Source organism: Methylobacterium sp. BE186 (assembly GCF_031457035.1).
Taxonomy (GTDB): domain Bacteria; phylum Pseudomonadota; class Alphaproteobacteria; order Rhizobiales; family Beijerinckiaceae; genus Methylobacterium; species Methylobacterium segetis.
The window spans coordinates 1-109,844 of the sequence record NZ_JAVDVV010000017.1 but is presented as its reverse complement, the minus strand read 5'-3'; the positions used below and the strand labels follow the sequence as shown (position 1 = coordinate 109,844).

The following is a 109,844-nucleotide window of genomic DNA, read 5'->3' as shown; positions in this document are numbered from 1 at the left end:
TCATGGAGGAGGCTCAGAAAAGCAGCGGCGCGAGGATGATCATAGATCCTCGCGACACCCTGCACTGATGCCGCTTACCATCGCCTGACCGCAACTGACGCTGTCATGCGTGGGTGTCTACAGGTGCAATTCGGCGTCAGCGCTGCTCTGCGCGAGAGCTTCGCTCGCGAAGAGCTCCCGCTACGAAGGGCTCTGCTTGCATCGCATCTGGGCTGGAGGCGGTCAGATCCGCGAGACCTGACGGTAGCTCTCCCGACAGCGAAGTCGCGTTCTGCTGCATGAAGGCCGCGATCTTCGGCGCGATCTCCGCCCGGAAGCGCGAGCCGTTGAAGATGCCGTAGTGCCCCGCTCCCATCTGGAGATGGTACACCTTCTTCTCGGCCGACAGGTTCGTGGCGAGATCCAGAGCCGCGCGCGTCTGGCCGATGCCAGTGATGTCGTCCTTCTCACCCTCGATCGCCATCAGCGCACAGCGGCGGATCGCGCCCAAATCCACCGGTTCGTCCCGGTGCCGCATGACGCCGCGTGCCATGGCATGGTCAATGAACACTGTCTCGATGGTCTGGAGGTAGAACTCTGCCGTTAGGTCCATCACGGCCAGATATTCGTCATAGAACTCCCGGTGCTTGGCGGCCGAATCCCCGTCGCCCTGCACGAGGTGGTTGAACATGTCCCAATGCGCCGACTGGTGGCGGTTAAGGTTCATGCTGATGAAGCCGGCCAGTTGCAGGAAGCCGGGATAGACCTTGCGGCCGTAGCCTGCGTGCGGCCACGGAACGGGATGGATGCAGTGCTGCCGGAACCAGTCGATGCTGCGCTCCTGAGGCAGCTTGTTCACGGCGGTCGGCGAGCGCTGGGTGTCGATCGGACCGCCGATCAGCACGGCCGATTGCGGCACCAGCGGGTGATCCTCTGCTTCCATACGAGCGATCGCAGCGAGCACCGGCACGGAGGGCTGGCAGACTGCCATGACGTGCAGGTCCGGCCCCAACGCATCGAACATCGCCACGCAGTAGTCGATGTAGTCGTCGAGGTCGAAGCGCCCGGCGGACGGCGGCACCAGCTTGGCGTCGGCCCAATCGGTGATGAAGACCTGATGTGTGTCGAGGAAGGCCGCCACCGTGCCGCGCAGGAGTGTCGCGTAGTGGCCCGACATGGGGGCTACGATCAGCATCTTCGGCTTTGTCGAGGGCTCACCGAAGGCGATAACGCGGCAGAAGGGGCGCTCCCACACCACCCGCTCGGATGTGGGCAGGCCGAAGGCGGGCTTGGCGTAGCTGCGCGTGCCGCGCTCGAACAACTCGCAGGAAGCCACCACAGCGCGGTGGTTCGGGGTGTAAGCAAAGGGGCTGAACGGATTCTCGAAAGCCTGTTTGGTTGCTCCTGCTGCGACGCGTGCTGGGGTAAGCATCAGGTCGTAAGCATCACGCATCAGGTAGAGCATACAGACATTCCTCTAACCGCCTCCGAGGCGGGCCACTCCTGAGGTGCCTAACGCTTCGGCACTATGATGCGTTTCTTTGCGGCTTAACAAACACGTCGCATCTGCAAGTGTCATTAGCACGGCATGATATTTCTATCTCGGCGACCGCGCGCGATCAAAATTGCCCAAGGCCGAGGCATTTAAGCAACATAATTCCGAAGGGAGGAGCGGCGTAGCTCATCCGAGACGGTGTGCCAGACGGCGGCATCGTGTCTGAAGTCGAGCGCGGCTCCCAAGGTCTTCCTGGGCACTTCGTTGCGTTCGCCGCGAGTACCCAGGAAGCTGGAGATCAATCAGGCGGCCTTCCGGCCGCGTCCGCTGGTCCGCTCTGCCTGCGCACCCGCACGCCCGAGGCCAATCGCCTTGGCGAGTTCCGAGCGCTGCGCGGCGTAGCTGGCGGCCACCATCGGGTAATCGCTGGGCAAACCATAGCGCTGACGATAGCTGTATGGGTCGAGGCCATGCCCAGCGAGGTGGCGCTTGAGCGTCTTGTAGGGCCTTCCATCGATGAAGCTGATGAGCCCGTCCGGTGTGATCGACTTCTTGATCTGCGAAGGCGTCGGCTTCTCGACCTCTTCCGCAACGGCCTGAGCCGTGCCGGTCGCGAGGCCGTTCAGAGCCTGATGAACGTTCCCGATGAGGGCCGGAAGCTCTGCCACAGGAACAGGGTTGTTCGAGACGTAAGCCGCAACGATCTCGGCGGCGAGTTCGATGAATTCGGGCAAGGTGCCCTGAGTGGATTCTGACATTCTCTTATCCGATGATTCCGGCACTAGGATCGCCGTGCTTGCGCATGTCAAAATTTCCGCCGAGAAATCAAGGGACGCGGGTTGAAATCACTCGCATGAATGGAGTGCACTGACGGAATACGTCTTTGATCCTTCTGTGCTGTCCTAGCCAGAGTGGTGAAGGAGCCGTAGGCGAACTGCCTACCGCTCCTTCACCGTCACGCAGCCAGTCGCTTCTTCGCAGAGACGGCGCCCAGCTTCTCGAATGTGGCGTTCACAAGCCGGATCTCCCGCTCATCCAGCTTTCGTGTCGCCCTCGGCAAGCAGCCGCATATCGGTGATCGCGGCCTTCTAAATCTTCGTGTGCCGACAGAAAGCCCTCGTCCTCTTCGCCTGTCGGAGCGTGACACCATCTGCTGATTGCTAACGCCAATAGACCAGGGCCTACTGATCGGCTCAGCTTGGGAACGGATCGGCTGCGCGGAACGTAATGGGCTCCCCTGAGTGAGCCTTGCCATGGACACAGCAACCGAGACCGTCCCCCTTAAAGCCTATGTGGTCAGCTGTCAGTCGCCCAGGATCGCAGGGGATGAGCCCGTCATGAAGCGTTGGGTTGTGCTTTCCGAGAGTGCTGAAGCGGCTGCGGAGTTGGTTCGAGAGAGAGTTGCCCCGGCTTGTGAGATAGCCGCTACTGACGAGGTGCTGAGCCAAGACGAGACAGAGAAGATCGGCCTGAAGCCCCACCATCCTATGGCTCTGTGATGCGGTGAGGCGCTGTCCGTAGGCAAAGAAAAGCCCCAGCGAGAGCCAGGGCTGAGGCTGAGGAACAGAAATGCACACGGCCGAAGGGGGGATGAGACTCAGCCGTGCAAACATTCAACGTGCCGGCATTTAGGCCGTTCCGAATGGGAACCCTTCCAGGGCACAATCACGTTCCGTGGTGGTAGGTGCTCGAAAGGAAGGATCGCCGTATGCTGAAACTCTTTGCCTCTGCCCTCCTCGGTTTGAGCCTGATTGCAGGCGTATCAATCAGCGATGCCCAAGCCAGGGGTGGCTACGGCCATCACCATCACGGCCATCATTACGGGCACCGGCATCACCACCGTCATTATGGCCATCACCGTCATCACCGCGGACATCACCGTCACGGCGGCCACCGGTTCTAACAGCACGCTTGAGGCTGGCCTCTTGTGCCGACCCGTACTGGAGGCGCGTGCTGGTGTTCGCGGGGCCAGCCTCAGAGCCGAACCAAGGTGCCCATCCGCGGGGCGGGATCGAATCAGAGGATCAGAGGGGTGGCACGGGGGAACTGGGCTGAACCGGGGTTGGCGGTAGGGCTCGCAGATTTTTGTGGTGAAATCGGGCGGCGCTTCAGCTTCACACAGAGCCGTACGTATGTTCATCCAACGGAACGGCCCTGCTCGCTCTAATGTTGAACATGAGGCATCGCTCTTGAGGAGCAGATCATGAACAACATCATCTACATCGTGGGCTTGGTTGTTGTCGTTGTGGCCGTTCTATCGTTCTTCGGCTTGCGGTAAGACACTCTGCCAAGCTCAAGCCCCAAAACTTGAACCTCGTCACGTGTTGTCAGGCTCTGGAGTTGGGCCGGAGATGTGCGCACCCCCGCTTGCAGCGCTCAGTGGTGTCTGAAGGCCAATCACCTCGGGTAGCACTGGCGCACCCTGATCAGGCTCATCGTTCTGGCCGAGAAGGCTCTCCATCTCACGAAGCAGATCCTCGAACTGGTAGGGCTTACGGATAAGCCTTGCGCCCAGCGGCAGCTCATCTTCAGTGCGGCTCATTCCGCCCGAGGTGACGATGATCCTGATGGTCGGCCAACGGTTATGAACCAGATGGGCCAGCCGAATTCCATCCATTTGTCCTGGCAGCGTGTGGCCGGCGATCAGGAGACGCACGTCTTGATGGCGCTCCAGCAGATCCAGAGCTTCATGGGCATCATGAGCCTCGATGGCCCGAAAACCGGCATCCTCCAGCAAGTCGGTTGTGACCATGCGGATGATCCGGTCCCGATCCACCACCAAGATCGCGATCGGTCTGCGGTCTGGTTCGGACACGTGGTGCTCGCCTCTCTGTCAGGAGCCGAATAGCCGAGGGGATTCCTGAAGCGTGGCCGTATGCACGTCTGGGTTGCGTACGCAATTACACACAGCAGGCCGATGTTCAGCCGCCGTCCTCAGGGGTACTTGGCCGGCAGAGTGAACATAAGAGAGGATCATCTGTCCCACCGAAGCGCGAACTTAGCCGCAACCGGGCGCACCCATCGTAGGTTAACCTCGCGGGGCTTCCTCGTACGGCCACGGTGTTCACATGGAGACTGATGCTGCATTCGTAGCTCGTCTAAAGACTCAACTTCGGCCTCCGAATTGAAGGGAGGTCCAACGCCTTCGCGATCTGGTGCTGCCCGTGGACTACCCGTCCACCGCAGCCAGCTACTCGGCGCGACGCTCGGAACTGGCGCGGAAGCTCGGTCTTGGCCAGCAGCGCCGGACGCGGGGCTCAAAAGCAGAGCCGGCGGCACCCGTGAAGCCCAAGGGCCGTGGCCGTTCGCGCAAGACGAACGTGGGTGAAGCGGCCGAGTAGGCTTCCGATGTCTGGGCAGTGCGGCGGCTACAGGGTGCCGTCGCTCTGTCCGCTCAGGCTGTGCGCCAGTAGCCAAGGTTGGCGATTACAGGAAAGCGGACCGCCGGCTTAGGCCCAACCCAGTCTGGCACGCGCTGGGGCTATTTCTTGCCGTCCTATCCATGGAATGAATTCCCGTTCGCTGGGGGGAAGCATCAGCGGACAAACTGCTCTTAACAGCCAGCGGCACAGCGCCAGCGAGGACTGATGCGCGCCACCCTGGAAGGCCATCCACATTGAGCCGGGAGCGGTCGCTCTCGATACCTTCTGCCTAGCCTTCTTCGCTCACCAAGACCCACAGGACGCGCCGGTCCGATCTCATGAGCCAGACGATATTCACGTGATCGTCAGGGACAGCAAGGCCGATGGATTGGGCCACGTCTACGGCTTGGTCGTCGTTCGCAGCCAGGATGGCAAGCCGGAAGAGGACAGGGCTCATGACGCCCTCCGCCTCTTTCCTGGCCCCAAGGAACTCGTAGACGGGCACGCCGACCTCATGAACGAAGGCTGAGGTGCCAAGCAGGGGATGAGCCAGCATCGGCTGACAGAATGCGGGCCGCCAGAGCGGCAGGCCGAAGTCGAGGGAGGAAACGCCCGTTAGGGACGGAAAGCAGCGCCACGCAAGAGCAGAATGATGCGACGCTGCAGTGCATCGGCTCTTGCTGCGACGCACAGTTCCCGGCACATGCATTTTGCATGTAGCGTCGGTCTCTGCCGTGAGACAAACGATGCTGGTGCCGCTCTCTGATGCTCAACCTGCGTGAAGGGCTTCGGCCTTTGCGCTTGCGGAAGGTCTTCCAGCAACTCGGCCCGTCGCGTGATCCCTGGATGTCTCGCGGACCACACCTCCGAAGAGGGCACCGTCGAGCAGAAGGTCGTAGCTGCCGGTAGCGAGGCGGTGGATTGTCTAGGGCATCAAGGGTCTGAACGCGGAAGCTTGGTGTGAGGCAGCCGGAGGGAAGGGCGAGATCATGAGCGAGGCGTTGGCCAGCTGAAATCATCTACTCGCTGCTCATAAGCGTCCGGAGACTCGGCTGACCCGCCCTCCCCCGGCTCCCGACCGAGCAGTCCTCTGGCTCCTGCCCTCGTCAGCGGGCCAACAGGCTCACCGCCGCCCTTTGCGCTTTGCTGTTTCATCAGCAGCGTTGCGCGCCAATCGCGCTGCCTTCAAGCGCGCAGTGTTCTCATCCGCTGCGCTGACGATCGGCTCCTTCAAAGCTTCCGGCTTGGCGCGATCCTGTGTCTTGGCAAACTCCGCTTCCGCCTGCTTCCGCTCCTTGCTGTGATCGTTGGCCATCATGCCTCCTCTCGGCCTCGTCAGCCGCCTGCCTGCTCGTCATCCGCCAGCTTCGTGAATTGCCGGGCCAGAGCGTCGACCTGATCGGCTGTTGCAACCACCCTCAGCACATGGCCGTCGTCGGCCTCGATCGTGAGTTCATAGCCGCTGGGTATTTCCGCGATCAGCACACGGACCAGCTTCTTCGGCTCAGACATGGGTATCCGCCAGGAATGCAAGGGACATGTGCAGGATGGCTGTGTTCACGACATCGGGCAATCGGGAGGCTGATCCTGCCCTGGTTTGTAGCCATCCCTCTCCTGCATCTGTCGCTCTATGACAGCCAAGCCCTCTCTGTTCCTCGGGCCAGAGAGCGTGACGATACGGCTGCCAAGGAAGAGACCCCCAGCTATCCACTCCAAGGGTTCAACCGCAACTCAACCCGAGCCATACTCAGGGCATGGCCACCCTTGAGCAAACGCTGGAAACCTTCGCCGACCTCCTCAGTGGCAATCAGTCCGCGAGCATTGGAGCGGTGGACGAGGCGATCTGGGCGGGCCTACCTGTCGGCCGTGCAGGGGCTGGACGCTCAAACCGCTGCGCTCAATGAGCTCATCCAGGCCGTCACCCGGCTGAACCCCTCCTCGCCGTTCATGCCCATCCTGACCGACACCATCGATCAGCATTGGCAGAGGCTGACTGGCTCGCCATCCTGATCGACAGAAGCTCCAGTGATCACGCCATCAGGTTCCCTGAAGGGCTGCCTTCACCTTCGCGGGCGTGAATGGCACGGAGCGCACTCGTGTACCCGTCGCATCGAAGATCGCATTGGAGATAGCCGCAGGCACAATCGCCGCGGAAGGCTCGCCCGCACCCCAGGGCTTCTCCGTCGGCCGATCGATGAGGTCGATGATCACCTCGGGTACGTCGGGGAAGGTCAGGATCGGATAGCTCGCCCAGTCCAGACTCGTCACCGCGCTGCGATTGAAGGTGACCTCTTCCATCAGCACGCGGCTCACCGTCTGTATGACGTTGCCGTCGAGCTGGTTGCGTACGCCGTCCGGATTGATGATCTGCCCGCAATCCTGGACGACGAAGAACCGGGGTACGCGTACAGCGCCGGTCTGCCGATTAACCTCAACCTCGGCTATACCCGCGACATAGGTCCGGTTGAGTTCGTAGCGCACGTAGGAGAGGCCGCGCCCACGCAAGACGTCGCCCCCACCTCGATCATCCTTGGCCGGAGAGGGGCGCGCCTCCCACTTGGCGATCTCAGCCGCGCGCTTCAGCACCTCGATGCCGCGGGGATCCTTCAGCGCTCTCAAGCGGTAAGCCAGCGGATCAGCCCCAGCCGCGGCGGCGCACTCGTCAAGGAAGGCCTCGTTGGCATACGTGTTCTGCATTCGCCCCGGCGTGCGGATCCAAGACGGCCGGAACGGGGTCTCGGCCAGACGATGGCAGACAGTGCGGACATTCGGAAAGGCGTAGGGCAGTGCCGAGTTCTGGATGATGTTGCCCGGCGACATGGTCGTTTCATGCGGTAGGTCGGCCAGGGTGGCAGCCACCAGCGGCACGTTTCCCGCCGCGCCTTCGGGCAGGAGGAACTGCGAGTGCCACGCGAGCACGTTGCCGTCTTGGTCGAGCCCAGCCTTGAGGTCGATCAGCGTCGGTGGTCCCTTCGGATCCCAGCCGTGCTCGTCCGCTCGCGACCATTGCACGCGCACAGGACGCCCGACGGCCCGAGCCACGAGCACAGCGTCGCCTGCTGCGTCCTCGTGTCCATTGCGCCCATAGCAGCCCGAGCCTTCGATGTAGATGCAGCGCACTGCCTCGGGAGCCATTCCGGTCATTGCGGCGAGTTGCTTGCGTAGTGCGTGCGTCATCTGCGAAGCGCTCCAGCAGGTCAGCTGGCCATTTTTGATCTCCGCCACGGCGCAGGAGGGACCGATTGAGCCGTGTGTATGAATGGCAAAGTCGTAGCTCGCCGACAGGGTTTTAGCCGCATTCGGCAAGGCAGCCTCGGTATCGCCGACACTGCTCGTCACATCGTCTTTGGTTACCTTGGTGGCGCGCACGTGCTCCCAAAGATGGTCTTGCTCGGGCAAACCCTCCCAAGCTGACCACTGCGCCTTGAGAGCACGTGCTGCTTTGATCGCGGTCCATTCGCGCTCGGCCACCACCGCGAGGAAGTTGCCCTCTCGCACGACCTTGATCAGGCCAGGGATACCGGCGACCGAACCCTCGTCGACGCTCTCCAGGTTAGCGCCGATGGCCGGCGGGCGCACGACACGAGCGTGCACCATGCCGGGTATCCGGAAGTCCTGCATGTAGGTGAAGCGGCCCGTCACCTTCTCGGGAATATCGATGCGCGCCACGGACTTGCCGACGAGCGCGAAGTGTGCCGCGTCCTTGGTTGTGACCTCCTTGTCCACCTTGGTTTCGAAGCGACCGCCCCGGATGAGGTCGGCGTAGCCGATGCCCGCTCCGCCCGCTTTCGGGCGAACACTGCCGTTCTCGGTCACGAGAGTGTCTGGGGAGACGCCGAGGCGCTCGGCGGCAAGACTGAGAAGGCGCGCCCGAGCCGTGGCTGCCGCCTGGCGGATCTCGACGCCGCCTTTCTGGATCGAGAGGCTGCCGTAGGTCGGACCCTGATCCGGGGTCAGCGCCGTGTCACCTTGAACGATGGTGATGCGGTCGAGGGGAATGTCGAGTTCCTCAGCCGCCATCTGCGCCAGCGCAGTCCTGACTCCAGTGCCGAGATCGACCTTGCCGGAATAGACCGTGGCGCGTCCCTCCGCATCGAGCGCCAGGAAGCTGTCGACTTGGTCGGGGGCGATGGACTTGCCCGCGCTGGGTGTCGGAATGGGCGCCCCGCCCTGAGCTGTCACCCGGCCACCTAAGCTGAAGTCGATGACTAGGGCGCCGCTGCCTTGCAGAAGGGTCCGACGCGAGAGGGCTGCGCGAGTCATCATGGACATTTGGACCTCCCCCTCAGAGCGTCTCGGAGGCGCGCTTGACGGCACGCACGATGCGCAGATGTGTTCCGCAGCGGCACAGGTTGCCCACGAGCGCCTGTCGGATCTCATCCTCGCTGGGCTGCTTATTTTTGGAAAGCAGCGCGGCCGACTGCATGATCATGCCGTTGATGCAGTAGCCGCACTGGGCGGCCTGCTCCTCGATGAAGGCTTTCTGCACCGGGTGCGGCGCCTCCGGCGAGCCCAGCCCCTCGAGAGTGAGGATCTTCTGCCCGGGCTTGAGGCTCGAAGTTGGCGTCACGCAGGAGCGCACTGCCTGCCCATCGATGTGAACAGTGCACGAGCCGCATTGGCCGAGCCCACAGCCGAAGCGGGGTCCGTGCAGGCCGAGATCGTCGCGCAGGACATAGAGGAGTGGCGTTTCCGGATCGTCGAGGGCCGCTGTTACGGCCCGGCCGTTCACGTCGAGGGATACCGATTGCGCCACAGCGCGCCTCCCTAGCCTGGAACTCTTCCTATCTGCCGCGATATACCCCGCTCGGACCCGTGACAACTCGGACCCGTAACACCAGAGTCCGAACCTCAGGCCAGAGCTCCGCATCCGGCGGAGGCATGTTCCGGAGAATTTCCATGCCATCCACGAAGCGAACCACCCTCTGCCTTCTTGTGCTTGCAGGCTTGGCACTTACTCCCGGTCCCGCCGGCGCTGCAGAACCTCGGCACCCCACCGCCGAAGCGAGCTCCGACGTGACGCAGGGCTGGCCGGAAGCGTCGCGAACTGCAGCAGAGGCCATTCACGCGAAGTACGGGGCACCTCAGGAGGCGACCGCAACCATGCTGATCTGGCGTGACAACGCGCCCTGGGCACGAACGATCGTGCATAAGACCGGGGCGGAGCACGACTTCCCCGCCCAGCACCGCGACGTGTTGGAGCAAACGATTGTCTACAAGGTGCCGCTCAACCTCTACAACGCCATTGCGACCTACAATGGCAGCGTCATTCCCGACCGCACACGAGGCACGATCACGTCCTTCGGTGACGAGGAGGTCACCAACATTCTGTCCATCAACTTGGCCGTGGGCATAGTGCGAGGCCAGATGAGCGCCGAGCAGGCACGCGAGGCTCATGTTGCAGCGGCGCTTGACCTCGCGGCGGGCAAAACACCTGAGGCAGCGCGGGCGCTCACACTTCAGCCGCAGCAGGGCGACCTAACCGATCCGGACACGGCCATGATCCTGCCAGAGAAAGCCAAGCCGTAGTCGGACAAGTGCAAATCAGGCAGCGTGCTGCTCAGACGCTCGCTAGCAGACATCACGCTCACCAACCTGCATCGCCGGTGACCGCGCCGCCAATTTTCCTTCTTTGCTGACGCGTAGGCGATCTAACTGACTGAGCTAACTCAGACTCTGGTGCAAACCCGCTAACGGCCGATCAGCGGACGAGCAATCAGGACTCAAAGGGCACGTATGCCAGAAGCAAGGGGCCCGCGCAGAATGGGCTGCACGCGCCAAACATCCATAACTTTCCCTTGAACGCCAATCCGGCCTGCCGCTACTCTCGCACACGCCGCGAAACATGTCAGGAGGCATTCGGCAGTGCGCGACTACAGAAATAACGTAAAGACAATTCGAGTCGATTTGTCGGGTCAAACGCAAAGTTTTGAAACCGATGGCTCAAAAGACGTTCTAGTTTGCCGCTCAGATGCGCGCAGCGGAGCGGTTTTTCTCCCATCGAAGGCGCGGGATCTGCTCAAATCTCTCGGTATTGAGCACTCAGCAAAAATCGAGTTGCGGAATACGCATCGGCACTGGAGAGCGGCCATGCTCTTATGCGAGCTTCCCGCAAAACCGTTGACGGTCATTGGCAACACAGAAGGACATCTGTATGAGGAGCATGAGATATCTTGTCGCTCTAAATAACGAACACCGCGAGCTATAGGCCCTCAGTCTTGACCAACTTTGGTCCTGCTTCGGCTTTGCTCTCCTGATTGGAAGACCACAATATTGGACGGCTGTTTTGGCGGCGCTCCTCCCGTAGAGACATGGCGGCCAGTAGTTCGTAGGGACCTGCGGCGTGCGTCACACTGGATCACCTGACCAGGGCTCCGCCAACACGAACGACTCCGCGTCTGCGTCTGCGCAGATCAAGCCTTTGTCGATGCGCAGTTGCCGCCACCAGGGCGCGAAAAACATAGACCCATCGGCACATTAGATTGCCGTTTGTTTAATGGTGCATGGCAATCATGCATGGCCGGTTATAGCCGCTCCGCTCTGAATCCTCGGTTCGCTATAATAGATCCTTATAGCGAACCGAGGATTTAGGATCAGCCGGCAACGCCCCGCGCTGCGCGGCCTGGCACATCATCATTGGAAGCTGGCTGTGACGGTTGCACCGGTGGCGCTTGGTCACGCGCTGCGGCAAGCACCGGCATCGGGGGCTCAAACATCGTCAACTCTCCGAGCAAGGCGGTCAGCGTGAACCGGGTGGTGCTGGGCGTGTGGATTGAGAGACACCGGGAAGCGCGCCCCTGGGGATGAGACGCCCTTTTGAAGAGGTACATCTGCGCCTTGAGGCCGAAGTTTGCGATGAAACCATCTTCATCTTTGTCGGTGCGTCTGAAACGCATGAGCGGCCTCGCGTCTCGAGCCTTGAGAAGCCTCTCGATATCCATGCTAGCCTCCTTCTTGGTTGACCAGAGATCGGGGCGTTCAGACACCAACCAGTTCGGCACAAGAGGAAGCACGCCAGGCAGGCGCGCGGCGGCGCGGTCGATCCGGCTCCGCTGTTCAACGAGTGAACCCCAAGGCTCCAAGCGATCGATCGTGACATCAACTGGGAGGTCGGTAAGTAGGTACACCGCCGCCTGCTGAGGCCGGTACAGGAGACGCAGCCGATCAATTGCTTGGACGACTTCTGCTTCACGCAGTTGCTCGACCAAGGCCTGAATCGTCTCGTCCGGATGCGCTTGCACGAGAGTGCCGCTCTGCGGCCCGTCTGCTAGGCGGTAGCCACGCTGCACCCGCGGAAAGTTGCCCCCTTTGAGGAAGGTCATCTGGAGGTTGCGGTCATAGAAAAACCCGCGCGCCATGCGCTCAACGTCTTCCACTCGAGGCTGCATGCGCCCGCAAACCACTATGACGTCGCAGTCCTTGAACTCGTCGCGTCCTCGCAAGTCGCCGAAGTGGGTAGACGACCACCCGTCGGGCAATGAGAACCGGCGCTCATGGCCCTCCCAGAGTACGTCCTTGTACGTAACCAGGAGACCGCGCCTGTCTTTTCCGACTCTCTCCAGGAAAGCGCGCAGATCCGAAACATACTTGCTGGCTTTTGATCCGGCCGTCATCGCTGTTTTGCCGGCCTGGAGGCCATAAGTTTGCGTGATGATAGCGTTCCTTTTGGCTGCAATCTTTTCGAATTGAAGATCCGGCCACAGGCTGCGGAGGAGTGTCTCGTTCGCTGTGGCATCAAGAAGCAAGATCGGGATGTCTTTCTTAAATTTTGGATTGCTCCTGTGCTGTATGTAGAACAACTCCATCTCGGTGGTAATCTCTGCGCCATCAACATGGGCTCGAACCATTTTCGTTGCGACATAGATGGAGTGAGTCTCGTCGCGCTCACAACTCAACTCGTCCGCCAGTCTACGAAATGCAAGTGCAGCCTTATTGCGCTTGGGCAGGCGCTCGAGAGCGGCTAGAGCCTGCTCTTCATCCATATTCGGAGTAACCTGCCCTTCAATTTCAGGCTCGATCGCTTGAGCGGCTTCAACCAGGGCCGCCTTCGTGATGCCAGCATCGCGCAGTGCAGATTTCGGCGATAAGCCGTCGCGAAGAGCGTCAATTACGATCTTCATCATTGTAGACTGATCGGCAGCGTCTCGAAGAAGATCGCCCGCAGTGGCGGTCTGCGAGTACCTAACAAGCTTATGCATAAACGCTTCATCGATTACGACCATGTCTGGCCTTCCGAAGCGCTCTCCGAGGCGCTGCAGCATGTACTCATGTGACATAAACTTAACTTCAGCAAATTCCGCCAACTGCGCATAGTAGGGGCACATAGATCGATGTGGACACTGAAGATACTTATCGTCCTCAGTCTGAAGTTCGCAACAAGTGGCGGCTATATTTCCGACCCCGCGCTCAACCGCAGCTCGGACGAATGACGGGCGAATGCAAAGCGGGCCTCTTTCTGCGTCTTCATGAAGGCGCCCCCTGATCGCTACGCATGTGCCCCCTTGGGCGCGATACTTAGCTGCAAGTTCCTCCGCCAAGCTCACAGTTGGAGTGAGATACCAGACTAACCCCGGGCCAATCAGTTGCTCTCGGTTCCACTGCCTGATCGCACTGAGAACAGAAGTGCTCTTGCCGATACCAGCCGCGCCGGCAATCGCGAGTTTCCCTCCGTGCTCGATCCAGCCTGCAACGAGATCGCGAACACGCTCGCCCGCCTGCTCAGCACTTAGTTCATCTGCCCTGAAATGCGGTGGGATGTCATCAATCAACGCGCGCTGCGTGCGGCTAGTAGCCCGTTGAGTACTGCGCTCCTCGGTCTTGCGCAGAGCACTTCGGACCTTCGATACAAACTCCTTGTCGTCTTTTGCCCAAGGCCGACCTGTCTTCGCTCGCACACGTTGCCGATGATCCGGATGCAGGCCGTAGAAGAAGAGGTCCCAGGCGTCATCGAGCACCGCGCTAAAGCCGTCGCTAGCTCTGCGGCACGCAGCTTTCCAGGCGCACTTCAATGCGTGGACGTCGCGCCGGCCAATGACGTAGCCGAACTCGTCGAACTCGGGCTCTTGAGCCTCGCTCGACAAAATCGGCAGGACATCTCTGCAGGCGGCTAGGAACCGATCTACGGCAGCTTGTGTCACCTCCGGCAGTGCGGAGATTGGCGTGTCCAGGGGACTGTGGTCCGACCAGACATACGGCTTCTGGGTCCGAGGATGGATCCCGAACGAGGCAATCTGATTGCCGAGCGAGAGGACCTCAATCGGGTGGGGCTTAGCAGCCCTCACTGGCCCTGAAGGCCGGTAGATCAGCATTCGTTTCGGCGCCATTCCGACACGCACAAGCGGCGTATCCCCGAGGTGCTGGCGTGCCAAACCCTCAACTAGATCGGCCTGTGCTCCATCGAGAATGTCGATGTCGATACCGATGATCGCTGATCCGCATGCCAGCCCAATGCCTGCTGCGGGATGGTTGCGCGCCCAGTCCTCGGCGGCTGCTTGTGAGGCAGGCTGCGCACAGAAGCGCTGCCATTCAGCAATGATCGGCCGCTTGTCGCCCGTGGCGAGCGGAATAACCGAGTAGCCATTCGCCAGGATTTTACGTCCGAAACAAGCAAATGTTCGGCCTTCTTTCCCCAGCCATTTTTCGATACACTCCGGATTGTCAGCAAACTTTCGCGCCGCGGCCCTATGACCTGCGGCGTTTTTATTTTCCATCATCGGTCAGCCTCTTGCGCTTTTCTTAATCGACTTTGTTGTGACTGGACTTCGATGGAAGGTGTCAGCAGCGCGCCTCTACCCACGCGAGCAGATCGGAGCGCTTGTAGCGGATGAGACGTTCGCTCAGCCGCACGAACCTAGGTCCGTCATCGGCAAGACGTAGCTTTTTCAGCCAGACCTCCGAGACCCTGAGCAGTCGTGCAGCATCGTTAGGCCTGAGAAGATCATCAGGGTGCGCAGCGATGTTGTGATTGATATCGTTAATCATTGTCGCCTCGTCTGAGCGAGGCGCAACAAGGCAATAGCCTGCCACGCCCCGCCGAATGGTGGGGTCGTGACAGCGGCTCGCCCTCTCGCGTCAGCGGCTTACCGGGAGGTCAAGCCCGGCGCCTCGTCGGAGGTAACGGCATCATGGGAGATGCGCGGAAGATTTGAGCCCTTCAGCTCCCCGGCAGCCATATCTGCACATCACTGGAATTGGCCCTCCTGTCTGATGAGCTTGCGCTCCTATGGGCCGAACTGTTTCTATCCCAGCAATGTACCTAGCCCGGGTTCGCGAACCGGCCTGGGTCAACCTTCTAAAGCCCAGGCCTTCGTGTCAGGGGCTACGATAAAGCGGTCCTAGAACGATAGGAAGAGGAAGGGGACCGAGCGTTAGGAGTCTGGGGAAGATTTCTCTTGGCGTCCGACGGGCGACGGTGACATCGGAGCGGATCTCCGGGGCGCCTCCATCGAACTCGGCAGCAGGTGCAGCGGATAGCAAGCGGTGCGTCAAGCCAGCGAGTAACAATCAACGGCAAGGCTGGAGAGCGCCACAACCGAACCTTAGCTCCCAGCCGGAAAGCAGACCTTCCGCTTCGCCCCCCTCTCGGCCATTCAGTGGCCTTCGGCGGCATCTCCGAAGCGGACGTCGCATCAGCTCAGCTTGTGGATCTCAGTTGCGCCAGTAGCTGACCTTTGATCGAAGCTACGAGAATGACCGCTCGCCGACCGAAAGCAGCCATTCGTGCGGACTGATCGGTCCGGCGGCCACAATATCCTGACGTTGTGTCTCATTAAACAACCGGGTGCGAGCCCTCCCGTTCAGGCCGCCGCGACCACCGGCAGCTCGTCGAGCCTCGTGGTGTAGCGGGGCGAGCGCATCTCGAATTTCGTCGACCAGTCGCGCTTCTCGGCGAGGCCCGCCGTCGCTGGCACGACGGCCCCGCGGCCGAACCGGGCATTGCAGGCGTCGAGCGCCGCCATCAGCGCCGCCCCGTGTTCGCGGTCGAGCCGGCCGAGACCGGGCAGGGCCCGCTGCGAGGCCGCCAGCGGCACGAGATCAGTCGTGACCACCCCGGCCTTGGCGTACCGGTAGCCGTCCCGCCAAACCCTGCGCACGCCGTGGGTCGCCGCCTTTACCAGCACCAGGGTGTCGTTCGAGGCCTCGGGCAGGGTCACCACCGTCGAGACCGAGCGCTGCGGCCGGTCGCGGTCGTGCTCCGAGGTGTGGAAGAAGACGGTGACGTGGTCGGTCCCGAGCGCCTCGCGCCGCAGCTTCTCGCCGAGCCGGGTCGCGTGCGCGGCGACCGCCTGCTCCATCGTGGCGCAGTGCTCGACCCGGTCTGAGAAGCTGCGGGTGACGGCGCAGCCCTTCCGGGTCGGCGCGATCTCCTCCAGGTCGAGGCAGGGAACGCCGCGCAGCTCCTGCACCAGGCGCTCGCCCACGACGGTCATCGCCTTGCGCACCGCCCGGGTGTCGAGATCGCGCACGTCGGCGACGCTGACGCAGCCGAGCGCCTCCAGCTTGCGCGCGTTGGCCGGGCCGACGCCCCAGATCTCGTCCGGGGGGATGCGGGCCATCCAGTGGTCGTACTGCACCGGGTCGGTCAGGTCGCAAACGCCGCCGAGCTCGGGCACCGTCTTGGCGACGTGGTTGGCAAGCTTGGCGAGCGTCTTCGTCGCACCGATGCCGACGCAGGTCGGGATCCCCGTCCAGGCCCGCACCGTCTCGCGCATGTCGCGGGTGAGCGGTACCCGGTCGCGCTCGCGCACGTCCGAGAGATCGAGGAAGCTCTCGTCGATGGAGTAGACCTCGATGCGCGGTGAAAACCCCTGGTAGACCGCGTTCACCCGGGCCGACATGTCGCCGTAGAGCGCGTAGTTCGAGGAGTAGACCCGCACGCCGCGCGCCCGGCACATCTCCCGGATCTTGAAGTACGGCTCGCCCATGCGGATGCCGAGCGCCTTGGCCTCGCTGGTGCGGGCGATCGCGCAGCCGTCGTTGTTCGAGAGCACGATGACCGGCACCCGCGCGAGCTTGGGATCGAAGACCCGCTCGCACGAGCAGTAGAAGGAGTTGCCGTCCGAGAGGGCGTAGGCCCGGCCGCTCATTCGCCGCTCCGGCGCCTCGGGTTGACCGAGCCGGAGACCACGCCCCAGACCTCGACCACGGCGTCGGGCGAGAGCCGGAACTCCGGGAAGCGCGGGTTGGCGAAGGAGAGCGTGACGCGCGGCCCCTGGCGCCGCCAGACCTTGAAGGAGCGCTCGCCGTCGATGTCGACGACCACGACGTCGCCGTTGCGCGGGGTCAGCGAGCGGTCGACCACCGCGAGGTCGCCATCGAAGAGGCGTGCGAGCACCATGCTGTCGCCGGCGACCCGCACCAGGAAGGTGGCGGGCCGGTTGACGATCAGCAGCCGCTGCAGGTCGATCTCCTCCTCGACGAAGTCGTCGGCTGGGCTCGGGAAGCCGGCGCGCACGGGTGTCGCGAGGATGGGGATGGGTGTCGGCAACCCGACCGTGACGCCCGAGACCTGCATGCGCGCGCTCCGAATCCTGTGGAACAAAAGTGGAACATGCCAGCCGGGTTCCGCCAAGCGGCCAAGCTTGGCCCTCGGCATTCAATCGGGAGGGGTGTGGATAACGGGGACAGGTCAGTGGCGCGGGTTGCAGGCCTCGTCCAGGAACGCATCAGGAACGTCGCCGGAGCGCGAGCGTTGAGGTGCGCCGGGTTAGGGGTGGACCGGACCGCCTCGGGTCCCGCGATACCGGGGGGTATCCGCCATGAAGCGCCTCGCCATCTTCCTCGACGGCACCTGGAACACGCTCAACAACAACACGAACGTCTGGCGCCTGAAGTCGCTCTGCGACCCGGCGGCTGCCGGGCAGCTGGTCTATTACAGCCAGGGCGTCGGCACCCGGATCGGCGAGAAGGTGCGCGGCGGGATCGGCGGCTACGGCCTCGATAACGAGATCGTCGACGCCTACACCTGGCTCGTCCAGGCCTACGAGGAGGGAGACGAGATCTTCGTCTTCGGCTTCAGCCGCGGCGCCTACGCCGCGCGCAGCCTGTCCGGCCTGATCTCGAAGTGCGGCGTGCTCCGGCCCGGGGCCCCGCTCTCGATCGAGCAGCTATACGCCCGCTACCGCCGCCGCACCGAGCCGACGATCCGCACGTTGATCGCCACCGACCCAGCGCGGCTCGCGGGCATCGAGGAGCGCTGGCTCGTCGCCCACTGCGTGCCCGCCGACGTGAAGTTCATGGGGATTTGGGACACGGTCGGCTCGGTCGGCAACCCGCTGTCGAGCCTGAGCGCCCGGGTCGCGAAGTACCGCTTCCTCGACACCCACCTCTACCGCTCGAACACCTACGCCTTCCACGCCCTCGCCCTCGACGAGCAGCGTCGGGCCTTCGAGCCGACCTTCTGGACCCAGACCGCCGACAACGACAAGGTCGCGACCTGCCCGCGCCGGAGCCTCGACGCGGTCGAGCAGCGCTGGTTCGTCGGGGCCCACGCCAACGTTGGCGGCGGTTACCCGAGCGACATCCTCGCCCAGGCGCCCCTGAAGTGGATCCTGGACAAGGCCGCCCTGCACGGCCTTGCCTTCCGGCCGGGCTTCGCCATGGACACGCCCGATCCAAACGCGGAGATCGCCGATTCCTACGCCACCTTCGGGCCGTGGTTCCTGCGTCTCGTCACGCCGCGCTTCCACCGCCCGGTGGGAGCTCCGCCTACGGTTGGGTCGGCGCGCACGACCTGGCGGATCAACGAGACCATCGACGGCAGCGTCTTCGAGCGGTGGCGCGACAATCCCGGGTATCGGCCGCCGAACCTGAAGGAGTGGGTTGAGCGCTTGCGGGTCGACCCCGCCCGCGTGACCGGCGGGCTCAAGGCCGAGGACGCTACTCCGGTGTAACCGGCGATGCCGGTGGCTACCTCTCGCGCACGACCGTGACGAGCTGCATCCCGCCATCCGGCGTGAAGACATAGGCCCCTACGTCGAGGCGGCGGAAGAGCCGGAGCCGCACAATCAACAGGCACGCGAAAGTCGCGCCGATCCGGCCATCCGCGAGAAGCTCATGCATGGCGGCGAGGTCATCGCGGCTGGGCGTGGTCGGAAACGACGGGTGCGAGTGCCATTCGCCGAGATAGTTGAACTGCGTGTAGTCGTGGCCCGTCCTTCGGTGAAACGCGCGGATTGCCTCGCCGTGATGCCTGGGGTCGCGTACGAAGCTGGTCGCGGTACCGCCGCCACGTTGCACGCTGGCCTCGACGATACGGAACGTGTCCTGCGCGACGGCCTCGCCCATCAGGACCCCGCCGATCTCCCGACGTCCGGCGCGCCGCAGCTCGTCCTTCCACAAGGTGACGACCGGTCTAGGGAGCAGGATCTTCATCGGCGCGCTTCGCGAGCAGCTCGTCGAGGAACTCGATCGCGGCGGTCAAGGCCTCCTCGGTCAGGGCGGCACCCTCGTCCGTCTCGCCAAGCGGGATGCGGATGGGAAGCACCTCGAAAGGCTCCCTGAAGATCCACCTGGCTCGCAGCGCGATGACGTACATGGGGTAGGGGAAGGTGTTGCCTTCGGCCAGCGTATCGAGCGCGAACCGCGCCGCATGGTTGGCGATGACGCCGACCTCGGCATCGTCAGCGACGAGCACATGACCGTCCGCTTCACGCGAGGCGTAATCCCCCGCCTCGACGCCGGTCCATGGGGCGTTGTGATCGCGGCACCACGAGAGGTAGACGCTGCGCATGTCCTGCGGCGGCGCATCGACGTGCGGGCGGTGGCGCGCGACCATGCCACCCAGCCCCCCCTCGAAGACCTCCAGCCAGACGAGCGGCCGGCGGGACCGTGTCGCGACAGCCGAGAGCAGGTTGAAGGCATCGGCATTTGCCGTCGCATCGACGATCACATCGCAGCCCGCCAGCGCTTCCAGTGCCGTGTCGACGCTGGAGCTGGCTTCCTGGCCCACCAACCGGATGGGACGTCCGGTAACCGCGACGTCGGGGTTGATGAGCTTCAGGCGAGTGCCGAGGGCATGCACCTTGTGCTCGCCGACCCCGTTCCAGTCCAGGTCGTTCCGCACGAGGTTCCCGCGCATCAGAACGTCGTCGTCGATGAGTAGGAAGCCACCGACCCCCGCCCTTGCGAGCGTGGTGGCAATCTTCGATCCCGCCGAGCCGCACCCGACGATAGCGGCGCGCTTACCCGGCAAGGCGGCAGGGTTCGTGGCCGCTCGCCACATCCCTCGGTCGCCGATCCGGAGCGGCGTTACCGGAATGAGCTCCTGGCCATCCCCCAGGACCCGCCAAACCATCCGCGGCCAATCGGAGCTCGCGGCGAATACGAACCGTGCATCGTCGAGCCCTTCCTGCGAAACCCGGCACAGCTCGGCGAGGCGCCGCGGGAGGTCTGACGCCGTCCGGTCTAGCAGACGCTCGGCCGAGGCGCCGTTTGGCACCCACATCACCACGCCTCGGATGGCTCGACCCCCCTCGGGAAACCCGGGCTGCCGCCACTGGCCACCGGGAGCGTCTACCGTGTCAATCCAGGAGACGATCGTCTCGGCCTGGCTCCGGTAGCGCATCGTCGCCATCATCGGCGTCGAGGGAGCGGACCCCTGCAGCAGTTCGATCAGCTCCGTCGAGTAGAGGTGACGGAAGTTGTCCCCGCGCAGGAGCTGGCCCAGGGTGAGATCGTGGACCGCCGGCAGCGCCCGGGCCCCGCCGGCGGATTCCGCCTCCGCGGAGAGCAGGGTATGAGCGGAGCGGATCATGACGGCGCCGGTGACCTCCGGACGCCAGTTGTCGGCCCGGTGCTCCAGGCAGAGGGAGCCGCCGGCCCATTGATGGTCGGCCAGCCTCAGGCTCGGATCGACCGGCACAACCTCGGGCGGCGCGTCGGGGTAGAAGCGCGGGTAGCGCAGTTCAAGCTGGATCGGCGCGCCGCCTGCCAGAACGGTGAACCGCAACAGCAGGCGGTCCCTCCCGTCGAGGACGAAGTCGTAGGCGGGCAGCCAATCGACTTCGCCGGCGAGCGCGGCGACGGCCCTCCGCTCGGCAACGAAGCGATCGGGCCGCTCGATGAACCAGGTCAACCGAAGCCCGCCGGCTTGTCGGGAACGACGGGATGGTTCGGGAATGCAAAGCCCGCCGCGGCTGTCGTGGCGGGCCGCAGCAGGCCCGGTCCCTGTGAGAGCAGGGACACGAAACGACACCCCTGCTCGTCGATGACCACCTTGCACGGCTGGGGATTCCGCGCGGGCGAGTGATCCATCGTCACCTCGAACCGGCCGCCCGACCGGTGCGCCACCTCCTTGTAGTAGGCCGCTGCCTGGCGGTGGGGCGGCTGCACGTCAAGGTCGTTCTCCGGGATGCTGCGGCTGGTGGATACCATGATGCCATTCGGCGCCCCGCAGGTTTCGAACAGGTACCTGACCTCCGGTACGGGCACCGTGATCGAGGTGCCTTTGTCGTCCTTGTTAAGGGCGGTGTAGGAGCAGTGGTGCGGGATCTTGCAGACGTCCCAGCCGAGCCGCCACGCCTGGTCATGCCGCAACGTGGTCCGCACGATCAGGGTGAGCGTCTCGGAATCGATGTCCGACGCGAAAAGGACCCGGCGCAACGCCCCGCCCTCGTGAAAGACGGCCTGAAGGACCACGCTGTCCTGGTTCCTGTCGACGACCTGCTCGTTCCGGTCCTGACGCCAGCCGAACGGGCAGTGCACGAAGAATTGCGCCCGCTCCGGTCCATCGAGCGCGTAGCCCGGGACCGTATCGCCGGCGTTGACGATCAGGCCGTAGACATGGGCGAGGGTTCGCCCGTGTAAAGCCAGGAAGCCGGCCAGCGCCTCGGGACGCGAGAAGACCCGAACCCCGTATCCGTGCAGGAGACGGTATCGCGCCTCGTCCTGGATCACCTGGGCGAAGTCGGGCAACTCGTCCTCCAGGATCGCCGCCGCTGGCACCCAGAGCTCGCCGATGCGCGCCCTACCGCCGCCTTGAAGGCGTGGGGAATGGTCGAACCAGAAGAAGTCCTCCGCCCCGTAGACGTGATCCCGGTCCAGGTGGGTGAACAGCACGGCGTCGAAGCCGGACTTGCCGGATCGGATCAGGTCGGCCCTCAGCGCTGCCGCGAGATCGATCCGCCGCTCGTCCTTCGCCGTCGTGCACTCGTCCCCGAAGTCGATGAGGATCTTGCGGCCGTCCGCCAGGTCGATGAGGGTCCCGTCGGCGTCGCCGAGCGGGTGAAACGTGAGCACCGCGGCCATATATTGCCTCCCGTCCAGCTAAACTGGGGCGGGAGGAACGAAAGTGCAACATCGTACCGACGGGCCGGCCCAGGCGCGCTGATGGATGCCGCAATCCCCGCGAGTGGGAGCTCCGCGCCCGCCGAGGATTTCCTGGGCGGCAAGAAGCTTGAGCACGGGATCGGCCTCTGCCTCTCGGGCGGCGGCTTCCGGGCCATGTTGTTCCACGTCGGCGCCTTGACCAGGCTGAACGAGGCCGGGTTACTGCCGCGGCTCGATCGCGTCTCCAGCGTGTCCGGGGGATCCATCGCCGCCGGAGCCCTGGCGGTGGGTTGGAACCGCCTGCGCTTCGACGACAGGGGTGTGGCGTCGAACCTGCGCGAGGAAGTGGGGCTTCCCTTGCTGGCACTGGCGCAGAAGTGGGTCGACGTCCCGGCCGTGGTGCTCGGGCTTCTGCCCCGCCTGTCCGCCGCCGGGATCGCTGGCCGGGTCTACGACAGGACGCTGTTCGGGGGCGCGACCCTCCAAGACCTGCCGGATCGGCCCCGCTTCACCTTCACCGCCACCAGCCTCCAGACCGGCGCGCTGTGGCGCTTCGCCAAGGAGTACGCCGCCGAGTACCATGTCGGGGAATGGAAGCGCCCGGACTTGAGGGTGGCGGATGTCGTCTCGGCCTCCGCAGCTTTTCCCCCCTACATGTCGCCGGCCTACGTGCGGGTACCCCATGGTGCGATGGCCGCGCTGGAGGAGGCCGACCTGCACGAGGACGGGTACAAGGGTCGGCTCTGCCTCACCGACGGCGGCGTCTACGACAATGTTGGCCTGGAGCCGATCTGGAAGCGATACCGCACGATCCTGGTCAGCGATGGCGGCCGGGCCATGCCGGGCAATCCGCTGCCGCGGTCGAACTGGTTCTCTCAGGCCCTGCGCGTCTCGGACATCGCCCTCCAGCAGGGCATCTTCCTCAGGCAGCGGGTGCTCAGGGGCCTGGACCGCATGGGCGAGCGTAAGCTGGTCTCCTGGGGCATCGGTGAGGGCGTGGAGGCTCACGGTCCCGACAACCCCCTCGGCTTCTCGGAGGCCGATACCAAGCGCGCTGCGGCGGTGAAGACGCGTCTCAAGCGCTTCCCCGACGAGATCCAGGAGGTCGTCATGAGGGCAGGCTACGCCCACGCCGACGCCGCGCTGCGCAAAAGCGGCCTCGCGATCGTGCCCTCGACACCCTCCTTCGACGGGTTGCCGACGCTCTCCAGTCGACGCTGAGTGGACTTGAGGGCGATCAGGCCGCACCGGTCCCGCGCTTCCGCGCGGGCCGCTTGCCGTTGCAGTAGTAGCCGGTGAACGACCAGACGTGGGCCAGCGCCCGATGCCACCAAGGCACGTAGGTCAGGCAATCGTCCCGGCCGGTGGAAGCGCACACCCGATTGAAGGCGATCATGTCCAGGGCCGACATGAAGATCGTGCCGTCGGCGTAGAACCCGAGAAGCCGTACCTGGATCTCGCGGAGCCTCTGCCCGTCGCCGCGCGCCTTTTCGAGCTCGACCATCACCCCGTAATACTTGCTGCGCAGGACCTCGTGGTCGCGGCCCTTCCGGGCGAAGCCGACGATCAGGTTTAGGCCGGAGAAGAAGGCGGTGACCGTCGCCAGTGCCGAGACGAGGGGACCCACGCCCTGGATCAGGGACGTGAAGGCGCCCGCACCAGCCACGAACGACACGAGGGAGATGGTCTTTCCGAAGCTGTCGAAGAAGCGGGCGCGCATCCCATGGTAGTATGCGCACCGCTGGGCCTCAAACTTCAGATCCCGGTAAAGGTCGTCGAGCTCAGCCTCGGGAGCCGCCGGTCGGCCGGGGACCTCCGGGAGGGGGTGGTCGGACGCCTGTCTCACGAGTTCCACCGACACCTCCGCCGGGACGATTGACCGGACCCGGCGAGGGCCGCGGCGGGGCTGATGATCCCGGGGGTCGGCCGCCCGAGCTACCACCTTTTGCCATGTTCACACTCCGTTCTGAGTACGATCCTGTACGCTCACAATGGATTGGTCAACGTGAGGTCAGCCTCACCTCCGGGCCTTGCAACCCCGCGTCCCCATTTTTTTCCCGAGCGTCCTCAGGTCATGGCGGCAACACCGCTCGCTAACGGCGCCGCCTCCTCCAGGCGCGCTAGCCGTTCCCACAGCCGCCCCATCTCCGCTTCGGCCACGTCGAGCCGCGCCAGGGCCTCGTCGAGGACCTCCTCGGTTGCCCGCTCGCGCGCCTCCAGCGCCGCCCGCTCCGTCACCAGCTCCGCCGCCGGGTCCGCCCGCGCCGCCTCCCACAGCTCGACGGCGAACTCCCGCAGCCGCCGCTGCAGACCCTCCGGCAGCCCTGCCGCCTCCACCTTCGGCAGGCACTTCCGCTCGGCCTTCCAGCCAGGGTCTTCGCTGGGACTTCGCCGCCTGGCGCTCCGAGAACCTCGCGCCGTCCAACCACGCTAGAAAAGCGGCTTTCGGTTCTCGGGGTTCAGGGCATCGTAGAAATTGACCATGCCGTAATCGATGACCTTGACTTCGCCCGCGGCGGTCTTCCCGAATGCGCTCGGCTTCTTGTCGTTCGTCCAGAACGGGAGCCGGGTCAGGGGCGGTGCGTCGCCCGCTTCGAACTTCTGCAGACGTTCCATCATCAGGTACTTGGCCGAGTGGCTTATGGAGAAGCACTCGGCGAAAAGCTGTTTGAGGTCCGCGTTTGGCCGGTTCCCGATGATGTCTTCTCCCATCCTTACCAAGGCGTTCCAGACGGTCCATTCCACGAAATTGGCGTAGTGGAACGGGGCCTTGCTCTCCTTGATGACGACGTCGGTGCATCCGATGACCGCGTAAACCCGCCGGCCGGTGCCCTCACCCAGCGGCGCCTCTCTATCGATGAGGCTCACGAACTCGTCGTCCGACTTGATGCCGAGAAGCTTTGTCATAGGGTCGCGCGGTCACTCGAAGGGGTACGAAGAAGCTCGACGTGGGTTTTGGCGACCGATCGCGCAAGCCGGATCCGGATGCACGTGAGAGAAGCGCTCTCACCCTCAGACCCCCTTCACCTGCTGAATGATCCATTCGAACGCGGAGATCAGCTTTGTGGCTCCGGCAGGATCTGCGGCCGCTTGCGCTAATGGCACTGCGGCCCAGCGGTTCAGCGACGACTCGTCTAGGGTCACCCCATCCACCTCGGCGAACCGACGCATCAACTCCCGGCGCCGGTCCATGTCGCCGAACACCGGCTTGCCCTCCAGCGACTTAAACTGCAGCCACACCTTGCCCTCTGTCGAGAGGTAAGCCGGGTTGATAGCTATACCCTGGGGTTTCAGGAGCGGGTAGACCGAGCCGTTTTCCCGACCCGTGCCGAAGACTAGCGGCAGGCCCGTGCCTTTCATCCAATCGAGTAAAGCCCTTGCGACGGCAACTTCCTCCGCCGGATACTTGTCCTCGAAGGCTGCGATCAGGCGATCCTCGGTCCAGCGAGTACCCTTCACGGCTTCCTTCCTACTGGCAGCCTCCCGTGTCTGTCCGAAGACCACGGGTACGATGGTGCGGAGGCCTTCGCCGGCGAATTGCCGAAGTTCCAGCGCAAGCACTTCAGCCGGGTTCATTTGAATGTTGAGGAACTCGACGATACGGCGGAGCTCGGTTGGTATGTGGTCCGCCACGAACAAGAGCCGCAACTTCCCTGCCTGTATGTTCGTGCCGACCGCGCTCCAGAACCATTCGGCTGTGGCCGGCGGTTCAAGGAACTCGGTGAGCGTGGTGTCGGCATCCGTTCCGGCCTGAAGACACGTTGCCTCGAAAGCCGCGGCGATCCGTTCGGCGTTCCAGAAGGATTGGAAGTTTGCGGCGTAGTCGAGCATCTGCCCAACCACTTCACGGCGCAGGCGACTATCGGATTGCCGCTTGACCTCTACAAGCGTCGGAACGCCCTCCTGGTCGAGGAAGAGGTGGTCCAGCGACCAGCGTGCCACCTCGTCCTCATGGCCGATGGACAGCTCTTGCCGAACTAGGACGAAGCGCCTCGGATGGTCGGGGTCGATCTGGTCCCCAACTAATAGGGAAGGGAACTTCGAGAGCAGCTTTTGGAAATCAAGCTCGGCCGCGAATTGGGCCGGCAGCATTGGAACGAGAGCCTCGTTGGCCTTCAGTACGAACACCCCGGATTGCGCCGGCATCGGTCCTCCCTCACGTTGGGCCTAGTGAGGTCGGCCTAACCCAGGCAGGGTCACGCCGCCTAGGGCCGGATGTTCAGATCAGACCTGGGCTCCGGACAAATAGCGAGGGCCGTCCTCATGGACGGACAAGTTGCCGGATCTCAACTCGACGGATGGTAAATGACAGACGTTTTGCAGGCTGGCCTGCTTCCCTGTCAGCTCGTAAGTAAATGTAGCACAACCTCCTGATGTCATGGCCGCCGCTTTCAGTCAGCTTCTGCCTTCCGAGCGGACATCCGAACAGGCAGGGCGGAAGGTCCGCAAGGGGTCACTTTGAGCCCACCACCTGAGCCGCGCAGAACGTCCGCTTGTGCGCCATCCGAGCTTCAAAGCAGACGGGGTGCAAACGGCCAAAGTTGGTCGTACCAACCTGCCGCACTGAGCTGCCCGGAAGTGGACGTGCTCAAGGGCCGGAAAGGTGCAGGAGTTAGCGCGCGGGTGCGGTCACTTTGCGCCAACAGGCCCCCGAAAGCCTAACCTGTGCCTGCTCGGGTTGCTGACCACTTCCGCGCCTAAGAGGCGGATGCCGGCTGCAGCAGGCGCTACTGCCTACGCTGCCACACGGAAGGCGAAAGGTAGGGCCGTGCCGCTACCCAGCAAAAAACCTTATTCGGTCCAACCCGAAATAAGGTCGCTTGGCTCAGCCGCCGCCTATCTGCCAGGAGTTCTGGGAGGGATTGGTGGGCGCACTAGGGTTCGAACCTAGGACCCGCTGATTAAGAGTCAGCTGCTCTACCAACTGAGCTATGCGCCCTCATCGCTTGTCAGCGATGCGCCGGGGCCACCAGTCCGCGGCGAGGTCGGGCTGATACCAAGGGGGCCGGGGGCTGTCCACCCCCGGCCCGCAAGAATCTTGAGGCTATTCGGCCGCCGCATGCTGGGCATGCAGGCGCACCGCCGCCGCCGAGAGCTTGTTCAGGGCCGACAGGTAGGCCTTGGCGGAGGCCACCAGCGTGTCAGGGTCGGCGCCGCGGGCGGTCATGGAGCGCTCGCCGGCTTTGAGGCGCACCGAGACCTCGGCCTGTGCATCCGTGCCCTCCGTCACCGCGTGGACCTGATAGAGTTCGAGCTGCGCCTCGTGCGGCACCAGCGCCTTGATGCAGTTGAACACCGCGTCGACCGGTCCGTTGCCGTCCGCCTCCTCGGTGAAGGTGCGCCCGTCCATGTCGATCTTCATGGTAGCCCGCTGCGGACCCCGGGTGCCGGCGATGACCGAGAGCGAGACGAGGCGGATGCGGTCGTGGGCGGTGGCGAGGTTCTCGTCCACCAGCGCCTCGATATCCTCGTCGTAGACGTGCTTCTTGCGGTCGGCGAGCGCCTTGAAGCGATCGAACACGTCCTGGAACTGGTTCTCGGCCAGATGCAGGCCGAGCTCGTCGAGCTTCGAGCGGAAGGCGGCCCGGCCCGAGTGCTTGCCCATCACCAGCGAGGTCTTGCTGACGCCCACCGATGCCGGGGTCATGATCTCGTATGTCTCGGTGTGCTTCAGCATCCCGTCCTGGTGGATGCCGCTCTCGTGCGCGAAGGCGTTCCGGCCGACGATCGCCTTGTTGTACTGCACGGGGAAGTTCGTCGCGTGGGAGACGAGCTTCGAGGCGCGGGTCAGCATCGTGGTCTCGATGCCGGTCTCGTAGGGCATGACGTCGCCGCGGGTGCGGATCGCCATGACGATCTCCTCCAGCGCCGCGTTGCCGGCCCGCTCGCCGATGCCGTTGACCGTGCACTCGACCTGCCGCGCCCCGCCCTCCACGCCGGCGAGCGAGTTGGCGATGGCGAGCCCCAAATCGTTGTGGCAGTGGACCGAGAAGATCGCCTTGTCGGAATTCGGCACGCGCGCGCGCACCGCCTCGAACATGGCGCGGTACTCGGAGGGCGTGGCGTAGCCCACCGTGTCCGGCAGGTTGATCGTGGTGGCGCCCGAGCGGATCGCCGCCTCGACGCAGCGGCAGAGGTAATCGATCGGCGTGCGCGTGGCGTCCATGGCCGACCATTCCACGTCCTCCACGAGGTCGCGGGCCTGGGCCACCGTCTTCAGGATGATCTCCAGCACCTCGTCCTCGCTCTTGCGCATCTGGTGCGCCAGATGGATCGGCGAGGTCGAGACGAAGGTATGGATGCGCCCGCGATGGGCGTGGCCGACGGCCTCGCCCGCCCGCGCGATGTCCGCGGGGATTGCCCGCGCGAGGCCGGCGATGGTCGCGCGCTTGGAGCGGCGGGCGATCTCGGCCACCGCCTCGAAGTCGCCGTTCGAGGCGATGGGGAAGCCCGCCTCGATGATGTCGACGCCCATCGCGTCGAGGAGTTCGGCCACCGCGAGCTTCTCGTCGAGCGTCATGGTGGCGCCGGGACATTGCTCGCCGTCGCGCAGCGTCGTGTCGAAGATGAGAACGCGGTCCTTGGCCGAGCCGGTCTGGGTCGTGGTCATGGGTATCTCGCTTGCCCTGTCGCGGCGCGCCCCGTCTCGAGCGGTCGGCGGCGCCATCAAGCCTGTCGTCGTGGTGCGCAATCCCCTGAGAGCCCAGGCGCGCGCCCGGACGGCCCTCAGGGGCGGGTAAGGAGAAGGCGGACGAGACGCGCGCGCGACCGCGACGCTGCACGGGCAGCGCGGATGGTCGGGCACACGGAGCCGGCTCGGGCCAAGGCTCGTCTCTCCTCGCGGGACACGACGGGCGGACGCGATTCGCCGGTCAGGGCGGGGACGGTCCGGGGGTTGACGTACGTATCCTTCGCGCGGGTGAAACACAAGCGAGCGTCCCGAGGACCCGCGCCGACGAGGGCGCCGATCAGCGCGCCCTCACCGCCCCGTCCTCCGGGGGGCCGGGCCGGCGCCCGCCTCCATCCGTTCCGCGATCCAGAGGACGTGGCGCCGCCCGCTCGTGCCGCCGTTCGCCCGCACGCGAAGCTCGTCGACCGCGAAGCCCGACCGCTGCAGCCGGGACTTGAAGTGCCGGGCCGGCCCGCCGGACCAGACGCCGAGCAGGCCGCCCGGGCGCAGGGCGTAATGCGCGCGCTTCAGGCCCCAGGAATCGTAGAGGCGGTCGTTCTCCTGCCTGACCATCCCCTCCGGCCCGTTGTCGACGTCGAGGAGGATGGCGTCGTACTGGCCGGGGCCCGACTGGATGAGGCGGTTCACGTCCGCCTCCACGAGCTCGACGCGGGGATCGTCGAGGCTTCCCTCGAACAGGTGCGCGAGCGGGCCCCGCGCCCAGGACGTCACCGCCGGCACCAGTTCCGCGACGACGACGCGCGCCTCCGGCCCGAGGGCCTTCAGGGCCGCGCGCAGCGTGAAGCCCATGCCGAGCCCGCCGATCAGGATCTTGGCGCGCGGCCGGTCGCGGAGACGCTCGCAGGCGATCGTGGCGAGCGCCTCCTCCGAGCCCCGGAGCCGATTGTTCATCAGCTCGATCGTTCCGACCACGATCGAGTACTCGTCGCCGCGCCGCATGAGGCGCAGCGGGACGCTCTCGCCCGGGATGGCGCCGGTATCGAGATGAACCCATGGGATCAAGGACGAACTCCGTTCGGATCGCGGCGGACTCGGCGGAGGCGCGCGGCGCCGGCCGCTCCGGCGCAAGGCGGGACACCTAGCCCGCGCCCGCGCGGCACGCCAGGGCCGGCCGGCACTCCACCCGCGGCGCAGGCTCGACCACGACGCGACCCTTCCGGCCGGAGACAGGCGCGACCGATCGTGATCCGGAACCGCCGCCCCCGCCATTGCCGACGCGGCCGCGCCGCCTAGCTTCGCGCCGAGCCCGGCGAGGGTTAACGGACGAGGGGTCCGGCGGTCCGCTGCGGGGCCGGGCCTCGCCCCACCACAACAACGGATGGAGACTCCCATGACGCGCCACACCCTGCGGCTCGCGCTCACCGCCCTCCTCGTCGGCGCAGCGGCGCCCGCGCTCGCGATCGACGTCCAGAAGACGGCCACGATCGAGGCGCCCCCCGCCAAGGTCTGGCAGACGATCGGCGATTTCTGCGGCATCGGCACCTGGCATCCGGCCGTCGAGACCTGCACCCCGTCCGAGAAGGACGGCAAGGCGATCCGCACCCTGAAGCTGAAGGGCGGCGGCGCGATCGTCGAGGAGCAGACCTCCCGGGACGACAAGGTGATGTCCTACAGCTACGCGATCCAGGAGAGCCCGCTGCCCGTCTCCGACTACACGTCGACCCTCGCCGTTGCCCCCGAGGGCTCGGGCTCGAAGCTCACCTGGACCGGCAGCTTCTCGGCCAAGGGCGTGCCGGACCCGGTCGCCAAGGACGTGATCGAGGGCATCTACGACGGCGGCCTCAAGGGGATCGCCGAGAAGGCGAAGTAGGACGGGCACGGCGGCGATTGACCGGCCTGGGGCCGAGGGCGCACATACCGGATCCGCCAAGCTCGGCCGTGCGGGTCGGGCGCGAACCGGGATGTCCGTCCGTGACAGCGTACCGCCTCAGCCTCGCCCTTGTCGCCACCGCTCTCCTCGCGGGCCTTGCCGGCGCCTGCCAGCCGAAGGCGGCCGCGCCCGTCGTGGCGGCGGCGACGCCCGCCCCCGTCTCGGTGCCCCCGGCGGGGCCGGGCTGCGGACCGAACATCGCCCGGACTCAGGCGGTGGTGGACAGCGACGTCGCCACCGGCAACCTGAACCAGCCGGTCGGCGCCCGCTTCAGCGCCGACCTCGCCCGCGCCTCGGCCGCCTGCGCCGCCGGCCGCGAGGGCGAGGCGCTCGGCCTGCTCGCCGCCGCCAAGACCCGCTACGGCTACCGCTGATCCGCGAAGGCGTCGGCGAGGAAGGCGCGCACGAAGCCGGGCATCCGGTCGGCGTCGACGTCGCCGGGTCCGCGGGCGACGACGATGCGGGCGAGTTCCGGCTCGGCCTCCCCGGCGCGATGCCGCTCCATGCGCGCCCGCAGGCCCTCCGCATCCTCCGGAAAGGGCACGGGCCGCAGGAAGGCGAGCTGGCCCTCGCCCTTGAGCAGCACCCATTCCTCCGCCGCGTCCTCCGGCAGGGCGAGGCCCGTCTCCTCGCGCAACTCCCGTGCGGCCGAGCCCGCGAGATCGACCGTCTCGCCGCGCACGTCGTCGCGGTCGGGCGTACCGCAAGGGAAGTAGATCTGGCCGGCATTCGCCGTGTGCGGGCCCATCTCGCCGAGGAGCACCGCCCCGTCGCGGGCGAGAGGCACGATGGCCGCGAAGGCGTTCGCCACACGCCCGTCCGGCGAGCCGGCATCCCGGAAGGCGATAAAGCGGGAATAGCGCGTCTCGAAGAACTGGGCCTCGCACTGCCCGTCCGAAACCGAGACGCCGCAGGCGAGGAGCACCGGCCCGTCGAAGAGGCCCGGCCTCTCGCCGAGCCGCCGCCGCCAGTTCTCGGCGATCATCTCGGCATTGTCCTCCGCCCAGGCCCAGGCGAAGGGGACGAGGCGCGCCGTGACGCCGTGGAGGCGGGCAAGTTGGAAGCCGAGCGGACCCACCTCAGGCAAGGAGCACCCCCTCGCTGACGACGATGGCCGCGCCGCCGATCTCGACCGAGCGCAGCGCTCCTTCCTCGACGACGACCTGCAGGGCGATCTCGCTCGGGCGGCCCATGGCGACGCCCTGGCGGATGACGACGTCGTGCTCGGCCGATCCGAGACGCTCGAACTGCATCAGCACGCCCGCGAAGGCGGCTGCCGCCGAGCCCGTCGCCGGGTCCTCCGGTACCCCGAGATGGGGCGCGAACATCCGGGCCTGGTAGCGCTGCCCGAGCCCGTCCGGATCCGGCGTGTAGAGGTAGAGCGCTCCCGCTTCCTCGAGCGCGGCGAGCGCCCCCGCGTCGATTCGGGCGGCGTCGAGGCGCTCCCGGGAGGCGACCGGCACGAAGGTGTAGGGCACGCCCGCATCGTGGCGGCTGGGACGATGGGCGGCGAACCCGATGTCGCCGGTGGCGAGGCCGAGCGCCCCGGCAAGGGCGGCGGGCTCCGGCCCGTCGCCGAGGAAAGCCGGCAGGCTCGGCACCTTGAAGCGGGCGCGGCCCCTCCCCTCCCCCGCCTCGACGACGCAGGGGACGATGCCGACCCCTTCCTCCAGCCCGAAGGCGACGGCGTCGGCGAGGGCCGCGGCGGCGCGCCCGTCCTCAAGCGCCAGCAACACCGCCGCGCCGACCGTCGGATGCCCGGCGAAGGGCAGCTCGCGGGTGGGCGTGAAGATGCGCAGGGCCGCCCGGTGGCGCGCCTCGGCCGGGGGCAGCACGAACACCGTCTCCGACAGGTTGAACTCCCGGGCGATCCGCTGCATCGCCGCACCGTCGAGGCCCTCGGCATCCAGCACCACGGCGAGCGGATTGCCGGCGTAGGGCTCGTCCGTGAACACGTCGAGGGTGACGAACCGGCGTCGGGTCATGGGCTCTGTTCCGTGGCTCGAGGGATCGGGACGCAAACGCCGGACCGGCGCGGGGCGTTCGCGGGCAGCCTCACACCGGCTCGACCGGGAAGGTCTCGCTCGGGGCGACGAATTCGTCCTGCGCGGCGACCGTGAGGATCTCGCGCGAACCCGCCTCCGCGGTGCGGCGCAGGAGGCCGTAGACCGAGGCGCCCGCCATGCCGAGCGCCAGCGCCGCAGAGCCGCTGCGGGCGTAATGCACGAAGAACAGGGCCGCGACCGCATCCCCGGCGCCGTTCACGTCGAGATGGAGGCGCGGTGTGCGCAGGCGCCAGAAGGTGCCCCCCTCGCCCGCCAGGAGGTCGATCGCGTCGCTGGGCGTGTCGTCGGTGGCCAGGGAGGTCACCAGCACCACGCGGGGACCCAGGGCCTGCAGGGCCGCGACCGCCCGCTTCGCCTCCGCCAGCGTGCCGGTCGGCAATCCCGTGAGGAGGTTCAGCTCGAACGCGTTCGGCGTGACGATGTCGGCGGCGGGCACCGCGCGATCCCGCATCAGCTCGGCGATGCCGGGCCGCACGTAGACGCCCCGGTCGGTGTCGCCGATGACCGGATCGCAGCAATAGAGCGCCGCCGGGTTCGCCGCGCGGACCGCCGCCACCGCCCCCAGGATCGCCGTGCCGATATCGGGCGAGCCCATGTAGCCCGAGAGCACGCCGTCGCACTGGCCGAGCACGCCGCGCTCCGCGATGCCGGCGACGAGTTCCTCGATGGCCGGCCCATCGAAGACGCGCCCGCGCCACGCGCCGTAGCCCGTGTGGTTCGAGAACTGCACCGTATGGATTGGCCAGACCTCGACGCCGAGGCGCTGCATCGGAAAGACGGCAGAGGCGTTGCCCACGTGCCCGTAGGCGACGTGCGACTGGATCGACAGGACCTTCACGGGAGGCGCCTCCCCACGCGACGCGGACCGGAGCCGCCCCAGAATGTCTCTCACGCAACTCCCGCCGCACCCTCGAAGGCCGGAGGCCGACCCAGGGGTCGGGAGTTGCGTGAGGAGCCCTTAGCGCCTTTCGGGACGCCGCGCATCCGCGGAGGCGGGCACGCTTGCCCTTCGGCAAGGCGGCGCCACATCGGGACGGACCGCCCTGTTCTCAGAGTTCGAGCCCACAAGGACCTCCATGGATTTCGAAGCCCTGCGCACCGCGACCCTCGGCTTCGTGGAGGCACACAAGGCGTGGACGCCCGTCATCACCGGGCTTCTCGCCTTCTGCGAATCGATCGCCTTCCTGTCGCTCCTCGTGCCGGCGACCGTGATCCTGGTCGGGATCGGGGCGCTGGTCGGGGCCGCCGACATCCCGTTCTGGCCGGTGGTCATCGCCGCCGCCATCGGTGCGGCGCTCGGCGACTGGATCTCCTACGAGTTCGGCCACTACTACAAGTCCGGCGCCAAGCGCATGTGGCCGATGCGGAGCTACCCCGAGATGGTGGCGAAGGCCGAGGCCTTCCTGCACCGGTGGGGCGCGGGCGCGGTGGCGCTCGGGCGTTTCTTCGGCCCGGCGCGGGCCGTCGTGCCGCTGATCGCGGGGGTGTTTGGCGTCGAGCGCCTGCATTTCCAGATCGCGAACGTGCTCTCCGCCCTCGTCTGGGCCTTCGTGCTGCTCGCGCCCGGGGCCGGCCTCCTGACATGGTTCCAGGGATAGGTGTTCCAGGGATAGGCCTGCGCCCTGCGGTGCCGGCGCCGCATCGACAAGCCCGGCCCCGGCTGGTTCGATGCGCGCGTCCCGATTCGGGACGCGTCACGCAAGATCCCGCCTTGTCCGCAACCCTCGCCGCCGCCCTTCTCCCGCCCGACCGCCGGCAATCGCCGACCGCCGCCGCCACGCAGCGCGGCGTGCGCCGCCTTTTCGCGGAGCTCGGCCAAGTGAGCCTGCCCGAATTCTCCCTGGCCAACGGGCGCCGCGCCGACGTGATCGCGCTCACGGCCTGCGGCAGGCTCACCATCGTGGAGATCAAGTCGAGCGTGGCCGACTTCCGGGCGGACAAGAAGTGGCCGGATTACCGGGAGTATTGCGACCGCTTCTACTTCGCGATCCCGCACACGCTGCCCTGCGAGCTGATCCCCGAGGAGGCCGGCCTCATCGTCGCCGACGCCTTCGGCGGCGCGATCCTGCGCCAGCCCGAGGAGCATCCCTTGAGCGGCGCTCGCCGGAAGGCCGTGACGCTGCGCTTCGCGCACAGCGCGGCGGGCCTGCTGCACACGCTCGCCGACCCCGGCGCGATCCGCGACGGGGCGCTCTGAAGCGCTCTTCGCGGAGCGCCTGCCTCGAGCAGGCTCCTTAGGCCCGCTTCTCCATCATCGCCTTGACCTGCATGAGCTGGTCCCAGACCTGGCCGGGCGAGGTGCCGAGAAGGTCGAAGCCAGCGGTCACGCCCCAGTAGAGGCCGAGGCAGATCAGGGGGACGAGAACCCAGGCCAGAAGCTCCTCGCCGCGGCGGCGGCGCCTGCGACGGCGGCGGCGCTCCTCGCGACGCGTCAGCTTCTTGGGCGGCGGAGGCACGGAGCGTGCGACGGGCGTGAGGGGGCCCTCATGCAGATCGCTGGTCATGGTGCCCCCCTCGTCTCGCGCGGGCAGCGATGCCGCGCCCCCTGAGCCTCTCGCCGAACCCCCGCCGATCTCGGCGGAAGGACGCCCGGTCGATGGGCGTCTCGCGGGTGGCTCATATCCTGGGACGCGGGTGCAGAAAAGGACCCGAAAGCCTCAGCCGGCCCTCCGCGTCGCGGGACGCGACGGTGAGGGCCAGCCGGGTCTCAGGCCCGGACGAGCGGGACCTTGGGCACGGTGCGCACGCCACCCGAGCCCCCGGATCCTCCGCCGCCCTTGTCCTTCTCGGCCTTCTTGCGGGTCGTGGCGCGCGGCTTCGAGCGCTTGTGCTTCTTGGCCGCGTTGGTCACGTCCTTCTCCGGCTTCGGCGTCACGGGGCCGGCCGGGAACTCGAAGCCGAGCACGTCCTTGGCGCCGGCCTTCGCGTCCGCAACCTCCGGCTTCTTCACGACCACCTTCACGGCGCCGCCATCCTTGAGGCGCCCGAACAGCACCTCGTCGGCGAGCGGCGTCTTGATGGTCGACTGGATGAGCCGGGCCATGGGACGGGCGCCCATCGCGTCGTCGTAGCCGTGCTCGACCAGCCAGTCGCGGGCCTCGTCCGAGAGCTCGATCGTGACGTTGCGGTCGGCGAGCTGGGCCTCGAGCTGGAGGACGAACTTGTCGACCACCTTGGCGACGACCTCCTTCGGCAGGTGGCCGAAGGAGATGATCGCGTCGAGGCGGTTGCGGAATTCCGGCGCGAACAGCCGGTTGATCGCCTCCACGTCGTCGCCCGAGCGCTTGGTCTGCGTGAAGCCGTAGGCGGACTTGGCGAGGTCGGAGGCGCCCGCGTTCGACGTCATGATGATGATGACGTTGCGGAAATCGACCTGCTTGCCGTTGTGGTCGGTCAGCTTCCCGTGGTCCATCACCTGCAGCAGGATGTTGAACAGGTCCGGATGCGCCTTCTCGATCTCGTCGAGGAGCAGCACGCAGTGCGGGTGCTGGTCGATCCCGTCGGTCAGGAGGCCGCCCTGGTCGAAGCCGACATAGCCGGGGGGCGCGCCGATCAGGCGGCTCACCGTGTGGCGCTCCATGTATTCCGACATGTCGAAGCGCAGCATCTCGACGCCGAGGGAGGCGGCGAGTTGCTTGGCGGCCTCGGTCTTGCCGACGCCGGTCGGACCCGCGAACAGGTAGGAGCCGATCGGCTTGTCAGGATCGCGCAGCCCCGCGCGGGCGAGCTTGATCGCCGAGGTCAGCGCCTCAATGGCGTTCGTCTGGCCGTAGACGACCCGCTTCAGGTTCTCGGTGAGGTTTTGGAGAACCACCGCATCGTCCTTCGAGACGGTTTTCGGCGGGATGCGGGCCATCGTGGCGATGGTCGCCTCGATCTCCTTGACGCCGATCGTGCGCTTGCGGCGCGCCTCCGGCACCAGCATCTGCGAGGCGCCCGTCTCGTCGATGACGTCGATCGCCTTGTCGGGCAGCTTGCGGTCGTTGATGTAGCGGGCCGACAGCTCGACCGCGGCCTTGACCGCATCGGTCGTGTACTTGAGCTTGTGGAACTCCTCGAAATACGGCCGCAGGCCCTTCACGATCTCGATCGCGTCCGGGATCGACGGCTCGTTGACGTCGATCTTCTGGAAGCGGCGCACGAGCGCCCGGTCCTTCTCGAAGTACTGGCGGTACTCCTTGTAGGTGGTCGAGCCGATGCAGCGCAGCGTGCCGGAGGCCAGCGCCGGCTTGAGGAGGTTCGAGGCGTCCATCGCGCCGCCCGAGGTGGCGCCCGCACCGATCACGGTGTGGATCTCGTCGATGAACATGATCGCGTTCGGGTGCGCCTCGATCTCCTTCATCACCTGCTTGAGACGCTCCTCGAAGTCGCCGCGGTAGCGGGTTCCGGCGAGCAGCGTGCCCATGTCGAGGGAGAAGACGGTCGCGTCGGCGAGCACCTCCGGCACCTCGTGCTGGATGATCTTGCGGGCGAGCCCTTCCGCGATCGCGGTCTTGCCGACGCCGGGGTCGCCGACGAGGAGCGGGTTGTTCTTCTGGCGGCGGCAGAGCACCTGTATCGTGCGCTGCACCTCGGCCTCGCGGCCGATCAGCGGGTCGATCTTGCCGTCGCGGGCCTTCTTGTTGAGGTTGACGCAATAGGCGTCCAAGGCATCGCCCTTCTTCTTGGCACGCCCCTCGCCCTCGTCGCCGCTCGGGCGCTCGCCGGCGCCCTCCTCGTCGGCCCCGCGCACCGGCTTCGCCTCCGAGGCGCCCGGCCGCTTGGCGATGCCGTGGCTGATGTAGTTGACCGCGTCGTAGCGGGTCATGTCCTGCTCCTGCAGGAAGTAGGCAGCGTGGCTCTCACGCTCGGCGAAGATCGCCACCAGCACGTTCGCCCCCGTCACCTCCTCGCGGCCGGAGGATTGGACGTGGATCACGGCGCGCTGGATCACGCGCTGGAACCCGGCCGTCGGCTTGGCGTCCTGGCGTCCGTCGCCGGTCAGGTTCGAGAGCTCGGTATCGACGTACTCGACGAGGCTGCGCTTCAGCGCGTCGATCTCGACGTTGCAGGCCCGCATCACGGCGGCGGCGTCCTGATCGTCGACGAGGGCGAGGAGCAGGTGCTCCAAGGTCGCGTATTCGTGCCGGCGCTCACCGGCGAGCGCCAGGGCGCGGTGGAGGGCTTGTTCTAGGCTGCGTGAGAAGCTGGGCAAAGCTCGTGCCTCTGTTGGGGGCCTACTTCTTTTCCATAACGCACTGGAGAGGATGTTGGTGTTTGCGGGCAAAGTCCATGACCTGCGTCACCTTGGTCTCCGCGACCTCGTAGGTGAACACCCCGCACTCGCCGACGCCGTTGTGATGCACGTGCATCATGATCTGGTAGGCGTCCTCGTGGCTCTTGTTGAAGAACCGCTCCACCACGTGGACGACGAACTCCATCGGCGTGTAGTCGTCGTTGAGGAGCAGCACCCGGTAGAGGCTCGGCCGCTTCGTGCGCGTCTTGGTGCGGGTGATGATCGCCGTGTTGGAGCGGTCGTCGCCGCCCGGTCCGCGCGGGTTCGAGGCGGCTACGGTCACGGCTTTCTCGTTGACCGGCCGCGAGGCGGCAGGCGGACATGCGGTGCCCCGCATCATCGGGCCCTGAGACATCTGAATCGCACCGACCCCATCTGGCGGCAACATCACGCTCGCGGGGCGCGCCGGCGAGGCGCGCTCGCTTCGACGGCAATCTATAGGCCGAGGCGCAACTTCGCCAGACGGCTGCGCGCACTTGTCCGTGTCTCTCGGGAGCGCGGCCGCAGCCAGCGGGCACGCGGCTTGCGCGCCGCGCAGGCTGCGGCCGGAGGCCCGGCGCGCGAGGCCGGCCCCCGGCGGCGTCGGGTGCCTCAGGCGACCTTGTGCAGGGCAAAGCTCTCGAAGGGCTTCGCGAGATCCTTGGCCAGCGCGACGTAGAGGTCGCGCAGCGTCGCGGCCTGCGCAGCGCCCCGCTCGAACGAAGCCTTCACGTACTCGGTCTGGATCTCGACGGCCTTGGCGACGGTGCCGGCCTTGGACAGCTTCTCGGCCGTGGCCGCGGAATGCTCGTAGGATTGCTTCGCGTAATCCGCCCACTCGATGCCGATGGTCTGGGCGGTCTTGGCCGCCGCGCCCATGCCGGCGAGCACCGAGTCCAGGCCCGTCTTCACGGCGGCCTCGGCCTTCTGGAACGTCGCCTCGGTCTTCTCCAGGGATTTCGTCATCGGATCTACCCGGTGCCCCAGCGGGGCACCCCTCTGCTGCGTGTTGCGAGAGCGCCGGGACCGACTTGCGAGCGCGAGCCTGCCGGCAGACCGAATATGTGCACTGCAACATAGTGCGTCAAGCGGATGGTGCGATGCAAAATCAGTCGTGAAACGCACCGATCCCATTAACCGGCCCGTAACCGCGCCGACTTACGGTTTTCGACTGAAGCAGCGAGGCCACGGTGCCGCGGCACGGGCTCGCCGAGATGGTGCGGTGCGTCCGGCGGGGCCGGACCGGCGGGGGCAGTCAGTCGTGATGCGTAGCGTTGTGAGCCGGTCTCGGACGTCCCGCGCTCTGCCAGCCGCCCTCGCGGCCGCGGCTCTCCTCACCGCCCTCGCCTCGCCCGCCGAGGCGCGCCGGCGGCATCACCATGCCCGCGCCGGCGGCGGCTACAACCCGCCCTACGCGGCCATGGTGGTCGACGTGAAGACGGGCAAGACCCTGCATGCCGTCAACGAGGATTCGCTGCGCCATCCGGCCTCGATCACCAAGGTGATGACCCTCTACATGCTCTTCGAGCAGATGGAGAAGGGTCGCTTCGCCCTCGATTCGGAGCTGACGATCTCGGCCCGCGCCGCGGCGCAATCGCCCTCGAAGCTCGGGCTGCGGCCGGGCTCCACCATCGAGGTCGAGGACGCGATCAAGGCGATCGTGACGAAGTCGGCCAACGACGTGGCCTGCGCGATCGGCGAGAACATCGCCGGCTCCGAGGAGCGTTTCGCCCAGATGATGACCGAGAAGGCCCGCGCGCTCGGCATGAGCCGGACCCGCTACGTCAACGCCTCGGGCCTGCCGGATGCCGACCAGATCACCACCGCGCGCGACCTGACGATCCTCGCCCGGGCGATCCAGGACCGCTTCCCGCGCTATTACCGCTATTTCCAGACCCGCTCCTTCGCCTTCCGCGGCCGGGTCATCGGCAACCACAACCGCCTGCTCGGCGCCGTGCAGGGCGTCGACGGCATCAAGACGGGCTACACCCGCGATTCCGGTTTCAACCTGATGACGGCCGCGCGGTACGACGATCGCCAGATCGTCGCGATCGTGCTCGGCGGCAAGTCGGGCGCGAGCCGCGACCGCATCATGGCGGATCTCGTGCGTGCGAGCCTGCCCCGCGCCTATGCCGGCGCGCGCCAGACAGGGGCGGTCGTCGAGGCCGCGGAGCGGACGCGGCCCGCCGTGGTGGCCGATGCGGTCTCCCGGACCCGCACGCAGGTCGCCTCGGCCGACGACGACGAGGTCGACACCACCGCCTCGACGGATCGCAACCAGCCCCTCGACATCCTGCCGAGCCGCGCCACGACGACGCCGGGCAGCGCCGGCCTCGGCGCGCGGACGGCCCCCGCCCTGCCGAAGGCCGCGCAGGCCTACGCGGCGGCGGCGAACCCGTCGCCCTTCCCCGGCTCGTCCAAGTCCGAGGCCCGCCTCGCCTCGGTCGACGGACCCGCCCGCGCCGAGGCCCCGAAGCCGCTGTCCGGCCCGCGGGTCGTGCCGACGGCCTGGGTCATCCAGCTCGGCGCCATGGACGACGAGGACAAGGCCAAGTCGATGCTGGCGGACGCCCGCTCCCGCGGCGGCGGAGCCCTCGCGAAGGCCGCCCCCTACACCGTGAAGGTCGAGCACGGCGGCGCGACCCTCTACCGGGCCCGCTTCTCGGGCTTCTCCGAGCAGGATTCGGCGCAGGACGCCTGCAAGGCGCTGAAGCGCAGCGGCTTCAACTGTTTCGCGACCCGGAGCTGAGGGTCGCGCCCCGCGCCCACCCGGGCGCGGCATTCAGGACCTCGAGGACGGCGCCGTTCGCGCCGGTCCCGCCGGCTCGTCCCGGCGGGCCTCGCCCGCTCATGTCTGGCAACGCGCGTGGAGTTTCAGCGATGTCGGTTCAAAAGCCTGTCCCGGGCCGCGTTGACGCGGGCCGCCAGTCCGGCGGATCCGCCCTGGTCCGGATGGATCCGCTTCATCAGCGCCCGGTGGGCCGCGCGGACCTGTTCTGGGGACGCCCCGCGCTCAAGCCCCAGGATCTCGTAGGCCTCCTCCTCCGGCATCGCCCCTGGCTTCGGCGCACGGCCCGTCCGCGCGTCGCGATCTCCCTCAGCGTCTATACGCCAGCCGGGAAGCCGGCGGTCGAGATACGCCTCTAGGTCTGCGGCGGCGCGCGAATCCTGTGCCCGGCACGCGCCGAGAAGCTCGAGCAAAGCGGGGGGCGGCAGCGCGCTGAGGGTCCGGCCCGCGAGCGGCCCCGCCAGGACGCGGCCGTCGCCGGGGCTGCCGTCGGGCAGGCGCGTGAAGGCGATCAGCGGCGCGCGGCGCAGGCGGCCGCCGATGCGGCGCCACGTCTCGCCGAAGCGCTGCCCCGCAGCGCGCCCGCCCTCGAGCAGCCAGACCCCCACGAGGCCGGAGACGAGGGCGAGATCGGCCCGGCCGCGCAGGCCGAGCAGGAAGGCCAGCGCCAGCGCGCCCCATCCCCCGAAGCGGCGCAGCAGCGGCCAGAAGCGGGCCGAGTCGAACCGGCCGCCGCGGCGGGAGAACCACCACAGGGCGAGGCAGGCGAGGACACCGAGGGCGAGCGCCATGGTCTAGCGCCGCACGCCGAAATCGGCGCTCGCGCGCCCATTGATCCGGACCTGAACCCCGTTGCCGAGATCGACGAATCCGTCGCCGCGGGCCGGTGCCCGGAGCGGCTCGCGCCCGCAGCCCGGCCGGCTGGGCAGGCGCACGCCCTCGGGTGCGTCCTCCGGGCAGAGGCGCGGGCGCGCCGACCGATCGCCGGCGGCGGCGTGGCCGGCGCTCAGGCCGGCCGCGAGTGCGAGGCCGAGGATGATCCGCCTCACAACCGGTTCTCCGCCACGTCCGTCGTCGTCACGCGGACCGTCCGGGTGCGGCCGCCCCGCTCGACGGTGAGGTCGACGGTCTGCCCGAGGCCGGCCGCCTCGATCGCGGCGGTCAGGTCCGCGAGACGGTGAACCGGCTTTTCGCCGACGCCGACGATGACGTCGCCGATCTCGCCCGTCTGCAGGTCGACGCCGCGCAGCCCGGCGCTCGCGGCCGGCGACCCGCGCAGCACCCGCAGCACGACGACGCCGTCGATGCCGAGCCGGGAGGCCGTCGCCTCCTGGCCGGCGATGATGCCGATGCCGGGATTGCGCACGCGCCCGTTGCGGATGAGGTCGGGCACCACGCGGTTCACCACGTCGACCGGCACCGCGAAGCCGATGCCGGCGCTGGCGCCCGAGGGCGAGAAGATCGCGGTGTTGACGCCGATCAGCCGGCCCGCGGAATCGAGGAGCGGGCCGCCGGAATTGCCGGGATTGATCGCCGCATCCGTCTGGATGACGCCTGAGAGCTCCCGCCCCTCCCCCGTCGGCAGCCGGCGCTGGAGGGCGCTGATCACCCCGGTGGTCAGGGTGTGGTCGAGGCCGAACGGGTTGCCGATCGCGTAGGCCGCCTGCCCGACCTTGAGGTCCGCCGAGGTGCCGACGGCGAGCGGCGGTGGGGTCTTGGCGACGCGGCCGAGTTGGAGCACGGCGAGGTCGTAGGAGGGGGCGGTGCCGACGATCCGGGCCGGCACCACCTCGCCCGAGGACAGGCGCACCGAGACCGAGCCCCCGGCCTGTGTCGCCGCCTGCACCACGTGGTTGTTCGTGACGACGTGGCCCGCCGCGTCCCAGACGAAGCCGGTGCCCGTCTGCGTTCCGCCCTGGCCCTGCTCCTGCTCGTCCGGATCGTCGAGGCTCATCAGGGCGCGGCCCTGCGCCGCGGCCTGTGCGAAGACGTGGACGACGGAGGGGCTCGCCCGCTCGAACAGGGCGACGGTGGTCGCCTCGGCCGGCGCGAGGTCGCCTCGCGCCGTCACCGCCCGCGGCGTCTCGGCGGAGAACAGGAAGGCGGTCAGGTAGGGCTGCGCGACGAAGAGCGCGAGCAGGACGATCACCGCGGCCAACGCGATGCGCGCGAAGCGATCCGGCACGGCAAGACTCCCGCAGCAGGCCCGATTGTGGTCACGATGCAACACCCGCGCGATGGCGGGTGCCCGCTTAGAGCATTCCGAGACGGCGGGGCGCAACCGCGCGGCCCGTTCTTAACTGGCCGTTCAGCATGAAAGGTTCAACAGGCTGAGGCAGGTTCGGCCGGCGTGTGGCAGCGCACCGTTGCAGCGCAGCGGCCGAGCTAACGAAATGGTCACCCCTCGCGCTCACAATCTTCATGAGGTGAGTGAAGAGCATCCTCGGGCGGCGCCGGTACGGATCATGTCAAAATCATGATGCCGCCGGCGTGAGAACTGCGGCCTCGGCCTCCAGTCCAGGAAATACGGCTGGAAAGACCGCAAAGTCGCCCAACGGTTGCTCCCATTCGCGAGCACGAATGCAGCCGCTCCGGCTGGTCCGTCGTCTCGGCGGGCCAGGCTCTTCCAAGCGGACGAGAGAGTTCAAAAGGAACAGGTACGATGGAAACCGAGGCTCTGGAACGACCCGCCGATCTGACCATCTGGCGCACCGTGCCGGCGAGCTCCCCCCTGGCCCAGCCCGAGCGGTTCGACACCCTGCGCGAGGCGATCGCCGCCGCCGCCGGCGCTCTCACCGACCCGGCCAAGCAGCCCTGGATCATCACCGAGGAAGGCGAGATCCTCTCCCCGAACTGGATCCGCACCTACCTGAACTGAACGGGAGCGCCCGCTCCGGCATCCGGCCGAAGCGGCTCCGCCGGCCGGGTGTGGGCAGGTTGTTGCCGGCGGAGCCTGTCGGACGAGGAAACGGATCCGACGCGCGGACTGTCCGGCCGATCCCGGACGACCGCATTCACATGGTTGAAGCTTGAGCGGAGAGAGGGAGTGTCCGCCGGCCGTTGACGGACACCGATTATCGCAGGTGAATGTTGGTCTGACATTGCTTCGTTAGCAACGACAAGACCTGGCGGTGATCGGAAGGAAGATCGTCATGGCGCGCTACTTCTTCCATCTCCGGACCGGCCGGACGTTCTCCCGCGACGACGAGGGCGTGGAGATCTCCGATCCCGACCACGTGGCCGCCCACGCCGCCCGCCTCGCGCGGCGCCTGATCGCCGAGACCGACCTCCCCGGGATCTGGGCCGGAACCTGGGCCCGCAGCGCCTTCGCGGTGATGGACGGCGAGCAGCGGCTGATCCTCCATCTCCCCTTCGCGACGGTGCTCGGTCCGCGACCGCTCCTGCACTGATCCGGCCTCTCCCGTGAAAACTCGGGAGACCCTTCACGTATGTGAATGCCACCTCCGCGGGTGGGCCTTAGGCACGAAGGTGGCCGGATGAGCCAACCCCCCTCTCCTCCGGCTGGCACCGCCGGTCGAACTTTCCCCCGATCGCTTGAGCCGGCGGTGCCCCCCTTTTCCCTTCGAGCGGGCCCCTTCGGCGGCATCCGGACAGACGGAAACGCCCCGATCCGCGGCCCATGCACCCGGCCTCATTCCGCTGCGTCGCGCCCTTCGGAACCGTCGTGGAACCCCTCGATGCCGCGGCGCTCCGGGTTGATCGCGGCGAGCGCGCGCTTGGCCGCCTCCAGCGGGTGCTCCGACTCGATCCGCACCGAACGCAGATCCGGGCTCTTGTAGACCGTGACGATGGTGTCCATCACCTCGGTCAGCGTCGTGCGCTTGTCCTCGGGTGCCGCAATCAAGAGTTGCAGTCCCCAGGCGCGGTAGAGGTCGACGAGGCCCTGCGAGTTGCGCACGTCGAGCTTCGAGAAAGCCTCGTCGAGGAGGCAGAGGCCGAGGCCCGGATTCTCGTCGCCCGGCCGGTCGCCGGGATAGTAGGCGCTGGCGAGCGAGGCGGCGATGGCGACGTAGAAGGGCGCCTGCGCCTCGCCGCCCGAGCCTCGCAGCGCCCGGCTCGACATGGTGGTGCGGTTGCCCGCCCGGTCGCGCATGCCGATCTCGTAGACGAAGTAATTGCGGTAATCGGCGAGCCGCGCCGCATCCTCCGAGCCCGCGATCAGATCCGAGATCTCCTGGAGGGCTGCCGCCATCGGCCCCTCGCCCGAGGCCGGGAGGAGCGCCTGGGCGGCGTCCGGCGAGCGCGCCACCTCGGTGGCCAATGCGTGCACGGCGGCGTAGCGGCGGTCGACGGTGGCCTCGAAGGCGTAGGTCTGGCCCGTGAAGGTCTGCGAGGAGAGACGCTCGTTGAGGGCGTCGAGGCGCGAGCGGACCCGCTCGAACTTGTCGGCGAGCCGCGTCAGCAGGTCCTCGGTCATCAGGCGCCGCATCTCGCCCTCGGCCCGCTCGGCCTGGGCGCGGTAGCGGCGCAATTCGTGGCCGGCCACGTCGTCGTGCTCGCGGCGCGCCCAATCGTAGCCGAAGGTCGCCGGGGCCTCGCCGCGCCCGGCGAGATCGCTGCGGCCGAGCGGATTCTCGATGCGCCACTGCGCGCAATACTCGGCGAGGTCGCGCTCCGCCGCCCGGCCGTGCGAGCGCGCGGATTCCGAAGCCTCCTTGGCCAGCGCTCGCTCGGCATTGGCCAGCGTCGTCACGGCCTTCGGGTCCAGCCCGCGCAGCTCGCCCCGCACCTCGGCCACCTCGGCGGGGTCGAGGGGTTGCGAGCGGGCGAGCCGGATGCGCTGCGCGTCCCCGACGCGCAGGCGGTGCATCGCGCCGCGGCGCGCCGCGAGGGCCGCGCGGGCCGCCTCCCGGGCGGAAGCGAGGCGCGCCTTGAGCTGCGCCTCCTCGCTCAGGAGCGCGTCGAGCTTCGGCTCCAGCACCTCGGCGAGTTCCCGCAGATAGGCGATGCGCTCGGCGGTGAGATCCTTGATCTCGGCGGCGAGCCCGTCCGTGTCGCGCTTCTCGATCGTCTCACGCTCGGTGGAGAGCGTGCGGCGGCGGCCCTCCAGCCCGTCCGCCTCCTCGCGCAGGGCGTCGACGTCGAGGCCCCCGCGGGTGATCCGCGCCCGGATCGCGGCCGCATTGCGCGCGGCCTCCCGCAGCACCACGGCCTCCTGGCGCAGGCGCCGCGCCTCCGTGACCGCGGCCTCGTGGCGGCGCCGGCTCTCCGGAGACGGCCCCCGCTCGCCGCGGGTCATCAGGAGGTCGACGGAGCGCGTCACCGAGTAGGCCATGCCGGCGGTGGTGCGTCCGCTCGGGGCCACCGCCCGGCTCATGTGGCGGAGTTCGGCGTCGTTCGCCGCGAGGTCGTAGCCGCCGAGCCGAACCGCGAGGAACGCCTCCGCGTGCGGATCGCTCGTCTCGATCACCGAGAGCGCACCCTCGTCGAAGCGGCGGGCCCGCTGCCGGGCCGTGTCCGTCGTCTTCACGAGAATGCAGCGGTGGTAGAGGTTTCGCTTGCCCTGGAGCACGCCGAGCGCGTCGTCCAGGCGCTCGGGCGCGACGATCAGAGCCTCGCGCGCACGACCGAGCAGCGCCTCGAGGGCCGGTCCCCAGACCGGATCGACGATCTCGGCCAGTTCGCAGACCGGCACCGCGTCGATGCCGAGACGGGCGAGTTCGGCGCGGAACGCCACCGTGTCGGAGGAGAGCCGCGCCACCTGGGCGCCGCTCGCAGGGGGAGGCGCCGTGCGCTCGGCCTCCGCCTCCTGGGCGCGCGCCTGGAGGCCTGCATCCTCCGCCGCCCGGTCGAGGGCCTCGTCGAAGGGGTCGAGCCGCGCCAGCCCGTCGAGGAGGCCGGCGAGCGTGCCGTCGGCACGCAGCATCTCGTCGAGGGGCGCGTCCTTGCGCAGGCCGGAGCGGGCGCAGGCTTCGGCGAGGCGCGCGGCCTGGGGCGCGACCGGCCTTAGCGCGCCCGCGACCGGCATGAGCCGGCCCATCTGCTGGACGAGCCCGACGAGGTCGGCGACGCGGGCGGCGAGTTCGCGCCGGTCCCGCTCCAGCATGGCGAGCCCGGCATTGGCGGCGGCCAGATGACCCTGGGCGCCGCTGCCCGCGATCATCGCCTTTCGCTCGGCGATCTCCCCGTCGATCTCGCGCACGAAGCCCTGGCTGGAGCGCACGCTCTCCCGCGCGATGCGCAGCGCCTCGGCGCCCTCGCGCAGTCGCGAGCGGATCGCGACGCAATCGAGGCTGCGCCGCCGCAGGTCGGCGACGCTCGCGCGCGCTTCGTGGGTTGCGGCGGCGAGCACCGCGTCGCCCCAGGATTCGTAGCGGGCGACGAGCCGGGCAAGGCGCTGGAGCTTCGTCTCCAGCTCGCGGATCGTGTCGAGGAGCCGGCGCCAGTTCTCGACGGATTGGCGGATTCGGCCGACATCGAGGGGCTCGGGATCGAGCACGAAGGAGCGGACGAAGCCGCTCGAATCGAAGATCGGCTTGAAGGCGACGGCGTTCGAGAAGGTGCGCAGGAAATGGCGCGGATCGGGCACCGGCGCGCCCTCCCGCAGGCTCGCGAGCAGCTCGGCGGTGAAGCGCTCCCCGGAGGTGCGGAACTCCTCGAACCGCTCGGCCCGTGCCCGGAGATCGGCCGCGATCTCGCTCCAGGGCGCGGTGAAGCTGCCCTCGGGCGTCGTGCGCGCGTAATCCTCGATCTCGAAGCGGTGGCCGACGCAGACGAAGCGGGAGAGCACCTCCTCCTTCTGCTCCTCGGCGCGGGCCGCGAGCGCGAGGCCGACAGAGACGATGCGGCCCGTCACCTCGTTCTCGAAGACGAGGCAGAGCACCGTCTCGCAGGCCTCGCGGGTCGGGCGCCCGCCCTCGGCCGGGTCGCTGATCCAGCCGAGGCAGTAATCGCGCACGGTGCGGGCGCTGCGCCCGGAGGCGGAGGCATTGAGGGCGAGCCGGCTCGCGTTGTTGCCCGCCAGCACGGTGCCGACCGCGTCGAAGATCGTCGACTTGCCCGCCCCCGTCGGACCGACGAGCGCCGAGGCGCCCCGGATCCGGATCTGCTCGCGCCGGATGAGGTACCAATTGGAGAGGGCGATGTCGGTGAGAAGGTACAACCGGTTCGTCTGCCTGAGGGCGGCGCAGGGTCGAGGTGCGACCAGTTGGCCGTAACTTCCCGGCGAGACAAGGGCAGCGGAAACACGGGTGGGGAAGAACCGGGGCCGGCGCCCCGGTCAGCGCGATCAGACCCGCTCCAGCGCGTGGACCGAGAACAGTGCCTGCGGGTCGGTCCAGACGGCGCCGGGGGCCCAGCCTGCCGAGGCCGCGAGGGCGCGGAAGCCCGGGACCGTGTACTTGTAGCTGTTCTCGGTGTGGATCGTCTCGCCGTCCGCGAAGCGGAACGGCAGGCCGCCGACGCGCACCGTCTGCGCCCGCGTGCTGACGAGATGCATCTCGATGCGCGATTCCGCCTCGTTGAACAGCGCGCGGTGCACGAAACCGCCCGCCGCGAAATCGCCGCCGAGCTCGCGGTTGATGCGGGTCAGCAGGTTGAGGTTGAAGGCGGCCGTCACCCCGGCCGCGTCGTCGTAGGCCGCCTCCAGGACCGCCCTGTCCTTCACGAGATCGACGCCGACGATCAGGCGCGCACCGGAGCCGAGGATCTCCCCGAACTGGGCGAGGAGGCGGCGTGCCTCGGCGGGCTCGAAATTGCCGATGGTCGAGCCTGGGAAGAAGCCGGCGACATCCCCGCCGCTAAGGCCGTCCGGCAGGGCGAAGGGCCTCGTGAAGTCGGCCGCCACAGGCTCGATCCTCAACGACGGATGATCGGCCCGCAGGACGTCCGCCTCGCTGCGCAGGAAGCTCTCCGAGACGTCGACGGGCACGTAGGCCCCGAGATCCGGCAGATGCCGCAGCAGGCGCCGCACCTTGACGGTCGAGCCGCTGCCGAACTCCACCAGGGTCGCCGCGCGGGGGAGCAAGGCGGCGATCTCAGGCCCCGCCGCGTCGAGGATGCCGAGCTCGGTGCGGGTCGGGTAATATTCCGGCAACCGGGTGATCGCCTCGAACAGGTCGGAGCCCGCCGCGTCGTAGAAATACTTGGCGGGCAGGGATTTCCGGAACGCCGAGAACCCCGAGACGACGTCGTCTAGGAAGGTCTGGTCGTCCGGCAAGGGGCCGATCGGGGTCGCGTCCGCGAAGACGGGCTTGATGGTCACGGGCTCTCTCCGAGGCGCGAGGCGGGCGTCAGGCGGCGCTCTGCGCGAGGCGCAGGCCGGTGAATTGCCAGCGCTGATGGGGGTAGAAGAAGTTGCGGTAGGGCAGGCGCGCGTGGCCGGCGGGCGTCGCGACGGAGGAACCGCGCAGCACGAACTGGTTCGACATGAACTTGCCGTTGTACTCGCCGAGCGCTCCCGGCAGCGGCCGGTAGCCGGGATAGGCGCTGTAGGCGCTGCGGGTCCATTGCCAGACGAGGCCGAAGGCATCGGCGAGGGCGCCCTCGCGGGCGGCCACCTCCCACTCCGCCTCGGTCGGCAGGTCGCGCCCCGCCCAGCGGGCGTAGGCGTCGGCCTCGTAGTAGCTGATATGGGTGACCGGCAGATCGGGATCGACCGGCTTCATCCCGGCGAGCGTCATGGTGAGCCAGGCCGCGCCCTCGCGCCGCCAGTAGCCCGGTGCCTCCCAGCCGTCCGTCTGGGCCGCGATCCAGCCGTCCGAGAGCCAGAATTCGGGCCGGGCGTAGCCGCCATCCGCCATGAAGGCGAGCCACTCGGCGTTCGTGACGAGGGCCCGGTCGACCGTGCAGGGCAGGATCAGCACGTCGTGGCGGGGCGACTCGTTGTCGAAGGAGAAGCCCGCGCCCTCGTGACCGATCCGGGTCACGCCGCCCGGCAGCGCGACGCCGCCCTCCGCGGCCCGGGGCCGGGGAAAGCGCCAGGCCGGATCGTAGGCCGGCGCGAGCGGGTTCTGCGCGAAGGCGTGCAGGATGTCGGTGAGCAGAAGCTCTTGGTGCTGCTGCTCGTGGTAGAGCCCGATCTCGAGGATCGGCAGGACCGAATCCAGGACCTGCGCCGAGGCTCCGGCGACGAGCGCCTCGACGGCCGCGTCCACATAAGCTCGGTAGGCGGCGGTCTCCTCCGCGGTGGGGCGCGTGATCAGTCCGCGGCTGATGCGCGGCTGACGGGGGCCCGCGGCCACGTAGTAGGAATTGAACAGGTAGTGCAGCCGCTCGTCGAAGATGCGGTAGCCGGGGCTGTGATCGCGCAGAAGGAACTGCTCGAAGAACCAGGTCGTGTGGGCGCGGTGCCACTTGGTCGGGCTCGCGTCGGCCATGGACTGGATCTGCTGGTCCTCCGGCGAGAGGGGCGCGGCGCGCCGCTCCGTCTCGCCGCGGACATGGCGGTACGCCGCGATCCAGGCGTCCCGGTCGACGGGGCGCGCCGTCACCGGTGGCGGCGGAAAGGCGGGGGCCTCAGCGGTCCGCTCGCGCTCTGCCGCGGTGCTCTTTGCCAGGGTGGCTGCCGAGGTCGCTGCCATGCCGATATTCCCTCACTCGCGGACGAAGGAGAATTCCGTCCTCGGAAACGCGTCCGGTCCGAGCAGATATGTGTCGTTGGCTGTTCGGCAACGCTCGGCAACCTCGGCCGGTTCGTCGCAGCCTGGCCGCAGCGTGCGACCGCGGACATTTTCCGTGGGCCGCGGTCCGCAAAGTTACGAACAGGCAGCCGCGCCGGCCGGCCTTTTTCAGGCCTCAGTGAGGTGGCCTTAACCCTCCCCCACCGACACTCGGCCCGATTGCATGGTGCCGGGCGCGTGTCAGATGCGGATCGATCTCATGGCCGGGGCCACCCTCTCCGCGGCAGCGCTCCACCCGGCGCCGCAGCCCGTGATCCTCGTGTTCGATTCCGGACTCGGCGGATTGACGGTGCTGGAGCAGGTGCGGCGCGCCCGCCCCGACGCGCGCTACGTCTACGCCGCGGACGACGCCGCCTTCCCCTATGGCCGCCTCGCGGAAGGCGTCCTCGTCGCCCGCGTGCTCGCCGTGATGGAGCGGCTCCTCGACCGGCACCGGCCGGATCTCGTGGTGATCGCCTGCAACACCGCCTCGACCCTTGTCCTGCCGGCGCTCCGCCAGCGCTTCGCGACGCCCTTCGTCGGCGTGGTGCCGCCGATCAAGCCCGCCGCGGAAACGACGCGCTCGCGCCTCGTCACCCTGCTCGCCACCCCCGGCACGGTGGCGCGCGCCTACACGCACGACCTGATCCGAACCTATGCGGGTGCCTGCCGGGTGAGCCTCGTCGGATCGCCGAACCTCGCGAACTACGCCGAAGCGGAGCTTGCCGGCGCGCCCGTGGACGACGCGGCGCTCGATGCCGAGATCGCGCCCTGCTTCATCACGGACGAGACGGGCGCGCGCACCGATGTCGTCTGCCTCGCCTGCACCCATTACCCGCTGCTGCTCGCCCGGTTCGAGCGGCTCGCCCCCTGGCCCGTGACCTGGATCGATCCGGCGCCGGCCATCGCGCGGCGCGTGACCCAGCTCCTCGGGCCCGGCGAGCGGGGCGAGGCCCCCGTGCTCGGAGCCTTCACGGGCGGTGCGGGCCTCGGGGCGGCGTTGCGCGCCTCGCTCGCCCGCCGCGGCCTGCACGAGGTCGACGTCGAGGCGATGCCGCTCACCCTCCAGTAGGGCGCGCCTACCAGCGCATGTTCCGGAACCGGCAGGTGCGCCCCATATCCTGATAGCCCGCGGGGCAGCGGCGGACGCAGGTGCCGGCGGCGTATTTGAGCGGCGGCCGGCAGGTGTTCCGGAAGCGCTGCTCCCCGAACAGGTAGGATTGCGCCGGGCCCGCGGCGGCCGGCTGCGGGACGCCGGCCGGAAGCGCCGCCGTGAGGGCGATCAGGGCGGCACAGGCGAGGCGAAGCGACATCGGATCGGTCCTGGGTTCTGCCCGGTCGGCGGGCCGTACCTCACAACGCGCGTGGCGGCGGATGGCTCGCGGGCGCCGCGGACAGGCAGGCGTCGACCTGCAAGCGTTCACCTGCAAGCGTTCACCTGCAAGCGTTGACCTCGCGGCCCGTCTGAACTATGGACGCGCTGTTCGCGGGGCTCCGATCAGGGGCCCCGTGGCTTTTTCACACGCACCCGTGGGCGGCCTCAACTCCGCCCTGTCGTCCGCCTCCGGGTGGAAGAGGAGGGCGCGTTCCTCGTAAGTGATTGTCGAGAGGATACGCGATGTCGAAGCGCGTTCAGGCGAAGCACAAGCTCGATCGCCGCATGGGCCAGAACATCTGGGGCCGCCCGAAGAGCCCTGTGAACCGCCGCGAATACGGCCCGGGCCAGCACGGCCAGCGCCGCAAGGGCAAGATGAGCGACTTCGGCACGCAGCTGCGCGCCAAGCAGAAGCTCAAGGGCTATTACGGCAACATCACCGAGAAGCAGTTCCGCCGCTACTACGCCGAGGCGATCCGCCTGCGCGGCGACTCGGGCGAGAACCTGGTCGGCCTGCTGGAGCGCCGCCTCGACGCGGTCGTGTACCGCGCGAAGTTCGTCGCGACGCCGTTCGCTGCGCGCCAGTTCGTCAACCACGGCCATGTCAAGGTCAACGGCCGCCGCGTGAACATCCCGAGCTTCCTCGTGAAGCCCGGCGACGTGATCGAGGTGAAGGAGGCGTCCCGCCAGCTCGAGATCGTGGTCGTCGCGAGCCAGCTCGCCGAGCGCGACGTGCCGGACTACATCGAGGTCGACCACCAGAAGATGACCGCGCGCGTCACCCGCGTGCCGGGCCTCTCCGAGGTGCCTTACCCGGTGCAGATGGAGCCGAACCTCGTCATCGAGTTCTACTCCCGCTGATCGTCCGCAAGGACCTGCGTTTTCGAGAGGGCCGTCCCGCCGGGGCGGCCCTTTCTCGTTGGGTCCTGCCGCCTGGCCGCCCGAACGGCCTCACCGGAATGCGATGCCGTCGCTCACCCGGCGGGATCCGCCACCGCGGCAGCCGCCCGGATGGCTTCGAGAGTCAGGATTGCGGGCTCAGCGCCTCCTGTCACGCGGGCGCGGTCCGTGCCCTCCGCCAGCATCAGGGCGAGCGCGTCGCGCAGCGACATCTCCGGAGGGATCCCGGGACCGGAGGCGTCGGGCGCGGGCCGCGCCACGTCGCCCGCCCTCAGCAGCGCGAGGCGGCGCAAGGCCCTGTCCCGCCCCACGAAGGCCGCGACGAACGGATCGGCGGGTGCGGCGAGGAGTTCGGCTGGCGCATCGGCCTGCAGGAGGCGCCCGTCCCTCATTACAGCGACGAGCTCGCCCATCCGCATCGCCTCGTCGATGTCGTGGGTCACGAGGATGACGGTCTTGGCAAGCCGCTTCAGGATCGCCCCGATCTCCTCCTGCAGCCGGGCCCGGGCCACCGGGTCGACGGCGCCGAAGGGCTCGTCCATCAGGAGCACGGGCGGGTCGGCGGCAAGCGCGCGGGCGACGCCGACCCGCTGGCGCTGGCCGCCCGAGAGGGAGGCGGGCCGCCGGTCACGGTAGAGGGCGGGATCGAGGCCGACGAGATCGAGCATCGCGTCGACGCGCTCGGCGATCCGCTTGGCCGGCCAGCCGAGCAGTTCCGGAACGGTCGCGACATTGCGCCCGACGCTGTAATGGGGAAACAGGCCGACGCCCTGCAGCACGTAGCCGATGCGGCGGCGCAGCGCGATCGGATCCGCAGCCCGGATGTCGGAGCCGCCCACCGCGATCCGCCCGGAATCGGGCTCGATCAGCCGGTTGACCATGCGCAGCGTCGTGGACTTGCCGCAGCCCGAGGGGCCGATCAGAACGCAGGTCCGGCCTTCGGGAACGGTGAGGTCGAGGTGGTCGACGGCCGGGCCGGGCGCGCCGGGAAAGCGCTTGCTCACAGCCTCGAAACGGATCATGCGCGCCTCGCCCCGATGCGTGACGAGCGGCGCTCAGCAGCCCCGGCAGATCGAGCCCATCGTGGTGCGCATCTTGGTGTCCCAGGCGCGATCGCGGGCGGCGGCGGCCTTCTCGGCCTTGGCCATCTCGCCGCGGATGGCGGGGCTGAGGCTCGCGCTGGCGCCGGCCGCGCCGGGAGGTTTGGTCACGCCCGCGGTGGTGACGTTGCGGCTCCGCGCGGCCGTGCCCTTGTCCGAGGGTTGGGCGAGAGCGGGGAGGGAGACGACGGTGATGAGGGCGGCAGCCAGGAGACGGCGCATGGGCATCCTTGCCTCGCGATGGAACGGGCCGCCACGACGTGCGAGCGTCGGCGGCGGACGCGCGGGTGCGATAGCATGGGGGCTGACAGGAATTATGGCGCAGCAGAACGGGCCGTGCGAGCCCGCACGAAGCGGGAGCAGGGCGTGACGGCCGCCGGGCCCGCGGGCGCGCCCCGCAACCGGCGCGAGGTCCTCGACGAGGCGCTGACCCGCCTCGCGCCGCGCCTGCCCGGCTTCGAGCATGAGGCGGTCCTCGACCGGGCGCTGGCGAGCCCGGGCCTGCGGAACGCCGCCCCCCCGACGGCCGCGCGCCTCGCGCTGATCGCCTATGCCCGCCATGTCTTCACGGATTACGACGACCTGCTCAAGGAGGGCTACGATCGCGACAGCGCCCGGCATTTCGTCCTCGACGACCTCAACGAGACGCTCCTCGGCTGGGGGGCGGCACCGATCCCGGAGGACGAGCCCGACGAGGTGGGCGGAGACGGTGGGACCGCGCCCTGACCCAAGACCGCGCCCTGACCCAAGACCGCCCCAAGACCGCGCGCCCGAGCGGGGGTTCAGGGCGGCGAAGCTCGTGTATAGGACGGGCGACGCGACCCGCGCCGGCTTGGAGAGACCCGGAGTCCACCGATGAAGATCAGCGCCCGCAACGTCCTCAAGGGCACCGTCGTCTCCGTCGAGAAAGGGGCCACCACCGCCCACGTCAAGATCGAGGTCGCGCCCGGCCAGGTCGTCACCGCCGCGATCACCAATGAATCGGTCGACGCCCTCAAGCTGACGAACGGCGCACAGGCCTACGCCGTCGTGAAGGCGTCCGACGTCATGGTGGCGGTGGACTGAGGCGATGCGCAAAGCCGCGCTCGGCCTCGCCCTCCTCGCCTTCGCCTGCGGAGGCGCACGGGCGCAGGATGCCGCCCCGGCCGCGATCCCGCCGGCCTGCACGGCCTTCGACTGGTCGCTGATGCGCGAGCTCGCATGGTTCTCCGCGCCGAGCCTCGGCGAACTCGCCTCGGGCGCCACCGTCGCGCCCGACATGCCCGGCGCCGTCCTGAAGCTGCGGCCCGACGCGGAGGTGGCCTTCCCGGTGCCGCCCTCCAAGGAGCCCGCTCCGGGCTCCTACGGGGGCATCCTGCGCTTTCCCGCGCTCACGACACCGGGGCTCTACCAAGTGACCCTGTCGGAGGATGCCTGGATCGACGTGAGCCAGGACGGCCGGACCACGCGTCCGCCGACCGCCTTCACGGTGAAGCGCGACTGCCCGACGATCCGCAAGAGCGTGCGCTACCAGTTCGGCACGACACCGATCCTCATCGAGGTCAGCGGCGCGAAGCGGGACACGATCAAGATCGCCATCGCGCCCGCGGAGTGACGGACGCGCGTTCGTCCGTTGCCCCTGCCCGGCCCGGCCGGGTAGGGTGCGGATCCCCCACCGGACCAGCGACAGCATGAACGTCCTCGGCATCGAGACCACCTGCGACGAGACTGCGGCCGCCATCGTCGCCCCCGGCGAGGACGGGCGCGGCCTGATCCGCGCGAACGAGGTCCTGAGCCAGATCGCCGAGCACGCGGCCTATGGCGGCGTCGTGCCCGAGATCGCGGCGCGCGCCCATGTGGAGGTGCTCGACCGTCTCATCGCCCGCGCCCTCGACGCCGCCGGCATGCGCCTCTCCGACATTGACGGGATCGCGGTCGCGGCGGGGCCCGGCCTGATCGGGGGCGTGCTGGTCGGGCTCGTCACCGCCAAGACGCTCTCGCTCGTCGCCCGCAAGCCGCTGCTGGCGGTCAACCATCTCGAGGCTCACGCCCTGACGGCGCGTCTGACCGACGGGCTGGCCTTCCCCTATCTCCTGCTGCTGGCCTCCGGCGGCCACACCCAGCTCGTCGCCGTGAAGGGTGTCGGCGACTACGTGCGCCTGGGTACCACCATCGACGACGCCATCGGCGAGGCTTTCGACAAGGTCGCCAAGCTCCTCGGCCTCGGCTATCCCGGCGGGCCCGAGGTCGAGCGCATGGCGGAGGGTGGCGACCCGGAGCGGTTCGCCCTGCCGCGGCCGATGCTCGGACGGCGCGAGGCGAACTTCTCCCTGTCCGGCCTCAAGACCGCCCTGCGCATCGAGGCGGAGCGGATCGCGCCCCTGGCCGAGCGCGATGTCGCCGATCTCTGCGCGAGCTTCCAGGCGGCGATCGTCGACGTGGTGGTGGACCGGCTGCGGGTGGGCCTGCGCGCCTTCGCGGACGTCGCCGGCCACCCGACCGCCCTCGTGGCGGCGGGCGGCGTCTCGGCGAACGGGGCGATCCGGCGGGCGCTCGCGGCGCAGGCCGGCGAAGCGGGCTTGAGCTTCGTCGCCCCCCCGCTGAACCTGTGCGGCGACAACGGCGCCATGATCGCCTGGGCGGGTCTCGAGCGGCTGCGCCTCGGCCTCGTGGACGACCTCACGGCGCCGGCCCGCGCCCGCTGGCCCTTCGCCGAGCCGAAGGCGGCGTGACGGCACCGGACCGCCCGCGCAAAGCCGGTCCCGCGACGGGCGCGCAGGCGCGCTGGCGCGATCTCGTCGACCGGCGCCTGCCGGAGGCGGCGCGTGCGCGTCCCGACTGGCCGGTGCGCCTGGATCATTGCTTCGCGCGCATCCTCCTCGACAATGCCTGCGGCGGCCCCTGGCGCGAGAGCGTCGCTCCCCCGGCCTGGGCGAACATGCCGCCCGAACGGCTCGCCGCGGCGGCGGATCTCGGCGAGGCGGTGCTCGCCGGCCGCGCCGACCTCGCCCTCCTCAACCGGCGCTCCCTCGGCTGGCGCGGCAAGGCCAAGGCGCCGGCCGTTCCCGACGCGCTGCGGGAGAGCGGCCTGACCCTGCGGCGCTGGCGCCGGGCCGACGATGCCCCGTTCGCCGCGCTGAACGCCGACCCGGAGGTGATGCGCCACTTCCCCTCGACGAAGACGCCCGCCGAGAGCCTGTGGGAGGCGCGCAGCCTCGACCGCCGCTTCGAGGCGGACGGCTTCGGCCCCTGGGCGCTGGAACTGCCGGGCGAGCCCTTTCTCGGCTTCGTCGGCGCGATGCGCCTCGTGCGGTCGCTGCCCTTTGCCGGCGGCGAGCGGCCGGGCGCCTGCGTCGAGATCGGCTGGCGCCTCGCCCGGGCGGGCTGGGGCCGCGGGCTCGCCACCCGCGCCGCGCGCCTCGCGCTCGGCGACCTCTTCGGCCGCTGCGGGATCGGGGATGTCCTCGCCTTCACGGCCGCCGGCAACGCGGCCTCGCGGCGGGTGATGGAACGCCTCGGCATGCGTCGGGGCGTGGCCGAGGATTTCGACCATCCGGCCCTGCCCGAGGGGAACCCCTTGCGCCGGCACGTGCTGTATCGTCTCTCGGCGGCGGAGTTTCGCGCCGCGAACGGAGCCGCCGCATGACGAGATCGGACACGCGCCCCATCGCGGTCGTCGGCGGCGGCGCCTGGGGCACGGCGCTCGCCAATGCCGCGGCCGCGGCGGGCCACCCCGTTACGCTCTGGCTGCGCGATGCCGAGGCCGCCGCGCGGCTGCAGGAGACGCGCGAGAATGCCCGCTACCTGCCGGGCGTGCCCCTCCATGCCGGCATCGCGGCGACCGACCGGCCCGAGGCCCTCGCGGGCGCGGGCGCCCTTCTCTTGGTCACGCCCGCCCAGACCATGCGGGGGGTTCTCGGGCAGCTCGGCCCCCATTTCGCGGCCGGCGCGCCCGTCGTGCTCTGCGCCAAGGGCATCGAGCGCGGCACCGACGCCTTCATGAGCGGGGTGGCGGGCGAGGTGCTCGGCGCGGGCACGCCCGTCGCCGTGCTGTCCGGGCCGAGCTTCGCGGCCGACGTCGCCCGCAACCTGCCGACCGCCGTCACCCTCGCCGCCGCGGACGGGACGCTCGCGGCCGACCTCGCCCGGACGCTCTCGGGCCCCACCTTGCGCCTCTACCACACGGACGACGTGCGCGGCGTCGAGGTGGGGGGCGCCGGCAAGAACGTGCTCGCCATCGCGTCGGGCATCGTGGCCGGCCGCGGCCTCGGCGAGAGCGCCCGCGCGGCCCTCATCGCCCGGGCCTTCGCCGAGTTGATGCGCTTCGCCCGGGCCTATGGGGGCCGCCCGGAAACGCTGATGGGCCTGTCGGGACTCGGCGATCTGGTCCTCACCGCCTCCTCGCCGCAATCGCGCAACTTCGCCTTCGGCCAGCGCCTCGGCGAGGGCGCGAGCCCCCAGGCCGCCTCCGGCGGCAAGCTCGCCGAGGGTGCCTTCACGGCCGCGGCCCTGGTGGCGCTCGCCCGCGCCCGCGAGGTCGAGATGCCGGTGGCCGAGTCGGTCGCCGCCATCGTCTCGGGCGAGGCCAGCGTCGAGGCGGTGATCGCGCGTCTCCTCGCCCGCCCGCTCAAGGGAGAATCCGAGTGAGCGCGGGGCCCATCCACGCCTTCCTCGCCGGCTCCGGGCGCGACGGAGCGGGCCGGCGGCTTGCCGACGTGCTCGCCTTCGACGATGCCCGCATCGAGGGCGTCCACGACTTCATCCAGTGGTGCTTTCCCCTCCCGGAGGCGAGCCGCGCGGTGCCCGGCGCTCCCGTCCTCACCCCGGCCGAGGCGGCAGCGATCCGCGCCGACCCGGCGGCGCAGGAGGGGCTTCGTGCGGCCCAGGCGCGGATGCGCCGCTTCTACGCCGGGACGGATGCGTGGCTGCGCCCCTTCGACCACAACCACCTGCGCATCACCCGTATCCTGACGGCCCTGCGCGACCTGCTCTCGCCGCACGAGGCGGAAGCCTTCCACGCCTTCGTGACGGAGCGGAACGTCGCGGCCGGCTCGCCCGTGAATCCCGACAGCCTGCGCTACTGGACGGCCGCGCTGCGCGCGTGAGGCATCCTCGTCAGGCACCCCTGTCAGGCTTGGCCGAAAGCCTGTAAGCACGCGCCGTTCTGTCCCGGGGGACCTCCATGGCGCACTGGCTCTTCAAGTCCGAACCTGCGACTTGGTCCTGGGACCAGCAGGTCGCGGCGGGAGAGGCCGGCACCTACTGGAACGGCGTGCGCAACCACCTCGCCAAGCTGCAGATGATGGCGATGGAGGTCGGTCAGCAGGGCTTCTTCTACCACTCGAACGAGGGCAAGGCGGTGGTCGGCATCGTCGAGGTGATCCGGCCCTACTATCCGGACCACACCGACGAGAGCGGCCGCTTCGGCATGGTCGACGTCCGCGCCGTCGAGGCGATGCCACGCCCCGTCACCCTCGACGCCATCAAGGCGGAACCGGGATTGCGGGAGATGGTCCTCGTCAACAACTCGCGCCTCTCGGTCCAGCCGGTGACCGAGGCGGAGTGGCGGCTCGTGCGCGCGATGGGCGGGCTCGCCTGAACACGCAAGCGTGACCGGCGGCCACTTCCGTCGAGGCGCGGGCGGGTGTTTCTGAGAGCCGCAACCAGACGGAGTGCCCCGCATGGCGATCCGCGAACCGATCCTCAAGCCCGTCCCGATCGCGGAGCTGCGCCCCACGCAGATGACGGTCGGCTACCGGGAGGTCGAGGAGAAGCGCCGCCGCTGGCGCGAGCACGACGCGGGCGAGAGGGCCGCATTCCTGGGAGCCCACATGATCCCGACGCTGCTCGGGCCGAAGAAGCGTCACTACGTCATCGATCACCACAATCTCGGCCGCGCCCTGCAGCTCGAAGGCGTCGAGACCGTGCTCGTCACCGTGGTGGCCGACCTGCACAAGCTCGACAAGGACGCCTTCTGGACAGTCTGCGATCATCGGGCCTGGGCGCATCCCTACGACGCGCAAGGCGTGCGGGCCGGATTCCGGGACATCCCGAAGGCGGTGTCGAACCTCGCCGACGACCCCTATCGCAGCCTCGCTGGGGAGCTACGCCGCGCCGGGGGCTTCGCCAAGGACACGACGCCCTTCAGCGAGTTCCTGTGGGCGGACTTCCTGCGCCGTCGCGTCAAGGCGAAGCGCATCGAGACCGACTTCTCGGCGGCCCTTGAGGAGGCGATGGCCCTCGCGAAATCGCCGGAGGCCGGCTACCTGCCGGGCTGGTGCGGCCCGGTCACGTAGGCGGCCTCAGACGCCCCAGTAGGGAGCGGCGTTGTAGTGGCGGTGAACGCGCTCCTCCCAATCCCGGTCCTCGGCCGGGTCGGTCCCTTCGGGGGTGCGGGTGGGCGCGTCGCGGAGCTGATCCTCGGAGAGATCGACGACGTAGGCGTCGAAGTCCGGGACGAAGCGAAGAACGCTCCAGGGCAGGGTGTGATAGCCCCCGCCGAGACCGAGGAAGCCGCCGAAGCTCATCACCGCGTAGGCGACGCGCCCCGAGGCCTTGTCGAGCATCAGGCGCTCGATTCGGCCGACGCGCTCGCCGTCCGGCCGCCGCACGTCCGTGCCGATCACCCGGTCGCTGGCGATGAGACTGCGCGAACCCCCATCAGAGATTGTATCGCTCACGGTCTATTCCTCTCGGTTGAAGGCGCCCGAAAAACGCCCCGTGCCGCGGCGACGTTCCGGCGCGCTTCCCAGCCCCTCGACGCGGGGGCGCCCGACCGGATAGCTTGCCGCCCATGCTCAAACAGCCGCGCTTGTCCCGCTCCGCCATCGCCCTCGCGATGCTCGCTCACCTCCTCGCGCCGGGCTCCGCCGCGCAGGCCCAGGACAAGGGCAGCGTGAACCCGAGGCCGCTGCCGCCCCTCGCCGATCCCGACGCGCCGACGGTCCCGGCCAAGGAGCTGTTCGGCCGGGCGACCACACCGGCGCCCGGGCCCGCGCACGCCTACGGCTCCTACGCGAAGGGCTGTTTCGCCGGCGGCGAGGCGCTGCCCGTCGATGGGGCGACGTGGCAGGTGATGCGCCTGTCGCGCAACCGCATGTGGGGGACCCCCCACCTCGTGGACTTCATGGAGCGGCTCGCCGCCAAGGCGCCGAAGGTCGGCTGGCCGGGCCTCCTCGTCGGCGACATGTCCCAGCCCCGCGGCGGCCCGATGCTGACGGGCCACGCCTCGCACCAGCTCGGCCTCGACGCGGACGTCTGGCTGACCCCCATGCCCGGGCACCGGATGAGCCGGGCGGAGCGCGAGGAGACCTCGGCGACCGACATGGTCCGCTCCGACCGCCTCGACATCGACCCGCAGGTCTGGACGCCCGCCCATACGCGGCTGATCCGCCTCACCGCCCAGCAGCCGGAGGTGGCGCGCATCTTCGTCAACGCGGCGATCAAGAAGGCGCTCTGCCGGGAGGCGGGGGGCGAGCGCGGCTGGCTCACCAAGGTGCGCCCGATGTACGGGCACAATTACCACTACCATATCCGCCTCGCCTGCCCGGCGGGGGCGGAGGCGTGCGACGACCAGGCTCCGCCGCCCGGCGGCGACGGCTGCGGCGAGGAGCTCGCCTACTGGTTCAGCGACGCGGTGCTCCACCCGAAGCCACCGAAGGTGAAGCCGAAGCCCAAGCCCCCGATGACGCTCGCGGCCCTGCCGGCGGCCTGCCGCAGCGTGCTGAAGGCGCGCTGAGGCGCCGCCTACTTGTCGTGATGGCCCGCCGCGACCCGGTCGGTCAGGGCCATCAGGAGACCCGAGATCACGAACACCATGTGGAGGCCGACGAGCCAGCCGAGCTCGCGGTCGGAATTGGCCTTGATGTCCATGAAGGCCTTCAGGAGCTGGATCGCCGAGATCGCCACGATCGAGGACATCAGCTTGAGCTTCAGCCCCGTGAAGTCGATCGTGCCCATCCATTCGGGCCAGTCCTTATGGTCCGAATGGTCGAATTTCGAGACGAAGTTCTCGTAGCCCGAGAACATCACGATGATGAGCAGCGAGGCGGTGAAGGACAGGTCCACCAGCGTCAGCACGCCGAGGATCGTCTGGGACTCGTTCGAGTCGAGCGCGTGCAGGATGAAATGCGCGAGCTCCTGCAGGAGCTTGACGAGGAGCACGAACAGCCCGATCGCCAGAGCCGCGTAGAACGGGGCGAGGAGCCACCGGCACGCGAATAGAGCCCGCTCGAACGTCCGCTCCAGCATCTGCCATCGTCTCCCGCTTCACCGTGGCGGGCGGTGTCGCATGGGCGGGCGACACCGGCAAGACGAAGCTTGAGCTGAGCCCGGCTTCAGGCCGCCACGCCCGTGCCGATCGGGCAGGAGACGCCGGTGCCGCCGAGCCCGCAATAGCCGCCCGGGTTCTTGGCGAGATATTGCTGGTGGTAGCCTTCGGCGAAGTAGAAGTGCTCCAGCGGCCGGATCTCCGTGGTCACGTCGCCGTAGCCCTTCGCCCTCAACGCCACGGCATAGGCCGCCCGCACCTGCTTCGCCGTCTCCTCCTGCGCGGGGTCCGTGACGTAGATGCCCGAGCGATACTGCGTGCCGACGTCGTTGCCCTGGCGATATCCCTGGGTCGGGTCGTGGCTCTCGAAGAAGGTCCTGAGCAGGGCTTCGAGGGGGAGGACGGCGGGGTCGAACACGACGAGCACCACTTCGTTGTGGCCCGTCAGCCCGCTGCAGACCTCCTCGTAGGTCGGGTTCGGCGTGTAACCGGCGGCGTAACCGACCGCCGTCACGTAAACGCCCTCGGGCAATTGCCAGAACTTGCGCTCGGCGCCCCAGAAGCAGCCGAGGCCGAGGCCGATCGCCTGCAGGCCATCGGGATAGGGCCCCTTGAGCGGGTTCCCGTTGACGAAGTGGGTCTCGGCGGTGGGGATCGGGCTGGGGCGGCCCGGCAGGGCATCGGCCGGGGCCGGCATCTCGGCCCGCTTGCGGAACAGGAACATCGTCTCTCCTCTCGGAAGGTGCGTGCACCACATCTCGGCCGAATATGGGGTGCCCGACGGCGCGGCGGAAGCGTCGGCCCAAGCCGGAACGGCGCGGGCGACTTGCTCGAGACGCAGGGAACGAACGAGAGGCGACAAATACGTAGAGATACTGGTCTATCCCCGAATAATCCTGGGACAATCCCATTCAAGGTTGTGTTGATCGCCTGTGCATCGTGCGATCGTCCTGCCAAGTCTTGACTAGCGCGAACCGTACGATAGCGTTCGCGGCGCGGCGCCCCCGGCGTCGCCGCTCGATCGGTCGGGGAGGGACCATGGACAACGCCGACGCCTCGCGTCTCGCGGAGCGCACGCGTGCTGAATTCGGCGAGATCGACCCGTTATTCGGCGAGATCGACCCCTTCTCCGCGATCATCCGCACCACGCAATTGCCGATGGTCGTGACCGACCCGCGCAGGCACGACAATCCCATCGTCTTCGCGAACCCGGCCTTCCTCAGGATGACGGGCTACGAGCGCTTCGAGGTGACCGGCCGCAATTGCCGCTTCCTGCAGGGACCCGGCACCTGCCCGAAATCGATTGCCCGGGTTCGCGAGGCGGTCCGCGCCGAGCGCTCGATCGAGATCGACCTCCTGAACTACCGGAAGGACGGCTCGACCTTCTACAACGCCCTGCATCTGAACCCGGTGCATGCCAAGTCCGGCACGCTGCAATTCTACTTCGCGGCTCAACTCGACGTGACGGAGCGCTACCGGCTGATCCGCGAGCGGGAGGCGGCGAACGAGGCGCTGCAGGAGGCGCTCGCGGTCAAGACCACCCTGATCCACGAGATCGACCATCGGGTGAAGAACAACCTCCAGATGATCGCCGCGATGATCGTGCTGCAGAGCCAGCGGATCCCCGATCCGTCAACGCGGGCCTCCATGCTGGACACCCTGCAGCGGGTCGAGGCCCTCGGCACGGTCCACCGGCGCCTGCACCAGTCGGAGAGCGCCTCCCGCTTCGACATCGCGGATTTCGTGCGCGATCTCGTGGCCGATCTCGTGGGGGCGACGGGGCGCAGCGACATCCGGGTCGAGCTGGACCTCGCCTCGGCGGTGATCCACGCGGACAAGTCGGTCGCCGTCGCGCTGCTGCTCAACGAGATCGTGACCAACATCCTCAAGCACGCCTTCACCGAGGGTCGGCCCGGCACCATTGCGGTGCAGGTCGCCGCCGGAAGCGAGATCCGCATCGTCGTGGAGGATGACGGGATCGGCATGCCGGAGGCGGCCGAGGCGCGGTCCACCTTCGGACAGTCCTTGATGGGGACCCTCGCCCGCCAGCTCGGCGCCCGGCTGACCGTGGCGAGCGCGCCGCGCAAGGGCACGCGCGTGGAGCTGATCCTGTCCGGCTGAACCGCCGCGCCCGCCGCAAGGCTTGGAGCCGCCCCGCAAAGCCACGTCACGCGCGAACCGCATCGCCCCCTGCGGTCGCCTTCCCGCACCGGCCGAGAGATCCCCGATCCGCATGATGGACCAGCGGTCCCTACGCGTCTTCCTCGTCGAGGACGAAGCCATCCTCCTGATGCAGCTCGAGGCGCTGGTGACGGCCGCGGGCCACGAGGTCGTGGCCACCGCGATGTCGGGCGAGGAGGCGATCCGGACCGCCGAGACGCTGGACGCGGACCTCGCCTTCGTCGACCTGCGCCTGTGCGACGGCGAGACCGGATTTCGCGTCGGCCGGTGCCTCGCTCGGGACGCGGGCATCCCCGTCATCTTCGTCACAGCGAACGACCGGCGCGTGCTCGGCGGGGCGGAACCCGGCGCGGAGATCGACGGCTCCTTCGGCGGCGCCCTCGGCGTCATCGCCAAGCCCTACACGCTGCACGGGCTGCAGACCGCCCTCGCCTTCCTGGAAGAGGCGCTGATCGCACCGCCGCCGAGTTCCGCCCCGCCGCCCGGCCTGCTGATCGCCCCGCACGTCGCGCAACGCTGGCGGCGCGCGAGCTAGGGCCTCGTCCGAAGAAGGGGGCCGGCCTCCCGCCCCGGAAGCGTCCGTCAGGGCCGGGTCAGGAACCCGATCGGCTCGCGGGCCGGCTGGCCGAGCCAGAGCAGGATCGCGCCGAGGCCGAGCCCGAGGAGGGAAGCCGGCGCCAGCGTCAGCGGCAGCACCAGCACCTGCCAGAGCCAGGGGGCCACACCCTCCACCGTCGCCTGAAGGGCGCTCGCCTTGTCCTTGAACAGGGTGAAGAGGAGATCGCTCAGGGGAGTCACCCGCAGGCCGTTATTCGCGACCGAGCGGGCGCCGTCGTAGACCAGGGCGACGAAGCCCCCGGCGAGCAGCAGAAAGCCGAGGAAGCGGAGCAGGAAGCGGAACATCGCGCGTCTTCGACCTCGGGCCCCGTCGCGCGGCCCGGGCGCGGGCCGCCATCCGCGGTGGAGTAGGGGCGCGCCCGCCCCGGCGCAAGCGACGATGGGGCCGATTGCCTGAGCCGCACCGCCATGCCACAGGGCGCGCGGCTCAGCGGGAGGGACGGCGTTTGGAGGGAAGCGGAGGCAGCCGGGCGGCCGCGGCGGAGACGGGCGGGCCCGCGCTCGTGATCTTCGATTGCGACGGCGTGCTCATCGACAGCGAGCCGATCAGCCTCGGCTGCCTCACGGCCGCCCTCAACGGGATCGGCGTGGCGATCGACGTCGACACGGTGCGCGCGCGCTTTGCAGGCACCTCGATGCCCTCGATCATGGCGCACGTGGCGACGGATTACGGCGTCGCCGCCCCGGACGGCTTCGTGGAGCGGGTCAAGGCCGACACGCTCGCGGCCTTCGACCGGGATCTCGGCGCGATGGCGGGCGTCGCGGAGGCGGTCCGCACCCTCGGGATCCCCACCTGCGTCGCCTCGAGCAGCGATCCCGTGCGCCTGCGCCACACGCTGACGCTGACCGGCCTCATGCCGCTCTTCGAGGGGCGGGTCTTCTCGTCCGCGGAGGTGGCGCGCGGCAAGCCCTTCCCGGACCTGTTCCTGCACGCGGCCGGGCGGATGGGCGTCGAGCCGGCCGCCTGCCTCGTCATCGAGGACAGCGTGCCGGGCGTCACCGCCGCCCGTGCTGCCGGCATGAGCGTGGTCGGCTTCACCGGAGGCGGCCATTGGAGGCACGATCCGACAGGCGCCGACCTCGCCGCCGCCGGCGCGGCGCGGGTCTTCCGGGACTACCGCGACCTCATGAGCGTGATCGCCGCGACGGCCTGAGGGCACCGGGGCGGGCGGCCCGCGAAGGAAGCGGTCGCGCGGAGCCGCCCGCGGGCCCTGTCCGTCCTAGGGAGGCGCCCGAATTCGAAAAAGCCTGCCATTGACGGGAAAGGCCGGCGATACCATCCTCATATCTGCCGGACGATGTCTTCGCGATGTCCTTCGGCCGCGGTGATTTGAAGTGTGTAGCTTGCGCCGCGTCACCAAACGCTAAAGCACCGCGAAGCGCTCGCGCCTCGTGGTCCTTCAACGAAAGGATGACTTGCCGTGACCGTTCGTCAGATCTTCCGGGACCTCTCCGTTGCCCGTGCATGGCCGCGCCGGTCCCGCGAGTGCTGTCGACGCTGACGCTCATCCCACCGTCACGTCGCCCAGCTATCGCATGGCCGGTTCCGTTCCGGCCCAGGGAGTTCTTCGTCCGATGTCCCATCTTCACGCCGGCAGCCTCACCCTCGCCGAGGTCCCGCCGCCCACCGAGATCGCTTCCCTTCCCCCGCAGGCCCGGTCCCGCCCCTACAGCGAGCCCGCCCCCACCCGCATCATCGAGGTCGGCGAGACGACCGCGGGCATCGCCGTGCCCGAGCACGGCGGCGTCCGCTTCTTCTCGTCGTCGCGCGATTTCGACGCCCTCGACGGCACGGTCTTCCGCAGCGTCGAGCAGGCGGCGCGGGCCGCCCGCGAGCGGGTCCGCCGCGGCGCCCACCGTCCCCGCCACGAGGCGGCGCGCCGGCTGCAGGCGGTCTGACGGCAGAGCCCCCACGCCTCCGGCGGTGGCCCTGCCTCCGCCGGCCGCCTCCTACTTGCACTCCTCGCGCGTCTTCTTCATCGCCTCCGCGAACCCGCCGAGCGCGTACTCGTCGCTCGTCGGGTTGCCGCGCAGCGAGGTCGTTTTGATGACGAGCTTCAGGTTGCGCGCGCTCATCTCGGCGACGACGCGGGCCTCGTCGGCCGGGTTCTGCAACCACGCATTGCCGTCCTTCACGACGAGGCCGTAGCGCGTGCTGCCGAGGTTGAGCGTCGGGTCCGTCGCGGCCGGAGGGGCGCCGGGCTTCACCTGGGCCGCCGCCGGCTTCGAGGGGAAGCCCAGCATCACCGCGACCTCGTTCTGGACGTTCTCGCCCTTGCGCACGGTCACGAAGAAATAGGCCGTGTCGCGCTTCAGCGTGGCGGGGGAGCGCGCGGTCGGCTGGGCGATCGCGTAGCACATCCGCGCCCTGCCCTGCCCGTTCACGAAGACGTTCCAGTCCCCGAAGGTGGCGAGCGGCACGGCCTGCTGCGTGCCGGGCGGAGCGACGGCGGGCTTCGGGGCCGACCGCTCGCGCCCGCGCCGCCGCGAGGTCGGCGCCGGCTCGGCCTCCTGCGCGGATGCGCCCGTCACGAAACGGCCGCTTCCCGTGAGGCCTGTCGGGGCCGCAAGCCCGGCCAGGGCGAAGGATCCGGCAGTGAGCCAGCGCGCAACACGAAGCATCGACACATCCTGATGGGGCGGCCCAGGACGCCGCACGCCGACCGCCGCGGGCGGCAGGCAGACGAACGCGGCGAACCCCGCACCGCGGCAGGGCTTGTTCGCGCAACTTGTGAAGCTTGAGCGCGCGATGGGCAAGGGGCGCGCCCCGGTTGCCGCCCCGGCCCTCTGCCGCGGCAGGCATCGAGAGACGCCGCCCCTCGGAGGTTCAGGCCGCGTGGATCTCGGCCGGGGGGGCACCGAGGCCGGCGATCACGGCGGGGCTCGGCAGGTGGGCGGGACTCGGCACGTCGGCGGGCGGGGCGGGAATCTCGACGGCGGGACGCTTGCGGGGCGCCGGGTCGTTGTAGGGCGTGTTGTAGGCCTTGCGCACGGAGGCCCAGTAAGCCTCGCGGTCGGTCGACGGGTGGCCGGTCAGGGCCGCGTCGATCTGCGCCCGCGCGGCCGCCGCGAGGGCGTCCGTCTCGTCCGGCGTGATCCAACTCTCCAGGGGCATGCACGATCTCCGATGCGCTCGGACCGCCTCTTAGCGAGGTTCACATAGCTGAGCCGTGAACGCACGCGCGGAGATGGCGGTTGCCTGCACGTTTTTCAGCCCTTTTCCCCGTTAAGCTGTGCAAGCCAGCGCTCGGCCTGGGCACGGACGTTGGCCGGCGCGGTCCCGCCGTAGCTGGTCCGGCTCGTCACCGAGTTCTCGACGCCGAGCACGGCGTAGACGGCCTCCGTGATGCGCGGCTCCGCCTCCTGCATCTCGGCAAGCGACAGCTCCTCCAGCCCCGCGCCGCGGGCGGAGGCCGCGCCGACGAGGCGGCCGGTGACGTGGTGCGCGTCGCGGAAGGGCAGGCCGAGTTCCCGCACCAGCCAATCGGCGAGGTCCGTGGCGGTGGCGTAGCCCGAGCCGGCGGCGCGGGCGAGGGTCTCCGGCACGGGCTCGAGATCGCGCAACATGCCGGTCATCGCGGCAAGGCAGAGCGAGAGGGTCTGGAGCGCGTCGAAGGTGCCCTCCTTGTCCTCCTGCATGTCCTTCGAATAGGCGAGGGGCAGGCCCTTCATCACGATGAGGAGGCCCGAGAGCGCGCCGATGACCCGGCCGGACTTGGCCCGCACGAGCTCCGCCGCGTCCGGGTTGCGCTTCTGCGGCATGATCGAGGAGCCGGTGGTGAAGCCGTCCGACAACCTCACGAAGCCGAACTGCGCCGAGGTCCAGACCACGAGCTCCTCGGCGAAGCGCGACAGGTGCACGGCGCAGATCGCCGCCGCCGAGAGCGCTTCGAGGGCGAAGTCGCGGTCGGCCACGGAATCGAGGGAGTTCGCCGTCGGCCGGTCGAAGCCGAGCGCCGCCGCCGTGGCGTGCCGGTCGATCGGGAAGGACGTGCCCGCGAGCGCGGCCGCCCCGAGGGGGCATTCGTTCAGCCGCGCGCGGGCGTCGCGCAGGCGCCCGCGGTCGCGCCCGAGCATCTCGACATAGGCGAGGAGATGGTGCCCGAAGGTGACGGGCTGGGCCGATTGCAGGTGGGTGAAGCCCGGCATCACCGTGGCGGCATGCGTGAGCGCCTTCTCGGCCAGAGCCCGCTGCAGGTCTTCGGCCTGCCCGTCGAGGCTGTCGAGGGTGTCGCGCACCCAGAGCTTCATGTCGGTGGCGACCTGATCGTTGCGCGAGCGCGCCGTGTGCAGGCGCCCGGCCGTGGGGCCGACGATCTCGCGCAGGCGGCTCTCCACGTTCATGTGGATGTCCTCAAGCTCGCGCTTGAAGGCGAGCTGCCCGGACTCGATTTCCGCCTGGACCGACTTGAGCCCGGCGGAAATCGCGGCCACATCTTCCGCTGGCAGGATGCCGGTCTCGCCCAGCATCGCCACATGCGCCAGCGAGCCGCGGATGTCCTGGGGCGCGAGGCGCTTGTCGAACCCGATGGAGGCGTTGATCTCCTCCATGATCTCGGCGGGGCCGCTCGCGAAGCGCCCGCCCCACATCCGGTTGCTCATGACCTGTCACACCCTCTCGCCGCACCGGCCCGTCGCGGGATCGCAAGGATGAGGCCCGGCCGCCTCGCCTCCTTCGCCGTGGGGGCAGCCCTCGTCACCGCGCTCGGCGCCGGCCTCGCCCTATACGGGACGGGCCGCGGCGGCAACGGGCCCGAGGTCGCCGGCCCTTGCCCAGGGGCCGCGGAGACGATCGCCCGCGCGAGCCCGCACGCCAGCGGCGAGGTCGCGGCGATGCAACTCCTCGACGTGCCGAAGCCCGCGCCCGACCTCGTCTTCAAGGGGCCGGACGGCGCGGAGACGTCGCTCGCCGCGCTTGGGGGCCGGGCGCTCCTCGTCAACCTGTGGGCGACGTGGTGCGCCCCCTGCAAGGCGGAGATGCCGGCCCTCGACCGGCTCCAGGGCGAGTTCGGCGGGCCGGACTTCGCCGTGGTGGCGATCAACCTCGACACCCGCAACCTCGACCGGCCGCCGGCCTGGATGCGCGACAACGGCATCACGCGGCTCGCCTACTACGCCGATCCCGGCGGGCGCGTGCTGCCCGCGGTTCAGCGCGACACGGGCTCGACCGGCCTGCCGACGACGCTCCTCATCGACGCGGGCGGCTGCGAGATCGGCGTGATGAAGGGGCCGGCCGAGTGGTCGAGCGAGGACGGCAAGCGCCTGATCCGCGCGGTGCTCGGCGGCGGCACGAAGTCCTGACGCGCGGGGACCCGCATGAACAGGCCGCGCCCGCTCTCCGCGCTCCGCACCGCCCTCACCAGCGAGGCGGCGGGCGGCCTCGTCCTGATGGCGGCCGCAGCGCTCGCCCTGATCGTGGCGAACTCGCCCCTGGCGGAGGCCTACGCCGAGGCGCTGCACCTGCCCCTCGGCCCGTTGAGCCTGCTGCACTGGATCAATGACGGCCTGATGGCCGTGTTCTTCCTGCTCGTCGGCCTGGAGATCAAGCGCGAGGCCCTCGACGGGCGCCTGCGCACCTGGCCGGACCGGGCCTTGCCGGGCCTTGCCGCCCTGGGCGGCATGGTGGTGCCGGCCCTCGTCTACGTCGCCCTCAACGCGGGCGCCGGGACGCTGCGGGGCTGGGCGATCCCGGCGGCCACCGACATCGCCTTCGCCCTCGGCGTGCTGGCGCTGCTGGGCGCCCGGGCGCCCGTCTCCCTCAAGATCTTCCTCAGCGCCGTGGCGATCGTCGACGATCTCGGCGCCGTCCTCATCATCGCCCTCTTCTACACGGGCGGGCTCGACCCGACGATGCTCGGGCTCGCCGCCCTGACGCTCGGCGCGCTCGCCGCCCTCAACCGGCTCGGCGTCGCGCGGCTCGCGCCCTACCTCGTGCTGGGCCTCGCCCTGTGGTTCTTCGTGCTGCGCTCCGGCGTGCACGCCACGGTTGCGGGGGTGCTACTGGCCCTCACGATCCCGATCCGGCCGAGCCCGGGCAGGCCGGAGGACCCGACCTCGCCGCTCCACGGGCTGGAACATGCCCTGACGCCCTGGGTCACGTATCTCATCGTGCCGGTCTTCGGCTTCGCCAATGCCGGGGTGCGCCTCGTCGGGGTGTCGGCCGAGACGATCCTGCACCCGGTCACCCTCGGCGTGGCGCTCGGGCTCTTCCTCGGCAAGCAGGCCGGCATCTTCGCGAGCGTGCGCCTCGCCGTCGCGGCGGGCTTGGCGTCCCGGCCGGCGGGAGCGACCTGGGCGCAGGTCTACGGCGTCGCGATCCTGTGCGGCATCGGCTTCACCATGAGCCTGTTCATCGGCGGCCTCGCCTTCGCGGATGCCGCGCACGAGACGGAGACCAAGCTCGGCGTGCTCGGCGGCTCGCTGCTCTCCGGGATCGTCGGAGCGGCCCTCCTCGCCCTCACCGCAGGCCGGGAACGGGCGAGCGCCGCACCGAAGCCAGCCTGACCGTTGCGGCCCGAGGCCACGACCTGTAACCCCGCCGCCCATCCGGCCCCGCGCGGCCGCCCGCATGGAGAGGCGCCCGATGCGCTACTATCTCGGCCTCGCGACGACCTTCCACGACCCGGCGCTGGCCCTCGTCGGGCCGGATGGCGACGTCCTCTTCGCGGAGGCCGCGGAGCGCTACCTCCAGTACAAGCGGGCCCCGAATTGCGAGCCGGACCCCGCCTCGCGCATGGTCGGCCTCCTGAAGGCGCACGTGCCGGACGGCGCCGAGATCGTGGTGGCCTCGAGCTGGGGGGCTCAGTTCACGGACTTCCTGACGGGCCAGGGGGCGAGCGGCGCCTTCGCGCTCGAGGCGCTCGCCCGCCACCCGAGCACGCTCAACCGCTCCTTCGTGCCCGAGCAGGCCGAGCGCATCTTCATCGCCGACCTCGCCCTCGCGCAGGCGCGCGCCGGCTACGGCACGCTGCTCGCCCTCAACCAGGAGATCCGCGGCGGCGGCGGCAGCCCGCGGGCCGCCATCCGCGCTCAGCGGCGCTATCCCCACCACCTCACCCATGCGGCCTACGGCCTCTGGGGCAGCCCCTTCTCCGACGCGACGGCGCTGATCGTCGACGGCATGGGCGAGACGGGCGCGGCCGCCCTCTACCGGCTGAGCGACGGCCGCATCGAGGAGGTGCGCCGCCATCGCGGGCGCGGCTCCGTCGGCTTCCTCTACGGCCTCGTCACGGACCTCGCCGGCTTCGACCAGGTGAAGGGGGAGGAGTGGAAGATCATGGGGCTCGCCCCCTACGGCCGCACCGATCCCGAGCTGATGGCGCTCCTGCGCCGCCTGTTCTCGGTCGAGGACGGGCGCCTGCGCTTCGCGGACGAGGCGACCGTGCAGGCGGTCGCCGCCGCGATCCTGGCGCGGCGCCCGGCGGACGCCCTCGATAGCGGCTGGGCCGACCTCGCCCGCTGCGGGCAGGACATCTTCGCGGAGTTGATGGACGCCCTCGTCGACGAGGCGTGGCGGCTCGCGCCCCACGAGAACCTCGTCGTGGCGGGCGGTTGCGGGCTCAACTCGTCCTACAATGGCAGGCTGCTCGGCCGTTCCGGCTTCCGGCACCTGCACGTGCCCTCGGCGCCGGGCGACGACGGCAACGCGGTCGGCGCCGCCTGGCTCGCCTATGCCGAGGACCATCCGGACTGGCGCGGGCCTCCGCAAGCGGCGCGTCCCCTGACGCCCTATCTCGGCTCGCGGGTCTCGACCGAGCCCTTCGAGCGGATGGCCGCCTGGGAGCCCCGCGCGCGCCGGCTCGGGCATGGGGGCGTGACCCGGGAGGCGGCGCGCATCCTGGCCGAGGGCGGCCTCGTCGGCTGGGTCCAGGGGCGGGCGGAATTCGGGCCGCGCGCCCTCGGCAACCGCTCGATCCTGGCGGATCCGCGGCCGGCCTGGGCGAAGGATGCGCTCAATGCCAAGGTGAAGTACCGGGAGGCGTTCCGGCCCTTCGCGCCCTCGATCCTGGCGGAGGCCGGGCCCGACTGGTTCGAGGATTATGCCGACAGCCCCTACATGGAGCGGACGCTCGTCTGGCGCGAGGGCGTGCGGGAGACGGTGCCGGCGGTGGTGCATGCCGACGGCACGGGCCGGCTCCAGAGCGTGACGCCCGCGCGCAACCCGGCCTACGCCGCCCTGATCGCGGCGTTCCGCGACCTGACCGGCGTGCCGATCCTCCTCAACACGAGCTTCAACGTGATGGGCAAGCCGATCCTCCACACGGCGGAGGACGCGATCCTGATGTTCTACACCACGGGGCTCGACGCCCTCGTGGTGGAGGATTGGCTGCTGACGAAGGCCGCTTAACGCCCTGATCTTACTCGCAGACCTCGACGCGCTTGTAGACGAAATTGTCCTCGTCGAGCCATTCCTTGCGGCGCTCGTAGTGGCAGACGGGCGCGCGGCGCGGGCGCACCACGACGGCCTCCTCCTCCACGTAGGCGGGCCGCGCCCGGTAGGCGGGCGGCGGCGGGGGCGCGGGCTGGGCGCCGTTGATGAGGGCGTTGGCGGCGACCCCGCCGAGGACGCCGCCGGCGACGCCGCCGAGGATCGCCGCGTTCATGCCGTCGCGGGCGGAAGCGCCCTGCGCCCCGGCGCCGATGAGGAGGGCGCCGGCGAGGGCGGCCCGGACGAGGATGACGGAAGGGTCGAGGCGCACGCGCGAAATCTCCGGTTCGTGTTGAGGGAAATCCAACACCCGGATGTTTAAGAATCCGCGAATGCGCCGCGCACAATCCGGTTGAGCGCGGCCGGGACCGGCCTCGAAACTCGACCCTTGATTGTGTACTTCCGTGCGCGTGCGATCTCGTTTCGGGACCGCCGCGCGTAGATCGCGATCATCCGCCCGAAGGGCCTGGGTCGAGCCCCCCGGTCGCGGGAACGCAGGCCCCCGGCCGGCGGCCGGTCAGGCGGGCGCCAAGAGCGCGTCGAGGCTGCCGATCACCCGGCCGGGCGGCAGGTCGGCGTACTCGTCCGGCGCGCCCATGCGGTTCACCCAGGCCGTCGTGAAGCCGAAGGCGGTGGCGCCGGCGATGTCCCAGCGGTTCGAGGATGCGAACAGCACCGCCTCGCGGCCGATTCCGAACCGATCGCAGGGGATCGCGTAGGCGGCGGGGCTCGTCTTGAAGGTCCCGGCCGGATCGACCGAGAGCGTCGCGTCGAGGTGGCGCCCGAGGCCCGCCGAGGCGACCGCGCGCTCCAGCATGGCGGTGTCGCCGTTCGAGAGGATCGCCGTGGCCAGGCCGCGGGCGCGCAGGGCGTCGAGGGTCGCGGGCACCTCCGGATAGGCGTCGAGGTCTCGGTAGGCGTCGAGGAGCCGGCCGCGCAGGCGCCGGTCGACGCCCGGGTGCCTCGCCAGGGCATAATCGAGGGCCGCCTCCGTGAGCGACCAGAAGCTCCGGTAGCGCCCCATCAGCCCGTAGACCCAGCTGTATTCGAGCTGCTTCGTGCGCCACGCCTCCGAGAGCGGGCCGGCCTCGGGGCCGACGGCCCCGGCATGGCGCTGCACCGCGGAATGCACGTCGAACAGGGTTCCGTAGGCGTCGAAGACGGCAAGTCTCTTGCCGGCGAGCAGGGTCTCGGACATGGGCGCTACCGCGTCGGTTCGGCCCCCCGAGATGGCGCGGGCCGGCGCCCCGCCCAGGGGTGGGGTCCGCCCAGACGTCAGGTTCGCCGGAGGCGCAGGCCGAACAGGCGCAGCGTGCCGAGGAGGATGAGCCCGTAGACCGCGAAGCCGGCGCTGCCGAGGAGGGCGAGCACCGCGACCTCGCGCAGGTGCGGGAGCGGCGGCACCAGCCGGTCGGCCAGGGGCAGGCCGTAGAGCGCGACGACACTGAGCGCGCCGCAGGCGATCACCACGCCGAGGATCGTGACGAGCAGCCCCCGTCCCGGCGCCGTCCAGCCCCGGCGCAGGGCGAGGACGACGAGGAGGATCAGGTTCACCCACTGGCTGACAGCCGTGGCGAGGGCGAGGCCGGTCACGCCGTAGGGGCCGGTGAGCAGGACCTTCAGGCCGACATTGACCGCGATGGCGGTGAGCGAGGCGATCAGCGGCGTCGCGGTGTCGTGGCGGGCATAGAAGCTCGCCACCGCGCTGCGCACGAGCACCACGGCGGGCAGCGCGAGGCCGTAGGCGGCGAGCACGGAGGCTGCGCGGGCGGCATCCTCCGCGCTGAAGGCGCCGCGCTGGAACAGCGCCGTCATGATGAGGCCCGGCAGGGTCAGGAAGGCGACCGTGAAGGGAGCCGAGAGGGCCAGCGAGAAGCCCGCAGCCCGGTTCTGCGCGGCATGTGCGCCGGCCACGTCGCCGCCCGCGATGCGCCGGCTCATCTCGGGCAGCAGCACCGTGCCGGCGGCGATGGCGATGACGCCGAAGGGGAGCTGGTAGAGCCGGTCGGCGTAGTAGAGGGCCGAGACGGCGCCGGTCGGCAGCAGGCTCGCGATGATGGTGTCGGCGAAGGCCGCGATCTGGAAGCCGGCCGAGCCGATCACGGCCGGCCCCAGCACCTTGAAGAAGCGGCGCATGTCGGGGTCGGCGAGACGCGGCCGGGCGAGGTGCGGGGCGAGGCCGGCGCGGCGGCAATCCCACCAGACGAGGGCGAGCTGCAGCACGCCGGAGACCACGACGCCCCAGGCGGCGGCGTAGGCCGCGTTCGGGAACAGGAAGGCGAGGCCGAGCGCCGCCAGCATCGCGAGGTTGAGGAGAACGGGCGCGCCGGCGGCAGCGGCGAAGCGGCGATGCGCGTTGAGCACGCCGGAGAGCAGCGTCACCAGCGTCATGAACAGGAGGTAGGGGAAGGTGATGCGGGTCAGCGCCACCGCGAGGTCGAAGCGGGCCGGGTCCTCGGCGAATCCGGGGGCCAGCGCCCGCACCACGAGGGGCATCAGGGGCAGCGCGAGCGCGACGAGGACCGCCTGCACGATCAGCATCAGGGTGAAGACGCGGTCGGCGAAGGCGCGGGCCTCGCCCGCCGCCCCGGCCTCGGCCCGGCTCGCATAGGCCGGCACGAAGGCGGTGTTGAAGGCGCCCTCGCCGAAGATGGCGCGGAAATGGTTCGGCAGCCGGAAGGCCACCACGAAGGCGTCGGCCACGGGGCCTGCGCCCATCACCGCGGCCATCACCACGTCGCGGGCGAAGCCCGTGACGCGGGAGACGAGCGTCCAGCCGCCGACGGAGAGGATGGAGCGGATCACGGGCGGAGGCCCGCGGAGGCCGTCCGGCGTTCGATCTTGAGGGAGGAAATGACTTGCTTGGGGGAGGAAATGACCTGGGCGCCCTGTCTCGGCCGGGTCGGCCCGGCGGGGCGCATCAAGAGCCGGTTTCGCGCCGCATCTCAAGGGGCGCGACGCGCGCCCTCTCCCGTCCGGGAGAGGGCCGGGGTGAGGGGTTCAGGCTCTTCCGGCAGGGCCGCCCCCTCACCCGGTGCGCGTGCCGCGCCCTCGACCTCTCCCGAACGGGAGAGGTGAGGCCCGCCCTACTTGGTCGCCTCGGCGTACATCTGCTCCACGTGCTCCCAGTTCACGAGGTTCTCGATGAAGGCCTTCAGGTAGTCGGGGCGCCGGTTGCGGTAATCGATGTAGTAGGAGTGCTCCCACACGTCGACGCCGAGGATGGGCTTGGCGCCGTGCACGAGCGGGTTCTCGCCGTTCGGGGTCTTCAGGATGGCGAGCTTGCCGTCCTTGACCGCGAGCCAGGCCCAGCCCGAGCCGAACTGGCCGATGCCGGCCTGGATGAAGTCCGCCTTGAACTTCTCCGCGCCGCCGAGATCCTCGTCGATCTTCTTGGCGAGCGCGCCGGGGATGGCGCCGCCGCCATTCGGCTTCATCCACTGCCAGAAATGGATGTGGTTGTAGTGCTGGCCGGCGTTGTTGAAGAGCGCCTGATTGGTGTTGTAGCTCGCCTTGACGATCTCCTCGACGCTCTTGCCCTGGAGATCCGTGCCCTCGAGCAGCTTGTTGCCCGTGTCGACATAGGCCTTGTGGTGCTTGTCGTGGTGAAACTCCAGGGTCTCCTTCGACATGTAGGGGCCGAGCGCGTCGTAGGCGTAGGGGAGTTCCGGCAGGGTGAAGGTCATCGGCATCGCTCCGGGAATGGGAGGCGGCGTCAGGCGAGGCCGCATCCTCGGGGTGAATCCTGTGCCGGCGGCCACGCAAGGCGCGCGCCGTCCTCAAGGCAACGGCCGCTTAGGTAAGTCGGTGCCGAGGCCACGGCAACGCCGTCCGCCCCCGTGCCGGCCCCGTGCACGGGGAAAGCTTGGCCTTGGACCCGGAATCGCGGGTCCGGCGGGCGCCACCCGCGGGCCGCGAGCGCCCTCCACAAGTTCCGTGGACGACGCGGGGCCGGGGCACGGGCCATGCCCTTTCGGATTTTGCAAAACCGGGCCAGGGATTTACTGTTTCCGGGCCGGACGTCCGGTCTGTACCAGAGAGTAACATGATCGTTGCGCTGCTCGCGCTCGCCGTCGCCATGATGATCGGCGGTGCCGCCTCGGTGATCCAGGGGTTCCCGTTCGTACGCCTGGAGAGCGGTCTCGCGATGGTGATCGCGGGGGCGACCGTCGCCTCGGCCGGCGCCGTCCTGGCGGGGCTCGCGGCCGTGGCCGACCGGGTGCGGCGGGTCGAGCGGGCGCTGGCGGCCGAGCCGGTCGCGCATCGGGCGGCCGGCACCGATCTCGGGCTGCCGCCGAGCCCCCCTCCCGTCTTCGCGGAGGACGGGACGGCCCTGCGCGCCGAGCCCCTCCTGACGGACGGGCCGAGGCCCCGCCCGGCCTTCGGGGCCGAGACCGCGCCCCCCCTCGGCGGCGCGGCCCTCCCCGGCGCGGCGGTCGGCGGCGCGGCGGTCGGCGGGGCGGCCCTTGCCGGGCTCTCGGCGGGCTTCCTCTCGTCGGGCGCCGGCCCGGACCGGACCACCCTGCCCCCACTCCACGCGGCGGGGCCGGAGACGGGCGAGGGCAGGCACCCGGCCGAGCCGGAACTGCCGCTGCCGGAGCCGGCGCAGCCGGACGATCCCGGTCTCGCCGCCGCCCGCCGCGAGCCGACCTTCGAGCCGACCTTCGAGCCGAGCCCCGAACCCACGCCCGAACCCGCCCCCGCATCCCTGCCCGAACCGGATGACGGGATCGGGCCGGAGGACGACCTGTTCGCCTCTCCGGAGCCCCATCCCGAGGCGGCCCCCCGGCCGGAGGAGGCGGAGCCCGAGCCGGTCGCGCTGCGCCCGGCGCTGCGGGAGGAACCGGCCGAGACCCATCACGCGGCCGCGGCGGAGCCCCATGATGCGGAGATCCTCGCCGAGGACGTCTCCCCGCCCGAGCCGCAGCCCGGCCGGGAGATCGTCGGGACGCATGCCTCGGGCGGCAACACCTACGTGATGTACGCGGACGGCTCGATCGAGGCGGAGACGCCGCGGGGCCGCTACACCTTCAACTCCCTCGACGAGCTCAAGGCCTTCGTCGATACCGGGGGCGAGGGCGAGACGCGCGGGGCCGCCTGAGGGCCGCGACGCGCCCTCTCTCCCGTGCGGGAGGGACCCGCGCCTCCGGCGCGGCGCGTGCAGCCCGCTTCAGGCCAGCGGGTTGAGGGCCTCGTTGCGGGGCGGCAGGGGGGCGAGCATGGTCAGGCTGAAGCCCTCCGGCGGGTAATCCGTCGTCACCTCGGCCTGGACCTGGGTCGTCAGCACCCGCTGCAGCAGGCGCGAGCCGAAGCCCTGGCGGCGCGGCGGCTCGACCGGCGGGCCGCCGGATTCCCGCCACTCGAAGCGCAGGATGCCGGCCGGACCGCCGGGCAGGAGCGACCACGTCACCGCGACGCGCCCGCCGCGGGTGGAGAGCGCGCCGTATTTCGCGGCGTTCGTGGTCAGCTCGTGGATCGCCATGCCGATCGGCACCGCGATCTCGGAGGCGAGATCGACGGGCGGCCCCTCCAGGCTGACGCGGCGGTCGGCGGCGCCCTCCATGGCGCCCTCGGCGTAGGGCTTCAGCTCGTTGACGAGGAGGCTGCGCAGGCTCGCCGTCTGCCACGTATCCTCGGTCAGGACCGAGTGGGTGTGGGCGAGCGACATGATGCGGCCGACGAAGGCCTCGTAGAAGCTCTCGATGCTGGAGGCGGTCCGCGCCGTCGAGCCGACGATGGCCTGCACGGTCGCCAGCGTGTTCTTGACCCGGTGGTGCAGCTCGCGGATGAGCAGGCTCTGGCGCTCCTCGGCGAGGCGCCGGTCGGTCACGTCGGCGACGACGCCGATCAGGCGGCGCGGCAGGCGGTTCGGCGCGTCGCGCTCGAAGCGGCCCGCCATCTCGATGGTGCGCCATGCCCCGTCGCTCTTGCGGCGCACCCGGCCGGACACGTGCAGGATGCCCTCCTCGCGCAGGGCGCTCGAGATCGCGGCCCGCACGGCCTTGCGGTCGTCCGGGTGCAGGACCTCGTTGAGGAACTCGGCCTTGCCCACGCTCCCGTCCTCGGGCGTGCGCCCGAAGATCTCGAACATGCGCTCGTTCTCCCAGATCGCCTGGTCGTCGAGCATGTGCCACTCGAAGATGCCGAGGCGGGCGAGGGAGGCCGCCACCCGCAGGCGCTGCTCGCGCCCGAGCAGGGCGTCGCGGGCCTCGACGCGGGTGGTGATGTCCTGCACCACGCCCACCATGCCGACGAGGCCGCCCTCGGGATCGGAGAGGGGCTGGCCGCGCACGCCGATGATCACCTCCCGCCCGTCCGACCGGACGAGGCGGCTCTCGAAGAAGTAGGGCCTGCCGCGCTCGGTCGCCTCGCGCACGAGGCCGCCGACGCGGGCGCGCTCGGCCTCGCCGAGACTGTCCCGCAGCCCCTGCCAGGTCATGGAGGGGCCGGGGGCCTGCCCGAGGATCTGGGCGGCGCGCCGCGACAGGGTGATGCGCCCGCTGCCCGCGTCCCAGCGCCACTCGCCGAGGCCGGCCGCGGTGAGGGCCTCGCGGTTCTGCTCGGCGCGCACCGCCTCGTCGGGATCGAGCGCGGCGACGACGAGGGTGCGCCCGGCCGCGCCCGAGCGGGTGACGCGCACCTCGACCGGGCGCCCGTCCGCCCGCAGCCAGCTCTGTACGCCCTCGGTGGAGAAGGGCCGCTCGACGAGATCGGTGAGGCAGCGCCCGGAGAGCCGCCCCGGCTCGTAGCCGAGCAGGCGGCACAGGTGGCGGTTCGCGTCGAGGATGCGGTTCTCGGCCGGCGACAGGATCGCGAGCCCGACCGCCGCCTCCTCGAAGGCCGCGCGGTGAAGATCGCCGGCCTCGGCCGCCGGGTAATCCGCCCTGTCGCCCAATCCTACCTCGCAAGGGCCCGGCCGCCGCGGAGCAGGTCGCGACGTCCTCCGGCGTGCCGGACCGCCCCAAGATGGAGGCAGCGCCGGTCAGCGGCAAGGCGAGGCTTGGAAACGCCCTGTGTGCAGCGGCACCGAGGGGCGCCCCGTCAGGCCCGGACGAATTCGAGATAGGTCGGCCGCCGCCCCGCCGCGATCGCCTTCGCCTCGTAGCGGGTGCCCGGCCAGCCGGGATAGGGGGCGGTCCAGTCGGCGGCGCTCCGCGCCGTCCAGGCGAGGCCGGGGCAGCGGGCCGCCCGCACCAGGGTCCAGCCCGCGTAATCGTCGATGTCGCTGGCGAAGCGGAACAGGCCGCCCGGCTTCAGGACGCGGGCGATCTCGCGCAGCGACTCGTCCGAGACGAAGCGGCGCTTGCGCTGGCGGCGCTTCGGCCAGGGATCCGGATAGAGCAGGTAGATCCGGGCGAGGCTCGCATCGGGGAGCGCGGCGAGGAGCGCCGTGACGTCCTCGTCGCGGATGCGGACATTCGTCAGGCCGCCCTCGTCCACCTCCCGCAGGAGCTTGACGACGCCGTTGACGAAGGGCTCGGCGCCGATGATGCCGATCTCGGGATGGCTCCGCGCCTGATGGGCGAGGTGCTCGCCGCCGCCGAAGCCGATCTCGAGCCAGTATTCGCGCTTGGCCCCGGGGAACAGGTCGGCCGGGTCGAGGCGGGCGCCCGCCTCCGGCAGGGCGACGCGCAGCCGCGGCAGCAGATCGGCGAGGCGCTGCTCCTGGCCCTCGCGCAGCCGCTTGCCCTTGCGCCGGCCGAAGAAGGCCCGCTCCGCCGCCTCAGGCGCGCTCCGCCCGGTTGTCGTCACGCAACGCTCCGTACGCGCGCCCGATCGGGACGGGCGCGACAGGCTCCCCCTCCCGGCCGGGAGGGGGATGCAGGGTGATCCGGGGGGAGCGCGGCCCCGCCCGGGCCGCGATCAGGCCAGCGTCGACTTCAGCGCCTCGGCGAGGTCGGTGCGCTCCCAGGAGAAGCCGCCATCGGCGTCCGGCGCGCGGCCGAAATGGCCATAGGCCGAGGTGCGGGCGTAGATCGGCTTGTTGAGGCCGAGCTTCGTCCGGATGCCGCGGGGCGAGAGGTCCATCGCGTCCATCAGCACGGCCTCGAGCTTCGCCTCGTCGACCTTGCCGGTGCCGTGCAGGTCCACGTAGATCGAGAGCGGCTTGGCGACGCCGATGGCGTAGGCGAGTTGGATCGTGGCGCGGCCCGCGAGGCCGGCGGCGACGACGTTCTTGGCGAGGTAGCGCGCCGCGTAGGCCGCCGAACGGTCGACCTTGGTCGGGTCCTTGCCCGAGAAGGCGCCGCCGCCGTGGGGCGCCGCGCCGCCATAGGTGTCGACGATGATCTTGCGGCCCGTGAGGCCGGCGTCGCCGTCGGGGCCGCCGATCACGAACTTGCCGGTCGGGTTGACGTGCCAGATCGTGCCCTCGGTGACCCAGCCCTGCGGAAGCGCCCGGAGGATGTAGGGCTCGACGATGGCGCGCACGTCCGCGGAATCGAGCGTGTCGTCGAGGTGCTGGGTCGAGAGCACGATCTGCGTCACCTCGACCGGGCGGCCGTTGGCGTAGCGCACGGTGACTTGGCTCTTGGCGTCGGGGCCGAGCACCGCGGCGTCGCCCTCGCGCGCCTTGCGGGCGTCGGCGAGGTCCTTGAGGATCTTATGCGCGTAGAAGATCGGGGCCGGCATCAGCTCCGGGGTCTCGTCGGCGGCGTAGCCGAACATGATGCCCTGGTCGCCCGCGCCCTCGTCCTTGTTGCCGGCGGCGTCGACGCCCTGCGCGATGTCGGCCGACTGGGCGTGCAGGTGGATGGCGACGTCGTTGTTCTTCCAGTGGAAGCCGTCCTGCTCGTAGCCGATGTCCCTCACCGCCTCGCGGGTCAGGTGCTCGAGATCCTTGAAGGTCACCGAGTCGGGCCCGCGCACCTCGCCCGCGATCACGATGCGGTTCGTCGTCGCCAGGGTCTCGACGCCGAGACGCGCCTCGGGCATCGCCGCGAGGTAGGCGTCGACCACGGTGTCGGAGATGCGGTCGCAGACCTTGTCGGGGTGGCCCTCGGAGACGGATTCGCTCGTGAACAGGTAATCGGAACGCGGCATGGGCTGGCACCCCCTTGTGCGGGCGCGCCATGCGTTCCGGCGCTTGACCCGAGGTCGGCAGATGCGGGGTTCTCGCACCGGCGCGCGCGGGCGGTCAAGATGAAATGGCGAACGCGTCCGTTTTAACGGACGATTTCGTCGGAAGATCAGCCGTTCAGCTTGCGGTCGAGCGCATGGACCGCGGCCGCGATGTCGCGGCGGGTCTCGTCCGACACGTTCTCGGAGAGGTGGCGGGCGAGGACGTCGACGAGGGCCTGCAGGTCGCCGCCGCCGATCTCCTGCTGCTTATCCTCGCCGAAGCCCTGCGGGGGGATGTCGTCGAGGCGCTTCATGCCCTGGAAGAAGTGTTCCAGGGGCACGCCGGTCATCCGCGCGAAGATCTCGAGGTGGACGGCGCTGATCCGGTTGGTGCCCTTCTCGTATTTTTGGAGTTGAGCGGCCGACATGCCGAAGCTCTGCGCGACGCGGCGCTGGGTCAGGGAGGCGCGCCGGCGCTCCTCGGCGATGCGCTGCCCGATATAGGCATCCCGATCGTCGGTCTTCTGGCCTGCCATGGAAATCCCGTCACGTCCGCCGCGCGCCGGATCGTGAACCCTGCGCCCGGCGCGCCTACGCTTAAGGTTCTGGCGTGTTTTTGTCACCGCACGCCAAACCGAATACGTAATACGCACCGGGGAAGCGTGCCACAACTGCCACAGGTCGCATGCTAGCCAGAAATCGAGACTTACGGTTGCCTCTGTGCGTCACGGGACACGGACGGGACAGCCTCAAGTTTGCCGGGCCTCCCCGCGGCGGCGGGTTTCGGCCGGCCGGCGGCGATACGCTCACGCGTTCGTGAGACTTCCTCCCCGGCAGCGGAGCGGCGCCTGCGGGAGGCGGCCAGCGCGAGGAGGGCGAGCAGGCCCCCGGCGAGCGTGTCGGGCAGGTAGTGGCCCCCCGCCCCGACCGTGCCGACGATGACGGCCGCGTTCAGGACGAGGCCGGCCGGGCCGATCAGCGGCAGGGGCGCCAACGCCCAGGCCGTGAGGATGGCGAGGCAGACGTGGAAGGACGGGAAGGTCACGAGGGCGCGGATGTCGCCGAGCGCGAGACTGCCGAGCGTGCCGGCCCGCAGCCGGGCCAGGGGCTCCAGGTGCCAGAGGGCGCCGACCGTCTCGAGATGGCTCGCGGGCACCGCAGGCGGCGCGTAATGGGCGTAGGGGCCGGCCGCCGGCAGCACGGCCGAGACGGCGATGACGACGAGGAGGGTCGCCGAGAAGAGGCGGACGAACCGCCAGAGGCGGCCGAGACGGCGCGCGGCGGAGAGGGCGATGACGACGAGCGCCACCTGAGGCCCGCTCGAATGGTAGGCCAGGGCGAGCCACCACGACAGCGTGGGATGGTCGGCGAGGAAGCCGATATAGGCCGGCCAGTCGAAGCCGAGGGCCGCCTCGATCCCGGCGAGCTCCGCGTCGCGGAGCGGCAGCGCGAGGCTCGCCGCGAGGTAGTGCAGCAGCGCGGCCGGCACGGTCACGGCGATGAGGCAGGCGCTGGCCAGGGCCATGCCGCGCAGGCTCGGCTCCGAGCGCACGGTGCCGCAGACGATTGCGGCGGCGAGCAGGGCGCCGATGGCGGCGGCGCAGGCGGCGAAGCCGGCCGGCGCGACCGCGATCCGCGAGCCCGCCAGCCACGCCGCGTCGAGGGCGACGAGGGCGGCGATGGCGAGCCAGAACCCTGCCCCCGGGGCCGCGACCGCCGAGGCGTGGCGGAGCGGCTCGGCGGTCCAGGACCACGGCACCCACCGCCGTGCCGAGGCAGGGCGCGGCGCCGGGCCCAGGGTTCCTGCCGTCATTCCCGTCGCACTCCGCTCCGCCGCGGCGGATGCCGGGCCGGCCGCCGGGAGATACGCGCGGCGGACGGGTTGGTTCGCTTTCGGACGGGGCGAAATGCGGGGCCGCTCTCCCGAGCCCGGCACAACCTGAAAATGCATCAAATCAAAATAGGAACATAAGTTGTACGGCACGGTTCCGGCTGAGGCATGCCGGCTGGTTCCCGAGGACCCGGATGCGGAAACCCCGACCCGGAGCCCCTTTCATGCATCGACGCGACTTCCTCACGGGCCTGCTGACTGCAACCGCCGCGCTGGCCGTGACCCGCACCGCCATCGCGCAGCCGACGCCGGCCGGCGCCATCCCGACCCCGGTCTACCTCGACATGGCCACCAAGGGCGGCCTGTTCCTCGAGAACACCGCGCGGGACGCCCATGACAAGACCGGCAATCCCCGGGTGAAGACCTTCAGCCGCGCCGAGGTGGTCGAGCAGGTCAACCTCTCGCGCAAGCTCGCCCCCTACACGGCCGGGGCTCCCATCGCCGGCGCGCCTCCCGGCCCGGGCGGAGTGATCGGCGGCCTCGTGACCGCGCCGGTGGCGATCGCCGGCGGTGTCGCCGGCGCGGCGGCCGGGGCCGTCGGCCTTGCGCCCGGTCGGATGACGTCGGACGAGCAGAAGGCTCAGATCCTGTCGCAGCTCGCCGGCCTGCAGCCCGGCCCGCAATACGACGCGACGTTCGTGTCCGCCTCGCTCCAGGGCCATCAGGAGGCGCTGGCGATCCACGGCTCCTACGCGGAGAGCGGCGAGGATCCCGCTCTGCGCCGGATCGCGCGCGGGGCGCTCCCGCTCATCAACCTCCACATCTCCCAGCTCTCGAAGATGCAGGCGATGATGGGTCCGCAGCGGGGCTGAGCGCCCGAGCGGGGGAGCGGCTCGCCGTCTCCCCCGCCCGTGGCGACGGGCCGCGAACCCTCTCCCGCCGGGGCCTTTCGCGGCCCCAGCGGCGCACAGCCGCTAATGGGCGTGCCGGCGCACAGCCGCCTAATGGGCGTGCCGGCGCGATCCGGAAGTCCCGAGCGACCCGCTCCGCCAGGCGAGATACCCGACCCCCGCCGCGAGGGCGCCGACCACGGCGATCAGCCCGACCTCCTCCGAGCCGAGCCGGCCGAGCACGCCCCGCCGGCCCTTGAGCGCCTTCATCCGCGCGCGGATGTAGTCTCGCCCCGCCGCCTCGATCGCCTCGGAGGAGAGCTGGGTGCGGGCCGCGGGCAGCAATTCGTGCCCATGCCGGTGCAGGTGCTGGTCGAGGTGGAAGGTCGCGTCCTCGAAGGCGTCGAGCCAGCCCGCCGTGCTGGACCGCCGGCGAGCCAGCGCGGTGAGCCCCTTGAGGACGGTGCGGTGCTCGCGGTGCAGCGCGTCGACGAGCCCGGCCGTCGCCTCGTGGCGGCGCAGCGGCGCGTAGAGCGCCCCCTCCAGGGCAGCGGAATGCGCCTCGAATTCGTCGATGAGGTTGCCGAGGAGTCGCTCGCGGCTTCGCACCACGCCGGACCCGTTCAGGGCGTAGGGGATGTCGCGGATGAGGTGCGCGATATTCTCGTGATCGCGCTCGATGAGCTGCCAGAGGTCCATACTCACACTCCTGAAAGTAGCATCATCTAACCACCACAACCCTAGGGCGTTCCGAGCGCCCGGATGCCGGGACGCGCGTCGGTGTGGCTGACGGCTTGGTATCGGGAGCGGAGGGACAGGTCGGCGTCTGCCCGGGCGCGGTGGGCCGGAGGGGAGGCGGCGCGCCTCCCCTCGAACCGTCCTGCGCCCGGCGGCTACCACTCGCGGTAGCCGTGCGGCCTGTCGCAATGCCGGCGCCATCGGTACCCGGCGGGCCGGTAGCCGTACCCGTCCGGCACCGCTTCGTAGGTTCGGACCACGCGCTCGGTGCGATAGACGGGGGCGTCCTCGTACACCTCGCCGCGGACGACCGGAGCGGCTGCGTAGCCGTAGCCGTACGGCTCGGGGCGGGCATGGCCGTAGGCCGGGGCGGCCTGGGCCTCGGAGACGGCCGCACCGATCAGGGCGCCGGCGGCGAGGCCGCCGACCAGACCGGCCACGAGGGCGCCGCCGCGGCCCCGGGCCTCGGCCTGAGGCGCCCCGAGGGCGCCCGCCGTGACCAGAGCGGCTGCTGCGAGAGTTGCAATCGTCTTCATCGCCCATCCCCTGACATGCGAGGAGGCCGGCATCATGGGTCGGTGCCCGGTCTCGGTGGCCCAGCCGGCTCTTGCCGAGCTGTCGAGGACAGGATGGCGGGGCTCGGGTGCACGGAGGCTGAAGCGTGCCGGCAGCTCCCGTTCAGCTTCGGCGGGCGGGGCCCATCGGCTCGCGGCGCTGGATCGGGAGCGTCCCGATCCGGCGAAGACCGGGACCGGCGTCGCGGGAGGCCGTTTCCCGATGCCCTTGGAGAGGGCTGGCGTCCCCGGCAGGGCTCGAACCTGCGACCCCAGGTTTCATACCACCTCGGCTTTCGCCGCCGCCCGCGGGCGTTCGTGGTCTGGACTATCCCTTCGCCCTAGGCCCACCGGGAACCCTTAGGCGCCGCCCGTCTAGTCTCTACACCTTCCCGACCGGAGACCCGGTCGGGCTTGGCTCGGGATCGGCAGGGCGCGACGCGCCGTGAGCGTTCCCCGAATTTGAGCGGATCCGTCGCGCGGTTTCCCGGCGCGACGCCCAATTTGACGTTAGGAAACCTGTGCTCTGTCCAGCTGAGCTACGGAGACTGAACCGCGTCGTCCTTACCATCATCCCCCGGCAAGGCCAACCGGGCGACGTGAGCGCCGGGGCGATGCTCACTCGTGGGTCAGGCCGCCCAATTCCGCCGTCGCGCACTCGGCGATGCCGCGCAGCCCGAGCTCCAGCGCGCGCACCCGATGCAGGAGCCCGATCCCGCGCATCGTCGCCGCCATCGCCCGCTCGCCATAGCCGTCGAGGAGGCTCGCGGCCTTGTCGATCTCTTCCGCGCACCAGGCATCGAGGACAGGCACCTCTGCGCGGGTGGACAGGGATGCGAGGATGGCGGCTTCCGGCAGCTCTGACATGCGCGGCACTCTACCCGAAAGTGTATAAAAATACACACTACAACTTTGGTACGAGAAACATTTCGTCACAGTCCGGAATCGCACGCTCCGCCCCGGCCCTGCCCCTCTGTGTGTCGCCCCGGCCGCAAGCCCGCGAAATTGCCGCGTCTGCGCCCCCGGCAGCCCGGATTCCGCTACGATTCTGCGCTCTGGATTCGACCGATGAGCGCATCAGTGACCAGCCGCCGGGGGGACCGCGCAGGGAGCCGCAGATGGGGCGCCGGCGCCTGCCTCGGCGCCGCCCTCTCCGGCCTGCCCGCGCTGGCGGCGCCGCGCCTCGGCCCCACCGAGTGCCGCGCCGCGCCGGCCCGCCGCGACGCGCTGCAGGCGATCGGCGCCCGCGGCGAGATCGTGCTCGCCTCGGGCACCCGCGCCGTGCTCGGCTCCCTCCGCTGGCCGGAGGAGGCTTCCGTCGCGGCCGGCGCCGAATCCTGGCTCGCGGCCCGGCTGGGGCGGCCCCTCGAGGTCGTGGTCCGGGGCGAGGCCGACCGCTGGGGCCGGGTGCGGATCGACGCCGCGCTGGCGGACGAGGCGGCCGACCTCGCGGGCGGCCTCGTCGCGGCGGGGCTCGCCCATGTCGATGCCGGCGAGGGCGACGTGCTCTGCCGCCCCGCCCTGCTGCGGCTGGAGGAGGCCGCCCGCGGCCGCGGGCTCGGCGTCTGGCGCCGTCCCGTGCGGGAGGCTAAGGACGGTCCGGGGCTGCGGGCCGAGGCCGGCCGCTTCGTGGTGGCGCAGGGCCGCATCCGCAATGTCGGGGAGCGGGCCTCGCGCACCTATCTCGACTTCGTGCGCCGCGGCGAGGACGGCCTGACGGTGACCGTGTCGAAACGCACTTGGCGCCGGCTGCAGGAACATGGTTTCCATGCATCGGGGCGGACGGGACGCCTCGTGCGGGTGCGGGGCATCGTCGAGATCTGGCGCGGGCCGGTCCTCGACATCGCGAGCGCCGAGATGATCGAGGTCCTGGAGATCGGGGGCCTGGAGATCGGGGGCCTGAAGACGGACGGGGCGGAGCCGCCGGGGGCGGGTCCGGAGAGGGAGCGGGCGCTGCGGCGCTAGACGGGCATGGACGGGGTCTTGCTGGAAGCCGGATCGGGGGCTGCGCGCCGGAGGGCGCCGTGCCTGCGCGCGCGCCTTCGCGCCGGGCCAGCCCTGGCGATCCTCGCCTGGGCGCTGGCGGCCTGCGCCGGCGAGCACACGGGCGCCGTGCTGACGCCGGCCGCCGTGACGGTCCCGGCCGAGGCGCCGCGCACCACGGGGCGCGAGCGCGCGACCTCGGACGCGGACCACGCCAAGCTCGTCGCGTCCTTCGGCGGCGAGTACCGCGCCCCCGCGGCCCTGCGCCTGCTGACCGAGGTCACGGACCGCCTCGTCAAGGCGAGCGACCGCCCGGACCAGACCTACGTCGTCACGCTCCTCGACTCGCCCGTCGTGAACGCCTTCGCCCTGCCGAGCGGGCGCCTCTACGCGACGCGCGGCCTCGTGGCGCTGGCCAGCGACACCTCCGAGATCGCCGCGGTGCTCGCCCACGAGATCGCGCACGTGACGCTCAACCACGCCAGCGCCCGCACGGAGCTGGAGCTGCGCTCGCAGCTCGTGAGCCGCGTCGTCGCCGACGTGCTGAACGACCCGGCGACGGGCGCCCAGCTCCAGAACCAGTCCCGCTTCGCCCTCGCCCGCTTCTCGCGCGACCAGGAGCTGGAGGCCGATGCGGCGGGCGTGCGCACCCTCGCCAAGGCGGGCTACGATCCCTTCGCCGCCGCGCGCTTCCTCTCGGCGCTCAACCGCACCGTCGCCCTAAAGGCCGGCTCGGGGGGACCCGGCGAGCCGGACATGCTGGCGACCCACCCGGCGACCGCCGAGCGGGTCACCCTCGTCACCCGGGCCGCCCGCCGCATCGGCGCGCCGGGGCTCGGCAGCGACGACCGCGCCCGCTACCTCGCGGCGGTGGACGGCATCGCCTACGGCGACGACCCCGGCGAGGGCGTGGTGCGCGGGCGCCGCTTCGTCCATCCGAGCCTCGGCATCGCCTTCGAGGTGCCGGACGGGTTCTCGATCGAGAACACCCGCAACGCGGTGCTCGGCACCACCAACGAGGGCAGCCGCCGCCTGCTGTTCGACCAGGTGGAGGCGAAGGCCGACCAGGGGCTCGACGCGGTGCTGAAGGCGACCTGGAACGACACGCTGGAGCCCGGCTCGATCGAGACCCGCACGATCGCCGGGTATCCGGGCGCCACCGCCCTCTCCCGCGGCAAGGACTGGACCTTCCGCCTCGCCGCGCTGCGCGTCGGCGACACCGTGTTCCGGATGATCATGGCCGCCAAGGGCGCGACCGACCCGGACCCGGCCTTCCGGCGCTGGACGGGCAGCCTCGCGACGCTCAATCCGGACGAGGCCCGCACGCTGAAGCCGCTGCGCCTCCAGGTGATGCCGGCGCCCTCCGAGAGCGCCGAGGAGCTGTCGCGCCGCATGGCGGTGCCGGACCGCGCGCTCGAGCGCTTCCTCGTGCTCAACGGCCTGGAAAAGGGCGCCGCCCTCAAGGCCGGCCAGGGCTACAAGGTGGTGGTGGAGTAAGGCGCCGCCCCTCCTCGCAGGAGCCGGCCCGGACGCTGCCGCCTCAGGCGGCGGCGAGCGCCAGCGAGAGCGATTCCTTCTTCATCAGCTCCCGGTAGAAGCCGTCGAGATGGGTGAGCTTCTCGGGCGAGCCGTCCTGCACGATGCGCCCGCCCTCGAGCACCACGATCCGGTCGAAATCCTTGAGGGTCGAGAGCCGGTGCGCGATGGCGATGACGGTGCGGCCCTTCATCAGGTTTCCGAGCGCGTGGCGGATCGCCTCCTCGGATTCCGCGTCAAGGGCCGAGGTGGCCTCGTCGAGGAGCAGGATCGGCGAGTCCTTCAGGATGGCGCGGGCGATGGCGATGCGCTGGCGCTGGCCGCCGGAGAGCTTCACGCCGCGGTCGCCGACGATCGTGTCGAAGCCCTCGGGCAGCGCGTTGATGAAGTCGGTGCAATGCGCGGCCTCGGCCGCCTTCCAGACCTCCTCGTCGGTGGCCTCGGGCCGCCCGTAGCGGATGTTCTCGCGCAGGGAGCGGTGGAACATCGAGACGTCCTGCGGCACCACCGTGATCGCCTCGCGCAAGGATTCCTGCGTGACGCGGTTGATGTCCTGGCCGTTGATCCGGATCTCGCCGCCCTTCACGTCGTAGAAGCGCTGAAGCAGCGAGAACAGGGTCGACTTGCCGCCGCCCGACCTGCCGACGAGGCCGATGCGCTGGCCCGGCTCGATCGCGAGGTCGAAATCCGAGAACACGGGGCGGCCGTCCGGGTAGTCGAAGGCGACATGCTCGAAGTCGATCTGCGCGGCGTGACCCGTCAGCGGGACCGCCTCCGGGTGGTCGATCAGGTCGTGCGGCTGCAGCAGGGTGTGCAGCGCCTCCGACAGGCGGGCGGTGTGCTGGGTGGCATCGACGAGGGCCACCGCGAGGTCGCGGGTCGCCGCGAGGATGCGGATGCCGAGCGTGCAGACGAGGACGACCTGGCCGTTCGTCGCCTGGCCCGCCTCCCACATCGTGATCGCCCAGTAGAGCAGGCCGAGCACGGCGAGGACGGTCAGCACCGCGTGCACGATGCGCAGCTTCTCGAGGTAGAGGAGCGAGGAGCGGCGCGAGCGCATCTCGACGCCGATCGTGCCGTCGAAGCGCTTGTACTCGCGCTTGAAGGCGGAGAAGGCGCGCACGAGCGGCATGTTGCCGACGAGGTCGACCATCTCGCCGTCGACGCTCGCGGCTTTCGCCGCGAAGTCGTGGTGCAGCGGCTTGCCGGCCGCCGCCATCTTGAACATCAGGATCACGACGCTGCCGAAGATCCCGGCGAGGACCAGCGCCATCGTGACGTTGACGGTCGCGATATAGACGAGGGAGCCCAGCGCCGCGATGCAGGGCGGCATCACGTTGAACACGAACATGTTCTCGACCGTGAAGATCGCGTTCGAGGTCGCGGTGATGCGCGAGGCCAGGGTGCCCGGCTGCCGGTCGGCGAAGAAGGAGGGGGAGTGCCCGGTCATGTGCCGGAACAGGTCGCGGCGGATGTCGCCGGTCACGCCCACGAAGGTGAAGGAGCCGACGAGGCTCGCCACGCGCCAGAGCATGTTGTCGGCCGCGATGAAAGCGATGAGCACCGCGAGCGCGCCCCAGATCAGCCCCGCATCCGGCCCCTTGCTGAGGGCGTCGACGACGCCCTTGAGGGCGTAATCGGTCGAGACGGAGAAGCCGACGGCGCCGAGCACCGCGACGAGGATCACGAGGTGGGGCAGCCACCGGCGCTTCAGGTAGCGGCCGACGAAGGCGAACGGGCGGTCAGCGTATTGGCAGAGGTCTTCCATCGCGATCGTCATCTCGATTTCAGCGGACCTGCAGGGTGGCGAGACGGTGCGTGCCAGGGCGCACGCGAAATTCATACCCGAGGCGGCAACGCAAAAGCGTCGCCATACGTTGCAAGCGCCCGCCCTCACGGTCCGTATTATTCATCGAACCTGAACGCCAGTTGAGCGGCCCGTGTTTCCGGGTCCGCCACGAATGTACGCTCGCCCTCAGGACGGGTCCCGCCGGCGGGTTTCGGGCATGATGAAGGCGACGAGCCCGAAGGCCAGGAGCCCGACGACGGCGAGGCCGAGGAAGGCGGTCTGGCTGCCGAAGCGGTCGGCCATCAGCCCGGCCAGGGAGGTCGAGAGCGCCGCCCCGATGCCCATCGCGGTGCCGACCGCGCCGAGGGCGAGGTTGAACCGCCCCGTGCCCCGGGTCGCGTCCGAGACGACGAGGGGGACCATCACGCCGAGGACGGCGGCCGAGACCCCGTCGAGGACCTGGATCGCCACGAGCAGGGACGGGCTGTCGGTATAGGCGAAGAGGAGGCCGCGCAGGGGCAGCGCGGCGAAGCCGAGGAGCAGGACCGGGCGCCGGCCCCAGCGCTCGGCCGCGCGCCCGAGCGCGGGCGCGCAGACCGCGAGGACCGCCTGGGGGACCATGATGCAGGCCGCGATCAGGGCGGTCGCGGTCTCGCTCGTGCGCAGCGTCAGCACGCTGCCGACGAGGGGCAGCATGGCGGCGTTGGCGAGGAAGAACAGCGTCATGCAGGCGGCGAAGCACAGCAGCGCCCGGTTCGAGCCGAGCATGCGCAGGGCGCCGCCCGCGGGCGCGCCGGCCGAGGCCGGGGAGGCAGCGGGCGGCGCGTCGTGGACGATCTCGTCGGCCCGGATGAAGGAGAGCGCGAACAGCGTCGGCACCACGAGGGCGGCCGTCAGGTAGAAGACCGCATCGTTCGAGAGGTAGTAGCCGCAGGCGCCCATGCCGGCCGCGGCGAGCGCGTTGCCGATCGCCTGGAAGCTCGCGTTGCGCCCGAGCCGCTCGCCGGCCCGGGCATGCCCGACGAGGCCGATGCTGATCGCGGCGATGGCCGGCGTGAGCACGCAGCTCGCCGCCGAATGGGCCGCCATGGCCAAGAGCACGATGAGGAAGCTCGGCCACATGGCGAGCGCGAAGGCGCTGCCCGAGATCGCGATCACCGACAGGCCGGCCGCGAAGCGCTTCGAGCGGGCCACGTCGACGAAGGCGCCGCCCGGCACCTGCCCGAGCAGGCTGACGAGGCTGCCGACGGTGAGCGCGAAGCCGATATCGGCCTGCGTCCACTTCGCCTGCGTGAAGTAGACGGCGAGGAACGGCCCGAAACCCGTCTGCAGGTTCGCGACGAAGAAGGCGAAGGCGTCGAGGCCCCGGCGGCTCGCGCGCGAGACGGTCTGTGGTGCGGGCACGGGCTGGGGCATCACGTCCGGTGCCCCCTCCACGCTCAGATCGCTCAGCCGCACAGGGCGGGCTCGGTAATCGGGTCTCGGGACGGGACGCTCCCGTGGCGGGGTGACACGCCGGCTCTTCGCGCGGGGTGCCGTCATCGATCCGGGGCCCGCTCGGGAGGCTTGTCGGCGGGCGCGGCCGGCGCGGAGGCCGAGGGGGCGACTTGCGGGACGGCAGCGGGCGAGGCGGCCGGCGCCGCGGGCTGAGGCTGCGTTGCGGGCACGGACTGGGGCTGGGGCTGGGGCTGGCCGGCCTGGTCGGCCTCGGGCGCCGGGCCGCCCGGGCTCGCCGGGCCCAGCACGACGATCGGCTCTCCGCTCTTGTATTCCGGGGAGACGCGGACTTGGTTGCGGCTGAGCTGCAGCGCGATGCGGCCGGGCTTGCCGTCTGTGGCGAAGCGCAGGGAGCGCCAGTCCACGGCGATCTTGCGGGAGCCGACGCCGAGGAAGCCGCCGAAATCGATGATGGCGGCGCGGGGCCGGCCCTCCTTGTCGATGATCACGTCGATGATGCGGCCGAGCTCGTCTCCGTTGGCCGCGCGCACGCCCTTGCCGAGGACGCCCTCGTAATCCTGCGTGTCGAGGACGGTGGCCGGCGTCCCCTGCTGCGAGGGCGGGGCGGGAACGGCGGCAGGCGCCGCGGGCGGGCTCGGCGGGGCCGGAGCGGGCGGGCTCGCCTGGACCGGCGCGGGCGGGCTCGGGGCGGCCTCGCCGGCCGGGGCGGCGGTCTCGGCTGCCGCGCCGGCGGCCCACAGGGCAATCGTCGCGCTCGCGATGATCCGGGATGGTCTGAACACGCGGCTTCCTCGATGTCTGGTCGCGCCGGCTCCGGGCACAACCGCGGCTGTTCCGGGGGGTTCCGCGGGGGCAGGCCGGGCCTCTCTGCCCGCCGACCAAGGCGAAGTTGTGGATCCGGGATGGTGGAGCGGCCGGCGCGGCGCGGCAAGATCCGGGCCGGTGTGTCCCGGCGGGGACGGACGGGCGCCAAGATTGCACGGGCCGCCGCGAAGTCTGGTTTTCGCCCAAACCTCGTCGTAGAGAGGCGCCGACAAGAACAGAAGGCCCCGTCTTCGGACGGGCCCCAGAGAGGATCAGACCATGTCTCTCCCGTCGCGATCCCTGCCGTCGCGCGCCTGCGCCGTGGCGCTCGTCGCTGCCGGCCTCGGCGGCTGCCAAGCCCTGGGCGGCGGCGGCGGCGTGATGCCCGCGACCGATCTCGGGCCGCCCCCCTCCATGCGCAGCAGCCTTCCCTCCCGCGAGCTGCGCACCGCGAACGTCGACGACGAGGGCGCGCCGCTGCAGACGGCCCCGACCCGCCGCCTCGACCTGCCGAAGAACGGCCGCACCGATACCCGGGCCGCGGATGCCGGCCAGCGCCGCATCCGCCGCGACGAGATCGAGGGCGCCTCGGAGGGCGGCGCGACGTCCGGCGGGATGGCGCCGGCGATGAGCGCGAGCGGCGGCGTCGGCCTCGGCGGCCGGTTCTGACGGCCCCGCCGTCAGCGCAGATGCGCGACGGCGATGCTGCCCTCGATCAGCCGGAAGCCGACCCCCGCCTGCCGGAGCGCGTCGACGGCGGCGTGGCGGCTTCGGGCGAGCGGCCCGTCGGCATCCTCCTCCAGCCGCCGGATCGTCGAGAGCGAGAGCTTGCTGGCGCCCGCGAGGTCGGCCAGCGTCCAGTCCAGTAGGCCGCGCGCCGCCCGCAGGTGCGCGCCCCGGATCTGGTGCTGCACGTCCGTCCCGATCTCGGGCGCCGTCTCGCCGATTGCGGCCGTGGGCGGAAAGGTGAGGCCGGTCCATTCCCGGATGCCGTCCGTGCCCGTGAGGACGGGCACGACGAGGGTGCGGAAGGCCGTGCGGCCGCCGCGGGCGACCTGCGCCGTGAAATCCAGCGTGAAGGGCTGCCGGCGCTCGCGCATCGCCGCGTGCTGGCGCAGCACCTCGGCGCGCTCCTCGGGCACGATCGGCAGGGACCAGTTCCGCTGCAGCTCCTCCGGCGGGAGGCCGGTCAGCTCGCACCAGCCGGGCGCGTGGACCGCCTCGCCCTCCACGGTCCAGACCCAGGGGATGATCATCCCGTGCTCGAAGATCGCGCGCTGCCGGTCGTTCTGGGCGCGAATCGCGAGCGACACCCGCTGCTCGCCGGTGATGTCCACGATCACGCCGGCCGCGCCGGCCGGGCGCCCCTCGGGCGTGAAGTAGACGTCGCCCCGGCTGAGCACCATGCGCATCGTGCCGTCCGGGCGGATGACGCGGAAGGTGTGGTCGCTCAGGATGCCCTCGTTGAGGATCTGGCTGGCATCCTCCAGCATGGCCCGGTCCTCCGGATGGACGAGGCTGCGGAACAGCTCGTAATCCGGCCGCACGCTGCCGTCCTCGATGCCGAAGAGCCTGTAGAGGCCCGACGACCAGAGGTATTCTTTCCGCGTGAAGTTCCATCCCCAGTTTCCGGACAGGCCGAACGACTCGACCATCCGGAGGAATTCACGCGACGAGAACGCGAGGGAGGGTGGATTCATGTCGGGACGTTCGTGGAAGAGTTGAAGCTTCGGGTCACGCAGGGACATGGCTCTGGCTGCCTTCCCGCATTCAGGCGGCCGGCGCGCGGGGTGCGCGGGCATGACGCTGGATCCCCGCCGCCGAGGCGCGCCGGCCGACGATGAGGAGTGCGTAGAGCCGCGAACCGGGGCCTCGGCGGAGGTCGTCGCCCCCCAGCCCGACTGGGCCAATTTTGCTCATCTTGATGGAGCCCGAGTTTTATCAATGATCAATTCCGCCCTACAAGGACAAAAATGATCCACTTTCCGATCCTATAGGATCAGAGCTACACCATATCGCGGTTTATTCAAGGAAAAAGGCTGGCAGCGGGCGCCGTTGCTGCAGGGGCGGCTCGCTCCCCGGATCGCTCGCCTCTCGGACCACCACGTATCCTCGGTTTCGAACGAGCAATACGTTTACAACTGCAAATTGATCTTTGGCGCAGAAGAGCAATGCTTGCTCAGCGGGCCTTGCGCCGGCCGGCGACCTCGGCCGGCGCTGGGGCTGGCGGACGGGGCCGCGGGACAAGCGGCCCCGGCGGCTCAGAGCGCGGGCGCGCCGCGGACGCCGTAATAGTCGTCGAGGCGGCCGCCATAGGCCGGATCGGCGAAGGCGTCCTCGCCGGGTCCGTGGCTCGGCGCGCCGGCCAGGGTGTCGCGGTCGATGTCGACCACGTAGCCGCCGAGATCGACGCTGTAGGTCAGCGCGCGCCAGGGCAGGGGATGGTGGCTCTCGCCGAGCCCGAGGAAGCCGCCGAAGGCGAGCACGGCGTAGGCGACCTGCCCCGAGACCTTGTCCACCATGAAGTTGTGAACCACGCCCAGATGCTCCCCGGCCGGGCTGTAGACGGCCGTGCCCTCCACCTTGTTCGAGGCGATCAGGCGGCGCGTCTCGTCGATCGCGACCCCCTCGGCGGAGGGGTCGAGTTCCAGGGAGCCCGGCTTGCGGAAGCTGCGCTCGTTGGACGGGTCCGGGGGCAAATCCGTCGGCATGGGCTGATCCTGTCTCGTGCTGCGTTCGCTCGGGGAAAGCCCCGCTCCGCCGGCCGGTTCCGGATTCCGCGCGTCCGGCCCCTCGGCGGCCCCTATGTGCCGTCCCGGACGGAGCGCGGGCCGCCGCCCGCCGTCTGAAGCGGGAGCCGGCGGCCCCTCGGCCCGGTTCGCGGGCCGGCCAGGACACCGGAGGCGCCGGGCAGGCTCGCCCCGAGCCGCCCCCTAACCATCTGACGCGTCAACCGATTTCGGATGCGGGCGGGGCGGGCTCGCGCCGGCTCCCGGGGCCGCCGCACCTGCGAAGTACAGTTGCTTGCACCGCAAGTGTTCCGAGATCAGGATGGTTCATTGCATTCGGGTGAATCGCACGGGAACGGATCATCGCCCGCGTGACCTGTGGATGAGGTCGGGGACAACGACAGTTTCCCCTTGGAACGGTCGCAGCACCGCTTAGTTGTTGCAGCTATGCGCCCCGCCCTCGGGGCCGCCACGCGTCCGCGCACCCCAGCGCGTGCATCGGAGGAAACCCATGGCGACGAAGACGGAGACCAAGGCTGCGCCGAAGACGAAGGCCGCCGCCGCCCCCAAGGCGAAGGCTGCCGCTCCCAAGGCCGGCGGCGCGACGAAGCCGAACGCCCTGCAGCAGCCCCTGAAGCCCTCGGCCGAGCTCGGCGCGATCGTCGGCACCAGCCCGCTGCCGCGCGGCGAGGTGGTGAGCAAGGTGTGGGACTACATCAAGAAGAACAACCTGCAGAACCCGCAGAACAAGCGTGAGATCCTCGCCGACGACAAGCTGAAGAAGGTCTTCGGCAAGGACAAGTGCACCATGTTCGAGATGAACAAGCACCTCGCGGCGCACCTCAAGTCCTGATTCAGCCGACCCGATCCACGCGCCGTCGCAGCGGGTCCCGCGGGACCCGCCGCGCGGTGCGCGCGCCTCAGGCGATGTGGCGCAGGAGGCCCCCGTCGACGCGGAGCGCCGCACCGCTGGTGGCGCTCGCCGCCGGGCTGCACACGTAGGCGACCATCGCCGCCACCTCCTCGACGCTGGCCAGGCGCCGGATCAGCGAGGTCGGCCGGTGCTCGGCCACAAATTGCCGCCCCATCGCGTGGAGGTCGGCGTCCTCAGCGCCGCCCGCCATCTGCTTCATGAACTCGGCCACGCCCTCCGAGAGGGTGGGACCCGGCAGGACGCTGTTCACGGTGACGCCGGTGCCGGCCACCGTCTCGGCGAGCCCCCGGGCGACCGAGAGCTGCGCCGTCTTCGTCATCCCGTAATGGATCATCTCCACGGGGATGTTCAGCGCCGACTCGCTGGAGATGAAGACCACCCGCCCCCAGCCCCGCTCGACCATGCCCGGCGTGTAGGCCCGCGAGAGGCGCACGCCGCTCATCACGTTCACCTCGAAGAAGCGCTGCCAGTCGGCGTCCGGGATCTCGAAGAAGGGCTTCGGCTCGAAGATGCCCGTGTTGTTGACGAGGATGTCGATCTCCGGGAGGCGGGCGACGAGATCGTCGACGCCCTCGGCCGTCGCGACGTCGCCGGCCGCCGCGAACACGTCGCCGCCCTTCGCCTCGCCCCTCAGGCGCGCCATCGCCGCCTCGACCCGGTCCGTGCCGCGCCCGTTGATGCCGACGCTCGCCCCGAGATCGGCGAGTTCCCGCGCGATCGCGTAGCCGATGCCTCCGGTCGAGCCCGTCACGAGGGCGCGCCGCCCGCTCAGATTCAGATCCATCCGCTTCCCCTGTCCTGTACGGCCCCCTGCCTGAACCCGACAACGCGCGAGGCGCGCGGCCGGTCAACCGCCCTCCGCAGGATGCCGCCGCAGCACGCTCGCGAGCGCGCCGGCCGCGGCGAGCGCCACCGCCGACACCAGGGCGAGCAGGACGGCGCGGCCGGGCTCGGCGCCATGCACGAGCCCGAACAGGACGGCGACGAGGGCCGCGCCGAGCGACTGGCCCGTGAGGCGCGCCGTCGATTGCATCCCGCTCGCGCCGCCGCTGCGCTCGCGCGGGGCGCTCGTGATGATGACCTTGTTGTTGGGCGCCTGGAACAGGCCGAAGCCGAGCCCGCAGAGCGTCAGCCGCCAGACGATGTCGAGGATGGAGGGCGACGCCGGCAGCAGGGCGACCGCCACGAGCCCCACCGCCATGAGGCCGAGCCCGAGGCCGCCCAGGAGGCCCGGGGGCCAGCGGTCGGCGAGCCGGCCCGAGACCGGCGCCATCGCGGCGATGGCGATGGGCCAGGGCGTCAGCAGGAAGCCCGTCTGCGTGCTCGTGAGGTGCAGCACGTCCTGGAAGTAGAAGGGCAGCGCGATGTAGGCGACCATCTGGCTCGCGAAGGCGGCGATCGAGGTCGCCATCGAGAGCGCGAAGGCGGGGATGCGCAGGAGATCGACCGGCAGGAGCGGCGCCGGCAACCGGAGCTGGCGGCGCACGAAGACCGTGCCGATCGCGAGCGCGGCGGCGAGTTCGGCCAGCGCCAGCGGCCGCCCCTCCGCGGAGCCCAGCCCGTCGATGCCGACGATGAGGAGGCAGAAGGTGAGCGCGTTGAGGAGCGCGCTCACGGGATCGAGCCGCGCCCCGCTGCGGGGCGTGGCCGGCAGGGTTCGCGAGGCGACGAGGAGGGCGACGATCCCGACCGGCAGGTTCACGAGGAACAGCCACGGCCAGGAGGCGGCGGACAGGATCGCGGCGGCCACGGTCGGACCCGCGGCGGAGGCGACCGCGACGATGAGGGCGACGTTGCCGACGCCGCGCCCGATCATCCGGTGGGGATAGACGAAGCGCACGAGCGCGATGTTGACGCTCATGATGCCGGCGGCGCCCAGCCCCTGCGCGATCCGCGCCGCGACGAGGACGGGCAGGCTCGGCGAGAGGGCGCAGGCCAGGGAGGCCGCCGTGAACACGGCGAGGCCGCCGAGATAGACGCGGCGGTAGCCGAGGGCGTCGCCCAGCGAGGCCAGCGGCAGCAGCGCCGCCGTCACGGCGATCTGGTAGGCGTTGACCACGAAGATCGCCTCGCCCGCGCCGACCGCGAGGTCCTTGGCCATCAGCGGCAGGGCGACATTGACGATCGCCCCGTCGAGGACGGCGAGCGTCATCGCGAGGGCGATGGCGAGCATCGCGAGCAGCCGCTCGCGCGGGGGCAGGCCGTCCTGGGGTCTGGCTGCGGCCCCGCCCGCGGTCTCGGCCATGCGCTGCACGCTCCCTCCGGGTCGGCGTTATCGCCCGCTCCGGCCGGCCTCAAGTGCCCTATGTCACACCGCTGACGGCGCCCGGCGCCGCGGCCAACCCGGAGGTTTCATGCGTGTCCCCGCCCTGATCGTCGGCCTCGCCCTGGCGCTGGCGCCGCTGCCGGCGCCCGCGCAGGACACGCCGGAGGCGCCCCTCGGGATCGGGCTCGAAGGCTTCCCCTACCCCTATCCGGTGCGCTTCCTGCCGCTGCAGCGCGACCACGAGGCCCAGCGCCTCGCCTACATGGACGTGGCGCCGACGGGCACCGCGAACGGACGGACGGTCCTTCTCCTGCACGGGCGCAATTTCCCGTCGAGCTACTGGCAGCCGGTGATCGAGGCCCTGACCGGGGCGGGCTACAGGGTCGTCGCGATCGATCAGCTCGGCTTCGGCAAATCCTCGAAGCCGGTCGGCCCCTTCACCTTCGACGCGATGGCGGCCGACACGGTGGCGCTCATCGATGCGCTCGGCTTGGAGCGGGTCGACGTCGTGGCCCACTCGATGGGCGGGATGCTCGCGGTGCGGCTCGCCCGCAACGCGCCGACCCGGGTCAACAGCCTCGTCCTCGAGGCGCCGATCGGGCTGGAGGATTACCGCTTCAGCGTGCCGCCGGTCCCGAACGCGGTGCTCTTGAAGCGCGAGGGCGAACTGACGGCGGACGCCTACCGCAAGCAGCTCATCACGAGCTACGCGCTCACCCTGCCGCCGGAGGCGATCGAGCCCTTCGTGTCCCTGCGCGAGCGGGTGAAGGGCTCGGGCGAGTATCCGCGCTGGCTGCAATCCTTCGTGAATTCCTACGTCGCGATCTGGGGCCAGCCAATTGTCCACGAGATCCCGCTCGTGGCTGCGCCCACCCTGTTCATCATGGGAGGCAAGGACCGCAACGCGCCGGGCAAGCCCTACGCCCCGCCGGACCTCCAGGCCCGCATGGGCGACAACGCCGCCCATGCCCGGGCGCTCGCCGGACAGATGCCGAGCGGGCGGGCCGAGGTGATCGAGGGCGTCGGCCACCTCGTCCACATGGAGGCGACGGAGCGCTTCAACGCGCTCAGCCTCGACTTCCTCAACAGCCACTGACGGAGATCCCCATGGATGTCGGATTCATCGGGCTCGGGCGGATGGGCCGGGCCATGGCGGGCTGCCTCGTGCGGGCGGGCCATAGCGTCCGGGTCTGGAACCGCTCGCCCGAGGCGGCGCGGAGGGTCGAGGGCGCCACGCCGGTCGCGAGCCCTGCCGAGGCGTTCCGGGGGGACGCGGCCATCACCATGCTGGCCGACGATGCGGCGCTCCGCGCCGTGATCGTCGAGGGCGGCCTCCTCGACGGGCCGGAGCGGCCCGGGCTGCATCTCAGCATGAGCACGATCTCGGTGGCGCTGGCGCAGGATCTCGCCGCGATCCACGCGCGCGCGGGCGTCCCCTACGTCGCCGCCCCCGTCTTCGGGCGGCCGGACGTCGCCGAGACGGGCGCGCTCAACATCGTCGCGGCGGGCGACGCGGACGCGGTTACCCGCGCCGCGCCGCTCCTCGACGCCATGGGCGCGAAGACCTGGCCCTTCGGGACCGAGCCGCACCGGGCGAACGCCGTGAAGCTCGCCGGCAACTTCATGCTGGTCTCGGCGATCGAGGCGATGGGCGAGGCGGCGGCCTTCGCCGAGGGGCACGGCGTCGCGGGGGCCGACCTCCTCGACCTCCTCACCAACACGCTCTTCGCCTCGCCCGTCTACAAGGGCTACGGCGCCCTGATCGCGGCGAACCGCTACGAGCCGCCGGGCTTCAACCTGCGGCTCGGCGCCAAGGACATCCGCCTGGCGCTCGCCGCCGCCGAGGCGGTCGGCGTGCCGATGCCCTTCGCGAGCGCGCTGCGCGACACCCTCATCGAGGCGATCGCGCAGGGCGACGGCGACAAGGACCTCGCGGCGCTCGCCCGCGTCGCGGCCCGCCGCAGCGGCCGGGGCTGAGCGGCCGGATTGGGGATCGGCTCCGGGATCGGCTACGGCTCGGGCCGCGGGCCGGCCCCCTCGCCCGCCTCCGCCCAGCTCCGGATCGCGTCGAGCCACGCGTCCGGCGCGATCACGGCGATGCCCGGCAGGACGGCAAGGGGCGTGATGCGCTCGGTGCGGTCGCGCTCGCCCATCCGCAGCGCGCCGCGGCGCGAGAACAGGCGCAGGATCTCGATGAGGCGCGCCTCCTCCGGCGGGTCGACGCGGGCGGCCGTGCGCAGCGTGTCGGCGATGTCGTCGGTGGTGCACTCGACGAGGCCGTCCGTCGTGACGCGGTGGTCGCGCAGGCCCTCCTCGTAGGCCATGCGCAGCGCGAGCAGCACCAGGGTCTCGTCCTTGCGCAGGCGCTCGGAGGCCATGTCGTGGCGCACGCCCTCGGGCGGCAGCCGCAGGCAGACCATCTGGTCCCGGTGCAAGACCTCGAAGCCGTAGCCGAGACAGGCGAAATAGCCCTTGAAGAAGGGCGCGTAGTGCCGGGCGAGCTCGTAGGAGCGGCCGATGCCGGGCGTGTTCGCGTAGACCACCTGGGTCTTGAGCAGCACTTGGAGGGCGCGCGTCAGCTCGTCCTCGTCGGGCGCGCGGGCGCCGGGAGGCGGCGGCTCGTCGCCGTCGACGATGCTGCGGAAGGCCTCAAGCACGGGCCCCCTCCCCTGTCGATCCGCGCCGCGCCACGATGAAATCCGGGCAGTCGAGCCAGCCGTTCGAGACGCGGCCCTCGGCCCGCGACAGGGCGTAGCGCTCGCCGAGGGTTCCGTCGAACAGCACGTCGATCTCGCGCAGGCGCTGGAAGATGACGAACTCGTCGACGTCGTCGACCGCGATCTGCGAGCCGCGGATCGAGGGCTTTTGGCCGAGCTTGACCTCGAGGAAGGTCGAGATCGTCTCCGGCGTCACGGTGGTGCGGCGGCGGAACTCCGCCTTGGCGATCACGAACGCCTCGATCGCGGGGTCGAGATGGATCTCGGGCAGGGGCTCGGCCTCGATCGGGGCGCGGCGGCTGCGGGGCGTGAACAGGTGCGCCTCGCCGATGGGCGGGCGCAGGAGCGAGACCCCGGCCGGAAGGTCCGGCGGCTCGGCCGCCGCACCGACGGCGCGGAGCGCCGCGGCGGCGCGCTCGATGGCGAGCGAATCCGGCCGGTCGAGATAGCGGACGGCCGCCGCGATCCGGCGCTCGAGCCGCGCCACCACGTCGTCGACCGCTTCCAGATGCCGGTCGAGGCCCTCGAACACGGCGAGGATCTCGGCGAGATCCGCCCGGACCCGCCGCTCGCCCGCGGCCACGTCCGGCGCGCGGCCCTCCCGCACCAGCGCCTCGGCGAGCCCGCGCACGAGGAGCGGGTCGCGCAGCGCCCCCCCGGCCTCGCGCACGATGGCCGAGCGGAAGCGGAACGGGTTGAAGCGGGTGTGCAGCGTCCGGTAGTCGCTGATGAGGTGGCGCTCGACGAAATCCTCGAAGTAGAGGCGGAAGGCCGCGCGCTGATCCTCCTCGCGCAGGATGCGCTCCTCGATCTTGCGCATGGAGCCGGCGAGGCTCCGCACGTGGCCGAGGAAGGTGCGCGCCGATTTCGCGGCGTTGCTCAGGGCCTCCGAGCGGTCGGCGGGGTTGGCGACCGCGCTCTCCAGGCTCCCCAGCACGTCAAGCACGGCGCCGCCGTAGGAGCGCGTCTCGCCCCGGTCGAGGCGCGACAGCTCCTCCAGGAGGAGGCGCGCCTCGGGATCGAAATCGACCACGGGGACGTAGCGCTCGCGCCGCTCCACCAGCCAGCCCGTCTCGACGAAGCGGCGGTAGATGGCGGAGCGGCGCTCGACGGGATCGGTGAGCGGCACCTCGCCGTCCGCGATCTCGGCGGGCGACCAGCCGCTCGCGAAATCGCCGATGGCGGCGAGGATTTCCCCCTTGCGGATCGGCTCGACCGAATCCGCCATCACCCGCCGGTGCAGGTGCAGGAGGAGCGCCGCGTTGAAGGCCCGGCTCGGCGAGGCGAGGGGCCGGAAGAGGTCGTCGGCGAGGTGCGTGAACAGCATCGTATCGCCCCCGCCGGGACCGGATCGGCGCTACTTCGCGCCGAGGAGTTCCACGTCGAAGATCAGCGTGGCGTAGGGCGGGATCACGCCGCCGGCGCCGCGGCCACCGTAGCCGAGATCGGCCGGGATCACGAGGGTCCGGCGCCCGCCGGTCTTCATGGTGGCGACGCCGAGGTCCCAGCCCTGGATCACCTGGCCCGCGCCGAGGGTGAAGGTGAAGGGCTGGTTGCGGTCGCGCGAGGAGTCGAATTTCTTGCCCTTGCGCCCGTTCTCGTCGAGCCAGCCCGTGTATTGCACGGTGACCTGCTGCCCGGCCTTCGGCTCGGGGCCGGTGCCCACGACCTCGTCCTTGTACTTCAGACCCTGGGGCGTGGTGACGTACTCGGCGGCATTGGCGGCTGTGGTCATGGCGATCAGCGCGGCTCCGGCAAGGTTGAGGATCGAGCGGGGCATGGTTCCTCCGTCAGGCTCCGCGCGGGGACGCGCGGCCTCCGCCGCGGGTGTTTAAGTGGTTGGAACGCGGGAGGCTAGTGACGGGCCGCGCAGGCGGAGCCGAGGGGAGATCCGGGCGCCGCAGACACGCTCGCGGTCAGGGCTCTCGACCCTCGGCGACCCGACCGACATCCTCGGAGCCTTCAGCCTCGGCGAGGTGCACGATCACCTTGGTTGCGCAGGGCTGAGGCTGCGCACGCTGCTGCGTCGGCCCCGGAGGCGGGCCTGGGCTTCCAGGCGCGCAGTCTCGGTCACGTCATCGCCGCGGTCATCGCGCTCGGGATTGTAGGCCGGACGGGTCATGGCCGGTCTGCCGACGCCGAGGCGAGAAAATTCGATCCCGAATGCGTGATCCCGATGGGCACCCGCCGCGTTCCTCTCGTCTGGACCTGCCCGAGGAGCACCATGAGCGTCACCGCCCAGGATTGGGACGCGCGCGTCACGCGCCTGTCGGAGAAGCTGCCCGATCGCCTGAAGGCCTCGGTCGACTGGCTGCGCGAGCCCTCCCGCCTGTGGATTCGCGTCGGCGCCGCGATCCTGCTGATCCTCGGCGGGATCTTCTCGATCCTGCCCGTGCTCGGGCTCTGGATGCTGCCCCTCGGGCTCGCCCTCCTCGCGCAGGACGTGCCCGGCCTGAAGGTGCCGCTGGAGAAGGCGGCCCGCGGCCTTGAGCGGCTCTGGAACCGGATCCGCGGACGCGCGGGCCCCGGCCGCTAGGCGCCGGCCCAGGCCCCGAGGGTCTGGGTCTTGTCGGGCCGCAGGGTCTCGGGCTCGTCCGCGGCCGCCTCGGCCCGGTCGCCGCCGAGCGCCACGAACGCCGCGCGGATCTCGGCATCCTCCCGCACGCGGTCGAAGATCGCCCGGTCGAGGCAGACGAGCCGCCCCGCCTCGAGCCGGGCATAGACCCGGCCCGTGGCGTGCTCCGCGAAGCGGATCGTCCTCATCTTGCGGGCGCAGAGCCGGAGGAAGTCGGTGTTGCGCTCGGGCGCCATCTGGCCGGCTTCCGGGTAGACCTCCTCGGGTCCGCCCGCATCGACGTTGATCTTCCGGAAGCGGTCGACGTCGAGGATGAACTTCAGGTCGAGGATCGTCATCCTCCCGTTCCAGCCGAAGGCGACGGTGCGCGGGCGCTCGCCCTCGGGCACCGAATTGTCCAGGAACTCGTAGTGGACGCGCTTGTCGGCCTTGAGCGCCCAGGTGAAGAACAGGCGCGGCATCCCCGTATAGGCCTCGACGTTGTGGGCGAGGAGGTCGTCCACGGCCTTGTAGCGGCCGAACTGCTCCCCCCGCTTCCAGGCCCGCTCCACCGTAGCGTCCGGGGGCGTGATCATGAACAGCATGAAGACGAGATCGCCGAAGCGGGTGAGGAGCTGGCTGCCGTCCTCGTGGCCCGAGACGGCGTTGAAGCTGTCGAAGCGGAAACGGTCGATGAGGAGGTGGGACATCCGCCGCTCCCCGGCCTTGCGGGCCATGTAGCGGTCGAGCTTCTTGTCCACGATCTCGACCTCGTGGCCGGTGAGCGTGCCGGCGTAGCGCCGGGCCGGGCCGAGGGACTCGTAGTCGAGCAGGTACTTGCGCCAGATGTCGGGGGTGATGAGCGCGAAGTCGGCCCAATGCACCCCGATCCGCCCGGCGAGCGCCCGCTGGAAGGGGCGCATGGTGCTCTTGCCCGAGGCGGAGGCCCCCTTCACGTTCATCACCACGGGGCGCTCCTGGGCCGCCAGGACGTGGTAGCCCTCGCGCGCCACCGCCTCGGCGAACCAGGGCTCGATCAGGCGCCCGATCCGCCGGCTGCCCTCGTCGTTCGAGACGAGCGTGCGGGCGAGGGATACGAGGAGAGCCCGGTCGCCGATGAGCTTGCCCCGGTGGCGCACCACCGCCGAGACGACCCGGCTCAAGGCGGCGCAGCAGGCCGCCTCCAGGGTGTCGGTTCCCGCCCGGGCCTCCCAGGCCGCGAGATGGGCCTGCGCCCGCTCCTCGGTGGAGAGGACGGGCGCGGGCGGCGCGGGCTTGGCGGCGGGCGCGAGCCCGATCCAGGCGCGCCAGGACCGTCCGCCCTCCGGGTCGGGTGCTGCGGGCGGCGGCGCGAAGATCTCGGCGAGCGCCCCTTCGAGGACGGCCGTCGCCTCGGCGCGCAGGCCCTCCAGCGCGGCGGCGACCTCGGCCGCGTGGGGCGCGACGGAGACGGACAGGATCCGCGCCACCATGCGGCGGAAATTGACGCCGAGATCGCCGTAGGTCTCGCCGACCGGCACGGAGAGGTCCGCCATGACGCGGATCAGCACCTCGTGGACGACGAGGCGCTCGGCCCGGAACGCCACCACCTCCTGGAGGGACAGGCCGCTGAAGGCGCTGATCTCGAGGGCATCCCCCAGGCGCGTCTCGACGTTCTCGGGCCGGTGGATCGTCGCGAGCGGCAGGAAGGCCCGCGGCAGGGCCGATTCGATGCCGGGCGACCAGGGGCCGGTCGCCTCCGGCTCGGCCGGCGGGCTGAGCGGGGTCGAAGCCACGGGACGGGTCCGGCCCGGCGGCTCAGGCCGCCGCGGGCGCGGCCCGGAACAGGCTGGTGCAGCCCGCACCCCGGTGCATGCTGAGGATCGACGCCCGGTCGATATCGGGGTTGGCCGCCAGCACCTCGCGCACGCAGCCGAGGACCTTGTCGTACTTGGCGGCGTCGTAGTTCTGCTCCAGCGGGCTCACGGCGATGTAGGTCTCGACGACGAGCACGCGCTCCGCGCGCTCCCGGGACACCTCGACCGCGATCCACGCGGACTTGATCAGACGGCTGCTGGCGAGCATGGACGAACCTCCGGATCCGGGCCGCATTCGTTCGGCCTTGTCCGGAGGATGAACCCGTCTCCGGCGGCTGCCAAGAGGGCGCGTCGCCGGGAGCCACCGGCAAACCCCGGCAATTGCACGGCAAATCGGGCGCGATGCGTCACTCGCCGAAGCTCTGCGTCGCCGAGACGAAATCCGCCGACAGGCTGCCGACATCCCCGAACAGGACGATCATCGAGATCAGGATTCCGAAGACGGCGACGTAGACCACCGCGATCTTGTCGCCGAGGCGCGTCTTCTGGGCGAGGGCGAGGCCGGCGAAGGAACGCTTTGGAGAACGAGCGCGGCCGGAATGTTCATGGCGAACCTCTCGTGGACGGGGCGGGGCTCCGCCTCGGGGTTGCGGTGTCGCATGAAATTTTTTTGCTCGGAGGTGGATTAAAGTCGACCCAGACCTGCAAGATGGCATATTGCATACCAGAACGCGCTGCATCAGCCTGGGGCAACGGCCCCTCCAAGCAGCCGGGAAAGGACCAGGGATGGAACGCCAAGACCTTCTGGAACCTCAGGATTCTCCGTCCGCCAAGTGGTGGCAGCTCACCTTCGGCATCCTCTGCATGGCGATGATCGCGAACCTCCAGTACGGCTGGACGCTGTTCGTGGACCCGATTGATTCGGCCCACCATTGGGGTCGCGCCGCGATCCAGCTCGCCTTCACCTTCTTCGTCGCCACCGAAACCTGGCTGGTCCCGATCGAGGCGTGGTTCGTGGACCGCTACGGGCCCCGGATCGTGGTCGCCTTCGGCGGCGTGATGATCGCCCTCGCCTGGGTGCTCAACGCCTACGCCGATTCCCTGACGCTCCTCTACCTCGCGGCCGTGATCGGCGGCATCGGGGCGGGCTCGGTCTACGGCACCTGCGTCGGCAACGCGCTGAAGTGGTTTCCCCATCGCCGCGGCCTCGCGGCGGGCGCGACCGCGGCCGGCTTCGGCGCGGGCGCAGCGCTGACCGTCGTGCCGATCGCCAAGATGATCGCCACCAGCGGCTACCAGAGCGCCTTCCTCACCTTCGGCCTGATCCAGGGCGGCGTCGTGCTCCTGCTGTCGTTCTTCCTGCGCAAGCCCAGCGTCGCGGTGGCCGTGCAGCGCAAGAGCCTGCGCCTGCCGCAATCGCAGGTCGATCGGAGCCCGCGCGAGGCCGTGCGCACGCCCGTCTTCTGGGTCATGTACGCCATGTTCGTGATGGTGGCCGCGGGCGGCCTGATGGCGGCCGCGCAGATCGCGCCGATCGCCCACGACTTCAAGGTCGCGGACGTGCCCGTCAGCCTGTTCGGCCTGCAGATGGCGGCGCTCACCTTCGCGATCTCGCTCGACCGCGTCTTCGACGGGTTCGGCCGCCCCTTCTTCGGCTACGTCTCGGACAATATCGGCCGCGAGAACACGATGTTCATCGCCTTCAGCATCGCGGCGATCGCCGTCGTGCTGCTCCTGACGAGCGGTCGCAACCCGCTGGTCTTCATCCTGGCGACGGCGATGTATTTCGGCGTGTTCGGCGAGATCTACTCGCTGTTCCCGGCCACCTGCGGCGACACCTTCGGCTCGAAATACGCCGCCACCAACGCCGGCATGCTCTACACCGCCAAGGGTACGGCCGCCTTCCTCGTCCCCTTCGCGAGCCTCGTCTCGGCGGCCTATGGCTGGACCGCCGTCTTCGCGATCGTGATCGGCCTGAACATCGTGGCGGCGCTCCTCGCTCTCTTCATCCTGAAGCCGATGCGCCTGCGCTACCTCGCGAACGGGCCCTCCGAGCCCGCACTCGCGACCTCTCCCGCCCGCGTCGCCTGACCCGCAGCGCGAGACGTGATCGAATGCGGCGGCGCCCCCCGGGGCGCCGCCGCTTCGTTATGGGCTGAGTCTTCAAGGGCTGAGGTCAGAGAGGTTCGACCGGGCGGAACGCGTCGGCGGGTGTGAACCCAGCCGCGCACCCTGTTTGACACTTGGTATTTGGTATGCCAGATTTCCGGCGTGTTGACGGGAGGCCGGAAAGGCCGTCACCGTCCCAGGCCAAATGCCCCGTCAGGACCGGCAACGGTCCTGAGACCCGACACGCCACCCTGCGAGCGACGCCAGATCGGCCGCAGCGCTGGCGCCCATCGTGTCACGCGCGCCGACACGCAGCGCGTGGGACGATCCGACCCGCCGGACCCCGCCACGCCATGGCGAGCCGGCGCAGGCAGTAGCGGAGGAGACGCCAGGAATGGAGCCAACCGGATCGAGCCCGCCCCCTCGGCGGCGCCCTCCCGAGCTCCCGCGAGGCGCGGAGCCGCGCACGGCCCCCGCCGCAGTGACGCCCGAGGGCGAGTCGCGAGCCGACGCGAGAGCGTCTGGCAAGGCCGTTCAGACCATGTATAAGTGATTAGGTATACAGCCGACCCGATTTGTAGGGCCCTGCCCGGATCGCGGGTCCGGCCTGGACCCCGCATCACGCGAGACGCGCCGCGCGACGCCCGAAGACCCGAGTGGATCGGGCGGCGCCGGACCACCGTTCAACCCTTCAGAACTGCGAGCATCCCATGAGCAAGGCTCTCGAAGGCGTGAAGATCCTCGACTTCACGCACGTCCAATCCGGCCCCACCTGCACGCAGCTCCTCGCGTGGTTCGGTGCTGACGTGATCAAGGTCGAGCGGCCCGGCGCTGGCGACGCGACCCGCCAGCA

At 70.0% G+C, this 109,844-nt stretch carries 109 protein-coding genes, 1 tRNA gene and 2 pseudogenes (1 of these 112 running past the window's edge); 43 read left to right on the top strand and 69 right to left on the bottom strand.

Annotated elements, in window-relative coordinates:
• Positions 1 to 68, top strand: the 3' end of a protein-coding gene (locus J2X36_RS17645; RefSeq protein ID WP_310352094.1) for a PAS domain-containing protein. Its footprint begins 706 nt before the window's first position; 68 of the gene's 774 nt are visible here — the last part of the coding sequence; its start codon lies beyond the left edge, outside the window; it ends in the stop codon at positions 66 to 68.
• 68 nt (positions 69 to 136) lie between these two features.
• On the opposite strand, the gene J2X36_RS17640 is transcribed toward J2X36_RS17645, so the two are convergent.
• The 4 genes from J2X36_RS17640 to J2X36_RS17625 all read right to left on the bottom strand — a co-directional run bounded on the left by J2X36_RS17640 (position 137) and on the right by J2X36_RS17625 (position 4,289).
• Positions 137 to 1,444, bottom strand: coding sequence for a polyhydroxyalkanoate depolymerase (locus tag J2X36_RS17640; protein WP_310352091.1), 1,308 nt, complete (start codon positions 1,442 to 1,444; stop codon positions 137 to 139).
• A 332-nt stretch (positions 1,445 to 1,776) separates the two neighbouring features.
• Complete coding sequence (locus J2X36_RS17635; protein ID WP_310352121.1) at positions 1,777 to 2,232, bottom strand: MucR family transcriptional regulator; 456 nt, start codon at positions 2,230 to 2,232, stop codon at positions 1,777 to 1,779.
• A 1,004-nt stretch (positions 2,233 to 3,236) separates the two neighbouring features.
• A complete protein-coding gene (locus J2X36_RS17630; protein WP_310352089.1) occupies positions 3,237 to 3,383 on the bottom strand; it encodes a hypothetical protein in 147 nt (48 codons plus the stop codon).
• A 408-nt stretch (positions 3,384 to 3,791) separates the two neighbouring features.
• On the bottom strand, positions 3,792 to 4,289 hold the full coding sequence (locus J2X36_RS17625) for a response regulator (protein ID WP_310352087.1): 498 nt from the start codon (positions 4,287 to 4,289) through the stop codon (positions 3,792 to 3,794).
• A 343-nt stretch (positions 4,290 to 4,632) separates the two neighbouring features.
• On the opposite strand from J2X36_RS17625, the pseudogene J2X36_RS17620 reads away from it, so the two are divergent.
• Positions 4,633 to 4,815, top strand: a pseudogene (locus J2X36_RS17620) (MucR family transcriptional regulator); the annotation flags it as partial.
• 379 nt (positions 4,816 to 5,194) lie between these two features.
• Positions 5,195 to 5,365, top strand: coding sequence for a hypothetical protein (locus J2X36_RS17615; RefSeq protein WP_310352085.1), 171 nt, complete (start codon positions 5,195 to 5,197; stop codon positions 5,363 to 5,365).
• 594 nt (positions 5,366 to 5,959) lie between these two features.
• Here J2X36_RS17615 and J2X36_RS17610 read toward each other — a convergent pair.
• From J2X36_RS17610 to J2X36_RS17595, 4 genes are all read right to left on the bottom strand, one after another.
• Positions 5,960 to 6,154 (bottom strand): hypothetical protein, encoded by a 195-nt coding sequence (locus J2X36_RS17610; RefSeq protein WP_310352082.1) that lies wholly within the window; start codon positions 6,152 to 6,154, stop codon positions 5,960 to 5,962.
• Between the two features lie 17 nt (positions 6,155 to 6,171).
• Positions 6,172 to 6,348, bottom strand: a complete 177-nt coding sequence (locus tag J2X36_RS17605) for a hypothetical protein (protein ID WP_310352080.1) — start codon at positions 6,346 to 6,348, stop codon at positions 6,172 to 6,174.
• Positions 6,349 to 6,873: 525 nt separating this feature from the next.
• On the bottom strand, positions 6,874 to 9,099 hold the full coding sequence (locus J2X36_RS17600) for a molybdopterin cofactor-binding domain-containing protein (RefSeq protein ID WP_310352119.1): 2,226 nt from the start codon (positions 9,097 to 9,099) through the stop codon (positions 6,874 to 6,876).
• Positions 9,100 to 9,121: 22 nt separating this feature from the next.
• Complete coding sequence (locus J2X36_RS17595; RefSeq protein ID WP_310352078.1) at positions 9,122 to 9,592, bottom strand: 2Fe-2S iron-sulfur cluster-binding protein; 471 nt, start codon at positions 9,590 to 9,592, stop codon at positions 9,122 to 9,124.
• 347 nt (positions 9,593 to 9,939) lie between these two features.
• Here J2X36_RS17595 and J2X36_RS17590 point away from each other — a divergent pair, with 347 nt between their 5' ends.
• Positions 9,940 to 10,365 carry a hypothetical protein gene (locus tag J2X36_RS17590; RefSeq protein WP_310352076.1) on the top strand — a complete coding sequence of 142 codons (426 nt, stop codon included), beginning with the start codon at positions 9,940 to 9,942 and terminating at the stop codon, positions 10,363 to 10,365.
• A 1,064-nt stretch (positions 10,366 to 11,429) separates the two neighbouring features.
• On the opposite strand, the gene J2X36_RS17585 is transcribed toward J2X36_RS17590, so the two are convergent.
• The 4 genes from J2X36_RS17585 to J2X36_RS17570 form a co-directional block, all read right to left on the bottom strand.
• Positions 11,430 to 14,549, bottom strand: a complete 3,120-nt coding sequence (locus J2X36_RS17585; protein ID WP_310352074.1) for a bifunctional DNA primase/polymerase — start codon at positions 14,547 to 14,549, stop codon at positions 11,430 to 11,432.
• A 61-nt stretch (positions 14,550 to 14,610) separates the two neighbouring features.
• On the bottom strand, positions 14,611 to 14,817 hold the full coding sequence (locus J2X36_RS17580) for a helix-turn-helix domain-containing protein (RefSeq protein ID WP_310352073.1): 207 nt from the start codon (positions 14,815 to 14,817) through the stop codon (positions 14,611 to 14,613).
• Positions 14,818 to 15,632: 815 nt separating this feature from the next.
• Positions 15,633 to 16,922: a Y-family DNA polymerase gene (locus J2X36_RS17575; protein WP_310352072.1), complete on the bottom strand. Its 1,290-nt coding sequence runs from the start codon at positions 16,920 to 16,922 to the stop codon at positions 15,633 to 15,635.
• Positions 16,919 to 17,350 carry a translesion error-prone DNA polymerase V autoproteolytic subunit gene (locus J2X36_RS17570; protein WP_310352070.1) on the bottom strand — a complete coding sequence of 144 codons (432 nt, stop codon included), beginning with the start codon at positions 17,348 to 17,350 and terminating at the stop codon, positions 16,919 to 16,921. The genes J2X36_RS17575 and J2X36_RS17570 overlap by 4 nt, the downstream gene beginning before the upstream one ends.
• 244 nt (positions 17,351 to 17,594) lie before the next feature.
• Here J2X36_RS17570 and J2X36_RS17565 point away from each other — a divergent pair, with 244 nt between their 5' ends.
• A complete protein-coding gene (locus J2X36_RS17565) occupies positions 17,595 to 18,728 on the top strand; it encodes a DUF2235 domain-containing protein (protein ID WP_310352066.1) in 1,134 nt (377 codons plus the stop codon).
• Between the two features lie 16 nt (positions 18,729 to 18,744).
• Here J2X36_RS17565 and J2X36_RS17560 read toward each other — a convergent pair whose 3' ends face one another.
• From J2X36_RS17560 to J2X36_RS17550, 3 genes are read right to left on the bottom strand one after another with little or no spacing between them, the layout of a single operon-like run.
• Positions 18,745 to 19,209, bottom strand: a complete 465-nt coding sequence (locus J2X36_RS17560) for a Mov34/MPN/PAD-1 family protein (RefSeq protein WP_310352063.1) — start codon at positions 19,207 to 19,209, stop codon at positions 18,745 to 18,747.
• Positions 19,190 to 20,911 (bottom strand): ThiF family adenylyltransferase, encoded by a 1,722-nt coding sequence (locus tag J2X36_RS17555; protein ID WP_310352060.1) that lies wholly within the window; start codon positions 20,909 to 20,911, stop codon positions 19,190 to 19,192. Before J2X36_RS17555 ends, J2X36_RS17560 begins: the two co-directional genes overlap by 20 nt.
• A complete protein-coding gene (locus J2X36_RS17550; protein ID WP_310352058.1) occupies positions 20,908 to 22,083 on the bottom strand; it encodes an MBL fold metallo-hydrolase in 1,176 nt (391 codons plus the stop codon). Before J2X36_RS17550 ends, J2X36_RS17555 begins: the two co-directional genes overlap by 4 nt.
• Before the next feature lie 81 nt (positions 22,084 to 22,164).
• Between J2X36_RS17550 and J2X36_RS17545 the strand changes: the two genes are divergently transcribed.
• On the top strand, positions 22,165 to 23,325 hold the full coding sequence (locus J2X36_RS17545; protein WP_310352055.1) for a patatin-like phospholipase family protein: 1,161 nt from the start codon (positions 22,165 to 22,167) through the stop codon (positions 23,323 to 23,325).
• 16 nt (positions 23,326 to 23,341) lie between these two features.
• Here J2X36_RS17545 and J2X36_RS17540 read toward each other — a convergent pair whose 3' ends face one another.
• The 7 genes and pseudogenes from J2X36_RS17540 to J2X36_RS17510 all read right to left on the bottom strand — a co-directional run bounded on the left by J2X36_RS17540 (position 23,342) and on the right by J2X36_RS17510 (position 29,797).
• A complete protein-coding gene (locus tag J2X36_RS17540) occupies positions 23,342 to 23,959 on the bottom strand; it encodes a hypothetical protein (protein WP_310352052.1) in 618 nt (205 codons plus the stop codon).
• A 212-nt stretch (positions 23,960 to 24,171) separates the two neighbouring features.
• A pseudogene (locus tag J2X36_RS17535) lies at positions 24,172 to 24,459 on the bottom strand (hypothetical protein); the annotation flags it as partial.
• A gap of 75 nt (positions 24,460 to 24,534) precedes the next feature.
• Positions 24,535 to 25,011: a hypothetical protein gene (locus J2X36_RS17530; protein ID WP_310352049.1), complete on the bottom strand. Its 477-nt coding sequence runs from the start codon at positions 25,009 to 25,011 to the stop codon at positions 24,535 to 24,537.
• Between the two features lie 105 nt (positions 25,012 to 25,116).
• Positions 25,117 to 26,250 carry a hypothetical protein gene (locus J2X36_RS17525; RefSeq protein ID WP_310352045.1) on the bottom strand — a complete coding sequence of 378 codons (1,134 nt, stop codon included), beginning with the start codon at positions 26,248 to 26,250 and terminating at the stop codon, positions 25,117 to 25,119.
• Positions 26,251 to 26,967: 717 nt separating this feature from the next.
• Positions 26,968 to 27,043, bottom strand: a tRNA-Lys gene (locus J2X36_RS17520).
• Positions 27,044 to 27,148: 105 nt separating this feature from the next.
• Positions 27,149 to 28,714: a 2-isopropylmalate synthase gene (locus J2X36_RS17515; RefSeq protein WP_132254577.1), complete on the bottom strand. Its 1,566-nt coding sequence runs from the start codon at positions 28,712 to 28,714 to the stop codon at positions 27,149 to 27,151.
• Positions 28,715 to 29,083: 369 nt separating this feature from the next.
• Positions 29,084 to 29,797: a hypothetical protein gene (locus J2X36_RS17510; protein WP_310352041.1), complete on the bottom strand. Its 714-nt coding sequence runs from the start codon at positions 29,795 to 29,797 to the stop codon at positions 29,084 to 29,086.
• 328 nt (positions 29,798 to 30,125) lie between these two features.
• Between J2X36_RS17510 and J2X36_RS17505 the strand changes: the two genes are divergently transcribed.
• Both J2X36_RS17505 and J2X36_RS17500 read left to right on the top strand, forming a co-directional pair.
• On the top strand, positions 30,126 to 30,605 hold the full coding sequence (locus tag J2X36_RS17505; protein ID WP_132254579.1) for an SRPBCC family protein: 480 nt from the start codon (positions 30,126 to 30,128) through the stop codon (positions 30,603 to 30,605).
• A gap of 101 nt (positions 30,606 to 30,706) precedes the next feature.
• Positions 30,707 to 31,039, top strand: a complete 333-nt coding sequence (locus J2X36_RS17500) for a hypothetical protein (RefSeq protein WP_310352038.1) — start codon at positions 30,707 to 30,709, stop codon at positions 31,037 to 31,039.
• On the opposite strand, the gene J2X36_RS17495 is transcribed toward J2X36_RS17500, so the two are convergent.
• The 3 genes from J2X36_RS17495 to pdxY form a co-directional block, all read right to left on the bottom strand.
• On the bottom strand, positions 31,030 to 31,752 hold the full coding sequence (locus J2X36_RS17495) for an NUDIX hydrolase (protein ID WP_132254581.1): 723 nt from the start codon (positions 31,750 to 31,752) through the stop codon (positions 31,030 to 31,032). The two genes, J2X36_RS17500 and J2X36_RS17495, sit on opposite strands and share 10 nt — an antisense overlap.
• Positions 31,745 to 32,650: a PhzF family phenazine biosynthesis protein gene (locus J2X36_RS17490; protein ID WP_310352034.1), complete on the bottom strand. Its 906-nt coding sequence runs from the start codon at positions 32,648 to 32,650 to the stop codon at positions 31,745 to 31,747. The genes J2X36_RS17495 and J2X36_RS17490 overlap by 8 nt, the downstream gene beginning before the upstream one ends.
• A 70-nt stretch (positions 32,651 to 32,720) precedes the next feature.
• Positions 32,721 to 33,569: a pyridoxal kinase PdxY gene (gene pdxY, locus J2X36_RS17485; RefSeq protein ID WP_310352031.1), complete on the bottom strand. Its 849-nt coding sequence runs from the start codon at positions 33,567 to 33,569 to the stop codon at positions 32,721 to 32,723.
• Between the two features lie 238 nt (positions 33,570 to 33,807).
• Here pdxY and J2X36_RS17480 point away from each other — a divergent pair, with 238 nt between their 5' ends.
• A complete protein-coding gene (locus J2X36_RS17480; RefSeq protein WP_132254584.1) occupies positions 33,808 to 34,329 on the top strand; it encodes a DedA family protein in 522 nt (173 codons plus the stop codon).
• 113 nt (positions 34,330 to 34,442) lie between these two features.
• Positions 34,443 to 34,928: an MmcB family DNA repair protein gene (locus J2X36_RS17475; RefSeq protein ID WP_310352026.1), complete on the top strand. Its 486-nt coding sequence runs from the start codon at positions 34,443 to 34,445 to the stop codon at positions 34,926 to 34,928.
• A gap of 37 nt (positions 34,929 to 34,965) precedes the next feature.
• Here the strand turns inward: J2X36_RS17475 and J2X36_RS17470 are convergent, their stop codons facing one another.
• From J2X36_RS17470 to J2X36_RS17455, 4 genes are all read right to left on the bottom strand, one after another.
• Positions 34,966 to 35,235, bottom strand: coding sequence for a hypothetical protein (locus J2X36_RS17470; protein WP_310352024.1), 270 nt, complete (start codon positions 35,233 to 35,235; stop codon positions 34,966 to 34,968).
• Between the two features lie 203 nt (positions 35,236 to 35,438).
• Positions 35,439 to 37,925, bottom strand: a complete 2,487-nt coding sequence (gene clpA / locus J2X36_RS17465) for an ATP-dependent Clp protease ATP-binding subunit ClpA (RefSeq protein ID WP_310352022.1) — start codon at positions 37,923 to 37,925, stop codon at positions 35,439 to 35,441.
• Positions 37,926 to 37,947: 22 nt separating this feature from the next.
• Complete coding sequence (gene clpS, locus J2X36_RS17460) at positions 37,948 to 38,343, bottom strand: ATP-dependent Clp protease adapter ClpS (RefSeq protein ID WP_405029810.1); 396 nt, start codon at positions 38,341 to 38,343, stop codon at positions 37,948 to 37,950.
• A gap of 254 nt (positions 38,344 to 38,597) precedes the next feature.
• A complete protein-coding gene (locus J2X36_RS17455; RefSeq protein WP_132254589.1) occupies positions 38,598 to 38,951 on the bottom strand; it encodes a phasin family protein in 354 nt (117 codons plus the stop codon).
• 298 nt (positions 38,952 to 39,249) lie between these two features.
• Here J2X36_RS17455 and J2X36_RS17450 point away from each other — a divergent pair, with 298 nt between their 5' ends.
• The gene (locus J2X36_RS17450; protein WP_132254613.1) at positions 39,250 to 40,734 is read left to right on the top strand and encodes an SPOR domain-containing protein; all 1,485 of its coding nucleotides are present in this window, start codon (positions 39,250 to 39,252) and stop codon (positions 40,732 to 40,734) included.
• A gap of 125 nt (positions 40,735 to 40,859) precedes the next feature.
• Here the strand turns inward: J2X36_RS17450 and J2X36_RS17445 are convergent, their stop codons facing one another.
• From J2X36_RS17445 to J2X36_RS17435, 3 genes are read right to left on the bottom strand one after another with little or no spacing between them, the layout of a single operon-like run.
• Entirely contained in the window at positions 40,860 to 41,564 is a 705-nt protein-coding gene (locus J2X36_RS17445) for a DnaJ domain-containing protein (protein WP_132254590.1), read from the bottom strand.
• A 3-nt stretch (positions 41,565 to 41,567) separates the two neighbouring features.
• Complete coding sequence (locus J2X36_RS17440) at positions 41,568 to 41,822, bottom strand: hypothetical protein (RefSeq protein WP_310352017.1); 255 nt, start codon at positions 41,820 to 41,822, stop codon at positions 41,568 to 41,570.
• Positions 41,819 to 42,958, bottom strand: coding sequence for a trypsin-like peptidase domain-containing protein (locus tag J2X36_RS17435; protein WP_310352015.1), 1,140 nt, complete (start codon positions 42,956 to 42,958; stop codon positions 41,819 to 41,821). Before J2X36_RS17435 ends, J2X36_RS17440 begins: the two co-directional genes overlap by 4 nt.
• A gap of 477 nt (positions 42,959 to 43,435) precedes the next feature.
• On the opposite strand from J2X36_RS17435, the gene J2X36_RS17430 reads away from it, so the two are divergent.
• Both J2X36_RS17430 and J2X36_RS17425 read left to right on the top strand, forming a co-directional pair.
• Positions 43,436 to 43,651 (top strand): hypothetical protein, encoded by a 216-nt coding sequence (locus tag J2X36_RS17430; RefSeq protein ID WP_132254593.1) that lies wholly within the window; start codon positions 43,436 to 43,438, stop codon positions 43,649 to 43,651.
• A gap of 274 nt (positions 43,652 to 43,925) precedes the next feature.
• Entirely contained in the window at positions 43,926 to 44,183 is a 258-nt protein-coding gene (locus J2X36_RS17425) for a DUF6894 family protein (RefSeq protein ID WP_132254594.1), read from the top strand.
• Between the two features lie 242 nt (positions 44,184 to 44,425).
• On the opposite strand, the gene J2X36_RS17420 is transcribed toward J2X36_RS17425, so the two are convergent.
• The 3 genes from J2X36_RS17420 to egtB all read right to left on the bottom strand — a co-directional run bounded on the left by J2X36_RS17420 (position 44,426) and on the right by egtB (position 50,315).
• Positions 44,426 to 47,896, bottom strand: a complete 3,471-nt coding sequence (locus tag J2X36_RS17420) for an SbcC/MukB-like Walker B domain-containing protein (protein WP_310352009.1) — start codon at positions 47,894 to 47,896, stop codon at positions 44,426 to 44,428.
• 126 nt (positions 47,897 to 48,022) lie between these two features.
• The gene (gene egtD, locus J2X36_RS17415) at positions 48,023 to 48,997 is read right to left on the bottom strand and encodes an L-histidine N(alpha)-methyltransferase (protein ID WP_310352008.1); all 975 of its coding nucleotides are present in this window, start codon (positions 48,995 to 48,997) and stop codon (positions 48,023 to 48,025) included.
• 28 nt (positions 48,998 to 49,025) lie between these two features.
• Positions 49,026 to 50,315, bottom strand: a complete 1,290-nt coding sequence (egtB, locus tag J2X36_RS17410) for an ergothioneine biosynthesis protein EgtB (RefSeq protein WP_310352005.1) — start codon at positions 50,313 to 50,315, stop codon at positions 49,026 to 49,028.
• A gap of 283 nt (positions 50,316 to 50,598) precedes the next feature.
• On the opposite strand from egtB, the gene murI reads away from it, so the two are divergent.
• The gene (gene murI, locus J2X36_RS17405) at positions 50,599 to 51,465 is read left to right on the top strand and encodes a glutamate racemase (protein ID WP_310352002.1); all 867 of its coding nucleotides are present in this window, start codon (positions 50,599 to 50,601) and stop codon (positions 51,463 to 51,465) included.
• A 7-nt stretch (positions 51,466 to 51,472) separates the two neighbouring features.
• Here the strand turns inward: murI and J2X36_RS17400 are convergent, their stop codons facing one another.
• Entirely contained in the window at positions 51,473 to 51,706 is a 234-nt protein-coding gene (locus tag J2X36_RS17400; protein WP_165937874.1) for a hypothetical protein, read from the bottom strand.
• A 305-nt stretch (positions 51,707 to 52,011) separates the two neighbouring features.
• Between J2X36_RS17400 and rpsD the strand changes: the two genes are divergently transcribed.
• Entirely contained in the window at positions 52,012 to 52,629 is a 618-nt protein-coding gene (rpsD, locus tag J2X36_RS17395) for a 30S ribosomal protein S4 (RefSeq protein ID WP_132254599.1), read from the top strand.
• A gap of 113 nt (positions 52,630 to 52,742) precedes the next feature.
• On the opposite strand, the gene J2X36_RS17390 is transcribed toward rpsD, so the two are convergent.
• Together J2X36_RS17390 and J2X36_RS17385 are read right to left on the bottom strand one after the other, a co-directional pair.
• Positions 52,743 to 53,690 (bottom strand): ABC transporter ATP-binding protein, encoded by a 948-nt coding sequence (locus tag J2X36_RS17390; RefSeq protein ID WP_310351998.1) that lies wholly within the window; start codon positions 53,688 to 53,690, stop codon positions 52,743 to 52,745.
• 33 nt (positions 53,691 to 53,723) lie between these two features.
• Entirely contained in the window at positions 53,724 to 53,996 is a 273-nt protein-coding gene (locus tag J2X36_RS17385) for a hypothetical protein (protein ID WP_132254601.1), read from the bottom strand.
• A gap of 138 nt (positions 53,997 to 54,134) precedes the next feature.
• Here J2X36_RS17385 and J2X36_RS17380 point away from each other — a divergent pair, with 138 nt between their 5' ends.
• The 9 genes from J2X36_RS17380 (at position 54,135) to J2X36_RS17340 (ending at position 60,043) form a co-directional block, all read left to right on the top strand.
• Positions 54,135 to 54,494 carry a DUF2293 domain-containing protein gene (locus J2X36_RS17380; protein WP_310352116.1) on the top strand — a complete coding sequence of 120 codons (360 nt, stop codon included), beginning with the start codon at positions 54,135 to 54,137 and terminating at the stop codon, positions 54,492 to 54,494.
• Between the two features lie 129 nt (positions 54,495 to 54,623).
• Complete coding sequence (locus J2X36_RS17375; RefSeq protein ID WP_132254603.1) at positions 54,624 to 54,833, top strand: molybdopterin-binding protein; 210 nt, start codon at positions 54,624 to 54,626, stop codon at positions 54,831 to 54,833.
• Positions 54,834 to 54,837: 4 nt separating this feature from the next.
• Entirely contained in the window at positions 54,838 to 55,362 is a 525-nt protein-coding gene (locus J2X36_RS17370) for a hypothetical protein (protein WP_310351991.1), read from the top strand.
• Between the two features lie 76 nt (positions 55,363 to 55,438).
• Positions 55,439 to 56,479: a tRNA (adenosine(37)-N6)-threonylcarbamoyltransferase complex transferase subunit TsaD gene (tsaD, locus tag J2X36_RS17365; protein ID WP_310351988.1), complete on the top strand. Its 1,041-nt coding sequence runs from the start codon at positions 55,439 to 55,441 to the stop codon at positions 56,477 to 56,479.
• A complete protein-coding gene (locus J2X36_RS17360) occupies positions 56,476 to 57,393 on the top strand; it encodes a GNAT family N-acetyltransferase (RefSeq protein WP_310351986.1) in 918 nt (305 codons plus the stop codon). Before tsaD ends, J2X36_RS17360 begins: the two co-directional genes overlap by 4 nt.
• Positions 57,390 to 58,394, top strand: coding sequence for an NAD(P)H-dependent glycerol-3-phosphate dehydrogenase (locus J2X36_RS17355; RefSeq protein WP_310351984.1), 1,005 nt, complete (start codon positions 57,390 to 57,392; stop codon positions 58,392 to 58,394). Before J2X36_RS17360 ends, J2X36_RS17355 begins: the two co-directional genes overlap by 4 nt.
• A complete protein-coding gene (locus J2X36_RS17350; RefSeq protein ID WP_310351981.1) occupies positions 58,391 to 58,852 on the top strand; it encodes a hypothetical protein in 462 nt (153 codons plus the stop codon). Before J2X36_RS17355 ends, J2X36_RS17350 begins: the two co-directional genes overlap by 4 nt.
• A gap of 77 nt (positions 58,853 to 58,929) precedes the next feature.
• The gene (locus tag J2X36_RS17345; protein WP_132254609.1) at positions 58,930 to 59,346 is read left to right on the top strand and encodes an EVE domain-containing protein; all 417 of its coding nucleotides are present in this window, start codon (positions 58,930 to 58,932) and stop codon (positions 59,344 to 59,346) included.
• A gap of 82 nt (positions 59,347 to 59,428) precedes the next feature.
• Positions 59,429 to 60,043: a ParB-like protein gene (locus tag J2X36_RS17340; RefSeq protein ID WP_310351977.1), complete on the top strand. Its 615-nt coding sequence runs from the start codon at positions 59,429 to 59,431 to the stop codon at positions 60,041 to 60,043.
• A 6-nt stretch (positions 60,044 to 60,049) separates the two neighbouring features.
• On the opposite strand, the gene J2X36_RS17335 is transcribed toward J2X36_RS17340, so the two are convergent.
• Entirely contained in the window at positions 60,050 to 60,427 is a 378-nt protein-coding gene (locus tag J2X36_RS17335) for a PRC-barrel domain-containing protein (RefSeq protein WP_132254611.1), read from the bottom strand.
• Between the two features lie 113 nt (positions 60,428 to 60,540).
• On the opposite strand from J2X36_RS17335, the gene mepA reads away from it, so the two are divergent.
• Positions 60,541 to 61,485: a penicillin-insensitive murein endopeptidase gene (mepA, locus tag J2X36_RS17330; RefSeq protein ID WP_310351973.1), complete on the top strand. Its 945-nt coding sequence runs from the start codon at positions 60,541 to 60,543 to the stop codon at positions 61,483 to 61,485.
• An 8-nt stretch (positions 61,486 to 61,493) separates the two neighbouring features.
• On the opposite strand, the gene J2X36_RS17325 is transcribed toward mepA, so the two are convergent.
• Complete coding sequence (locus J2X36_RS17325) at positions 61,494 to 61,997, bottom strand: TIGR00645 family protein (RefSeq protein ID WP_132255888.1); 504 nt, start codon at positions 61,995 to 61,997, stop codon at positions 61,494 to 61,496.
• Between the two features lie 86 nt (positions 61,998 to 62,083).
• Entirely contained in the window at positions 62,084 to 62,740 is a 657-nt protein-coding gene (gene msrA / locus J2X36_RS17320; protein WP_310351970.1) for a peptide-methionine (S)-S-oxide reductase MsrA, read from the bottom strand.
• Positions 62,741 to 63,054: 314 nt separating this feature from the next.
• Here msrA and J2X36_RS17315 point away from each other — a divergent pair, with 314 nt between their 5' ends.
• Entirely contained in the window at positions 63,055 to 64,137 is a 1,083-nt protein-coding gene (locus J2X36_RS17315) for a histidine kinase dimerization/phosphoacceptor domain -containing protein (RefSeq protein ID WP_310351967.1), read from the top strand.
• Positions 64,138 to 64,249: 112 nt separating this feature from the next.
• Entirely contained in the window at positions 64,250 to 64,732 is a 483-nt protein-coding gene (locus J2X36_RS17310) for a response regulator (RefSeq protein WP_310351964.1), read from the top strand.
• 47 nt (positions 64,733 to 64,779) lie between these two features.
• On the opposite strand, the gene J2X36_RS17305 is transcribed toward J2X36_RS17310, so the two are convergent.
• On the bottom strand, positions 64,780 to 65,100 hold the full coding sequence (locus J2X36_RS17305; RefSeq protein WP_132255884.1) for a PetM family of cytochrome b6f complex subunit 7: 321 nt from the start codon (positions 65,098 to 65,100) through the stop codon (positions 64,780 to 64,782).
• A gap of 161 nt (positions 65,101 to 65,261) precedes the next feature.
• Here J2X36_RS17305 and J2X36_RS17300 point away from each other — a divergent pair, with 161 nt between their 5' ends.
• Both J2X36_RS17300 and J2X36_RS17295 read left to right on the top strand, forming a co-directional pair.
• Positions 65,262 to 65,969, top strand: a complete 708-nt coding sequence (locus J2X36_RS17300; RefSeq protein ID WP_310351960.1) for an HAD family hydrolase — start codon at positions 65,262 to 65,264, stop codon at positions 65,967 to 65,969.
• Positions 65,970 to 66,390: 421 nt separating this feature from the next.
• Positions 66,391 to 66,714 (top strand): hypothetical protein, encoded by a 324-nt coding sequence (locus J2X36_RS17295; protein ID WP_310351959.1) that lies wholly within the window; start codon positions 66,391 to 66,393, stop codon positions 66,712 to 66,714.
• 51 nt (positions 66,715 to 66,765) lie between these two features.
• Here J2X36_RS17295 and J2X36_RS17290 read toward each other — a convergent pair whose 3' ends face one another.
• From J2X36_RS17290 to argH, 3 genes are all read right to left on the bottom strand, one after another.
• A complete protein-coding gene (locus tag J2X36_RS17290; protein WP_132255883.1) occupies positions 66,766 to 67,437 on the bottom strand; it encodes an invasion associated locus b family protein in 672 nt (223 codons plus the stop codon).
• A gap of 205 nt (positions 67,438 to 67,642) precedes the next feature.
• A complete protein-coding gene (locus J2X36_RS17285) occupies positions 67,643 to 67,930 on the bottom strand; it encodes a hypothetical protein (RefSeq protein WP_310351957.1) in 288 nt (95 codons plus the stop codon).
• A 95-nt stretch (positions 67,931 to 68,025) separates the two neighbouring features.
• Positions 68,026 to 69,417: an argininosuccinate lyase gene (gene argH, locus J2X36_RS17280; protein ID WP_310351954.1), complete on the bottom strand. Its 1,392-nt coding sequence runs from the start codon at positions 69,415 to 69,417 to the stop codon at positions 68,026 to 68,028.
• Between the two features lie 48 nt (positions 69,418 to 69,465).
• On the opposite strand from argH, the gene tlpA reads away from it, so the two are divergent.
• The 3 genes from tlpA (at position 69,466) to J2X36_RS17265 (ending at position 73,162) form a co-directional block, all read left to right on the top strand.
• The gene (tlpA, locus tag J2X36_RS17275; protein ID WP_132255880.1) at positions 69,466 to 70,116 is read left to right on the top strand and encodes a thiol:disulfide interchange protein TlpA; all 651 of its coding nucleotides are present in this window, start codon (positions 69,466 to 69,468) and stop codon (positions 70,114 to 70,116) included.
• 15 nt (positions 70,117 to 70,131) lie between these two features.
• Positions 70,132 to 71,319 (top strand): Na+/H+ antiporter NhaA, encoded by a 1,188-nt coding sequence (gene nhaA, locus J2X36_RS17270; protein WP_310351947.1) that lies wholly within the window; start codon positions 70,132 to 70,134, stop codon positions 71,317 to 71,319.
• Between the two features lie 79 nt (positions 71,320 to 71,398).
• The gene (locus tag J2X36_RS17265) at positions 71,399 to 73,162 is read left to right on the top strand and encodes a carbamoyltransferase C-terminal domain-containing protein (protein ID WP_310351944.1); all 1,764 of its coding nucleotides are present in this window, start codon (positions 71,399 to 71,401) and stop codon (positions 73,160 to 73,162) included.
• Between the two features lie 10 nt (positions 73,163 to 73,172).
• Here J2X36_RS17265 and J2X36_RS17260 read toward each other — a convergent pair whose 3' ends face one another.
• The 4 genes from J2X36_RS17260 to J2X36_RS17245 form a co-directional block, all read right to left on the bottom strand.
• On the bottom strand, positions 73,173 to 73,514 hold the full coding sequence (locus J2X36_RS17260) for a hypothetical protein (RefSeq protein WP_405029808.1): 342 nt from the start codon (positions 73,512 to 73,514) through the stop codon (positions 73,173 to 73,175).
• A 246-nt stretch (positions 73,515 to 73,760) separates the two neighbouring features.
• The gene (locus J2X36_RS17255; protein ID WP_310351941.1) at positions 73,761 to 74,441 is read right to left on the bottom strand and encodes a haloacid dehalogenase type II; all 681 of its coding nucleotides are present in this window, start codon (positions 74,439 to 74,441) and stop codon (positions 73,761 to 73,763) included.
• A 77-nt stretch (positions 74,442 to 74,518) separates the two neighbouring features.
• Positions 74,519 to 76,048, bottom strand: a complete 1,530-nt coding sequence (gene murJ, locus J2X36_RS17250; RefSeq protein ID WP_310351938.1) for a murein biosynthesis integral membrane protein MurJ — start codon at positions 76,046 to 76,048, stop codon at positions 74,519 to 74,521.
• 281 nt (positions 76,049 to 76,329) lie between these two features.
• Entirely contained in the window at positions 76,330 to 76,929 is a 600-nt protein-coding gene (locus J2X36_RS17245) for a superoxide dismutase (protein ID WP_109896233.1), read from the bottom strand.
• 359 nt (positions 76,930 to 77,288) lie between these two features.
• Here J2X36_RS17245 and J2X36_RS17240 point away from each other — a divergent pair, with 359 nt between their 5' ends.
• Positions 77,289 to 78,344: a hypothetical protein gene (locus J2X36_RS17240; protein ID WP_310351932.1), complete on the top strand. Its 1,056-nt coding sequence runs from the start codon at positions 77,289 to 77,291 to the stop codon at positions 78,342 to 78,344.
• A 69-nt stretch (positions 78,345 to 78,413) separates the two neighbouring features.
• Here J2X36_RS17240 and J2X36_RS17235 read toward each other — a convergent pair whose 3' ends face one another.
• From J2X36_RS17235 to J2X36_RS17215, 5 genes are all read right to left on the bottom strand, one after another.
• Positions 78,414 to 80,138: a PAS domain S-box protein gene (locus J2X36_RS17235; protein WP_310351928.1), complete on the bottom strand. Its 1,725-nt coding sequence runs from the start codon at positions 80,136 to 80,138 to the stop codon at positions 78,414 to 78,416.
• 146 nt (positions 80,139 to 80,284) lie between these two features.
• Positions 80,285 to 80,995, bottom strand: coding sequence for a tRNA (guanine(46)-N(7))-methyltransferase TrmB (locus tag J2X36_RS17230; RefSeq protein ID WP_310351925.1), 711 nt, complete (start codon positions 80,993 to 80,995; stop codon positions 80,285 to 80,287).
• Between the two features lie 111 nt (positions 80,996 to 81,106).
• Positions 81,107 to 82,285 carry a methionine adenosyltransferase gene (gene metK / locus J2X36_RS17225; RefSeq protein WP_132255305.1) on the bottom strand — a complete coding sequence of 393 codons (1,179 nt, stop codon included), beginning with the start codon at positions 82,283 to 82,285 and terminating at the stop codon, positions 81,107 to 81,109.
• Between the two features lie 146 nt (positions 82,286 to 82,431).
• The gene (locus tag J2X36_RS17220; RefSeq protein WP_132255306.1) at positions 82,432 to 82,839 is read right to left on the bottom strand and encodes a helix-turn-helix domain-containing protein; all 408 of its coding nucleotides are present in this window, start codon (positions 82,837 to 82,839) and stop codon (positions 82,432 to 82,434) included.
• Between the two features lie 170 nt (positions 82,840 to 83,009).
• Positions 83,010 to 84,116, bottom strand: a complete 1,107-nt coding sequence (locus J2X36_RS17215; protein WP_310351920.1) for a phosphatase PAP2 family protein — start codon at positions 84,114 to 84,116, stop codon at positions 83,010 to 83,012.
• A 242-nt stretch (positions 84,117 to 84,358) separates the two neighbouring features.
• Here J2X36_RS17215 and J2X36_RS17210 point away from each other — a divergent pair, with 242 nt between their 5' ends.
• Positions 84,359 to 85,006 (top strand): DUF4142 domain-containing protein, encoded by a 648-nt coding sequence (locus J2X36_RS17210; RefSeq protein WP_310351919.1) that lies wholly within the window; start codon positions 84,359 to 84,361, stop codon positions 85,004 to 85,006.
• A gap of 129 nt (positions 85,007 to 85,135) precedes the next feature.
• On the opposite strand, the gene J2X36_RS17205 is transcribed toward J2X36_RS17210, so the two are convergent.
• The 3 genes from J2X36_RS17205 to J2X36_RS17195 form a co-directional block, all read right to left on the bottom strand.
• Positions 85,136 to 85,723, bottom strand: coding sequence for a hemerythrin domain-containing protein (locus tag J2X36_RS17205; RefSeq protein ID WP_132255309.1), 588 nt, complete (start codon positions 85,721 to 85,723; stop codon positions 85,136 to 85,138).
• A 194-nt stretch (positions 85,724 to 85,917) separates the two neighbouring features.
• Positions 85,918 to 86,298 (bottom strand): hypothetical protein, encoded by a 381-nt coding sequence (locus tag J2X36_RS17200; RefSeq protein ID WP_310351916.1) that lies wholly within the window; start codon positions 86,296 to 86,298, stop codon positions 85,918 to 85,920.
• Positions 86,299 to 86,934: 636 nt separating this feature from the next.
• Positions 86,935 to 87,183, bottom strand: a complete 249-nt coding sequence (locus J2X36_RS17195; RefSeq protein WP_132255311.1) for a hypothetical protein — start codon at positions 87,181 to 87,183, stop codon at positions 86,935 to 86,937.
• A 192-nt stretch (positions 87,184 to 87,375) separates the two neighbouring features.
• Between J2X36_RS17195 and J2X36_RS17190 the strand changes: the two genes are divergently transcribed.
• Positions 87,376 to 88,281, top strand: coding sequence for a hypothetical protein (locus J2X36_RS17190; RefSeq protein WP_405029809.1), 906 nt, complete (start codon positions 87,376 to 87,378; stop codon positions 88,279 to 88,281).
• A 6-nt stretch (positions 88,282 to 88,287) separates the two neighbouring features.
• The gene (locus tag J2X36_RS17185; RefSeq protein WP_310351910.1) at positions 88,288 to 89,796 is read left to right on the top strand and encodes a M48 family metalloprotease; all 1,509 of its coding nucleotides are present in this window, start codon (positions 88,288 to 88,290) and stop codon (positions 89,794 to 89,796) included.
• Between the two features lie 43 nt (positions 89,797 to 89,839).
• Here J2X36_RS17185 and J2X36_RS17180 read toward each other — a convergent pair whose 3' ends face one another.
• From J2X36_RS17180 to J2X36_RS17170, 3 genes are all read right to left on the bottom strand, one after another.
• Positions 89,840 to 91,603 carry an ABC transporter ATP-binding protein gene (locus J2X36_RS17180; RefSeq protein ID WP_310352114.1) on the bottom strand — a complete coding sequence of 588 codons (1,764 nt, stop codon included), beginning with the start codon at positions 91,601 to 91,603 and terminating at the stop codon, positions 89,840 to 89,842.
• A 207-nt stretch (positions 91,604 to 91,810) separates the two neighbouring features.
• Entirely contained in the window at positions 91,811 to 93,166 is a 1,356-nt protein-coding gene (locus tag J2X36_RS17175; RefSeq protein WP_405029807.1) for an MFS transporter, read from the bottom strand.
• Positions 93,163 to 93,864 carry a PRC-barrel domain-containing protein gene (locus tag J2X36_RS17170; protein WP_405029806.1) on the bottom strand — a complete coding sequence of 234 codons (702 nt, stop codon included), beginning with the start codon at positions 93,862 to 93,864 and terminating at the stop codon, positions 93,163 to 93,165. Before J2X36_RS17170 ends, J2X36_RS17175 begins: the two co-directional genes overlap by 4 nt.
• Before the next feature lie 301 nt (positions 93,865 to 94,165).
• On the opposite strand from J2X36_RS17170, the gene J2X36_RS17165 reads away from it, so the two are divergent.
• A complete protein-coding gene (locus J2X36_RS17165) occupies positions 94,166 to 94,555 on the top strand; it encodes a hypothetical protein (RefSeq protein WP_132255315.1) in 390 nt (129 codons plus the stop codon).
• Positions 94,556 to 94,566: 11 nt separating this feature from the next.
• On the opposite strand, the gene J2X36_RS17160 is transcribed toward J2X36_RS17165, so the two are convergent.
• Both J2X36_RS17160 and J2X36_RS17155 read right to left on the bottom strand, forming a co-directional pair.
• Entirely contained in the window at positions 94,567 to 95,634 is a 1,068-nt protein-coding gene (locus tag J2X36_RS17160) for a PAS domain-containing protein (protein ID WP_310351906.1), read from the bottom strand.
• Between the two features lie 513 nt (positions 95,635 to 96,147).
• On the bottom strand, positions 96,148 to 96,597 hold the full coding sequence (locus J2X36_RS17155; protein ID WP_132255317.1) for a PRC-barrel domain-containing protein: 450 nt from the start codon (positions 96,595 to 96,597) through the stop codon (positions 96,148 to 96,150).
• Between the two features lie 529 nt (positions 96,598 to 97,126).
• Here J2X36_RS17155 and J2X36_RS17150 point away from each other — a divergent pair.
• Positions 97,127 to 97,468, top strand: a complete 342-nt coding sequence (locus J2X36_RS17150; protein WP_132255318.1) for an SWIB/MDM2 domain-containing protein — start codon at positions 97,127 to 97,129, stop codon at positions 97,466 to 97,468.
• 67 nt (positions 97,469 to 97,535) lie between these two features.
• Here the strand turns inward: J2X36_RS17150 and J2X36_RS17145 are convergent, their stop codons facing one another.
• The gene (locus J2X36_RS17145) at positions 97,536 to 98,333 is read right to left on the bottom strand and encodes an SDR family NAD(P)-dependent oxidoreductase (protein WP_310351903.1); all 798 of its coding nucleotides are present in this window, start codon (positions 98,331 to 98,333) and stop codon (positions 97,536 to 97,538) included.
• Positions 98,334 to 98,396: 63 nt separating this feature from the next.
• The gene (locus tag J2X36_RS17140) at positions 98,397 to 99,794 is read right to left on the bottom strand and encodes an MFS transporter (RefSeq protein WP_310351900.1); all 1,398 of its coding nucleotides are present in this window, start codon (positions 99,792 to 99,794) and stop codon (positions 98,397 to 98,399) included.
• A 109-nt stretch (positions 99,795 to 99,903) separates the two neighbouring features.
• Between J2X36_RS17140 and J2X36_RS17135 the strand changes: the two genes are divergently transcribed.
• Positions 99,904 to 100,911: an alpha/beta fold hydrolase gene (locus J2X36_RS17135; RefSeq protein WP_310351897.1), complete on the top strand. Its 1,008-nt coding sequence runs from the start codon at positions 99,904 to 99,906 to the stop codon at positions 100,909 to 100,911.
• 11 nt (positions 100,912 to 100,922) lie between these two features.
• On the top strand, positions 100,923 to 101,792 hold the full coding sequence (locus J2X36_RS17130) for an NAD(P)-dependent oxidoreductase (RefSeq protein ID WP_310351895.1): 870 nt from the start codon (positions 100,923 to 100,925) through the stop codon (positions 101,790 to 101,792).
• Positions 101,793 to 101,824: 32 nt separating this feature from the next.
• Here the strand turns inward: J2X36_RS17130 and J2X36_RS17125 are convergent, their stop codons facing one another.
• Genes J2X36_RS17125 through J2X36_RS17115 form a run of 3 tightly spaced genes read right to left on the bottom strand, consistent with a single transcriptional unit; the run spans position 101,825 to position 104,312 of the window.
• Positions 101,825 to 102,472 (bottom strand): DUF4194 domain-containing protein, encoded by a 648-nt coding sequence (locus J2X36_RS17125; protein ID WP_132256003.1) that lies wholly within the window; start codon positions 102,470 to 102,472, stop codon positions 101,825 to 101,827.
• A complete protein-coding gene (locus J2X36_RS17120; RefSeq protein ID WP_310351891.1) occupies positions 102,465 to 103,859 on the bottom strand; it encodes a Wadjet anti-phage system protein JetA family protein in 1,395 nt (464 codons plus the stop codon). The genes J2X36_RS17125 and J2X36_RS17120 overlap by 8 nt, the downstream gene beginning before the upstream one ends.
• Before the next feature lie 30 nt (positions 103,860 to 103,889).
• Positions 103,890 to 104,312: an FKBP-type peptidyl-prolyl cis-trans isomerase gene (locus J2X36_RS17115; protein ID WP_132256004.1), complete on the bottom strand. Its 423-nt coding sequence runs from the start codon at positions 104,310 to 104,312 to the stop codon at positions 103,890 to 103,892.
• A gap of 444 nt (positions 104,313 to 104,756) precedes the next feature.
• Here J2X36_RS17115 and J2X36_RS17110 point away from each other — a divergent pair, with 444 nt between their 5' ends.
• Positions 104,757 to 105,068, top strand: coding sequence for a hypothetical protein (locus J2X36_RS17110; protein ID WP_207919273.1), 312 nt, complete (start codon positions 104,757 to 104,759; stop codon positions 105,066 to 105,068).
• Here J2X36_RS17110 and J2X36_RS17105 read toward each other — a convergent pair.
• Together J2X36_RS17105 and J2X36_RS17100 are read right to left on the bottom strand one after the other, a co-directional pair.
• Entirely contained in the window at positions 105,065 to 106,861 is a 1,797-nt protein-coding gene (locus J2X36_RS17105; protein ID WP_310351888.1) for a hypothetical protein, read from the bottom strand. The two genes, J2X36_RS17110 and J2X36_RS17105, sit on opposite strands and share 4 nt — an antisense overlap.
• Positions 106,862 to 106,883: 22 nt before the next feature.
• On the bottom strand, positions 106,884 to 107,150 hold the full coding sequence (locus tag J2X36_RS17100; RefSeq protein WP_132256008.1) for a hypothetical protein: 267 nt from the start codon (positions 107,148 to 107,150) through the stop codon (positions 106,884 to 106,886).
• 518 nt (positions 107,151 to 107,668) lie between these two features.
• Here J2X36_RS17100 and oxlT point away from each other — a divergent pair.
• Both oxlT and J2X36_RS17090 read left to right on the top strand, forming a co-directional pair.
• Entirely contained in the window at positions 107,669 to 108,973 is a 1,305-nt protein-coding gene (gene oxlT / locus J2X36_RS17095; protein WP_165937948.1) for an oxalate/formate MFS antiporter, read from the top strand.
• Positions 108,974 to 109,701: 728 nt separating this feature from the next.
• On the top strand, positions 109,702 to 109,844 hold a 143-nt coding region (locus tag J2X36_RS17090; RefSeq protein ID WP_310352106.1), incomplete at its 3' end, for a CoA transferase.

What these genes read in the sequence shown, in the direction of transcription:
- J2X36_RS17140 (WP_310351900.1), bottom strand. Translation starts at nt 99,794, where the DNA reads ATGGCCGAGACCGCGGGCGGGGCCGCAGCCAGACCCCAGGACGGCCTG.
- J2X36_RS17470 (WP_310352024.1), bottom strand. Translation starts at nt 35,235, where the DNA reads ATGACCAGCGATCTGCATGAGGGCCCCCTCACGCCCGTCGCACGCTCC.
- J2X36_RS17220 (WP_132255306.1), bottom strand. Translation starts at nt 82,839, where the DNA reads ATGGCAGGCCAGAAGACCGACGATCGGGATGCCTATATCGGGCAGCGC.
- J2X36_RS17100 (WP_132256008.1), bottom strand. Translation starts at nt 107,150, where the DNA reads ATGCTCGCCAGCAGCCGTCTGATCAAGTCCGCGTGGATCGCGGTCGAG.
- J2X36_RS17130 (WP_310351895.1), top strand. Translation starts at nt 100,923, where the DNA reads ATGGATGTCGGATTCATCGGGCTCGGGCGGATGGGCCGGGCCATGGCG.
- J2X36_RS17400 (WP_165937874.1), bottom strand. Translation starts at nt 51,706, where the DNA reads ATGTCGCTTCGCCTCGCCTGTGCCGCCCTGATCGCCCTCACGGCGGCG.
- J2X36_RS17515 (WP_132254577.1), bottom strand. Translation starts at nt 28,714, where the DNA reads ATGACCACGACCCAGACCGGCTCGGCCAAGGACCGCGTTCTCATCTTC.
- J2X36_RS17480 (WP_132254584.1), top strand. Translation starts at nt 33,808, where the DNA reads ATGGATTTCGAAGCCCTGCGCACCGCGACCCTCGGCTTCGTGGAGGCA.
- J2X36_RS17455 (WP_132254589.1), bottom strand. Translation starts at nt 38,951, where the DNA reads ATGACGAAATCCCTGGAGAAGACCGAGGCGACGTTCCAGAAGGCCGAG.
- J2X36_RS17265 (WP_310351944.1), top strand. Translation starts at nt 71,399, where the DNA reads ATGCGCTACTATCTCGGCCTCGCGACGACCTTCCACGACCCGGCGCTG.
- J2X36_RS17600 (WP_310352119.1), bottom strand. Translation starts at nt 9,099, where the DNA reads ATGACTCGCGCAGCCCTCTCGCGTCGGACCCTTCTGCAAGGCAGCGGC.
- nhaA (WP_310351947.1), top strand. Translation starts at nt 70,132, where the DNA reads ATGAACAGGCCGCGCCCGCTCTCCGCGCTCCGCACCGCCCTCACCAGC.
- J2X36_RS17605 (WP_310352080.1), bottom strand. Translation starts at nt 6,348, where the DNA reads ATGTCTGAGCCGAAGAAGCTGGTCCGTGTGCTGATCGCGGAAATACCC.
- J2X36_RS17355 (WP_310351984.1), top strand. Translation starts at nt 57,390, where the DNA reads ATGACGAGATCGGACACGCGCCCCATCGCGGTCGTCGGCGGCGGCGCC.
- J2X36_RS17425 (WP_132254594.1), top strand. Translation starts at nt 43,926, where the DNA reads ATGGCGCGCTACTTCTTCCATCTCCGGACCGGCCGGACGTTCTCCCGC.
- J2X36_RS17310 (WP_310351964.1), top strand. Translation starts at nt 64,250, where the DNA reads ATGATGGACCAGCGGTCCCTACGCGTCTTCCTCGTCGAGGACGAAGCC.
- J2X36_RS17245 (WP_109896233.1), bottom strand. Translation starts at nt 76,929, where the DNA reads ATGACCTTCACCCTGCCGGAACTCCCCTACGCCTACGACGCGCTCGGC.
- J2X36_RS17205 (WP_132255309.1), bottom strand. Translation starts at nt 85,723, where the DNA reads ATGGACCTCTGGCAGCTCATCGAGCGCGATCACGAGAATATCGCGCAC.
- J2X36_RS17560 (WP_310352063.1), bottom strand. Translation starts at nt 19,209, where the DNA reads ATGAAGATCCTGCTCCCTAGACCGGTCGTCACCTTGTGGAAGGACGAG.
- J2X36_RS17370 (WP_310351991.1), top strand. Translation starts at nt 54,838, where the DNA reads ATGCGCAAAGCCGCGCTCGGCCTCGCCCTCCTCGCCTTCGCCTGCGGA.
- metK (WP_132255305.1), bottom strand. Translation starts at nt 82,285, where the DNA reads ATGCCGCGTTCCGATTACCTGTTCACGAGCGAATCCGTCTCCGAGGGC.
- J2X36_RS17430 (WP_132254593.1), top strand. Translation starts at nt 43,436, where the DNA reads ATGGAAACCGAGGCTCTGGAACGACCCGCCGATCTGACCATCTGGCGC.
- J2X36_RS17580 (WP_310352073.1), bottom strand. Translation starts at nt 14,817, where the DNA reads ATGATTAACGATATCAATCACAACATCGCTGCGCACCCTGATGATCTT.
- J2X36_RS17145 (WP_310351903.1), bottom strand. Translation starts at nt 98,333, where the DNA reads ATGGATCTGAATCTGAGCGGGCGGCGCGCCCTCGTGACGGGCTCGACC.
- clpS (WP_405029810.1), bottom strand. Translation starts at nt 38,343, where the DNA reads ATGCGGGGCACCGCATGTCCGCCTGCCGCCTCGCGGCCGGTCAACGAG.
- J2X36_RS17340 (WP_310351977.1), top strand. Translation starts at nt 59,429, where the DNA reads ATGGCGATCCGCGAACCGATCCTCAAGCCCGTCCCGATCGCGGAGCTG.
- J2X36_RS17530 (WP_310352049.1), bottom strand. Translation starts at nt 25,011, where the DNA reads ATGACAAAGCTTCTCGGCATCAAGTCGGACGACGAGTTCGTGAGCCTC.
- J2X36_RS17155 (WP_132255317.1), bottom strand. Translation starts at nt 96,597, where the DNA reads ATGCCGACGGATTTGCCCCCGGACCCGTCCAACGAGCGCAGCTTCCGC.
- J2X36_RS17585 (WP_310352074.1), bottom strand. Translation starts at nt 14,549, where the DNA reads ATGATGGAAAATAAAAACGCCGCAGGTCATAGGGCCGCGGCGCGAAAG.
- J2X36_RS17295 (WP_310351959.1), top strand. Translation starts at nt 66,391, where the DNA reads ATGTCCCATCTTCACGCCGGCAGCCTCACCCTCGCCGAGGTCCCGCCG.
- J2X36_RS17285 (WP_310351957.1), bottom strand. Translation starts at nt 67,930, where the DNA reads ATGCCCCTGGAGAGTTGGATCACGCCGGACGAGACGGACGCCCTCGCG.
- J2X36_RS17490 (WP_310352034.1), bottom strand. Translation starts at nt 32,650, where the DNA reads ATGACCCGACGCCGGTTCGTCACCCTCGACGTGTTCACGGACGAGCCC.
- J2X36_RS17215 (WP_310351920.1), bottom strand. Translation starts at nt 84,116, where the DNA reads ATGACGGCAGGAACCCTGGGCCCGGCGCCGCGCCCTGCCTCGGCACGG.
- J2X36_RS17635 (WP_310352121.1), bottom strand. Translation starts at nt 2,232, where the DNA reads ATGTCAGAATCCACTCAGGGCACCTTGCCCGAATTCATCGAACTCGCC.
- J2X36_RS17200 (WP_310351916.1), bottom strand. Translation starts at nt 86,298, where the DNA reads ATGAAGACGATTGCAACTCTCGCAGCAGCCGCTCTGGTCACGGCGGGC.
- J2X36_RS17240 (WP_310351932.1), top strand. Translation starts at nt 77,289, where the DNA reads ATGATCGTTGCGCTGCTCGCGCTCGCCGTCGCCATGATGATCGGCGGT.
- J2X36_RS17450 (WP_132254613.1), top strand. Translation starts at nt 39,250, where the DNA reads ATGCGTAGCGTTGTGAGCCGGTCTCGGACGTCCCGCGCTCTGCCAGCC.
- J2X36_RS17110 (WP_207919273.1), top strand. Translation starts at nt 104,757, where the DNA reads ATGAGCGTCACCGCCCAGGATTGGGACGCGCGCGTCACGCGCCTGTCG.
- rpsD (WP_132254599.1), top strand. Translation starts at nt 52,012, where the DNA reads ATGTCGAAGCGCGTTCAGGCGAAGCACAAGCTCGATCGCCGCATGGGC.
- argH (WP_310351954.1), bottom strand. Translation starts at nt 69,417, where the DNA reads ATGAGCAACCGGATGTGGGGCGGGCGCTTCGCGAGCGGCCCCGCCGAG.
- J2X36_RS17610 (WP_310352082.1), bottom strand. Translation starts at nt 6,154, where the DNA reads ATGATGGCCAACGATCACAGCAAGGAGCGGAAGCAGGCGGAAGCGGAG.
- J2X36_RS17390 (WP_310351998.1), bottom strand. Translation starts at nt 53,690, where the DNA reads ATGATCCGTTTCGAGGCTGTGAGCAAGCGCTTTCCCGGCGCGCCCGGC.
- J2X36_RS17180 (WP_310352114.1), bottom strand. Translation starts at nt 91,603, where the DNA reads ATGGAAGACCTCTGCCAATACGCTGACCGCCCGTTCGCCTTCGTCGGC.
- J2X36_RS17375 (WP_132254603.1), top strand. Translation starts at nt 54,624, where the DNA reads ATGAAGATCAGCGCCCGCAACGTCCTCAAGGGCACCGTCGTCTCCGTC.
- J2X36_RS17115 (WP_132256004.1), bottom strand. Translation starts at nt 104,312, where the DNA reads ATGCCCCGCTCGATCCTCAACCTTGCCGGAGCCGCGCTGATCGCCATG.
- J2X36_RS17325 (WP_132255888.1), bottom strand. Translation starts at nt 61,997, where the DNA reads ATGCTGGAGCGGACGTTCGAGCGGGCTCTATTCGCGTGCCGGTGGCTC.
- J2X36_RS17185 (WP_310351910.1), top strand. Translation starts at nt 88,288, where the DNA reads ATGGACGGGGTCTTGCTGGAAGCCGGATCGGGGGCTGCGCGCCGGAGG.
- oxlT (WP_165937948.1), top strand. Translation starts at nt 107,669, where the DNA reads ATGGAACGCCAAGACCTTCTGGAACCTCAGGATTCTCCGTCCGCCAAG.
- J2X36_RS17550 (WP_310352058.1), bottom strand. Translation starts at nt 22,083, where the DNA reads ATGGCCGCGGTGCTCACGTTTCACCCGCTCGGCGACGCCGACGGGACC.
- J2X36_RS17505 (WP_132254579.1), top strand. Translation starts at nt 30,126, where the DNA reads ATGACGCGCCACACCCTGCGGCTCGCGCTCACCGCCCTCCTCGTCGGC.
- J2X36_RS17385 (WP_132254601.1), bottom strand. Translation starts at nt 53,996, where the DNA reads ATGCCCATGCGCCGTCTCCTGGCTGCCGCCCTCATCACCGTCGTCTCC.
- J2X36_RS17575 (WP_310352072.1), bottom strand. Translation starts at nt 16,922, where the DNA reads ATGAGCGGCCGGGCCTACGCCCTCTCGGACGGCAACTCCTTCTACTGC.
- J2X36_RS17255 (WP_310351941.1), bottom strand. Translation starts at nt 74,441, where the DNA reads ATGTCCGAGACCCTGCTCGCCGGCAAGAGACTTGCCGTCTTCGACGCC.
- J2X36_RS17210 (WP_310351919.1), top strand. Translation starts at nt 84,359, where the DNA reads ATGCATCGACGCGACTTCCTCACGGGCCTGCTGACTGCAACCGCCGCG.
- J2X36_RS17525 (WP_310352045.1), bottom strand. Translation starts at nt 26,250, where the DNA reads ATGCCGGCGCAATCCGGGGTGTTCGTACTGAAGGCCAACGAGGCTCTC.
- J2X36_RS17545 (WP_310352055.1), top strand. Translation starts at nt 22,165, where the DNA reads ATGGATGCCGCAATCCCCGCGAGTGGGAGCTCCGCGCCCGCCGAGGAT.
- J2X36_RS17305 (WP_132255884.1), bottom strand. Translation starts at nt 65,100, where the DNA reads ATGTTCCGCTTCCTGCTCCGCTTCCTCGGCTTTCTGCTGCTCGCCGGG.
- egtB (WP_310352005.1), bottom strand. Translation starts at nt 50,315, where the DNA reads ATGGCAGCGACCTCGGCAGCCACCCTGGCAAAGAGCACCGCGGCAGAG.
- J2X36_RS17290 (WP_132255883.1), bottom strand. Translation starts at nt 67,437, where the DNA reads ATGCTTCGTGTTGCGCGCTGGCTCACTGCCGGATCCTTCGCCCTGGCC.
- mepA (WP_310351973.1), top strand. Translation starts at nt 60,541, where the DNA reads ATGCTCAAACAGCCGCGCTTGTCCCGCTCCGCCATCGCCCTCGCGATG.
- J2X36_RS17640 (WP_310352091.1), bottom strand. Translation starts at nt 1,444, where the DNA reads ATGCTCTACCTGATGCGTGATGCTTACGACCTGATGCTTACCCCAGCA.
- J2X36_RS17570 (WP_310352070.1), bottom strand. Translation starts at nt 17,350, where the DNA reads ATGCAGGTCTCGGGCGTCACGGTCGGGTTGCCGACACCCATCCCCATC.
- J2X36_RS17345 (WP_132254609.1), top strand. Translation starts at nt 58,930, where the DNA reads ATGGCGCACTGGCTCTTCAAGTCCGAACCTGCGACTTGGTCCTGGGAC.
- J2X36_RS17120 (WP_310351891.1), bottom strand. Translation starts at nt 103,859, where the DNA reads ATGCTGTTCACGCACCTCGCCGACGACCTCTTCCGGCCCCTCGCCTCG.
- J2X36_RS17315 (WP_310351967.1), top strand. Translation starts at nt 63,055, where the DNA reads ATGGACAACGCCGACGCCTCGCGTCTCGCGGAGCGCACGCGTGCTGAA.
- J2X36_RS17135 (WP_310351897.1), top strand. Translation starts at nt 99,904, where the DNA reads ATGCGTGTCCCCGCCCTGATCGTCGGCCTCGCCCTGGCGCTGGCGCCG.
- J2X36_RS17195 (WP_132255311.1), bottom strand. Translation starts at nt 87,183, where the DNA reads ATGTCAGAGCTGCCGGAAGCCGCCATCCTCGCATCCCTGTCCACCCGC.
- J2X36_RS17165 (WP_132255315.1), top strand. Translation starts at nt 94,166, where the DNA reads ATGTCTCTCCCGTCGCGATCCCTGCCGTCGCGCGCCTGCGCCGTGGCG.
- J2X36_RS17445 (WP_132254590.1), bottom strand. Translation starts at nt 41,564, where the DNA reads ATGGCGCTCGCCCTCGGTGTCCTCGCCTGCCTCGCCCTGTGGTGGTTC.
- murI (WP_310352002.1), top strand. Translation starts at nt 50,599, where the DNA reads ATGCGGATCGATCTCATGGCCGGGGCCACCCTCTCCGCGGCAGCGCTC.
- J2X36_RS17160 (WP_310351906.1), bottom strand. Translation starts at nt 95,634, where the DNA reads ATGTCCCTGCGTGACCCGAAGCTTCAACTCTTCCACGAACGTCCCGAC.
- tlpA (WP_132255880.1), top strand. Translation starts at nt 69,466, where the DNA reads ATGAGGCCCGGCCGCCTCGCCTCCTTCGCCGTGGGGGCAGCCCTCGTC.
- J2X36_RS17590 (WP_310352076.1), top strand. Translation starts at nt 9,940, where the DNA reads ATGCTGATCTGGCGTGACAACGCGCCCTGGGCACGAACGATCGTGCAT.
- J2X36_RS17565 (WP_310352066.1), top strand. Translation starts at nt 17,595, where the DNA reads ATGAAGCGCCTCGCCATCTTCCTCGACGGCACCTGGAACACGCTCAAC.
- J2X36_RS17150 (WP_132255318.1), top strand. Translation starts at nt 97,127, where the DNA reads ATGGCGACGAAGACGGAGACCAAGGCTGCGCCGAAGACGAAGGCCGCC.
- J2X36_RS17175 (WP_405029807.1), bottom strand. Translation starts at nt 93,166, where the DNA reads ATGACGGCACCCCGCGCGAAGAGCCGGCGTGTCACCCCGCCACGGGAG.
- tsaD (WP_310351988.1), top strand. Translation starts at nt 55,439, where the DNA reads ATGAACGTCCTCGGCATCGAGACCACCTGCGACGAGACTGCGGCCGCC.
- msrA (WP_310351970.1), bottom strand. Translation starts at nt 62,740, where the DNA reads ATGTTCCTGTTCCGCAAGCGGGCCGAGATGCCGGCCCCGGCCGATGCC.